The following is a 101,681-nucleotide window of genomic DNA, read 5'->3' as shown; positions in this document are numbered from 1 at the left end:
ATCCTTTGGAGCTTGGCGAAATTGGTGTCGGTGCTAGGTTCGATCCTTTGGAGCTTGGCGAGATTGGTGTCGGCGCTAAGTTCGATCCTTTGGAGCTTGGCGAGATTGGTGTCGGTGCTGAGTTCGATCCTTTGGAGCTTGGCGAAATTGGTGTCGGTGCTAAGTTCGATCCTTTGGAGCTTGGCGAAATTGGTGTCGGTGCTAGGTTCGATCCTTTGGAGCTTGGCGAGATTGGTGTCGGCGCTGGGACGTTTGGCTTGGCAGGAGCAACCGGTGTTGGCGGAACCACTGACGGAGCCTGCGGCTGTGTGACTTCAGCCTTTGGTTTCAGCAGTTCATGCTTAGGCTTCGGAGACGTTGCAGCTGCCTTCTTACTTGGTAAGATACCCCCTTTGCCTGATTGCAACCCGACACTGCCTTGTTCATTTGAATGATCTTCTGATTGCCCATGTGCGTGCGAATGTTCCATGGTTACTTTAGGAATATTAACTACCTGACCGATAAGAAATACATTTGGGTTTTTGAGTTGCGGATTGGCTGCTATCATCGCTTGCAGTGGAATTCCCCACGCTTTAGCCAACTTCCACATCGTGTCGCCTTCTTTTACGACATGCTTATGGACAATTTCATAACCGCCTGTCGAGTGTACAGTAGATGGAACTTTAACCTTCATCCCTACATCCAGCTTGTTCGGGTCGCTCAGTTGAGGGTTCATCGAAATGAGTGTGTCTAAAGATACCCCGTATTTCTGAGATAATGAATAAAGAGATTCGCCTTTTTTCACGATATGAATTTTCACGAGTTGTAACCTCCTAAAAGTAATACGAAGCAAAACTCGCTTCGAAAGCATTCGCACTTACCCTTTGTCTCTTCATTCTGGACATTCGCCCGCATATCAATTAATACATCCTATGCGGTTTCTAGGCTTTTGACATCCTTTTACACAAAAAAATCCTCCCGTCTACATACGGGAGGATCTCCATCAGCCAATAGGCAACAACATACAGTACGTTCTAGTTACCAGTACTCGTTATTCGTACACTTTAATACCATCTTGAGGCACAACTTCACGGAATCTTTTCAGCAGCTGCAGCGTAATTGGACCAGCTTGTCCATTCCCTACAATACGACCGTCCACTTCACGAACCGCTATAACTTCTGCCGCCGTTCCCGTAAAGAACACCTCATCAGCCACGTACACATCATGAAGCGTGAATGGCTCCTCTTTCAACTTATAACCAAGCTCTGCACAAAGGTCGATAATCGTATTTCGCGTAATACCTTCTAGAGCGCCCAAGTAGCAAGGAGGTGTATATACAACCCCTTTCTTGATGATAAAGATGTTATCACTAGAACCCTCAGCTACATACCCCTGAGCATTCAACATAATCGCTTCGCCGACATCTGCCAGGTTTGCTTGAATTTTGACCAAAATATTATTTAAATAATTTAATGATTTGATTTTCGGATTTAATGCATCCGGAATATTTCGACGCTGTGATACCGATACTGTACGCAACCCATTACGATATGCTTCTTCTGGGTAAATCGCCAATTGCTCGACAATGATAATGATACTTGCTTTAGGACAACGAAGTGGATCAAGACCCAAGTTGCCAGCACCACGCGATACAATTAGCCGAATATAGCCATCCCGCAATTGATTGCGGCGAATCGTCTCGACCAACACATTCTGCATTTCTTCTATTGTCAACGGGATGTCCAGCATGATGGACTTTGCAGAATCGTATAAACGTTCCAAATGCTCTTTGCATTTAAAAATGTTACCCTCATATATACGGATCCCTTCAAATATACCGTCACCATACAAAAAACCGTGATCGTATACGGAGACTTTAGCCTCTTCTTTAGTTACGTACTGACCATCAAGATAAATCAACTGTGTCATCATTACACCTCCAGGTTGAGTGAATCCCCATGAACCCATGTCTCAGAGGAATAGCTTGGATAGCTTCCTAAAATGCGCACTTGAAAGCCCAATGCTTCAATTTCTGCAATAGCTGACTGTAGAAGCACAGCATCTAGCGGCATTTCAATATCCATATAGAAATAATAATTGCCTAACTTGCGCTTTGTTGGTCTGGATTCAATGCGGGACAAGTTGATCTTTCTCCAGGCAAACGCAGCCAGCACCTGGTGCAGCGCTCCCGGGAAGTCTTCTGGCATCATAATCAGCATCGTTGTCTTTCTCAGTGCGTGCTCATCTGCAACAATCGGATGATTGCCAACCAATACGAATCTTGTAAAATTGTTGTCATGGTCCGTTACCTGCTCGGCAAGCACGTCTAATTGATGTGTTTTTGCTCCCAATAAAGTCCCTATCGCAGCCAGACCTTGCCCTGGGCTATTTTTAACCATTCGGACTGCCTCAGAAGTGCTGCTTACGGACTCTTGTTCCACATGCGGCAAGTTGTTCCGCAAGAACTGCAGGCACTGCGCCATCGCAACAGGGTGCGATAACACTTTTTGAATACGAGACCAATCGTGGCCTACTTCTTCTTGCCGACCAATCAAGTTCTGAATGGATGGAAAAGCCCATTCAACCTGAAAGGGCAAATCCACTTCATGCACGAGCCAATCCATATGAAGGTTAACCGAACCTTCTATCGTATTCTCGATTGGGATGACGCTATATTCCGTTATGCCATCAGCTGTTGCTCTAAACACATCGGAAATTAATTTATAATGAACAAATTCATGATCGGGTCCTAGCAAATACACGGCAGCCTCATGTGAGACGCTGCCTTCTGGTAATACAGCAATACGAGCCATGGACTGCTAACTCCTTTTTCAATTTCCTGTCACAACTCTAAACTATCTTCCACTATGAAGATGGGATTACAGATCTGATCTCCTCTGCCGCCGCATTTAGGCATAACGCACCTTCAGAGCACGGCAAGAGTTGGAACACGTCGGCTTCCACGCCATGCTCAGCTAACGTATCCCGCATAAACGACACCAATACTGAAGGCTCGTGCTGCTTGTCCGTAAATGCAATTAGCGTCGGACCTGCTCCACTTAACGCAGCGCCGTAAGCCCCATGCTGTACAGCCTCTTCCAACAGCTTAGACATACCTGGAATAAGCGGGGCTCGATAAGGCTGATGGAGCTTGTCCTTCATTGCAAATGAAAGCTGGGCAAAGTCTCCGGTACACAACGCTGCAACTAGCAATGAAGAGCGGCTAATGTTGTATACAGCATCCGCCATGCTTATCTGTTTGGGCAATACGTGTCGTGCTGCCTTCGTCTCCAGATGGAACCGCGGTATCGCCACAACGGTTCCCAGAGCCTCATGAGGCTCAACACGTATCGCGCTGGCACGCTGTCCATCCCAGGCGGCTACAACAATGCCGCCATATAAGGATGCGCCCACATTATCAGGATGACGTTCAATTGCGGTTGCCATATCAAACAGTCGCTGCTGTGACAACGGATGCCCAATTAACGCGTTGGCTGCTACGAGCGCACCTACTATTGCAGAAGCACTACTGCCAAGTCCTCGTGTCAGCGGGATCTCACTATATACTTCCACATCAAGCGGTATGACCGGGACACCGGCCTCGACAAATACACGCTTGGCAATCTGAACAATTAAATTAGTCTCATCTGTAGGAATGCCGGTCAACTCAGGCCCATGTAATCTTACTTGCGTGCGCTCTGCCGGCTTCATCCCTACCCATAAGTGCAGAGATAACGCCATGCCTAACGAATCAAAGCCTGGCCCGAGATTGGCTGTGCTTGCAGGCACCTTCACCAAGACACCTTGTTGCTGCAGCATCATTATTCACCCTCTAGCTGTCGAATAGCTTCCATTACGGCTTCCTCAGTGTCAGGTACGACCAATGGCTCGGTTGCTGCAGTCTTGATCGCAATATTAGGATCCTTTAAGCCATGACCTGTCAATACGCATACGACCGATTCCCCGCCTTTGAAATAACCTTCCTGGTGCAGCTTAATCACACCTGCAAGTGAAGCCGCAGATGCCGGCTCAGCAAAGATACCTTCTTTAGCAGCGAGCAGTTGATACGCAGCTAAAATCTGCTCATCCGTCACAAAGTTAATCTGTCCTTCGGATTGCTCTGCTGCTTCAACGGCTGTTTTCCAACTTGCCGGATTGCCAATTCGGATCGCCGTTGCTACTGTTTCCGGCTCACGAATAGGTTCGCCTTTTACAATCGCCATCGATCCTTCCGCCTCGAATCCGATCATCTTTGGCAGTTTGTTTGACTTGCCTGCTTCATAATATTGCTTGAATCCTTTCCAATAAGCCGTAATATTACCGGCGTTTCCTACTGGAATTGCCAACACGTCAGGTGCATCACCCAACTGGTCGCACACTTCAAATGCTGCCGTTTTCTGTCCTTCAATTCGATAAGGGTTCACGGAATTAACGAGCGTAATGGGATTCTTTGCTGTAATTTCTCGCACAATTTCCAGTGCACGGTCAAAATTACCTTCGATCGCAATCACTTTTGCCCCATAAATCATAGCCTGCGCCAATTTCCCGAGTGCAATGTTGTTATTCGGGATGAGTACAATGCAATTTAGTCCGCCACGAGCTGCATATGCCGCAGCTGCCGCTGAAGTATTGCCTGTGGAAGCGCACATAATGGTACGACTGCCTTCTTCCATCGCTTTGGCCACTGCCATCACCATGCCACGATCTTTAAAGGATCCTGTCGGATTTAAGCCTTCATATTTAAAATAAAGATCAATGCCAAGCTCTTGGGACAATCTCTCCGCACGCACCAGAGGGGTATTCCCTTCATGAAGCGTAATCAAAGGTGTTGATTCGTTGACCGGCAAATAGGATTTGTACGTGTCCAACAAGCCCATATATCTCATTCGTGAGTCCCCCATATCCAATATATATTGTGTTGATCTATATAACGTTAAAGGTGTAAGAGGTTAACCCTGGTTATCCCTCTACACGATAAGCACTTTTAATTGATTTGATGACATCCAGGCTCTTAAAATGCTCCAACACTCTCTTCATACTGGCCTGATTCGCCTCATGTGTAATGATAATAATCTCGGCATCCGGATTATGAGGATTAGGCTGCTGCACCACCGACTCCAGACTGACGTCAAACTCCGCAAACACTTGTGTGATCTGAGCCAGAACACCCGCTTTATCATGAACGTCCAACAGGATGAAATTTTTATAAGCGATCTGGTCGTCTGACTTCAGCTTCTTCTCCTTATACACATGATGTGCAGTCTGTCCTGTCACTCCTAAGCGGATGTTGCGGATGACCGCCACGAGGTCTGCGACCACAGAAGTAGCGGTCGGCATTTCACCTGCTCCAGGACCATAGAACATCGTCTCCCCTACGGCCTCTCCATATACGTAGACTGCATTATATACACCATTAACAGACGCAAGCGGATGAGTTGTACTTACCATAGTCGGCTGCACAACAACACTAATTTGGTCATCCTGCCGTTCTGCGATACCAAGCAGCTTCATTTCATAACCCAGACGCTTCGCATACGCGATATCTTCTTTCTTTACTTGGGAGATGCCTCGTACTTCCACATCTTCCAATCCAACATTCGTATGGAAACCTAGCGTTCCAAGTATCGCCATTTTGCGTGCAGCATCAAGTCCCTCGACATCAGAAGTTGGATCAGATTCCGCATAACCTAACGATTGCGCTTCCTTCAGCACATCCGCGTAAGCAGCCCCCTCCTGACTCATCTTCGTAAGGATGAAGTTCGTTGTGCCGTTGACGATCCCCATAATCTTTTTGATCCGATCTGATGAGAAGCCTTCCATCAACGTACGAATAATCGGAATACCACCAGCTACACTGGCTTCATAATAGACATCACATTTATGCGCACGTGCCTTTTCTAATATTTCAGGACCGTGCAGAGCCATCAAGTCCTTATTCGCAGTAACGACATGCTTGCCTTGAGACAAGGCCTCCAAAATGTATTGCTTCGTAGGATCGATGCCACCCATCACTTCGACAATAACATCAATCTCTGGGTCATTAATGACATCCCATGGATTCTCTGTCAGCATCTCTTCATTAACCTTAAGGTTACGCTGTTTGAGTGAGTCCTTCACAAGCACTTTGCGAATGTGAATCGTGGATCCAACCTGACTGCTTAGATCTTCCTGGTGCCCCTCTACAATTCGAACAACACCTGTACCTACTGTTCCTAATCCTAATAAGCCTACATTAATTGGTTTCATCCACGTTCCTCCCTTTCTTGATGACCCTGATACGCCTATTAACCTTGCCCTATTACCATTACACGTTTCACACCGGGGATATCTCGCAGCATATCAAGCATTTGACCAAAAGGCTCTGCAATAAGCGATGTCTCTACTGATAAGACAACATTTGCAATTCCTTGAAGCGGTATCGTCTGGTGAATCGTGAGTACATTTCCTTCAAAATTAGCAACTGATCCCAATACCTTCGACAAAATACCAGAACGATGGTCCAAGTCCATTGAAATCGTCACGATACGTTCGCGCTCAAGTTGATTTAACGGAAAGATACCGTCCTTATATTTATAAAAAGCACTTCTGCTTAGATCTACACGTTCCGCTGCTTCATGGACCGTCTTCACTTCACCTGCTGCTAGTAGCTGCTTCGCTTTAACGGTCTTGACTACTGCCTCAGGCAATATGTCTTCTCTCACCAAGTAATATCGTTCCGCCATGAATAGTCCTCCATATAAAGACTTTTGTTTCTACATAGAGGACATTATAACGAATGATAGCAGGTATGGCAATAGGCTCTCGTCAAAGTTAGCATTCATTATACACGAATTCCGACTTAAGAAATGCGAATTTTCACGTTTTTATCACAAAAGAGGCCTCAGAATCGCTTCCAAGGCCTCTCTCTTATTACACATATGAAGAAATTGTTAAAAATCAGTCGAATCGACCTTCATCACATAACGTAAACAAACTTATGGCATGTTCTGTCCACGAGAACTTACATAAAGTGAATACCACTCTTCCCTCGACATCAGCCTCGCCTGCTCTTCAGCCGCCTCGCAAGCCAGAATACGGTCTGCATTAGCAGAACCGATAATCGGCTGAATCCCTGCCGGATGCTTCATTAGCCAACCGAGAACAATAGCTTCTGGCGTTGTCTCCTTCTCTGCAGCCATACGTTGAACCCGCATTGCAGTCTGCTGTACATGCGCGGGCTCTCCTTCTGTGGAGCGGCCAGTAAAGCGGCCCTGAGCAAGTGGTCCCCAAGCTTGAATCTGAATACGCTCCATCTGACAATATTCCATAAGCCCTTCGGCAAAATTAACATTAACTCCCGCCTGCTGATTCACATGAACCCCTTGATCCAGCCAATGCAGGTGGCCAAGGCTCATCTCTAACTGATTCACCGCTAGCTGATCCGGGAGTGAGCGCTGCAAGAACTTGATTTGAGATGCGCTCATATTGGATACACCAAAATACTTCACCTTACCCGCTGCTTTCAAATGGCCAAATGCTTCTGCCACCTCATCTGGTTCCATTAAAGGATCCGGACGGTGCAGAAGCAAAATATCCAAATAATCAATTCCCAAACGTCCCAGTGTAGCATCTACAGACGATAAAATATGTTCTTTAGAAAAATCAAACCGTCCAGGTACATCACCTTCTGCAAACCGGATACCACATTTGGACTGAATGACCATCTGCTCACGCAGCTGCGGGCGTCCCTTTAAAATACGGCCAAACGTTTCTTCCGCCTTGCCCATAGTATAGATATTGGCATGGTCAAACATGTTAATGCCAATCGACAGCGCTGCATCCACTGCTCGCTCCGCTTTTAACACATCTTCTTGCGAAATGGGCTCGCGATCCCAGCTGCCACCAAAAGGCATGCAGCCTAAAATCAGGCGGCTCGTTGCAAGTCCACGCTGCTGTAAAGGTATTCTCTTCATAGGAACCTCCTGTTCATTTTCGCCTTGTCCTTTGTTATTATACACGGATACAAGGCTCAAGTAGAAATCTATACAACATACTTAAAGAACCATTGCTGCTCATAACAACAGCCCTGGCACCAACAGGGGTGCAGGGCTGTTCAAACAAGCGTTAAAAATTAGTAGTAGCTGCTGCCTTCAACAAACTCGAATTCGAAATCGGCAATGCGAATAATTGTACCATCCTTCGCCCCGCGTTTGCGCAGCTCATCATCTACACCCATGCGGCGCAGTGTACGGGCAAACTTCAGGATTGCATCATGAGAATTCATTTGCAGACGTTTCAGCATATTTTCGATTGCTTCACTTTCAACGACATATGTCTCGTTTTCGCGACGAATCGTAAACTGCGGCTCATCCTTCTTCTCCAGACGATAAATCTTGCGTTCTTCCACTTCCGCAACCTCTTCAAGCTCAGGTGCAGTCGGCAGTTGATCCAGCTTCTCTACCGCTTTGTAAAGCAGTTCTTGTATGCCTTCTCTAGTAAGCGACGAGATTGGCATAATCTCGATATCAGGCATTACTTCTTGAACTTGCTTACGGAAAGCAGCCAAATATTCTTCCGCCTCAGGCATATCCATCTTGTTAGCAGCTACAATCTGCGGGCGTTCAGCCAGCTTCGCATTATATTGCTTCAACTCGTCGTTGATTTTCATCCAGTCTTCAAACGGATCTCGCCCTTCTGTTCCGGCCATATCCACGACGTGGATAATAATACGCGTACGTTCAACGTGGCGCAAGAACTCATGTCCAAGCCCAATCCCGGTGTGTGCTCCTTCAATAAGACCAGGAAGATCTGCCATAGCAAAGCTGCGGCCGTCTCCCACTTCAACCATACCCAGATTCGGGGTAATCGTCGTAAAGTGGTAGGCACCGATCTTAGGCTTGGCAGATGAGACCACCGACAACAACGTTGACTTCCCTACACTCGGGAATCCGACAAGTCCGACATCTGCCATTACTTTAAGCTCCAGCACTACCCAGCGCTCTTGCCCTTCTTGCCCATGCTCAGCAATCTCCGGAGCTGGGTTAGCTGGTGTCGCAAATCGAATGTTACCGCGTCCACCGCGTCCACCCTTTGCAATGACAACCTCTTGACCATGACGAGTCAAATCTGCTATCACTTCTTGTGTATCGTCATTAACAACAACAGTACCGGGGGGAACACGAACAATCATGTCGTCTGCGTTAGCGCCGTGCTGACATTTGTTGCGTCCCTTTTCTCCACGTTGAGCCTTAAAGTGCTTCTGATAACGGAAATCAACCAACGTCCGCAACCCTTCATCGACACGGAAAATTACGTCACCGCCATTACCGCCATCACCACCGCCCGGCCCCCCGTTCGGCACATATTTCTCACGACGGAACGCTACGAGACCATCTCCACCGTCTCCGCCCTTTACATAAATCTTCGCTTTATCTACAAACATGGTGCTTCACCTCATTCTGTCATGCAAGGTATTATCCATTGATAAATGTGTATACCGTTGTCATGCTGCTTCGTTGACAACTGCTCCAGCCGCACGCCGCGTTCAGTTGCCGTCTGTTTCAATTGTCGTGCCACTTCGTCCGGTTGAAGCAGTTTTCCTTCATACTCACAACGAATAATAAGCTCATTTGATTCATGAATCAGCTGCAATTGCAGCTCCATTATTTCATCGTTCTGTTTTGGCGCAAGTCTAAACGTCTGTACGATCTGAATGATCAGCTCCGTCAGCTGCTCACCACTTGTCGACAAGCCGATCCGATCTAACTCAATCTGCTCTGTTAGCCGAATTTGAAGCGGCATCGTACCACCTGATACACGGTTCTGTAGTAGAAACAAGACCAACTCAGGAAAACCAAGCTTCGCAATGCGGCTTTCTTCCATCATCCTTGCCTTTATCGTTTCCACACAATGTGGCAATTTATCAATTTTGTTCAGCCTTACATATCCGTAAAGCAACTGAAGATCGTTCATCCAATCATGTCGTTGATGATTCATCAGCTCAAGAGCACCTAGATGTGCTGACCGGATCAATCGCTCATGCTGACGCATTCGTTCCCTATAATAACTCATGACGCCCGTGCATATGCTTATGATGAGTAGCAGAGCAGTGATTATACGCCACAGCAGCGACATATCCCAACCGATAAGTGCAATTGCGCATCCCAGACCCATAAGGGAACTGACCGCTTGCATCATAAAGGTTCTCCTCATGATATGCTCCTCGCCCCATTTCCAAAATATGTACAAACTCCACCAGTAAGTATAACATGTCTTGGCGGAACCGTCCAAAAATGCTGCCTACGCCATGAAGCTTGTCTTGCCGCCATTAAACCGTAACATGCTGATTATCAAAACGAAGCTTGCTTTTAAATTATTAAAAAACCCCCGGCATCATGCCGAGGGTTTACAGGTAACGTCTTATGCTTCCACAGCTGCTGCAACTTCTGCAACTACTACTGGGTAGACGCTCACTTTCTTACGATCGCGACCCCAACGTTCGAACTTAACGACGCCTTCCACTTTCGCGAACAGCGTATCGTCTTTACCGATACCAACGTTGTTACCTGGGTGAATCTTCGTTCCGCGTTGACGCACCAAAATGCTGCCTGCGGTAACTGCTTGACCGTCTGCACGTTTCGCACCAAGACGTTTGGAATGGGAATCCCGTCCGTTCTTTGTGGAACCTACACCTTTTTTGGATGCGAACAACTGAAGGTTCAATTTCAACATGATGTCAACCTCCTTTTCCTTGTTCATTGCAAATCTTGTATTTGAAGATACGTTCCGTATGAATCTTCAATTGTGTTCAAACTAATGATCATCGACTCCAACAGCAGCTGAACTTGCTCAGACTTCCGTACATCCTTCACATCGGGTACTTGCCCGCTGAGAAAGCCGTCCTTCATCTTGCACTTCAGCTTAATACCTGTCAGCGCTTCAATCGCATTAACGGTACCTACCGTTACAGCTGATACTCCAGCACACACGATATCCTCTCCGTGAGGAGCGTAATTCGCATGGCCTGCAGTCTTAAAGCTGTCGATTATCCCGTTCGGCTTACGCCGTATAGATACGCGTATCATACCCGCACCTCTTATGCTTTGATGCTCTCGATTGTCACTTTTGTGTAAGGTTGACGATGGCCTTGCTTACGACGGTAGTTCTTTTTAGCTTTGTACTTGTACACGATAATTTTCGCGCCTTTTCCATGCTTTTCAACTTTCGCCGTAACAGCTGCACCTTCTACCACTGGAGCGCCAGTAACTAGACCTCCGTCTTTGGACACTGCCAATACACGGTCGAATGTTACGTTCTCGCCTTCAGCAGTATCCAACTTCTCGATGTATAATACATCGCCTTGTTGAACTTTGTACTGCTTGCCACCTGTTTCGATAATTGCGTACATTTGTGTTGCACCTCCTCATGTCTCAGACTCGCCTAATCAGGTGATAACAGCTAAAGCCGTTATACTTATGTACCCGTTCCGAGCGGTTACAGCATGTGTGCAGCAACGAATACTAGACACATACCTGATGATTCTAACACACCTTCCAATGGAAATCAATATAATAATTTCTCAATTACAGAGGTGGAAGTGATGCTTGCTTCTTGCCTGTCCCTTCACAGGTTGGACAACTGGTGTACAGGCGATTCATAACATGATCACGCACTTTCTTCCTTGTAAGCTCTAGTAATCCAAGCTTAGTCCACCCTACAACCAGGCATTTGGTACGATCTTTCTTCATCGTCTGCTCCAGCTGATTCACTACCTGCTGACGATGCTCCTCAGATTCCATGTCAATAAAGTCAACAATAATAATGCCCCCGACGTCCCTCAAACGGATAAGACGCGCAATTTCTTCAGCCGCTTCCATATTGGTTAAGTACACCGTTTCCTCTAAATGGCTCGTCCCGGTATATTTGCCTGTGTTTACGTCTACGACAGTTAGCGCCTCTGTGTGGTCCCAGACAAGATAACCTCCACTATGCAGCCAAATCTTGCGCATAAAAGCTCGATCTAACTGCTCAGCTACACGGTATCTTTTGAATATCGGTTCCCGTTCACGGTAAATCCGAACACGGTCGCCTAGTCCCGGATCAAATGTACGAACATAGGATATGACCTGTTTCGCCTGCTGTTCATCATCAATCAGCAGTTCATCCACATCATGCGAAAACGTATCCCGTATTAGACGCTCAACCATATTTAAGTCATGGTGCAACAACGATGGCGCATCAGCATGGAGTGTCCCGGCTTGTATCCGGCTCCACTGCTCACGTAAAGACTGAATATCCGTTTCCAATGTTTCGGCAGCTTCCCCTTGAGCCACTGTACGTATAATAATGCCTTCTTCGTCTCTGCGAAGAGCATCACCAAGATGCTTTAATCGATTCCGTTCCGAATCTTGCTCAATCTTCTTGGATACACCGACATAATCCGCGCTCGGCATATATACGACGAAACGGCCCGGCAAAGAATAGTGTGTCGTCACTCTGGCACCTTTGCCGCCAAGGGGTTCCTTCATCACTTGTACGATGAGTTCTTGCCCAACACGAAGCAAACTTGTAATCGGAGGTTTCTGTTTTGGCTGCTTCTCTAAATGGGGATGCAAGCAATCGTCTACGTATAAGAATGCGTTCTTCTTTTGTCCGATATCCACAAAAGCTGCTTGCATGCCCGGAAGCACATTCACAACGCGACCTTTGTAAAAGCTGCCGACGATCAGGGTTCCCGCGGCGCGTTCAACTGCAAATTCTCTCAGTCGTCCTTGCTCTAACAACGCCATTTGCGTCACTTGTTCCTCACAGTGAACGATTATTTGTTTCATGGCATCACCTCTACTCAAGCGCGTCATCTCCCATTGTAACATGAAGAAGGAAGCGTTGGACATGTCGGTTTATGGAACGCCCCAAGTTAGCCTATAAAATAAATTGTGATCTGGTTTGCTTGAATAACAAGGACTGTTCCCGATCATTCCGCATCTTTCTTATGCTGATCAAAGTAAGTGTCTATTAACTGTTGTTCAGGGATTACGCGCTGAATTGCACCGTTATTCCCCATCACATAGACAAGATGATACATATCCCGACGCAACAACTTCAACACACGTGACAGCGGCCTCTTCCCATCTGCAATAATAGGCTGGGCGATGCTGATTCGCCGTTCCCACTCTCGTAAACGAAGTGGCCTGTTCATTAAAAAACGAATAAATCGGTAATGAATATGACGACGATCCACCCAATTAGTCCATAATAAAAAAAGAGCCAGTACAAGCACATTCAAATTAAGCGCTCCGCCAGTTGCTAACGGCACAAGTGCATAAATGCCCAGCAGCACACTGCTGACTATACTCGTCCATACTCCGATTACAAGTGTTCGATAATAACTGATCCACCTGCCGCAGGCCGCTTGTATGATTCTTCCTCCATCTAGTGGAAGAATGGGAAGCAAATTAAACAATCCGATAAGGGTATTTGCCTGAATAAAATACGAAGTCCAGGTCTGCTCCCACCATCCCACCGTATAACAACCATAAGCGATAACAATCATAAGACCATTTTGCAAAGGTCCGGCAGCAGCAACCAGACATTCCTGCCAAGCAGGTGCGATGGCGCCATCCTTCGTTTCCGCCACTCCGCCAAATGGAAGTAATTTAACATCGTCAATGCTCCAGCCTAGACATTTGGCAGTAACAACATGCCCCATCTCATGAATGAGAACAATAGAGAACAAAGTGATCAATTCTAGAATGTGCCCAGTGATCGCAGACAAAGCAAGCAATAGGACAAATAAAGGGTGCAAGGAATAAGTTGTGCCTCCCCATTTAATCAATATCGATCACATCCGCAGGGTCCACATATTGACCATTCTTTTTAATCGCAAAGAAAAGGGTTGCTGGACGATCGAGAGATGAAGACTTTTCGATTGATCCAATCACCTCGCCTGATTCCAGCCAATCGTCAACGTTGACATGGGACATCTCCAGTCGTCCGTAGATTGACGTATAACCGTCTGTGTGCTGAACAAGCACAGTTGTACCGGCTTCAGGATCGCGTGTAATGTCCATTACTTTACCTGTAGCTGCTGCGTGCACACTAGTATCGCTTGTCTTTGATGCTAGCTCAATCCCCTTCAAATTCAACGCAAAAGGCTGAACCACGGTCCCTTCTAGCGGTCGACCAAGCTGATGTCTAGATTGCATCTCCTGGGCTTGTTCAGCTTGATTGTTCCATATAGGAATAAACGCTGGTGACCCTCCAAAAGTTGCTTCATACCATGCAGCAATTGGGGCCATATTCATGTCTTGAGTGAGTGCGCTTTTCACCCAGACACTTGCCGAATCTGTCCAAGGTGTAGAAATACGCAATATAGCGGCCACGCAAACACATAACAACACTGCACCCGCCAGCTGCAGTCGTACAGAACGAACAAATCGGCCCCGAACAGGGGGGGCTGTCGATTCATACCAGCCATAGCGCTCTCCCCACTGCTGCCTGGATGCTCTCCAAGCCTCTTCAGGATCCTCGATATCATCACCAGGTATATTAGGCGTCCCATCCATCATCGGTCTGTGAGCTGAGGGTAATGGTTCAACAGACTGCTTCTGCTTGATTGTCAAAGGTGCAGCTTGACTTCGATCTCGCACCCCTTCTGCTCTTTCTACATCTCCTAGAGTCAATTGACGAATTCGCTCTTGTCTGCGCTTGCGTATATCTGCTTTCATGTGATCTCTCCCCCTACCCTTGTCCTCTTGCTTCTTGTAGCTATATGTATGACAAGCTGAAGGGAGTTATGAGCATGACCCGCTATCACAGCGCAAAGCTATTAGCTGCGCATACAAAATAACACTCCGGCTTTCTACTGCAAGCAGTTGTAAGCACGAAGTGTCTCCTGTAAGGAAGCGACATTAATGCCGCCTCTACGTATCCAATTGATATTTCTCTTGATAGATGCGAATACTCATGACCATACCCATACATGCCAGGTTCAGTACTAGAGACGTACCTCCGTAGCTGATAAATGGCAGCGTAATACCCGTCACAGGCATAATACCGATCATCATCCCAATGTTCTCAAATATTTGGAACACAAACATAGATACGATCCCGATGATCATATATGACCCGCGCAGGTCATAACACTGAAAGGCGATTAAGATCATCCTATATACAAGCAAAAAATATAGCAGCAGCAGTATAGATGCGCCCTGGAATCCAAATTCCTCGCCGATAACGACAAAAATGGCATCTGAATACGTATAAGGCACGAAGCTTCTCCGCTTTAATTCCCCTTGCATGTAGCCATCACCCGTTAATCCTCCGGAACCGATCGCAATCATAGCATATTCCGATTGGTGCTTGGCATCCTTTGTTGCATCTTGTGGGTTAATTAGTGTATCGATCCGTATAAACCATTGCTCATGCTTAAGAACGTCTTTAAAGAAGTAACGTGTCGTATCGTTAAAATCCTTAAATGCAAAAAAAGTTCCAAGCAGCATAACAACAGCTAATACAGCCGCAATAAGCACGTGACGATATTTTACGCCCCCGATCCACAACATGCCAATCAGAATCACGACATAGATCACCGCGTTCCCCAAGTCAGGCTGAACAACAACAAGTGCAAATGGCACTAATGTTACACCAATAATCGGAAGTAAATCCCTCGTAAAGGAAAGCGGGTCGCCGCCTCTTCTCCCCAATAATTGCGCCAATGCTAAAATTAACGTAATTTTGGCCAGCTCGGCAGGTTGAAATGATAACATTCCAAGTTGATACCAGCCCACGGCATTATTCAATGTTGATCCAGCAAAGAATAAACCTATCAGAAGCAGTACTGTAACTCCCATCGTAATAGGCCACGACTTTAGCAGCAATCTGTAGTCGAATATCGATACAGCAAACATTACAACGATGCCGATCCCATAAAGTACTACTGTCTTGATAGCTAATCCTTGGAAAGTAGGATCGCCATGAGTGGCACTATGAATAACTAGCGGACTGAACACCGCAAAACAAATCAATATCCCGACAATAACCCAGTCAATTCGCTTAATCTTGTTCAGCAACGTTTAATCATCCCATTCCAAAAAACTTCTTCATCTTGGTCATCATCCCTTTTTTCTGATGAAGCGGCATGAGTGGGACTGTATCCCCCAAAATTCGACGCGCAATATTGCGATAAGCGATTGCAGCCTTTGAATCTGGATTCATTACCGTCGGCTCACCTGAATTAGCAGCCTTGATGACAAATTCATCGTCCGGAACGATACCGATCAAATCGATATTAAGAACCTGCAAAATATCATCGATATCCAGCATGTCACCGCTCTTCACCATATTCGGTCGAATACGGTTCACAACCAACTTTGGAGAAGACAGATTAGCACTTTCCAATAGGCCGACAATCCGGTCTGCATCACGTACAGCCGCATTCTCCGGCGTAGTGACGACTATCGCGTGATCTGCACCAGCGATTGCATTTTTGAAGCCCTGCTCGATTCCTGCCGGGCAATCGATAATAATATATTCAAACTCTTTCTTAAGCTCTAGCACGATATCCTTTACCTGTTCGGGTGAGACAGCAAGTTTATCCTTAGTCTGTGCTGCTGGCAGCATGTAAAGCTCGTCAAACCTCTTGTCCTTGACTAAAGCTTGATTCAAGCGGCAGCGACCATCTGCCACATCACAAATATCGTAAATGATCCGGTTCTCAAGCCCCATCACCACATCCAGATTACGGAGTCCGATATCCGTATCGACCATACACACTTTTTTGCCGAGCAAAGCAAGCGCTGTGCCTAGATTCGCTGACGTTGTTGTCTTGCCAACGCCGCCTTTACCCGAAGTAACGACAATTGCCTCTCCCATGATCCTACACTCCTTTGAACATTTTGAGGTCCTGTCGAATGCGATGTAGATGTGATACTTTATCAATCTGCATCTGTCCGTTATGAACATAGGCATATTCCATATGGGTCTGTGCTATACCCCATTCATCGGGTGGCCTGCTGATTACATCCGCGATGCGCAATTGCGTAGGCGCGAATAAGGAAGCAACGATAACTGCGTTAACTTCACCATCAACACCAGCATGGGCTGTTCCCCGCAATGCGCCGCATACGACGATGTCCCCTGTGCTCACAATCATTCCGCCAGGATTCACGTCACCTAGAAACAGCAAGTTTCCTTCATAACGCAGCACCTGGCCAGACCGAATCATTCCCGTTATCGTGTGAATCTGATAGCCTGTCTCTTGCTGCTTCGATTCATCGTCCGATTGCAGAGAGCGAATGAGCAAATTCCCTCTTTGTCTCAATACATCTAATATTTCAGTCTTTTGCTCGTCATTTACAGAGCGAGCCCCCAACTTGACATCGACATACACAATTGGTCCATTAAAAAAATGAGGTGTATGCTCAAGCTTGTCGCGCAAATCACGCAGCAAGTCATCAAAATCACTTTGATCGTCAAGCAGGAACACGAGACCGTCTTTGACACCTTTAATCGTCACCAGTGACTTGGCCGTCATCGTTCGTCCCTCCCAACGTTATCTTTTTCGTTACGAATGAGACAAGTTCCTGCACAACTTCACAAAACAAGGAAGAAAAATGAGAGAAGCCGTCCGGAAAGATGCTCCGATACGGCTCTTAGACTTCTTCTTCCTCGGCGGTATTGTTCACAGGTGATGAATCAAACCACTTGCGCATAGGAACATACACGATTAAGGCAAAGAGCAATTGAATAATTAAGCTTGGCAGCATATACTCCATCAAAGCATATTTGAAGGTGAGATGTTGAACGCTAAACAACGCGTAAATACCAAACACAATCGATTGATATGCAAAGCTGCCCATAACTGAGATTACCATCATCGTAACCATGGAGGTATTCCGTGTTGTGAACAGGAGCCCTATGAAATATCCAAGAAAGCCCATGCTGAATGTATGAGGGCCTAGCATTTGTCCATAATAAACGATATCTTGAAGCAAACCGAAGCAGAGCCCCATCAGTAGTGCCGTATGTCGGTGTTTGTAAACCGCATGGTAGAGCACAATGATAAAGACAAATTGCGGAATAATGCGTACTTTCCATTCATCTGGTATGAGAAAAGGCAGCCACGCTCCCTCAATAAAGAACAGGAGCAACATAAATAAGATCATCCAGTTACGATTCATTATGGATTCCCCTGTTCATTCCCCGCTGCTGTGCCTTGCGGTACAACAACAAACAATTCACGCCAGTCCTGATAAGTCGCAGCCGGCTTGATAGAGGCTGTATAAGTCAATCCAAAGTCGCCTACTTCACGCTTTATAACGGTACCAAGAATAAGCCCTTTAGGAAAGACGCCTCCTAGTCCCGAAGATACAATAGTATCCCCTTCTTTAAGCGGATCACCTTCTGCAATACGGGTCATCACAAACGTACCCGTGCTATGATCATACGATTCGATCATACCAAATGATTTCTCCTGGCCAAGTACAGTGGCTGCAATGGAACGCGAGGAATCATCCAGATTAGTTAGCAGCTGAACAGTTGAGGAAAATTCATATACGCGACTAATCATCCCTACTACACCCTCAACGGCGATCACGGGCAGTCCCTGTTTAATACCATCCTTCTCACCCAAATCAATGTTCAGAGTCTGGTTAAAAGGATCAGCTACGTTAATAGATGTAACCTGTGCAATACGGTAATCATAAGGAAGATTGGATTGCTTCTGCCGTTCGGTAAACTTTAGATCTTCCATCAGACGTTTGTTTTTGTCGGCTACTGCATTGTAGAAACCTTTATCGCGCGTATAATGGGCTAGTGCGATCTTCAGCCGTTCATTCTCTTCATACGTCTTCTTTAAGTTGGAGACATCATCAACAAAACCGGAAATGGCTGCTGCCGGCTTATAGAACATCTGCTGCACAAAGGTAACGGTGTCATGTACAAACTTCTCCGGCCATGACACTTGCCCCCGCGTACCTAGCGTAAAGCCCATAAGCGCAATAAAAAGAATAAGTCCTGCCATTAATATAAATAAACGCTTGTTGCCTAACAGCTTAAACAGTGTCAACACCTTCTCATCGTATTGCAGTCTCGTTCCCGGTTCTATGGTTATGGTCGGCGTCAGTGGAACGTGTCTGACGCAGACCATATGGTATCACCTTAAGATTTATCGCTTAGAACGAAGTGCCGAACTGCTGCGGGATTTGAAAAGATGAATATTGTCTAGCGCGCGTCCTGTTCCGATCGCTACGCAATCCAAAGGATTCTCCGCCACAATGACCGGCATGCCCGTCTCACGTGCAAGCAGCTTGTCAAGATTGCGCAGAAGAGCGCCCCCACCTGTCAATACAATGCCGCGGTCCATGATGTCGGCCGCAAGTTCAGGCGGACACTTTTCCAATGTCACCTTAACAGCCTCAACGATAGAGCTTACTGTATCCGCAAGCGCATCTGTAATCTCATTGGAAGAAATAGACAGCGTCTTCGGCAGGCCCGTCACAAGATCACGTCCACGGATCTCCACCGTTTCCGTCTGTTCAAGCGGCAGCGCCGAACCGATCTCCATCTTCAGCTGTTCTGATGTACGCTCACCAATCATCAGATTATATTGGCGCTTAATATATTGAATAATCGATTCATCCATCTCATCCCCAGCCACACGCACAGAACGGCTTGTTACGATACCTCCAAGCGAGATAACTGCAACTTCCGTTGTGCCGCCGCCAATATCGACTACCATGCTGCCTGTCGGTTCCCATACAGGCAAGTCCGCACCGATTGCAGCTGCGAATGGCTCTTCAATCGTATATGCTTCACGAGCTCCCGCTTGCTTCGTTGCATCTTCAACAGCACGCTGCTCAACCGCCGTAATGCCAGACGGTACGCACACCATGACGTTTGGATGACGCGGAAACAATGATCGCTGCTTCTGCGCTTGACGAATGAAATATTTAATCATGGTTGCTGTTGTATCAAAATCGGCAATTACGCCGTCCTTCATCGGACGAATCGCACGAATATTTCCAGGCGTACGGCCAATCATTTTCTTTGCCGACTCACCGACAGCTTCAATTGTCTTCGTATCCGTACGAATTGCGACCACAGACGGCTCGCGTACGACGATACCTTTTCCACGTACATAGACTAATGTATTTGCAGTACCCAAATCAATTCCTAAATCTTTTGTAAAACCACCTAGCATGATGTTAATCTCCTTTATAGTTCCTACGATCTCAAATATTATATTACACGAGGCTCTGTTCCTTCAAACTCACATATTGGTTATCGCCAATAATAAGATGGTCCAACACTTCGATGCCGACCAGTTCACCTGCTTCAATAAGTCGGCGCGTTATCTCGATATCCTCACGACTTGGCGTCGGATCCCCGCTCGGATGGTTGTGTATGCAGATAAGCGCAGCCGCTCCGTGCCTGATAGCTGACCGAAACACTTCACGTGGATGGACCAGCGAAGCATCCAATGTGCCCACTGATATCGTTTCTTGCGCGAGAACACGATTCTTCGTATTCAAATAAATGCAAACAAAATGTTCACGCTTCAGATGACGCATCGATTCCATAACAAGCTCGGCAGCATCTTGTGGGCGTCTGATCGACGCAGTCTCCAGCATACGGCTTCTTGCCATCCTGCGGCCAAGCTCCAGACATGCCTGGAGCTCAAGCGCCTTGGCAGTACCAATGCCGCGAATTTGTGTCAATTCTATGAGAGACAGGTCCGCCAACCGGCTAAGACTGCCAATCCGATTCATTACCCGCTGTGCAACTAACACCGCAGATTCATTCTTTGTTCCCGTTCTAAGCAATATAGCCAACAATTCAGCGTGGCTTAATGCTTCGGCCCCCGCTTTCATCATGCGCTCTCTAGGACGTTCTTCGAGGGGAAGGTCGCGAAGCAAAGGGCTATGCGCCATTCCTCTATCTCCTCTCCGGGAAGCTGCTTATAGATCATAATTATCCTATTAGCTGGCTTCAAACTCTATACCCCGTCAGGCGCTGCTGCACAATTTCTGCTGTGCAGACTATGGCTTCTCGATGGCAAAGGCAGTTAACATCTCTGCGAGCAGCGACACAGGTAAGCCAACTACATTAAAGTAACAACCTTCGATGCGGTCGACTATAGTCGCTCCCAATCCCTGAATGCCATACGAGCCTGCTTTGTCCCGAGGCTCCCCGGATGCAATATATCGTTCTATCTGGGCATTGTTCAAATGCCGCATCCACACACGCGTGTGACGATGGCGAACTAGCGTATTACCGGTACGAACATCGATACAAGCAACGCCTGTAAACACATCGTGTGCTTTTCCTTGAAGCATGCTCAACATCCGAAAAGCATCCGAATCATCATGCGGTTTACCTAGAATCATACGATCATGCACTACGACAGTATCCGATCCGATGACAATCCCTTCATCTCTACGAGCCTGCCGTATCTCTACAATTGTACTTGCCTTACGCAAGGCAAGTTGCTCTACTGTGTCTTGCGGAGTCCAATGCTCCTCCAGTGATTCATCCGCATCACTTGGTTCAACCACATATGGCAAACCAAACGTCTGGATCAGTTCCTGTCTACGCGGTGAAGAGGATGCAAGCACAAGAAGCGGCAAAACATGATTGTTTTGTTGAATGTTCTCCATTTTTTGACACCTTTCTTTATTATACGTCCTATCTCTCAGCTTGACAAACGCTACCTGAGCCTACTTATTAGAATAACCGAATATAGCGATAGAAAAAAGCCCCGGCTGCACCGGGGCAAAGCACACATCTTTATTATATCAGGCTTTCATCTGTTTCAACCAGTCCTGTTCCAACATCATATATTGGATACAAGATTGCTGGATGCTCCACAAATGCGCTGCAGCAGGCTTTTTGTTGTACTCATTAACTGCTGTAATCGCTGTATTCATGGATTGAACCAGTTTTACCCATACTTCTGATGTTTGTTTGCTTAGCTGTTTCTGAAGTTTTTCTCCTGATTGAGTCCAGCGGAGATGTTCTGTCCGCAGCTCATTCATGCTTGTATTGTCAAATGCAGCCAAATCCCCCTGTTGAAGCGTTGCTGAAGAGTGACGGATTAACCACTGCCTTACAACATCCCCCTGCTTCATAAACAATTCCAGTGTCTCCGCTTTTCCTTCAAATGCGATTTTTGTAATCTCTGGACGCTCAATGGTACGTACATACAAATCAATCTGCTTTTCTTTGAGCGCGTTGCTTAACACCATCGCATCATCTCTTTTCTCCGCTATTGCCGCATAGACTCGATGCTGTCCTTCCCCTTCTGCATCTACTGCTGCCAAGCCTAATTTCCGCAGTTCTTCTGCCGCCGTCTGGGCGCCCTCAGCCTGACTGAATACACCATACTGAAGAACATATGAAATACTTGCTGGGATATGAATTGCAGCCACAGGGAAATTCGCCTGATCTTTTGAAGGCTCTTCCCCATTCGTCTGCCCGCCCGTATCACCTACGATTGGCAAACTTCCTGATGTATGGCCACCGTTGTTCGAGCCTGCATCTTTGCCCAACTGGGCCATGGCTGGCACAGCCTGGTCCACACTAGGCAGTGTCACATCCCCCTTGAACAAAGATAAGGCCAGAAAGCCAAACAGGGCACCGGTTGCGACTGCACCAGCTACAGAGCCGGCAATTTTCAGCAGTGAAGGCTTGCGGCTGCGAGCCTGCGTATAGACAACCGCATCTGAGTCTGCTTGCTGCTCATACCGCCATTCTCCTTCTGTGGTAGCCGATTGTGCTGCCGGATCATACATAGGGGGCTCAAGGAAAACCGCCGCAGGGGACGAATCTAGCTCACGAATGGATCGTTCGATACGATCTGTCTCTGATTCTATTTTCTCGTAACCTGCACCATCTGGAAATAGTACAGCCGCGCTAACGAGCTCTGTCTGCGATAACGCAGTATGTTCAAGCTTGCTTTCAGATGTAGATGGAGTCTCGTTATTAAGCAGAACCTGCTCCGTCTTTCGTTTATCCTGATCACCTTGAATATCAATATGCTGCCATTCACTCCACTGAACTGAACTAGCAGCCTCCTCTTCCAGTTTTTTATCCGCTTCAATAGGATTCATTTCACGTGTATAAGAGTCGTCCGCCTGTTCCGGAAACCGAAATGTCATTTTTCTGGAATGCTGTCCCATATAAGCCACCATCCTTGTCCGCTTGTTTACTATTAGCTATATGATAGATTCATATGGAATAGAACATCCCTCCTATCCACGTTTCAGAAAAACACGCGCTTGCCGTTGTGCAATGGCTCATACTAATTCTCTGAACCTCTCATATGATGTACGAGGACCGGGAGGGGAGGGGCACCAGCAGTCAACATTGATTCGATGCATGCTGGTGTGCGGCGGTTCTCGCAAGAACAGGGGATAACAGAGGAATGAACGAACGGAAACTCCTGTACGGATAAGTATAGAGCGGCCTTCATGATTGAAATGTGTAGTGTCCATCAGCATGGAAACCACAGTTCAGACGGAAGGCTGTTTCTTTTACCCGCACTCTCATAGTGGGCAATGATGAGGGCAACTTGTGTTTTCTTAGCGATGATTCATCCACGATCAGGACGTTGGTTTCCCGTACCGCACCCAAACTTGTCAACGGACAACCCATATCGCTTACAAGACACGCAAAGGGGCCGTCTCCTCCACTTTAACGGTGAAGGAGACGGCCCCTTTATGCGATATCTATACTATTCAGATCTCAGGTACTCTGCCAAATGATAGGCCACCCGCCAAATATCGCCTGCTCCCATAGTCAATACCATGTCCCCAGGTTGAATGTGCTTTTCAAGATAGGTCTGCACCTCTTCCTTCGTTGGGATATAGTGAGTATTCGCATTACTCAATTCTCGAATCCGATCAACCAGCGTAGAAGCGTGTACCCCTTCGATTGGTTTCTCGCCCGCAGGAGAATAGATGTCTGTTATGATAACCTCCTGAGCGTCTCCGAACGCTTGACTGAACTGTTCAAACAAGAAATAAGTTCGAGAGTACCGCTGCGGTTGGAACACAGCAACAATACGCTTGCCCGTCGCCTTCGCCGCCACAAGAGTTGCTTCAATCTCTGTTGGATGATGTGCGTAATCATCAATCACCAGCACGTCCTTGTGTTCTGCGATGATCTGATACCTACGCTTCGCACCTGTGAAGTCCCGAATAGACGCTGCTGCATCTGCAAAAGCTACCCCTGCTTGCATGCTTACAATTAACGTTGCCATTGCATTTAATACATTATGATTGCCTGGAATGGACAATTCTACTTGCCCAAGCACTTCATCGCCGCGCTTCATCGTAAAATACATAAAACGGTCTCGCGCTGTAATATCTACAGCTGTATAATCCGCCCCTGCTTCAAGGCCATAAGTGACAACGTTACTTGTAATAGCCGGGATCATGTCGCGGATAATCTTATCATCCTTACACACGACAGCAGTTCCGCCCGCTTCTACTTGACTTAAAAACTGCACATAAGCAGCTTTTAAACGCTCAAAGTCGCCCCCATAATTTTCAAGGTGGTCAGCTTCAATATTCGTTACGACAGCAACATGTGGATGATACGCTAAAAATGAGCCGTCGCTCTCATCCGCTTCTGCTACTACAAACTCACTTGTACCCGCCTTTGCATTGGTCCCCAGGTTTGTGACTTCTCCGCCAATGATAAAGGACGGGTCTACGCCACATCGTTCCAATACATATGCGATCATAGAGGATGTGGTAGTCTTGCCATGCGCACCCGCTACTGCGACACCTTTTTTCGCATTTAGTAGGCGAGCAAGCATTTCAGAACGATGGAGCACGGGAATACCGCGTGCTTCTGCCGCTACACGCTCCACATTATCCTTCGGAAGCGCCGTAGAGTATACTACAGTATCTGCATCTCCTACATAAGCTTCATGATGACCAATATGAATTGTAGCTCCCTTAGCCCGTAATTTTTCCGTCAAATCTTGTTGAGCTACATCCGATCCGGTGACCGTGTATCCCATTTCCAGCATTACACGAGCAATAGCGCTCATGCCATAGCCCCCGATGCCGATAAAATGAATATGTTTCATCGTATTCAACACGAACTCACCAGCCTTTTTGAGAATCTGTTTGATAAAGAACATGCGAACGCACGTCAGATATTAAATATAAAGTACCTGTAACAACAGCCAGGTCGCCTGGTGCTGTCATTCCTTGTAACTGGGCCAGCGCCTGGCGCCAATCTGGTTCTATGATGATATGCGGACGTTTTGAATCAGACCCCAGCACATCTTCAGCCAACCGCGCGAGATCCTCCGCATCCATTTTCTTACGAAAATCAGGTTCCGTAATAAGTAAAGTATCCGCTAAGGGTAGTATATGACGCAGGACATCTCGATGATGCTTGGTGGACAGCATCCCCATCATGATATGACAGCGATCAAAGCGATACGTATCCCTCAGTGCTTGTGCAAGCGTCTCAGCGCCTTCTGGGTTATGCGCCCCGTCAACAAGCAGCCTCGGCTGCTCCCGGAGCATTTCCAGACGTCCTGGCCATGCCGCTTGCCGGAACCCTTGCAGAAGCTGTTCATCGTCGATGACAAATGCCATGTACTGACGCAGCACTTCCAGCGTCATAAGCGCAAGCGACGCATTTTTCAACTGATGTGCTCCATTCAGCGTGATAACCACTTTTTCAACATCACGAAAAGGACCGTGAAAAGCAAAAACTTGTTCATTTTCGATCGCGTGTGTCCGTTCGAAGCTAAACTTTTCATTCAGCGCATACAGCGTAGCTTGGCGTTCAGTTGCCTTAGCACGAATAACATCCAATGCCTCAGGCTGCTCTACCGTGGTTACTACAGGTACGCCAGGCTTGATGATACCTGCCTTCTCGAAAGCAATCTTATCAATTGTATCTCCAAGAATATCCATATGATCATGGCCAATATTCGTAATTACGGATACGATTGGCGTGACAATATTCGTCACATCCAAGCGGCCGCCAAGCCCCGTCTCCAGCACCACTACATCCGGATAGCACACTGTCGCATAGAACAATATGGCAATAGCCGTAGACACTTCAAACATCGTAGGAGAACCAAGCGATGTTTGTGCAATGTCCTGTACGATGGGACGAATTTGATTGGCTAATTCCACTAATGCCGAGTCAGAAATGTCTTCGTTGTTGTATTTAAAGCGATTCGTGAATTTCTCAATGTAAGGGGACGTGAATGTGCCCACATCATAACCCGCCGCCATCAGGGCGCTCGTCAAGATGGCACAGGTCGAACCTTTGCCGTTCGTGCCAGCTACGTGAATGAACTTCAGCCTCCGCTCGGGATGCTGAAGCCGCTCCATCATCAATTCGATCCGCTCTAGACCTGGGCGAATACCGAATGGAATTAAGGAATTAATCCAATCTATTGCTTGATCCACTTCTGTAAAAGGGGCGTATGCTCTGGACCCATTCGTCTCTGACATGATTCTCATCCTTCTTGTGTAATGTCATGAAGCGACCGAACGACACTCTCCTCAGAGCCGTGTATTCGGTCGCTTACATGTATCTATGAAATTTGCACGTCTCTTTAATAACTGTACTAGACTTTACTAGACTTCCTTCAGCTCTTGAATGCGGGCCAGAACCTTATCACGTTTCTCGCTGTAATCGCGTGCTTTAGCACGTTCTTCTTCTACAACTTTTTCAGGCGCTTTGGCCATAAAGCCCTCGTTGGCCAACTTCTTCTCTACCCGATCCACTTCTTTGATGAAATTGTCCAACTCTTTGTTCAGACGGGCAATTTCTTGATCGATATCAATCAGCCCAGCTAGCGGCAAATACATTTCTGCCCCGGTCACAATAGCGGTCATTACTTTGTTAGGTACAGCTGCATTCAATACAATTTCCAACTTAGACGTGCCACAGAAGCGTTCGATATAGTCCATATTACGCTGCAGCATCCCATCAATGCGAGCATCCGCAGGCTTCACGATCAGCTCCACCTTTTTGCTCATCGGTACATTCACTTCCGCGCGAATGTTACGAACAGCACGGATCATGTCCATCAGCATCGTCATTTCCTGTACAGCTTCTGGTGCCTCCAGTGCCGTATCGTAGGCTGGCCAAGACGCCAAAGTGACCGTCTCCCCTTCATGCGGAAGATGCTGCCAGATTTCCTCAGAGATATATGGCATAAACGGATGGATCATTCGCATTGTACGATCAAGCACATAAGCAAGGACGGATTGCGTCTTCTGCTTTTGGTTCGCATTTTGCCCATAAAGACTGAGCTTCGCGAACTCGATGTACCAGTCACACAGATCATCCCAAATAAAGTTGTATAGAAGACGTCCTGTTTCTCCAAACTCATAAGCATCGATCAAACGTGTAATCTCGCGCGCTGTCTCGTTCAATCGGTGCAAAATCCAGCGATCTGCCGTGCCGAGATCACCGCTGATGTCGATATCCGCATACGTGACACCCTCCAGATTCATCAAGGCGAACCGTGATGCGTTCCAGATCTTGTTCGCAAAGTTACGAGCCTGCTCTACACGCTCCCAACGGAAACGCAAATCCTGACCTGGTGTGCTGCTGGTAGAAATCATATAACGCATCGCATCTGCGCCGTAACGTTCGATTACTTCAATCGGGTCCACACCGTTGCCAAGCGATTTGGACATCTTGCGTCCCTCGCTGTCTCTAACGAGACCATGCATCAGAACATCCTTAAACGGAAGTTCGTCTGTGAATTCCAGTCCCGTAAATATCATACGCGATACCCAGAAGTAAATGATGTCATATCCAGTAACAAGCACGTTCGTTGGATAGTACCGCTGCAAGTCTTCACTGTCGACATTCGGCCAGCCCAGCGTCGAGAATGGCCATAAGGCAGAACTGAACCACGTATCTAATACGTCATTATCCTGCTCTAAGTTGTGTTGTCCACATGAAGAACACGCCGTTACATCCGTCTCCGATACGTTTAGATGACCACAGTCCTGACAATGCCATGCAGGAATCCGATGGCCCCACCACAATTGGCGAGAGATAACCCAGTCACGAACGTTCTCAATCCAGTGTAAATAAATTTTCTCAAAGCGATCAGGCACAAAATTGACGCCTTTGCCCGATTTCTGCGCTTCAATGGCGCGCTCCGCAAGTGGCTTCATTTTCACGAACCATTGTGTGGACAAGTATGGTTCTACTACCGCACCGCTGCGTTCACTGTGGCCTACTTGGTGTACATGCTCTTCAATGTGAATCAGCACGCCCTGCTCCTGCAAATCTTTAACGATCTGCTTCCGGCATTCGAAACGATCCAAACCTTGGTAAGGACCCGCAAGTTCGTTCATCTTTCCAGTCTCATCCATAACCGTAATCTGTGGCAATTGGTGACGAAGGCCAACTTCAAAGTCATTTGGATCGTGAGCAGGCGTAATCTTAACAGCCCCGCTTCCGAAATCCTTCTCCACGTACTCATCTGCAATAATCGGAATTTCACGATTCACAACTGGAAGTACCAACGTCTTGCCAATCATATGCTGGTATCGTTCATCTTCTGGATGTACAGCAACAGCCGTATCACCAAGCATCGTTTCTGGGCGTGTTGTTGCTACCGTAATCGAGCCGCTTCCATCTGCAAGCTGGTACTGCAAATGGTACAATGCACCCTGTACTTCTTTATATTCCACCTCGATATCAGACAGCGCAGTACGTGCTGCTGGATCCCAGTTAATAATGTATTTGCCGCGATAAATCAAACCTTTATTATACAAGTCTACAAATACTTTGCGGACCGCGCTAGACAAGCCTTCATCCAGTGTAAAGCGCTCACGGGAAAAGTCGAGTGACAACCCCATTTGCTTCCATTGGTCATGAATTCGATTCGCGTATAGTTCCTTCCATTCCCATACTTTCTCAAGAAACTTCTCTCGACCCAGATCGTAACGTGAAAGTCCTTCTTCACGCAGCTTTTGCTCCACCTTTGTCTGCGTAGCAATCCCAGCATGGTCAGAACCCGGGAGCCACAACGCATCGTATCCCTGCATCCGCTTCGTACGAATAATAATATCCTGCAGTGTAAAGTCGAGAGCATGTCCAATGTGGAGCATACCTGTAACGTTTGGAGGCGGAATCACAATTGTGAAAGGCTCCGCGTCTTTATTGCGTCCTGCTTTAAAATATTCGCCTTTCATCCAAAAGTCGTACCATTTTTGCTCCGCTGCCTTCGGATCATACGTTGTTGGCATGGATAGCTGCTGTTCGTTCGTTTCCGCCATAAATAACCCTCCATCAATTTGTCATATATTTGGCAACAATTAAATGTAACGCATCAGACTTTTTAAGTGCACGATCTAGGTATCGTCGTGAACACAACAAAAAAACCTTGCGCCTCAAAGGACGAAAGGTCTGCTTCCGTGGTACCACCTTTATTCTGCAGCAGAGGACAATATAACGTCACATCATTCTCATTCACTGCAGCTCTTCATTGGCATATAACGGCTGCTACCGTCCTCTTCTAGCAGGAATCAAGCCGTAACAGCTGCATTCCATGTTCAAAGGGGCGACTCCCAGGTGACTTCAGCGATAGCTTGACCTGCAGACGTTCCACCAACTCGCTCTGCTCTCTGAAAGGGTCTATACGCTTACTCTTCCCGCTCTGCGTCTTTCTTGTCATCCATATAAGTGTACTACTTTCCTGCTTATGGCTGGACAGCTTATGCCACCTGCCAAATGTAACATTTACAACATATTGTACCTTTGTGAACTAGACCCGTCAATAGACGAAACGAGGAATTCCGCTTATATTCAGTCATATCCCGAATTTGGTATTTCATAACATGTAAGAGGGTACAAGTTTTAGTGGCTAGATTCTCGGCACTTACACAACCAATTGAGGTTCGGTTATTTGTATCCCAACATATACGGGGGTGTTTGGATGGAACGTTGGTGGTGGAGAATGCGTCATACGGTCAGAAGTATCGTCTTTCCATTAATTTGTCTTCAGTTTCTGCGTACGTTGATATTTCCGACCTGGATTGATGTATTACTCTTGTTTGTGTTGTTCATTGTGCTGCTTGGTTTGCTGTTAAATGTATTTTGACATAAACAACCCCCATCCGATTTCAGATCGGATGGGGGTTCTCTAATTAAGACGTTGCTGCTGAAACAGACGGAATGTACAGTACTTGACCTTCGCTGATGGAAGGCTCTGCAAGTCGATTGTACAGTGCAAGTTCCCGTGGATTCAACTGGTAGCGGTCCGCTATAGAATCTAGTGTATCCTGTCTTTGCACGATACACATGCGCACTCTGCTGAAATGACTATCATCGTGCACTCGATTCAAGAAGATGGACTGCCAATGTACATCTTCGGTCACAGTTTTGCTCGCTTCCTGCTGCGCGGCCTCTTCCTCAGCTTGACGGATTACAGCCTCACGTTCTTTGTCCTTGGCTTGACGGCTGGAGTGAAGCAGCGTACTGAAGCCAAGTCCCTGCTCTTGCTGCGGAGCAGCAACAGGCTTTGTGCTTCCAATAGCCACCTTCATTTCTTTCTTATCTGTGCTCACTTCTGTATCTATTTCCGCTGTCTGCTCAACAGCTGATGAGGTATCCGCTCGATTTTCACCCGCTGAATCTGAATCTATTACATCTACTTCCGGCTGTTCCGCCTCAACCGAAGGCACATGAGCAGCCTGAGCAACTTCCCGCTCTTCGCTTTCAGATGCAGATATAGTTCCCTCTGCTGCTAATCCAGTCTCAGCTTCCCCCAGCGCTGATACCGATGCAGTCGCCCACGGTGAATCAGACCACGTCCATGAATGCTCGCTCGACTGCTGTAAGCCATGTTGTTCGGCTTGCGGCGCACGGGCCTCGACTCTTTCGTCAAAGTCAGCCGGCTCGCGCTGAACGGTTTCGGCTTGCTCATAAGCAGTAGTGGGTTCCTCCTGCCATTCATAGCTGCTTGATGCAGGAAATTCTTCCTCTCGCTGTTCCACAGCATATGCTGCCCCGGGTGCTGCTTGATATTGCAAGTGGCTGAATGGCTGCTGCAGCGCCTCGTCGGCCGACCATTCTGGAGCGGATGACTGACATGAACTTTCAATCGTACTTTCCAATGAAGATATACCTGCAACCTGGTCTTCATGGTTAAACTGCGATTGCTGTGGTGCCAATGATCCTGACGACGAATCAGGCTGAGCCGTATGGCTTCCATAATCCTGAAGCCATGAAGGTTCTGGCGAAGGCGAAGCCTCTTGACGCACTTCAGCGGCTGGCTGCTGGGCTTCGTGAACAACAGTAAATTGTTCGGTTTCCCAAGCAGTCGGCTCAGGCTGCTCCACGTATATGCCTTTTAAAGACAGCACGCCGGTAATATTTAACGATCGCGTGGACAACAAGTCCACGTCAAAATGTTCAATATCTACACAGATGTCATCCAGACTGCGCACCCGATTAAGGGGCAGTGTAATCTCTACGGGAATCCAATGTTCTAATGACTGACTGCGGCGGTCATCTCCCGTGCCTAGATAGACCCCGGACAACAATAAGCTGCCCCTAACCGTCACCTGCTCACCAGCCGGAATCACTTGAATATGAGGTGTTAGCTCTACCTCCTCAAGCTGGTCAATACCGATTAATTCATCGGCCAAATGTACGCGCTCATAAATATCAAATCTTAACCCATAAGATTCATCATACACAGACTGCTCCTCCTCCCGCAGTTCATCCTGCCGTCCATCCCTTGTGCGCAGCCGTACATTGTACGGAGGAATAAAGGCCGATACAACAAGACCAGACTCTTTCCTTATTTCATCATATGGGAGTTGCAGAGGAAGCATGACTATATTTTTCAAACAGGCAATAGAAGACGTTCAAGATCATCAGGCAAAGGGACTTCAATCTCGATATGCTGTCCTCCGAAAGGATGGCAGAAGCTGAGCTTCCTACCGTGCAGTGCTTGTCGGTTCAGCTTCTCGGAACTCCCACCATATAAGACGTCTCCAAGTAAGGGAAAACCTTTATAGCTCATATGCACCCGAATCTGGTGTGTTCTTCCTGTTTCTAGCGTAAGTGCTACGGCTGACGTCTCTTCACCGTCATGATCTTTGCCTGCAGCCATAACCTCATAGTGAGTTATCGCCCGATCACCATTAGGTGTGACTCGGCGTCTACCGCGATGATGCCGATCTTTGCCTATAGGCGCATCTATCGTCCCTGATACCGGGGTCACCTTACCATGAACCCAAGCCACATAATGACGCTGAATGCGTTTCTCACGCATAGATTCATCCAAAATAGCATGCGATAGCGCTGTCTTCGCATACAAGACAGGCCCCGTCGTATCCGCATCGAGACGATGGATGTGACGCACGCGCACCTCCTGTCCGGTCCACGCATAATGACAAGCAATTGCATGGGCAAGTGTGCTGCGGGCCTTGTCTTGCGCCGCGTCCGCCGCGTGAACAGGCATGCCAGCAGGCTTATACGCAACAAGACAAGCGTCATCCTCATAAAGAATATGCGCCGGTTCATCGGCAGGTTCAACGTCGCCATGCTCAGCCGCAAACACACGTAAACGCAGTCTGTCTCCGGCCGTCTTTATCCCATCAGTCGTCTTCCAAGTCTTGAATAGATGGAGAGGCACACGCAAGGTGTGCCTCAGCCATTGCTCCATATGTGCTTCATCAGTCAACACGGCACGACCTGGCATAAACTCCAACCATTCGCCCCGCTTTTTCCAATATCGTTCGCTCATCTTAACCTCTCGTCTTACAACTGTTTTAGCGCTGCATAATGCGCTTCTATTGTACGGTCTATATCTTCATTCGTATGAGCATTCGAGACAAACATCCCTTCGAATTGCGAAGGCGCCACGCTAACACCCTCATTCAATAGATGTTTAAAGTATGAGCGGAAGCGATCTAGGTCTGATGTCCGCGCCGTATCGAAATTGGTGACCTCATGATCCGTAAAGAACGGGCACACCATAGAACCAACACGGTTAATCACACTAGCTATCCCAAGTTCTCTTGCATTTCTCTCTAACCCATCCTGCAGTCTTGCAGCTTTGGATTCCAGATTGTCGTATACGTCTGGAGTTAATAAAGAAAGAGTTGTGTATCCAGCAACCATAGCAAGTGGATTACCACTTAATGTGCCTGCCTGATAAATCGGACCACTTGGTGCAACCTGCTCCATCAGATCACGACGACCTCCATAAGCACCAACTGGCAGACCGCCGCCAATCACTTTACCAAAGCAAGTCAAATCTGGAATAACACCAAATCTCCCTTGGGCACAGTTATAATGTACGCGGAACCCCGTCATTACTTCATCAAATATGAGCAAACTGCCAAACTTAGTTGTTAACGCTCTCAGACCTTCAAGGAACCCCGGCAATGGCGGCACCACTCCCATATTGCCAGCTACCGGCTCTACGATAATGCATGCTATCTCTTCCCCGAATTTGTCAAAGGCCAGCTTGGCAGACTCCAAATCATTATAGGGAACTGTGATTGTATTGCTGGCTACTCCTTCTGGAACTCCTGGACTATCCGGCAATCCCAATGTAGCCACGCCAGATCCTGCCTTGATCAGCAGACTATCGGCATGCCCGTGATAAGAACCTTCAAACTTCACGATCTTGTTGCGCTTTGTAATGCCCCGAGCAAGTCGAATTGCACTCATCGTTGCTTCTGTGCCTGAATTTACCATACGTACGATATCCACTGATGGCACTCGCTCACATACGATACGTGCCATTTTAGTCTCAATCTCCGTAGGCGCACCAAAGCTAGTTCCGCGCGCTGCAGTTTCTTGAATCGCTTGAATAACCTCGGCACGCGCATGTCCGAGAATTAGTGGTCCCCATGAACCTACGTAATCAATAAAAACATTACCGTCGATATCATATACACGCGACCCTTCTCCACGTTCCATATAAAGCGGAGTTAAACCAACTGATTTAAATGCACGAACAGGGCTGTTTACCCCACCTGGAATATATTGCTTAGCTTCCTCAAATGCTGCTTTGGAGCGGGTATCACGTCTTAACTCATTTTTTTCAGTCAACTTCAACACTCCTATCTATATTCATCTTATTGAATATGTTAAACTATTAGAAAATTGGCATGGGCAAAAAAGAGGTAACAGTCATGATTGAATTACTTAAACGTGTTCCGCTGTTTGCGGATATGACGGACGATCAGCTTAATATCGTCTTTTCTATCACATCACGCCATGAATTTGCCGCGCAAACTGTACTTTTTAAGCAAGGCGATCCTGGAAACACTTTTTATATCATCATTCGCGGTTCCGTGAAAGTGTTTACCTCCAATAAGGAAGGGCAACAGAAGATACTGGACGTATTTCAAACAGGTGACTGCTTCGGCGAGCTCGCACTCATTGACGGCAAGCCACGCTCTGCTACAGCGGAATCGCTGGAAGAGACCGTGCTCCTAACCGTCACCAATGAAAGCTTCCATCTACTGCTGCGGGCACATTACGATATTGCACAGAAAGTTATGGTTCAGTTGTGCAGTCGGTTGCGTGCAACGAACGGAGATGTGTATGATCTGACGTTCCTTGATCCTTCCGCACGCATCGTTAAGAACATTGTAAGGAATGCGCAGCTTCATGGCAGACGAGTCGGCGACAAAATTGTTATTTGCTCTGAGTTCGATCGTAATTCTATGTCAGGTCTTGCAGGCGTTGATCTTCTCGTCCTTGATGAAGTGTTACGAGAATTAGAACATCAACGTATCCTAACGCTAGGACGCAAAGAGTATACACTAGACGTGACAAAGCTGTATCAAAGCAGTTATGTAGGATAGGAAAGTTCTGTACTTATTTCACAGGTCGATCAGGAACAATGGCAATCCAGTTGTGGATTGTCGTGTCCTCATCGGCCTGTTTTACATCCTGATTCAGGTTTACAACATGCAGGTACTAATTGTTCAACCATCTAGCCATATCTTTGGCAAAGTACGTAATAATAAGGTCTGCTCCTGCACGCTTCATACCAAGCAGCATCTCACTCACGATTGCTCGCTCATCTACCCAGCCTTGGAGAGCAGCTGCTTTAACCATAGAATATTCTCCACTGACATTGTAGGCCACGATCGGAAGATCGAATTGGTTGCGCAGCGTACGAATGATGTCCATATAGGCAAGCGCGGGCTTGACCATAAGCATATCGGCGCCTTCTACCGCATCCGCTTCTGCTTCACGCAATGCTTCACGCGCATTGGCCGGGTCCATCTGATACGTCTTGCGATCTCCGAATTGAGGTGTCGAATGCGCCGCTTCACGGAAAGGACCGTAGAACGCCGATGCATACTTTACAGAATACGACATAATGGGAATGTCTGTGAATCCTGCCTCATCTAATCCTGATCGAATCGCATGGACGAATCCGTCCATCATATTGGAAGGTGCGATGATGTCCGCTCCTGCTTCCGCTTGGGATACTGCGGTCTTTACCAAGTACGCAAGCGAAGCGTCGTTGTCAACATCACCTACTGTGCGACCATTCACCTCATGGACGTGCACCATTCCACAGTGACCATGATCGGTAAATTGACATAAGCATGTGTCCGCAACAATCACCAGATCCGGATATTTCGCTTTAATTTGGCGAGTCGCTTGTTGAACAATACCATTGGTATCGTATGCTGAACTGCCCGTCGCGTCTTTTGACGTTGGTACGCCAAACAATACGATTCCAGGAACGCCAAGGCGAACGATCTCATCTACTTCAACATCAAGCATATCCAGTGAAAAATGATAAATACCTGGCATCGAACTGATCTCTTCTTTTATTTGAGTGCCATGTGTAACAAAAATAGGCATGAGCAGGTCATCTGTCGTCAAGATCGTTTCACGCACCATACTACGAATTCCTGCTGTCTTACGCAAACGACGTAATCGTGTAATCGGATATGCCATTATCAATGTCCTCCTTCAGCCCTATTCAGGCATTACATCCTTTGGTTATTATTAATCTTTGTCATTTATCCAATAATGGAATTACAGCAAACCTTTTGATTGCCACACTTCTAATATCGCACACAACATCCATTGTATTCATCAGTATGCAATAGACGTTATCTAGCAATATTCTCTCATTTCTCGGCGCTGCAGTTCCACGACATGCAGGATGCTCTCCATAACACCGTCCATCGTTGCTTCTTTCGCCACTGCCGCTACTTTCAATCCGGCATTCCGCGCTGTATTCGCTGTAATCTCACCAATACATATGATAATGGTCTGGTTCAAAAGCTCTACCGCATTCTCTACCCCAGACTGATGGAGCAATTCGAGCAGGTTATGAACAGTAGACGAACTGGTTAACGGCACAATTTGAATTGCACCTTCTTGCAGCAGCTCCACCATATGCGGATCGTTGTTGTCGGGAAGGATTGTTTCGTATATGTCAAGCTCATCTACCTGTATCTGAGCACCGCGCAACATCTCGCCCAACCAAGGTCGCGCAAGATCACCTCTCGCCAGAAGCACCTGTTGTCCTGGTTGTGCTTCCTGCTCAAGGATCGACCATACCCCTTCTTGACTAAACTGTTCCGCGACTCGATCAGGAATAATTCCGTACTCCTGCATGGCCTGAGCCGTCTTGGGCCCTACTGCCACCATGCGCGCCCCTGCTATACGACGAATATCCGTCTTCGTACGCTTCATATGCTCCATCCAGTATTGGACACCATTTGCGCTTGTCAGCACGATCCAATCATAAGAATGCAGTCTAGCCATAACACGATCAATCTGCTCCAACTGCTGCTCGTCACGAGGCATACGAACCTCAATAACCGGATACTCGTACGGTTCACCGCCAAGATCTTCAATCGCACGCACAAACGTTTCCGATTGTGTGCGTGCACGTGTGATCAGTACACGTTGCCCGAACAACGGCCGCATTTCTGCCCATTGCAGCAGTTCACGTTCAAGCACAACATCACCAACCACAATTACAGCAGGCGAACTAAAGCCTGTCCGTGCTACTTCATCCGCAATTGTGGACAATGTGCCTACAAGGGTCTGCTGCTCAGCACGCGTCCCCCAGCGAACGATGGCTACTGGTGTTTCTGGCGAACGTCCGTGTCGAACCAATTGCTCTGCAATAACACGAATTCGCCCAACTCCCATAAGAAACAACAATGTGCCTGTTGCTTGTGCAAGCTTTTCCCAGTCCACACGCTCATCCAGTCGTTCGGGCATCTCATGTCCGGTAATTACACTAAAGGAAGATGCACGTTCCCTATGGGTAACGGGGATACCTGCATAAGCGGGAACCGCTACTGCAGAAGTTACACCCGGTACAATCTCAAAAGGCACGCCGTGCTGCTTCAACAGTGCTGCTTCTTCTCCGACACGTCCGAATACGCAGGGATCGCCGCCTTTAAGCCGAATCACACGCTTTCCTTCCAATGCCAACTCAACGAGCAGTTGATTGATCTGTTCTTGCTTCATAGCGTGCCGGTCTGGAAGCTTCCCGACATATATTTTGACTGCGCCTGGTTTAGCCATCTGTATCAGGCGTGGGCCAGCGAGTCGGTCATAGACGACCACATCTGCTTCTTGCAAATAACGCATGCCCTTGACTGTGATCAGCCCTGCATCCCCAGGCCCAGCTCCAACCAAATATACAACACCAACCGTGCTCACTTCTAAGCTTCCTTGCATGACGCCACGATCGCTTCCCCCCATAAATATCAACCCCTCAATGGACCAAGTAGTTGTTCCGCACCCTGGCTCAGCAATTCTTCCGCTACTGCATTTCCCAAATTCTCAGGGTGATCGCCCTCTTTAACAACTTTAAGAATAGTGCTACCATCTGGAGAGCCAACCATGCCTGTGAGTGTTAGTTGTCCAGTCTGCTCATGTTGAGCAGCATACGCACCGATTGGAATTTGACAGCCGCCGTTCATACGTCCTAAAAATGCCCGTTCCGCCCGAACAGCACGCGCCGTATCTTCACTATGGTAGTGTTCAAGCAGCTGCAGCAGCTGCTCATCCTCTTCACGGCATTCAATTGCAAGCGCCCCCTGTCCAACTGCTGGAAGGCTAATATCTATCGGGATATGCGATGTAATCTTGTCCTCCCAATCCATCCGAAAAAGCCCGGCTGCAGCAAGGACGATCGCATCAAAACCTTCTGTTTGAAGCTTCTTCAATCGAGTATCGATATTACCTCGAAGAGGTTCGATGATCAGATCCTTTCGATAGGCTTGAAGCTGCGAGGATCGACGTAAACTGCTTGTGCCTACCTTAGCTCCTTGCGGAAGATCATCTATAGAGGAGCCTTTGCTCATAATTAGGCAATCGCGCGGATCAACCCGCTTCGGAATCGCACCGATGCAAAGACCTGTCGGCAGCTCCCAAGGCATGTCCTTCATACTATGTACTGCCATATCAATCTCGTTATCGATAAGCGCCTGCTCGATTTCTTTGACAAACAGCCCCTTGCCGCCAACCTTGGACAACGTCACATCTAAAATACGATCGCCTTTGGTCACTATCTTATGCATCTCAAATTCGAACGGCAAATCGTACTCACGGCAAATCGCCTCCAACGCCGCGATTACTTGGCCTGTTTGTGTTAATGCAAGTGCGCTCTGACGTGTACCTACACGAATCTTTCTCATTCTGCTTCCTCCCTGCTTAACGTCGCTGCTGTGTAATGTTGTTCCAACCACTCATTCCATACAGGAAAAGGAGCATTATGCTCCCAAGATTGCCAGCATGCATCTCCGTACTGACGGAGCAATTCATGTCTGGCTGGCCCATCTATCTTGCATTGCTGCACCTGTATCCGAGCGGCATAAAGATGCTCTGCCAGCAGACCAAGACGTTCATCAATAATGCGATCTACTTTGTCCACAATATGACGCGTCAACGTAGGACTGGCCCCGCCTGTAGACACATTAATCTGCACAGGCCCGTATCGCAAAACACCTGGATTCGTAAAATCCGACTGATCCGGTGCATGTGCTACGTTAACCATAACCCGTTCTTGCTTTGCATCCTCTGCGATCATCAAGTTCACTCTGTGATTATCCGTCGCCGCAAATATAAGAAAGGCATCCTTCACATCATCCGTTACATAGCCTCGTTCCTCAACCGAAATAGTGCCATCTTGCACGAAGCGCCAAAGCGTCCGTGTCAGCGTCGGACTGACTACGGTCACTTCGGCGCCACTTTCGAGCAGCTGCTTCACTTTTCGCGTTGCGACTTGACCGCCGCCTACCACAACGCAGCGCTTATGCTTTACGTTCAGCATAATAGCATACTGCGGGCAATCATCAATCAATGCAACAGTCTCTTGCAGCTGCTCATTCATATCATCAAGCTCCCATCCAGCGGTGGAATGTCGATACAGCATTAAGACCATAATTAAGCAGCATCACCGCGTAACAGATCATATTAAAACATACAATTTGCAAACCTGTCAGTGATCCGCCTCGCCTCTTAATCAAATATACACCGTACAAAACTAGAACCGCTATTGTAAACCAGACTTTAAAGTCAAGGAGCAGCTCCATACGGTTCCCAAGAAGCACCGCAACAACGGCCACAGATAAAGATAGTAAAAATAACGGCATGCCGATGGAACACGCAATAAAGGAAGATCGTTCCATTCGCTCCAAACTTGGGAGACGGCGAACAGCATCCGACCATTTCTTGGACTTCAGCCGTTGATGTAGAAATGCATACATCGCTGCGTAAATCGCACTAACCGTAAGCGCCGCAAATCCACATGCAGCAAGGGCAATATGAAACGTAAGGACGTTCCTCATCATTTCCCATTCTTTCATTACAGACGGCGCAGTTGGATCATTTAACATATTTACAATTAATAAGGCAAACCCGATTAAATTCACAAAAAAGACGATAAACTCAATATGGAAAAATCGGCTAATCACTAATGATGTCGTCACTAATATCCATGAGAACAGAAACATAAATTCAAAGCTGCTGAACATTGGCACGTCCTGATGCCGCAATACGCGTACCAGCAAAAAGACCGTCTGCAGCACCCATACAAAAATAAGAAGCCCTGTGCCCATCCGCTTCGCTCTCCGATTCACACCTACAACATCAGAGAAATAAAACAGAAGGCTCAGGGCATATGTGTAAATAATCGCATCGTAGGTCCAACTACTGGTTACCATGTGCGCCTGTCGCCTCCCGTCATACGTCCATTACCATGTGACAGCAGCCCATGATAATGCAGGCTTTACCGGCTCCGGCTCATCCGCCGTGTCGCGTACTGGATGCGCTGCGCTCAACTTGGACGGCTGCTCATGGCTGCCGTTAGTCGCTGCTCGCTCATCTTCCAGCGCGAACAGCTCTGAGAAATAGTGCAGCGCCTCATCACCATTTCTGTTAGCGGCAAGCTCTTTAATCTGGAGAATCGGGTCATGCATCATCTGATTCAGCATACTCTTTGTGAGTCGGCGGATAATGATCGCTTCTTTCTCCGACAAGTCAGGGAGCTTGTTAAACATACTGTCTAGGGTGTCCTGATGAATACGCTCCGCCTTGGACTGTAGCGCTCGTATAAGCGGCGTGACCCCCAGCATATTCAACCACTGGTGGTACTGCTTAATCTCATGGGCCACCATATGCTCGATCTTGAGAGCCTCCTTGTTCCGCTGCGCCAGATTGCTCTGTACAATCCCTTCAAGATCGTCTATATCGTACAGGAACACGCTCGATAAATCTGCAATGGCAGGATCAAGATCACGTGGAACCGCAATATCAATTAAGAATAGGGGACGTGAGCGGCGTCGCTTCATAACTTGTTCAACGTCCTTCCCTGTTAACACATAAGAAGGAGATCCCGTCGAGCTAATAACGATGTCTGCTTCTGTTAGAAGCGTATCCAGATTGTCCAACGTGCAGGCCCGTCCTTTAAACTGACGTGCCAATTCCTCTGCACGCGCCAACGTACGATTCGCAACCATAACCTCAGCAGCACCATTCGAATACAGATGCTTTACCGTCAACTCGCTCATCTTGCCCGCACCGAGTATAAGCACCTTCTTGCCTTGAAACGAACCAAATATCCGTTTGCCAAGTTCAACGGCCGCGTAACTGACAGACACTGCGTTGTCGTTAATGTTAGTCTCCGCATGTGCCCGCTTCGCTAAAGTGACCGCTTGCTTGAACAAATGGTTAAAACAAGTGCCAGTAGTCCCTTGCTTTTGCGCAAATAAAAAGGATTGCCGCACTTGACCTAATATCTGAGTTTCCCCGACCACCATAGAGTCTAGCCCTGATGTGACACGAAATAGATGCTCTACTGCCTGATCGTCTTCATAAATGTATAAATAAGGAGTGAACTGCTGTCTAGGTATGTCGTACCACTGCTCCATGAATCCTCGGATAAAATGTCCGCACATATGAAGCCTATCAACTACTACATACATTTCAGTTCGGTTACATGTAGACACGATGACACATTCAAGCACACTCTTTATACGTCTCAGCTGTTGAATCGCATCGGTCCACTGCTCTTCAGGAATAGCGAATTTCTCCCGAATTTCGACAGGCGCCGTACGATAGTTCATGCCGACGACTACAACATGCATGGATGCTCACCTGCTTTGCACATATTTAGAACATTATCGAGATAATAATAATTATCATTATAGCATAGTTCGACAACTTAACATCCGTTAAATTTGAATAAACCATGAAAATCATTCCAGTCAAACTGTTCTATATTGTCTCTCTTTACTAAGGTCCTTATACACCCGTTGATTTGAATAGATCCACATCTATTTTACTCAAATCAAGCTGCCTTTCGCAACGTTGTTTCTTCAATTATCTCCCCTTGCGCCGGATTACACACAGCTTAGAAATTCTTGACCGCGCAAATAGCTTACAGCCTCACTTTTCTGCATCTGCAGTAAGAATCAGCATGTGTTGGAGCCGCTTTTCCACGAACGCTAATTCTTCAATTTTCGAAGAGATAAGCTGCCCATTCATATTCATAATACCCTCATACTTTTGGCAGATTTGCGCCATAAGACCTACCGCCTCTGCTGCCATTTTTCGTTCTGCTTCACTCAACGGCTTATCACCACTAATCTGTGCAATCGTGATATAATCCTCTATTTGCTGGAGAGAAGGCAGCTTGGGAAGTGCCTTCCCCCCTACAGCTTGTATTAGACGCTCATGTGCAAACGAAGCGGCATAAACGTTTGTTTTCCATTCATTCCAGTCAGCGCTTGTCGTCGCCTTACTAGCCCTCTGTGTCGCACCTTCAAGCATTCTCATATTTAAATTGACTACTTCGTATAAAGATCGTTCTGCATTGCCAGGCAGCTCTCTATCGAACAATACCGTGTACAACTGCATTAGAACCCACACTGTCAGAATTAGCACCAGCCCAGCCATTAGAACGCGGCGTGGCTTTCTTATTTTGCTCCGCATGACGCTCATGCCTCCTTCCTGAACATATCATAAAGGTTCATAAATGATAAATAATAAGCTGCATTGGATAAGCTTATCTCCTTATATATATGCGGCAGACGGATCGAGCAGGATATGAAATATTGCCTCCGATATGACAACTGTTGAAGAGCATACTTGTGAATACAAAAAGGCCCGCCGATGATGGCGGGCCTTTCTGCATAACATGTTCCTATGATACGTTCTACGTATCGGTAACACTGACAAATGAAATTATACGAGCTCAGAAACTTTGATTTCAGGCGTTACAACTTCCATCTCACCGATTCCGCGAACTAATTTTTTTGCATAAGTCTTCTCTGGTTTCAGTACGGAGACCAGGTAGTCAATCGCCAGCTGCGGGTCAACTGTTTCTCCACATGTGTAACAATCAATTGCAGCAAATCCACGTTCAGGATAAGTGTGGATAGAAAGATGACTTTCCGACAACAACACAAGTACTGTTGCTCCTTGAGGCTCAAATTGCTTGGCTTGAACAGATAGTACTGTCGCACCGCATGCTTCAGCAGCGTCCACCAGTTGTGCTTGGAGGTATTCAGCATTGTTCAGTAAGTCAAAGTCGACTCCCCACGTATCAACAGCAACGTGTCTTCCGAAAGTTGAGTATTCCATCTTTCGGTTCCCCCTTCCTAGGAATAAAATGTTTGAAAAAAATTTCATCCGCTAGGACCTACGTCATTCACTTCCCGAGGGAAAAATCTCTCGCAACATACAATGTCCTGAGTGAATCCTGGTTCCTATATTGTTTTCAACGAGATTAAAAATAACATCTTACAGCAATTATTGCAACCTTTTTTTTCAATCTTACATTAGACATTTGTTCCGAACATTCAGAACCCTTCATCAACATATGGTTCGGAAGCTTGTTCGGTTCATCACTTTTTACAAACAGCTTGTTCCAGTTTGTTCGAGAAATAAACCCCGCAGCCCTTACTGTATATATAAAAGAAGAAGACGGCCTCAGATGAGACCGCCTTCCTAACATTGCCAATTCAAGCTTCCAGTACAAATAGCTGATGAACCAATTCATTCAGTTGTTGATCAATATGTGTGATGTCCATATCCGTCATGGCGCGGTTGCGCGCGTCAAGCAGACGATTAATCCGACGTTGAATATATGAAATTTCTTGTTCCACCGTATCCTGTTTATACAATAGCTGCAGTTCACGAACGGTATCTTTATGCTCGTAGATTGTTCGGAATTGGTCGTCTTTATACTCCTCGATCTTCCGAACTGCACCTTCTACATAATAATAAGTCATTGTAAATCCTGCAAAAATACGGTTGACCACCGCTTCTCCGCGGAATGTCGCCACAAGTTTATGCATCACTTGAGTTAACTTTGGATGCACCAAGCGGCAAGACGTTACACAGACATACCGATTGCCTTGCTTCTCGAACAGGAAAGTAACCTCATCGCCCTGATCGTCCTCAAGAACCACCTCTTGATTACCGTTCTCCAATACTTTCACATGCCAGACTAATGACTGTCCGACCAAAGATTGTATAAATCGGGACAACTGAGTTTCTGTCAACTGCATACGGGCCTTCACATACTCTGTGGCTAACCGCCTAGCCATAAATATCTCCTCAATTCTTTAAACCTTCTGTTACTTATCATTATTATACTACATCATAAGCAACAATTCCTGTCGTTGAGGTCGCATATAGCTCTAGATTTCTGAAAAAATCGGAAGAATTCCGAATCCACACGTAAAATTCGTATTGTTTCTTGCATTCAAGCGAATCCTTAACGTATTTACATGCAATTAATCGAATTCATTTACACAAGCTCGTCCGCTGACGACTCCTGGGACAACCCCGCATTCACAGTCTTCGCTTCGTCTATTTCAGATGGACTCTGGACAGCATACTTGTTAATAATTTCCCACAATTCCTCACGGCCTGCACCTGTTTCAGCAGAGAACATAATAAGAGGGGCATCAGGTCGCATGCCCAGTGTCACTCGAACCTGCTTCAAGTGTTTCTGCCATTGGCTTTTTGGCAGCTTGTCAGCTTTAGTAGCAACGATACATAGCGGGATATTATAATGTGTCAACCAGTTATACATGAGGACATCATCTTTAGTTGGCGGATGACGAAGGTCAATCACTTGCATCACCAGCTTAAGCGGCTCACGTTCTTGGATGTAGGCTTCGATCATTTTGCCCCATGCCTCGCGCTGCGTCTTGGATACCTTAGCAAACCCGTATCCAGGAACATCCACGAAGTATACATTTTCATTAATACGATAATAGTTTAATTGCTGGGTCTTGCCGGGCTGCGAGCTGGTACGAGCCAAGTTGCGTCGCTGAATCAGTTTGTTAATAAGCGACGACTTGCCAACGTTAGACCGTCCTGCTAGCGCTACTTCTGGCAGCCCATCCTCTGGATATTGCGCAGGGCCAACCGCGCTTATAATAAATTCAGCCGATGTAATTTTCATCGTTGTGCCACCTTCCTTCGTGTATGACCTAGAAACTTACACGGTGTCATTTTTAAATTTAGGTAAAATAAATGATACAATACTGCCGCAACCTCCAAGTGCGTGTGCACTGAATCAGCACACTCAATCAAAACAACAGCGGGCGCAACACCGCGCCCGCTGAAAGGTCACATGCAACATGATACAAACAAACCGAACGGACTACTCTGCAACGATCGCATGCTGCAGCACTTCATCTAGGTTCTGCACAGGGACAAACGTTAGTTCAGACCGCACACTCTCTGGAACATCCTGCAAATCACGTTCATTATCGTGCGGGAACAACACCTTTCGGATTCCCGCACGGTGTGCAGCCAAAGACTTCTCCTTCAGCCCACCAATCGGCAGAACACGCCCACGCAGCGTAATCTCCCCCGTCATGGCAACATCCTTAGACACATATGACTTCGTCAGAGCGGACACTAGTGCCGTCGCCATGGCAATACCAGCTGACGGACCGTCCTTTGGAATCGCGCCTTCAGGCACGTGAATATGAATATCCACCTTCTCGTGGAAGTTCGATTCCAGCTTCAGCTGCTCTGCCTTGGAGCGAACATAGCTGAATGCAGCCTGTGCCGATTCCTTCATCACATCGCCGAGCTTGCCCGTCAGCAACAGCTTGCCGCTGCCTGGCACAACCGTCACCTCAATCGTCAATGTGTCACCGCCAACCTCTGTCCAGGCTAATCCAGTCACAATGCCGATCTGGTCATGCTGCTCGCTCTGTCCGTATCGATACCGAGGAATGCCTAGGTATGTCTCCAATTGCTCCGACTGAATCGTTACAGCCTCTGCCTTCTCCGAGACGATTCGCTTAGCTGCCTTTCTGCACAAAGCAGCCAATCGTTGCTCCAATTGGCGTACGCCAGCTTCACGTGTATACAAACGAATCGTTCTTGTTATGACCTCTTCGTCGAGAACCAGTTGTTCTTCCTCCAGCCCATGATCTCGCTTCTGCTTTGGAAGTAAGTGACGCTTGGCAATCTCTAGCTTCTCGAGCTCTGTATAACCGGATAACGAAATTAACTCCATCCGATCGAGGAGCGGACGAGGAATATTATGTACCGCATTCGCTGTTGTAACAAACATCACTTTAGATAAGTCCACAGGCAGTTCGATAAAATGATCGCTAAACGTATTGTTCTGTTCTGGATCAAGCACTTCCAACATCGCCGATGATGGATCACCACGGAAGTCCGAGGCCATCTTGTCGATCTCGTCCAGCAACATGACCGGATTCATCGTTCCCGCTGTCTTCAGCGCCTGAACGATTCGGCCCGGCATAGCCCCTACATAAGTTCGACGGTGTCCCCGAATTTCTGCTTCATCGCGCACTCCACCTAGCGAGATACGAACAAATTGGCGTTCCAGCGACTTCGCAATGGAGCGAGCCAATGATGTCTTACCAACACCCGGCGGACCTACCAGACAAAGAATCGGTCCTTTCATCTGCTTCACCAGCTGCTGAACCGCAAGATACTCTAGGACACGTTCTTTCGGTTTCTCTAACCCATAATGATCGGCTTCAAGTATTTGCTCCGCCTTATCCAGGTCCAGATCATCCTCTGACACATTCGACCACGGCACATGGAAGAGCCAATCGATATAATTACGAATAACAGAACCTTCTGCAGAAGTAGAAGGCATCTTCTCCAGACGATCGATTTCTTTCGTAATCTTCTCTTTGACTTTATCAGGCGCTTCCAATTCACCTAATTGCTGCCGAAGTTCCTCGATCTCACCGGCACGTCCTTCTTTATCTCCAAGCTCTTTCTGGATCGCTTTCATCTGTTCACGCAGATAATACTCTTTCTGGGTCTTCTCGATCTGTTTCTTCACAGACTGATTGATCTTACGCTCCAGTTCAAGAACTTCACTTTCATTATTCAACATATCAAGCAGTTGAATAAGTCTATCTTTAACGTCGGCTATCTCCAAAATCTGCTGCTTATCTTTCATCTTGAGCGGAAGGTGACTAGCTACAACATCTGTAAAACGCCCAGGCTCATCAATATCGGAAACAGCCGCAAGTGTCTCAGGCGTCACCTTCTTCGAAAGGTTGACATAACTTTCGAATTGTGACAATACCGTCCTCATTAACGCTTCAATCTCTGGTGTCAGCTCGGTCTGCTCCTGGATGAGTTGAACCTGGACTTCGTAATACTCATCGTTAGGCACGTACTCAACAATCTCGGCGCGGGACACACCCTCCACCAATACTCGTATCGTATTATTGGGCAGTCTCAGCATCTGACGAACTTTAGCCATTGTGCCGATCTGGAAGATATCATCTTTAGTCGGCTCTTCAATACTGCCCTCCGACTGCGAGCTTAAGAGCAATATCTGATCTTCCAGCATTGCTTGTTCGAGCGCTTTTACCGATTTGTCCCGCCCGACATCCAGATGCAGAACCATGCTTGGATAGACAAGCAGACCCCTTAGCGGTAATAGAGGCAGCTTGCGTCCCTTTGCTAGTTTAAGCCCCATGATTATGGCACCCCCAAGGTTCTCCTGTTAAATGTGTAACTACCATTTTATCAAATTGCGCCACAAAACACCAACCGGCATCAGCCGATTTTGTAAAGAGATTAAAAGCGAATTAATCTGCATGGCTCGTTTCTGTCCCTTCGGCATGCATCAGCGGAACAGTCGAAACGGCATTACGCTCAAATAACTTCGGCACTTGCGGCAAATCTTCACGCATTTGGCTGCCAAATGTATGCTGAAGCACCTCTTCAATATGATCGACCGGAATAACTTGAAGTCCGTTCAAATTCGAGAAAATCTCCTGCCAGTTTTCTTTCGGCACCATAACTCTGGTAACACCCGCCTGAAATGCCGCCTCCACCTTAGCAAGCACACCACCTACTGGTTTCACACGACCATGAACACCAATTTCCCCTGTCATAGCCAACTTATGGTCCACAGGCCATTGATTAATAGCCGACGCAATGGCTACCGCCATCGCAATACCAGCCGATGGGCCGTCCACTGGCGAGCCTCCAGGGAAATTAATGTGGAGATCGTAGTTTGCCGTTTCATAGCCACAGCCCCTCAGCACAGTAAGCACATTTTCGATTGAACCTTTCGCCATGCTTTTACGACGGAGCGTACGACTGCCGCCACCAAGCTCTTCTTCGTCCACGACACCTGTAATCGTATACTTACCTTGACCATTCTTCATCCGTATCGCTGACACTTCTATTTCTAACAGCGACCCCATATTAGGGCCATAGACTGCCAATCCGTTAACGAGTCCGACTTGTGGTTCAATTCCAATCTTCCGTTCTGGACGAGGCGCGATTTGTGAGCTGTTCACGACCCATTCCACATCGGCTGCTTCTATGCTTGTTCGCCCTTCCGATAAGGCTAATCCCACCGCCAACTGTACGATATTAACCGCTTCTCGCCCATTGGTTGCATACTTCTTAAGTACGTGTACCGCTTCAGACGATGGGGGAAAGCCGATTTTTTTAACCGCGTTTTCAGCAATTGTCTCGATCTCTTCGGGCAATAAAGGCCGGAAAAAGATTTCCATGCAACGAGAACGCAGTGCAGGCGAGATCTCCTGCGGCGAACGAGTGGTGGCACCTACCAGGCGAAAATCCGCAGGGAGTCCGTTCTGGAATATATCATGTATATAGGTAGGGATATGCGTATCCTCCGAATTGTAATACGCACTTTCCAAATATACTTTTCGATCTTCCAAAACCTTCAACAGTTTATTCATCTGTATAGGGTGCAGCTCGCCAATCTCATCGATAAACAACATACCGCCATGTGCCTTTGTTACTGCTCCTGGCTTTGGTTGCGGAATTCCTGCTACCCCCATTGCCCCTGCTCCTTGATAGATTGGATCATGCACAGAACCAATCAGCGGATCGGCAATGCCGCGTTCATCGAATCGAGCCGTAGTCGCATCAATTTCGGTAAACTTGGATTCTTGATTAAAAGGCGAAGTCGGATTCTTCTTGGCTTCTTCCAGCACAACACGTGCAGCCGCAGTCTTTCCGACTCCAGGCGGTCCATATACGATGATATGCTGTGGATTAGCACTGCACAAAGCAGCTTTCATCGCTCGCAGACCGTCTCGTTGACCTACAATATCATTCATTGTTGACGGCCGCGTCTTCTCCGCAAGCGGCTTCGTTAAAGATATGGAACGCATCTTACGCAGTTTATCCATTTCTTTACGAGATTCTCTGTCTACCGCTGATCGGTTTGTTTTCTGGCTTCTTAACAGGTTCCAGAAATAAACTCCAATAACAATTGCAAAAAAAGCATTAATTAACATTAGTATTAAACTTAAATTCACTGATCTCATCCTCCCGTGACGCCTACAGCACCTAATCAAGGCGCAAAAAAAGTCCGGCAAAGTGTAATACTTGGTAGTATTGCCCTTTGCCGGACTCCTTATAAGTTACTTTTCAAGAGAGAACAGATAAAATTAAACTTTAATCAAGATTCAGACGGACGACGCTCCCAGCATTCTACGTGCTTAAGACCCGGTATCGTGTCGGCATAAAATTGAGGCTCTTTGCCTTCCTTACGCTGCTTTGAATAGTCTCTAAGCGCCGCAACTGCAATCCTCCCGAGAATAAAGATGACGATTAGGTTAATAAACGCCATGAGCCCCATAAACATATCTGCCATATCCCATACTAAAGAGATCTTAGCAACGGAACCGAACAATACCACCAGAACAACACCAACTCGATAGGTGAACATCCAGCCTTTACTCTTCGTAATAAACTCAATGTTGCTTTGGCCGTAATAGTAATTCCCAATCAAAGAGCTGAATGCGAACATAAATACAGCAAAACCGATGAAGTAGTGAGCCCAACCACCGATTTCAGCTGCAAGCGCATGCTGTGTAAGTTGAATCCCATTAAGTTCCCCTGAGGTAGGAATTCCAGAGAACAAAATAATAAACGCTGTAGAACTGCACACTAACAAGGTATCTACAAATACGCCAAATGATTGGATTAACCCTTGTTTCACGGGATGACTAACCGCTGCCGTAGCCGCCGCATTCGGCGCACTACCCATACCTGCCTCATTCGAGAACAAGCCACGTTTGATGCCGTTCATAATTGCCGCTCCAATACCACCTGCTACGGCCTCTTCGAATCCGAAAGCATTTCGAATGATGGAGCTAAACACTTCAGGAATACGGTCAAAATTAAGCATAATAACAAACAAAGCGATTCCAATGTATCCGAGCGCCATGATCGGTACTATAACCGCAGACACTTTGGCAATTCGATGCACACCGCCAAATATGGTGAGTATAACCAATACAGCCAGTGTCGCCCCCATCGCCCACGGGCTGAAGCCAAACAGATCACTAAAAGCTGCACTCACCGTATTGGCCTGAACAGAGTTAAAGACAAAACCGAAGCTGAATGTAATGAGTATTGCAAAAACAATACCCAACCAACGCGCATTAAGCGCCTTTTCCATATAATAGGCAGGGCCTCCACGGAATGCATTTCCGTCCCGCACTTTATATATTTGAGCCAACGTCGATTCTACAAATGCCGATGCAGACCCAATGATTGCGATAACCCACATCCAGAATACAGCACCTGGTCCTCCTAATGAGATCGCAATTGCAACCCCTGCCAGATTCCCTGTACCTACGCGTGATGCCGTACTCATCGCAAAAGCCTGGAATGAAGATACGCCGGTTTTCCCTTTGTCTTTATCTGATTCGGTTTCACGCTCTCGACCTGTAATAAGTCGGAACGTTTCTCCGATAGCTGATAGTTGCACAAATCTAGTGCGGATTGAGAACATCAATCCAACCACAATGAGGATAAAAATTAACATTAAGTACCAATACTCATTAAAGATAGCTACCCATTCTTGTAAACGATCAAACATGAATCGCACCCTTCCTTCTCGATGTAAACTAATTCCCCCTAGGTGTTATGTCATGTTTCTTAACACACAACATTTTAAGATTGTAACTTATCAAGCTATAAATAGCAAAAAAAATGTGCATTCTTCTTCATCATGATAACTATGAATGCTTATAAAATATTTTAATCACCATGAAAAATATGGATGATGATTAGTGTTTAGCGCTTACATTAGTCTTTTTATTATAATTAATGGATTTTTTTCTTTATTTTATATCCAATTCCCGTTAATTACTGTAAGGTAATGTTACACCATTACTTAACAACAAAAAACCTCCAAACCAAGCTTGCGCAAGATTTGGAGGTATAATATTCATGATAGCAAACAAAACACTGATAACTTCAGCACACTCACATCTTTAGTGTATCTGCTAGTGCTTACGACCAGGAATTTCACCTGTTCGTTCATACTCTGCTACAATATGATCAATTTCTTTCTTTAGTTCATTTAACAATTCAGCTTCCGGCACCTTTCGAATCATGACACCATAACGGAACAGCAATCCCTCTCCACGAGCTCCTGCAATCCCAATGTCGGCCTCACGCGCCTCACCAGGGCCGTTAACCGCACACCCAAGAACAGATACTTTTATAGGTACCTTGATCTTGGAAATGTACTCTTCTACTTCATTGGCTATCGAAAATAAATCGATATCAAGTCGTCCACATGTCGGGCATGACACTAACGTAGCAGCATTCGAAATAAGTCCGAAACACTTTAACAATTCACGTGCCACTTTCACTTCTTCCACTGGATCTGCACTTAAGCTAATACGAACAGTGGAGCCGATTCCAAGTGACAATAGAGCACCAAGACCCGCCGAGCTCTTAATTGTACCCGAAAACAACGTTCCGGCCTCAGTTATCCCTAGATGGAGCGGATAGGGAATAACCTCAGCTGCTTTGGAGTAAGCTGCGATGGCCATCGGCACATCCGAAGCTTTGAGTGACACAATAATATCATGGAAATCGAGTTCTTCCAAGATTCCTATATGATATAAAGCACTCTCTACCATCGCTTCCGGAGTCGGATAACCGTATTTCTCCAACAAATGATTCTCCAAAGAACCCGCATTTACACCGATACGAATTGGAATACCGCGCTCTTTACAGGCTCTCACAACAGCTTCAACTTTCTCTCGCCGCCCGATATTGCCTGGATTAATACGAACTTTATCAATTCCGTTCTCAATCGCCTTAAGCGCTAAGCGATAATCAAAGTGAATATCCGCTACAAGCGGGATATGAATCCGCTTCTTAATTTCTTTGATGGCCTCAGCAGCTTCCTGATTGTTAACAGTAACACGTACTAGCTGACAACCCGCTTCCTCCAGCCGTAGAATCTCAGCTACCGTTGCCTCGACGTCTGCCGTCTTGGTGGTACACATGCTCTGGATAAGCACTTCATTATTGCCGCCTATCGTCAAGTTTCCTACTTGTACAGGTCTAGTTTGTTGGCGCAAATACATGTTCATTCTCTCCCATACGGATTAACGCCGGAAAAGCGCCCTTAGGCGCTTTCCTCTTTCTTATTCTCCGCCGTTAGTTCCGGAATGATTCGTTCACGAACAACCTGCTCAGTAATGAGACATGTTGTTATATCTTCTCTGGATGGAACTTCGTACATCACATCCAGCATAATCCCCTCAATAATCGCACGAAGTCCGCGTGCACCCGTATTACGCTTAATTGCTTCGCGTGCGATCGCTTCGAGCGCACCACCCTCGAATTCGAGCTTTACATTGTCCATTTCCAGCAGCTTCTGATACTGCTTTGTCAATGCATTCTTAGGTTCGCTCAAAATACGTACGAGTGTATCTTCGTCAAGCGGCTCCAATGTCGAGATGACAGGCAAGCGACCTACGAACTCCGGAATCAAGCCAAACTTCAGCAAGTCTTCCGGCAATGTCATTGTCAAATATTCGCCAGCCTTCAAATCCTTCTGAACGCCATCAGCGTTAAAGCCGATAATCTTCTTCCCTACACGACGCTTGATGATCTGCTCTAGGCCATCAAATGCTCCGCCGCAAATAAACAAGATATTAGTTGTATCGATCTGGATGAATTCTTGATGCGGATGCTTACGTCCACCTTGTGGAGGGACCGATGCAACCGTACCTTCCAAAATCTTCAACAACGCTTGCTGAACGCCTTCACCAGATACATCACGTGTAATAGAAGGATTCTCTGACTTGCGGGCTACTTTATCAATCTCATCGATATAGATAATACCGCGTTCTGCCTTCTCTACATCATAGTCTGCAGCTTGGATTAATTTAAGCAGAATATTCTCCACGTCTTCGCCTACGTATCCAGCTTCCGTGAGGGAAGTTGCATCCGCAATTGCAAAAGGAACATTCAAAATCTTCGCCATCGTCTGTGCAAGCAGGGTCTTACCTGAGCCAGTAGGACCTACGAGCAGAATATTACTCTTCTGCAATTCAACATCTTCCAGCTTACTCTGTGAGTTGATACGCTTGTAGTGGTTATAGACCGCTACAGAAAGAGATTTCTTTGCTTGCTCCTGACCAATAACGTATTGGTCCAAAATAGAGCGAATCTCCTTCGGCTTCGGAATATCCTTCAGATCCACTTCTTCTTCGTGACCGAGTTCTTCTTCAACGATCTCGCTGCACAGTTCAACGCACTCATCACAAATATATACACCAGGTCCCGCGACCAACTTGCGGACCTGTTCTTGGGATTTCCCACAGAAGGAGCACTTCAACTGACCCTTCTCTTCGTTAAATTTGAACACGCTATTCCCTCCTTACTTCATCATCGAGTGGCCCGGCTGAAGAACAGTATCAACGATACCATATTCTTTAGCATCCTCTGCACTCATGAAGTTATCGCGATCTGTATCACGTTCGATCTTCTCCATCGGCTGCCCAGTACGATCCACGTAAATTTGGTTGAGCTTCTGTCTTGTCTTAATAATCCAATCTGCGTGAATCTTAATATCAGACGCTTGACCACGCACGCCGCCAAGCGGCTGATGAATCATAATCTCACTGTTAGGCAGCGCAAAACGCTTGTTAGGTGCTCCAGCAGTCAAAAGCAAAGAGCCCATACTCGCTGCCAAACCTACACATATTGTGGATACATCCGGCTTAATATGCTGCATTGTATCCAAAATTGCCATCCCAGCTGTAACGGAACCGCCAGGTGAATTGATGTATAAGGAGATATCCTTCTCTGGATCATCCGCTGCCAAAAACAACAATTGGGCGATAATGCTATTCGCGACATCATCGTCAATAGCGCTGCCAAGGAAAATAATGCGGTCTTTCAGCAACCGAGAATAAATATCGTAAGAGCGTTCGCCGCGATTCGTCTGCTCGATGACCATAGGTACTAAGTTCATGGTACCGACCTCTTTTCTTTATCTAGCTTCACAAGCCTATACAATCTCATTTTACCATGTTACGGACGCAATGTCATATTCACACCGTTATCACAGTGTATGATGCCTGCATATGCATTTAGTCACGCAACTCCGACAACAACAAAATATCTACGACTTACTTCATATGTCCCCCCGATAAAGGTGGTGAAACGATAAACTGTGAACGTTATGTATTGGTGTTGATAATCAAAACGGAACAGCACTATTACCTATGTATACTTCGTATGTAATGAAATGTTTCTAGATGGAAAAAATAAGGCACGCAATATATATTGACGTGCCTTATCTTGTTGAGCCGTGGTCTTAAGCCACAGCCAATATGCGATTAATTATTTTCTGCAATAAACTTGATTGTCTTGCGAAGAAGTGCTTCTTCACGCAGGTTATCAAGCGAACCATTCTTCTCCAAGATCGTACGGATCTCTTCAGCGGAACGTTGGTAAGCTTGTCCCATATTCTCAAGTTCTTGTGACAACTCTTCTTCCGTGATGGACAAGTCCGCTTCTTTAGCGATTTGCTCCAGAACAAGGTTGTTCTTCACGCGCTTGTTCGCTTCTTGTTGCATTTGCTCACGAAGATCAGCGATTGTCTGACCGGACAATGTCAAGAACATATCAATGTTCATGCCTTGGGAGCGAAGACGATTGTCAAGGTCCTTAACCATATGTTGAATCTCTGTTTCGATCATTGCGTGCGGAATTTCTACTTCTGCATTCTCAGCAACTTTCTCCACTACTGCAGCTTCACGAGCCGCTTCTGCTTCACGTTCTTTGCGAGCTTGAAGTTGAGTCTTCAAATCTGCTTTGAATTCGTCAAGCGTGTCGAATTCACTTGCATCTTTCGCAAATTCATCATCCAATACTGGAAGCTGTTTGCGCTTGATCTCGTGAACTTTAACTTTAAATGTAGCTGCCTTACCAGCCAAGTGCTCAGCATGGTAATGCTCAGGGAATGTTACTTCAACATCCTTGAAGTCACCTGTTCCCAAGCCAACCAATTGATCTTCAAAGCCTGGGATAAAGGAGTTGGAACCAAGCTCCAAGCTGTAACGCTCACCTGTTCCGCCTTCAAATGGTTCGCCATCAACGAAACCTTCAAAGTCGATCACAGCTGTATCACCGTTCTTAGCTGTATCTTCATCTACGATGACTAGCTCAGCATGACGTTGTTGAAGACGCTCCAGCTCAGCATTCAAGTCTTCTTCCGTTACTTCAGCACTCTCAGCTTCCACTTTAAGGCCTTTGTACTCGCCAAGCTTCACTTCAGGCTTCACTGTAACTTTAGCTTTGAACTTGAACGTTTGGCCTTTGCCAAATTGTTCTACGTCCACTTCCGGTTGGTCAACCGGTTGTACGTTAGCTTCTTTAACTGCTTCGGAGTATACTTCAGGGAGCAAGATATCAATCGCGTCTTGGTACAAGCTTTCTACACCATATTTTGCTTCGAAAATTTGGCGAGGCACTTTTCCTTTACGGAAACCAGGCACGTTTGCGCGCTTCTGAACTTTCTTGAACGCTAGATCAAGAGCGTTCTTAACGCGATCCTCATTGACCTCTACTTCCAATACTCCAACGTTCTTCTCTATTTTTTCCCAAGTTGCTTTCATTTTATGCCTTCCCCTCCAAAAAGTTCACATGGCTAGAGTGGTACCCTTGCACGTTCGAAATAACCATTATATTATATCTGACTATAAATAGTTTTTCAAGGCAAGCTCTCTACCATAATGTGCACGTTTCCAACGGTCCGTAGTGTCCGTTTATTCGTCCTTATCTACCATCTTAACCGCTTCGCAATGAATTAGCTAGTGCCCGAAGCGCTTGTTCGTATGGGATTCGAAGATCACCGGAGATGTTATAGATCCGTTTCACCTCAGTTTCCTCTTCTTCCAGATGAAGTAAGCCAGCCACTAATCGGTGCAGTGCTGCTGCCCAGACTTGGCTATCCTGTTCATTGCTGTCCCGCAGACGATCATATAATGCAGTGCCGTAAATAGCTTTAAGAAATTGTTGCCACATCTCCTGAGAAAAATAAGCAAGCGAGGGCTCTCTCACCGCCGCTGCATCATGTACCTTTTCCGCAGGAATTTGAAGCACATATGGAAATGAAGCATAGTCCATTGGCGTATGCTCGATGTCAACTACAATCTGTTCGTTACCATGGAAAAAGGTGACCGCGCCTGTCGTTCCACGCCTATTCAACGTCTGCAGCAAGCCAAATTGTACAAGAGAGTGAAGCTTTTCCGTCTCCAGCATATAAATAAGCTCATCATTCAACGTCTCATCATCCACCACCGCAAGCTGCTCTAGCACTAGCCACTTGCGCTCGTCCAACTGCTCATCTCGCAGCGTCTGCAGAAGCTTCGCTATGTATTGATTATCTAATTGCAACTTGTCGCGCATTTGCATCTTCAGTACTTCTTGCTCAGATTCCGGCTCTTCATCATTGCCGTCTGATATCAAAGTATCTCTATGTATATGTAGTTCCTGTATCTCTTCCAGATCCGGGAATGCTTGCAGCAACCATTCATACAGTGCCGCCCACTCCATTCTGCTTCCTTCATCCTCACCATCGCACTGGAGAAGGAATCGCAGTAAACCAACCGCCTCCGAATAACGTTCGGATTCCAATAGGCGTGTCAATTCCATTTGGTAATATTCATAAGTCTTTGGAAATAGAATTACATTTTGTTTGCTTGCACCATTTAACTTTGAATCTGAAATAACCATCACCTACTTTCGTTATAGCCGTAAGTGTCAAACTGCGGAGTGCAGGCAGCGCATGCCAGAATGTGCATGCCGAATTCGTATTGCATTATAACATAATCCGCATTTAGATGCCTAAGGCACAAGGGTTAACAGCAGCTGTCACATTTTGAAAGTGATCAATTTAAATAAAGTTGTTGCACAGATGCTTAATTTTTGCTAAAATCATAAATGTTCTCAAAAATGTCCCAGTAGCTCAGCTGGATAGAGCAACGGCCTTCTAAGCCGTCGGTCGGGGGTTCGAATCCCTCCTGGGACGCCATTCTTATCTTAGTCCTCATATATGTACGTTTATCAGGCGTTGAATGTTTCAGTTGGTTTAATGAAAGAAGCCTAATTAACGTTCCCAGCGCGGAACACTAACATAAGTACTTAACAAACCTTCTACCTCCGTGTAGGAGGTTTTTTTGCGCATAAATCATCTACATTTTGGGAAACGCCTCATGAGTGATGACAATGCGACAAGACCAATCCCTATACAATTTGAAAAATTCGAGTCACACACGATTCGATTATAAACAAAGGTCGTTATACTTTTTCGAATGGTTAGACAAAGCTTATCCTCACATAGTGTTAAATGAAATTACACAAACTATACGCCATGAAAATTGTAATTTATCATGTCATCCTGTTTTAACAAACGAGCACCTCAGACTACTCCTGTTAATACCAACCCCCCCTTTTTCTCGTCCACTACTCCACTATTTCAACTCGAACCTTTAAGCAGGTTGTTATGAATCGCACTCAATAATGTAGCTGGACAATGTCTATTTTTCGATATTATCCTTAAATAATAGAAAATTTTATGTGGTGATAATGCTGCTGGCATCATCCATCTCATTTATCTGCATACTAAAGCACCGAACCCGTATAATCGCAGCAGACAAGGAGGAACAATAGAATGCCATTCATTCCGGAGACTGCATATACACATTCTAAGCTTCAATCAGCAGACGGAACCTGGATTAGCTTCTCAACCATAGGAAGTGGACCTGGCATTGTCATCCTTCACGGCACATGTCGGAGTGCTTATAATTATAAGAAATTAGCCGAGGAACTTGCAGACAAGTATACCGTGCACCTCATGGACCGTCGCGGACGTGAAGCCAGTGGCCCACAAGGGGCTGATTATGCAATGGAGAAGGAAATCGCAGATACTGGCACAGTGCTTCAGCATACCGGCTCGACTATTTTATTTGGACATAGCTATGGTGGCTTGGTTGCACTGGAAACGGCACGAGTGTATGCCGTAACTGAGCTTGTTGTATATGAACCTGCCGTATCCATTACGCAGTCCATCCCTTGTAATTGGCTGCCAAGGTTCGAACAAGCGATGGAAGAGGGCAGGCAAATGGATGCCTTTATTAGCTTTCTTACAGGTCTTGGTTTGGATGAGAACATCCAGCACATGCCTGAGCATTTTGTGAAATCAGCACTTCAGGCGATGTCACAACGCTCGCCTGACCACTGGAACCATACGCTGGGCCTGCTGCCTACCATTGTACCGGAATTAAAGGAAGTTCAGCGGCTAGATTCTACACTGGACAATTACCGCAGCATTGCCGCCCGCACACTGTTGATATCTGGCGCCAATAGTCCACTATACATGGGCAATCCAATTACTCAATTACTAGCCACTTTGCCAGAGGCTCAACACCAAATACTGCCGCAATGCGGCCATAACGGTCCAGATGAGCAGGCACCCAGTAAAGTAGCTGCACTTATCCAATCCTTTTTACGCGAACAACAAGGCAACATCATTCATTCGCCATAAAGCGGGCTGCTTACACCCTATTTTCTTGCCAAATTACTTAAATTTGAAAGTTTGTTTGTGATCGAAATACGGAAATGTTATCATAAACATACTTTTGAATGATCAACAATCTTACATATCTACAACAGAAGGGACTCGTTACATGGCTAGAACACATCGGAAATTAACTGTATTGGACTATTTGAAGCGTTTTATTTTTATTACTACCGGAGCTGTATTGATGGGGGTCGCACTTGAATTGTTCCTCGTGCCAAATGACGTTATTGACGGCGGCATCACGGGTATTTCAATCGTTATCTCCAAGTTAACAGCACTGCCTCTTGGTATCTTTATCTTCCTCATTAATCTTCCGTTTCTTATCATTGGATATAAGCAAATTGGTAAGACATTTGCCTTCTCCACACTTTACGGAATTATCGTGATGTCGGCAACGACATTTTGGCTGCACCACGCAGCGGCATTTACGAATGAGAAAATATTAGCGGTGCTATTCGGAGGTCTGATTCTAGGTCTTGGTGTAGGACTTGTACTTCGCTTTGGCGGCTCGCTTGACGGAACCGAGATTGTAGCTATTCTTGTTTCAAAGAAAACACGAGTGCCTGTAGGACAAATTATTCTATTTACTAACGTGTTCATTTTTATTATCGCAGGATTTGTCTTTGGTTGGGATTCGGCAATGTACTCCATCTTCACCTTCTATATAGCGTCCAAGGTTATGGATGTAGTGGTCGAAGGTTTGAATGAATCAAAGTCTGTGACGATCATTTCTTCCGAATATGACGAAGTATCAGAAGCGATCCAAGATCGCCTAGGACGCAGCACTACGTTCCTATACGGCAGAGGCGGCTACAGCAAAGAAGATACACAAATTATTTATTGTGTCGTCACGCGTCTGGAGCTGGCTAAGCTGAAAGCTATCGTGCATGAAATTGACGATAAAGCATTTATTGCGATTGAAAGCGTGTCGGATGTGCTCGGCGGTAATTTCCAAAAGAACAACATTCACTAGCTTCTCTAATTTTAAATGCTACTATCATCAGCTTAATCTGATATTCCTTGCACCTTAATACACAAAATCCCCTGACGAATTACAGATCACTATCGGCATGTGCCCGAAGTTGCTCCGTAATCGCGATCAGGGGATTATTTATGTTAGCAGCTTAAAATCAATTGCACACTGCAAGAAATACTTCCGTCTAACAGAACTCTAAAATAGGGATGCAGTTAAACTGTATCGTAAGCCTTATGCATAGCATCCAGCAATACGTGCGTATGGTCGCAGCTGTACTCCCAGAACATAATACCCGCGATACCATTAGCCTTAATATAGTTGCATTTGTAAGCTAGCGACTCTGGATCATCGTAAGTGATAAAGCTGCTGCCATCAAATAAATAAGGTGCTTTTGCTTCGTCATCCCAATACCTTATATAACCGTTCATATTTATATACTCCGACACCAGCTTCGTATAATCAGGGCCATACCCGCCAGAAGAAGCTGCCATTTGTAAATAACCGTGATTTGCATCCGGAACGTTCTTCCACATTCTAGAGTAGAAGGCTGCACCGATCACAATTTTATCACGAGGCACTCCTGCTGATGCAAATAATCGAACAGAAGCATCTACACTGATTCGGAATAAATCCCCCGTAGAAGTATATAAATTCGTATGATGTCCAGTCAACGTCTGGAAGCCGCCCCGCATGTCATACGTCATCAATTGGATAAAGTCCAGATAAGGATGAATGGCGTCCATCTCCGTACCGTCGATATAATACTGGTCCGCCCCGGCTGCTATCGTTAACAAATAATGGCGACCATCTGTCTTACCTTTAGCATCCAGTATCTCGCGCAGTTCTTTAAGCAGCAGGGTGAAGTTCTGCTTGTCAGCTGGACTCGCTGTAATGCCCGCCTCCGCGTAGCACGGATATTCCCAATCCAGGTCAATACCGTCAAACGGCGCAGATTCTAGCACTTCCAGTGCAGACTCCGCAAACAAGCGTCTGCCTTCCTGTGTGGAAGCTGCTTCCGAGAAACCGCCTGCGCTCCAGCCACCAACGGATAATAGGATTTGCAGCTCAGGATTGTACCCCTTTAATACATTTAACACGGACAAATTCACTAAATGATCGATGGTGATCCGATCATGCTTCACGTGCCCAAAAGCGACGTTTAGATGGGTCAGCTTTGCAGCATCCTCCGCGGTTACCTGCGGAAGCACAGAATCGCCGGCGTAACCGGCCAAGATCAACTTGGTGTTGCTCATGCTCTGAATCCCTCATTTCCAAATAGATGTAGGGCAATGCTGTAGATAGATGAAAACCTTTACAAAAACTGAGATATCGATAACTCATTTTGACCAAATCTAGTACCACAACATCATATGCACGGTCATTATACCATCATCCTGGAGCAAATAGAACCCACTTGAGAACGCTTTACAAGTTTATCTCACCTTTCACAAATACCACCGGAAATCAATCACTAGCAGAACTAATAGGAATAAGCTCCTGATCAAGTACTTGCAGTTAAACCATGTGCAGTCTTGAATGGAGAAAGCAAATTAACAGATCGTGAGGCTTAACAATAACAAAAAAGGAGCCGGAAGGCTCCTATCTCTTCAGATATATAAGGCGGCAATGCCGTCCAACTTATTTTTGAAGAAACTTTACAATCTCGGCAAAAGCCAACTCCATTCTCCCTGCCTGACAGTGCTGTTCTCCCCCAGTTTCACGAGTAAACACTTTAGAGGTAACGGATTTCGCTTGAATCAAACTGCTTTCAATTAGAGCCAAACGCTCAATAGGCACATACTGATCCTCGTCTCCTGCCAGAAGCAGTACGTCTTGATCAATCAGATGCTCAATCCCCTTCATCGTATGCAGCTCAATCGCTCTGATCATATCGTAAGGACTCTTTGTTCCGGTATTGTACATCCCCTTTGTTATTTTCCATTCCACATCTATGCTTTCTTTCATCAAAGCGTAGACATAATGGTTGATGCTATCCTCAGCATCTTGTTCCAGCAACTGTTCTAATGTAGACTTGTCTTCCTCGTCAAGACCAAGCAGCAATGCATCCATGCCACAATAAAAGATGTCAAAGCAGACAACGCGGTTTATTCTTTTCTCAAAGGCCGCTGCGCGCATACACAAGTAGCCTCCCCAAGAAATTCCCAGCAGCGCAGCTCGCTTGAGCTGGAAATAGTCCAAAACGGCTGAAGTCGGCTGTTCCCATTCATGTATCAGTTTCATTCCATTCCGAATCAGCGCCCCACCTTGACCTGGTCCTTCAAACATGATAATGTCGTATCCCAAAACTTTCAAAGGCAGTACGCGTAAAATAAATTCTTCTATAAAGGAATCATAACCACCATGAATTAGTAATGTGTTGGTCGAGTTGTCGGACTTAAGCCGAATGGCAGGCATATACGATGTACCATAGGGGACCTTAACATGCTCAATTGGCAGCTCTGGATGTGCCTCGTAAAAAGTTTGTTTATACTTCTCATACAAATCCCTTTTGTCGGGATGTGATTCAGGCAAGTAAAATTCGGCCGCTTGATAGCAGCTAGAAGCCATTTCAAGTCTGCCAGTTGCTTCGCTTGCTTCGCCAAGCTCTTTCCACACTTCATACCAAGAGGTTGTGTCGACAAGCCTTGGCAATGCAGCAGCCACTTCTGCTTCGACTTGCGGGTCTTTTAACTTCGCGAACATACGATTAATCTGCAAATTAAACTGCTCGTTTTTATGGTACGTTTTAAACATGTCACACATCTCCTTTGGCAGGTAATTGATTGTCTTAAAGCAATCCTACCAAGGCGATGCTCTTAAAACATGAACGAGACGGTCGTCTTCTTTTCTTGAACTAGCCGCTTGGGGCAATAACCAAAGCTCTCTTTAAAGACACGAGAAAAATGGGATGCGTCGGCAAATCCAAATTGGTGGGCAGTTGCGGTAATCGATGCATTCGAAAAAACCAATGACTGGGCTGCACGAAACAATCTTGTCCAAGTCATATATCTCATCACCGAAATTTTCATCTCATTTTTAAATAAATGAGTAAGCCGTGATTTGGATAAGTGCACGCTGTTTAATACATCAGCTAATTGCAAATGCGCGAGGTCAGCCGAGTGAATGCAATTCAGCATATCCGTTACACGATCATCTAATTGTTGAAGATCAGAAGTATCAATGATAAAACGGTCCAAGATCGTATGGGTTACCCTCTTTAATCTATTCAGATCAGCCATCGACTCGTAGATCACTTTAATTTGCTCCACAAGGCCTGGAAGATGAGCCGTCGCTATACGATCAGATTTAAAATAATGGCGCCTGATGTTCTGGCCAATCCTGGACTCAGGATGGATCAGAAAAGACAGCATATCACCGTCTGCGAACGAGGTGATATGTTTGACATTGCTGTCAATTAACACTTGATCCGTCGTGCGCTTACCATTAATAATCATGCTGCTTGTCGGGATCTGTAATTGGATGTCATAGTGACGGTGGATCTGATCATTATTTTCTCGGCCCAACAGCACAAGGAATTGTTCCGATACCCCAATTAATTTCATCATGACCTCTCATTCATAAATGTAATGTGAGACGCTTGACCAGTCAAAATTAAAATTGATCTACAGTTACGCTGGTCATCCACTCTGCTGTCATTTCCACCTAATGCTGAATGTTCATGAATAGATAATAGAACGAATGATCTTTTCTCTTAGCCGTACTCATCGTACTAATGCTCCATATTGTAACTTTCCACGTTGATAATTATTGTCAACAATGAGTATAAAATAAAAAAAAGCCCCATTCAACCAGAGCAAGCTCTCCCTTACTCAGCGGTCAACTGGACTTTTTTTATAAAAAAATACTTTTTAATATCGTCTAACTTTAATAAGATAGCCCTACTCTAATACTATTTAATCTTAGTTGCCACAGTCTGATGCCGCTGCACCTCTATTTATCTCCATCCACTGAACGGCATAGTCCACTAGCTCCTTAACCGGCATCAACAGCGCAGTCGAATTTCCGATACGACCTCTGCGTGCATTTTCGGTATCATTTTCGAAATCCGATCCTATCTGCTCAAAATCGTCTGAATCAAAATCAAGATCGGAGTACTCTACCCAACGCCGCTCATCATTCAGGATGATCGGGGCTTTGTACACTGTCGTTTGTTTGTTAGGATAGTTCGCTCGATACTCTGCCAAGTGCAAAGAGGTATTATGGTCATGACCTACCCCAAGCAGCAGCACCCAACCGTTCAAATCATACATTCTTGCTAATGGTGATTCTTCGCCCAGACTATGCTCCAGACTGTGGTCAGAAACGATATAATCCCGGTGGTATCCCCAAGCGGCGAATGATACTTGCGGATGCTGACTACGCCGCGCCCCTTTTTGTTTTCTGAAATTGTCAGGGATGATCCCCATCTCCGGACAAGGAGTCAAGTCTGCATCAAAAGCAGGCATCGATTGCATAATTGGTCCCCACCATGATTCTCTGACAGGAGGGCATTTCCATATAGACGGATCAGATAAATCCGGGGTATGCGTAGGCATCACTAATGTGCCATTACGAGTCAACACCTCCTCCAACGCCGAAATGACGGCGACAGACCCGCCTGCAACCCATCCTCCTAAGGATTTCATGGAAGAATGCAGCAGCAGTGTCATCCCAGACTTCACACCAAGCGCTTCAAAATCCGCTTGCAGCGTAGGCATGGTAAATAAATCACCTTGTATTTCTTGCAACTAAATCACACCTTTGATGTATATGTATTAATCAAAAAAGCTTTTGAATACTCATGTCTTTCTCCTAGTATACTCCAGTTTTATTACAGCACTGTAGAACATACATCACCCTGTAAAAAGAATACTCCGAGTTAACATAGAATCATTGCTAATTGATAATTATACGTTCCTTAACAAGATGGCCGTTACAATCCACATAAGATTAGAGCTACCTATGTATAGCTCTAATCTTCTACAGTACATTAAACAACACTTCCCCGCATCGGCACAAAAAACGCCTGTTCCACATCTACAGCCGACAACGGCTTGCTAAAGTAATAACCTTGTATCTCGCGACACTCATTCTCCGTTAAGATGTCGAGCTGGTCCTTCGTCTCAATGCCCTCGGCAACAACATCCAACTTGAGATGCTGAGCCATAGAAATAATCGTAGCGACAATCGCTTTATCATTCTCATTACTGGAAATGTCTGCGATAAAGGAACGGTCAATTTTTAACTTATGGATCGGGAATATCTTCAAATAACTCAAGGAGCTGTAGCCCGTGCCAAAGTCGTCCAGACTGATACGTATGCCCAACTTATTTAACTCCTGCAAAATAGTCGTAGACACTGTAGCATCCATCATCATGCTTTCCGTAATCTCCAGTTCCAAATATTGCGCGCCAAGGCCCGTTTCAAACAAGACACGTTTGACCTGCCCCAGCAGATCCGAATGATGGAACTGCTGGGTCGACAAGTTAACGGACACCGGAATTAAAGGCCCGCCTGCATCATGCCATGCCCGCATTTGGCGACAAGCTTCGTACATGACCCAGTTGCCGATCTCGTAAATAAGTCCCGTCTCCTCAGCCAACGGGATAAAAGAGCCCGGCATGAGCAGGCCTCTTGTCGGATGATTCCACCTCACAAGTGCCTCTACGCCCACCATCCGATTATCAATTGTACTGACTTGTGGCTGATAGAAAACAACCAATTCATTTCGCGTCACAGCCTTACGCAAGTCAGCCTCCAGCTCGATGCGTCCTAACAATTCTACATCCAGATCAGAGGTATAAAATTGATAGCCGTTCTTGCCATTCTTTTTCACTTCGTACATTGCCGCATCAGCCTGTTTAATAAGCTCAACAGGGTCCTTGCTATCCTGCGGAAACAGTGCTATGCCTATACTAGTCGAAATATAGAAATCATTATCCTTGAGCGAAAACGGCTGACGCATCGCTTCAACGATCCGATCCGCTAATGCTGCGCATACTGTCCCATCCATGGAGATACGACATATGATGATAAACTCATCCCCACCTAAACGTGACACCACTGCATCAACGCCGTCTACGCAAGCCAGTATTCGATCACTTACTGCCTGAAGAAATAGGTCTCCATATGTATGACCGAGCGAGTCATTAATCATCTTAAAGCGATCAATATCCAGCGCCAGTACAGCAAATTCTACAGCGCTGCACTCATTATCGGTTATTGCTTTCGCTAATAGTTCATTTAGCAGCCGCCGATTCGGCAGCCCTGTCAGCTCATCATGGTAGGCGAGATGCTCAATCTGTCCCTTAGCAAGCTTCTCTTCTGTCACATCACGCGCAATAATATGATTGCCGACGACAACCCCTTCTATTTCAACAGGTATATTAACAACGTTTAACTCTACCTTCGTACCGTCTGGATGGACAATCGTTGTATCATAACTTCGTGAATCAATATCAAATGATTGATAGTACCGTTCTTTTGTCAATGTTCGCAATTCTTCCGTGACATTAATTTGGAAGGCAGACACGTGTTGATGGATGTAACCTTCTGCGGGTACCCCAATAATTCGGGAAACAGCCGGATTCACGCTCATAATGAGTCCATATGTGTCAACGGAAATGATGCCGTCGGCATTGTTGTGATACAATGACCTGTACCACCCCGCATGTTCCTGTATAACCGAGTCTTTTTGGGACAATCGTTTCGTAATAAAGACACCAAACACCGTCATGCCGAGCAGAAATAAGGTGGCTATCGTAATCATGTATCCCAATTTATTAGGTTCAATTTCTAGTCCGGAACGATAATTCATGTTGTCGCCCAAATGGAAATGTGCGGCGTACATTCCCGTGTAATGCATCCCCGCTATTCCAGCTCCCATAATAAGCGCGCTGCCAAGCTTATACCATACCGCATGCCGGGATTGATCCTTGCGAAAATAAAACAGTAGCCACAGCGCTAACGCCGAAGCTGTAGCCGCAATGCCGATCGACAAGAGGACTAGCAGCCTATCGTAGACAATACCTATAATCATAGCGGCCATACCAACATAATGCATGCCTGATATTCCCGCTGCCATAAGTACACCTGAGGCCACCAATTCCTTTATACCCATCGTGCGGCGTGTTACCGTAAGCAGCGCGATGCTGGATACAAATATGGCAAATACCACGGATAAGACCACATATTCCATATCATATGATATCGGTATCGGAAGGGACATGGCCAGCATGCCGACAAAATGCATGGACCAGATGCCTAGTCCCATTGACGTAGCACCCAAAATAAGCCACAGCATACGGCGTATTCCTTTAGTTATACTAATTCTGCCTGCCAAATCCAATGCTGAATATGAAGCTGTCACTGCGATTAAGTAAGACAAAAGAACTAAGTAACTATTGTAAGTGCCATGAATGTGCTCCACTAATCTCACCTGCCTTCACTAGTAGCTAAATTTCAATATAACAAGCATTAGCTATTGTTACAATAGTCATATATTTTTATGTTAACATGTGCATAAGTAACGAAGTTTGACTCTCTTACTTTAGACCTAATAAGCAGGGATCAGAAACTTACATTACCGTCACTTTTACCTTTTGTAGGAAACGAAAGCTAGCCCAGCCACGTATTGTGATATAACTTGATTAAAGGAGCGTTTATCCAATGGAAACTCGAAACATACTAGCTTCACTTAGCTATTTCAGCATTTTCTTTGCCGGATTTTTATGTCCGCTCATCTTGCTCATCGTCACCAATGATCCTTATGTGAAACGACATGCCGGCAGAGCCCTGCTCTCTCACATCGCACCTGTAGGATGCATTGTCCTAGCAATCTTCTCGTTCTTTACCGGACAGTTTCATTTCAGCATTTTCTTTATCTTGTTCATGCTCCTGCTAAGCCTGATCCTATTTATCTGGAACATTGTTATGGGGATTAAAGTGCTCCAAGATACTCAGTACCGGGCGTAACAGAATAACACTCTTATTTAAGGAAACAATCATTAAAGAAGTTCATGTAGATAAAGTTTAAATGTTGTTCACGAGATGGCCATGCCTTTTAACGTATACAAACCTCGATTTGTCAGTATAATAGGAACAGATGAAAGCGGCCTTTTTCACAGGCTGCTTTTTTTATGTAAGCGCTTTGGATTTCGCTAGCAAGGAGGCTGCTATGAACATTCTCGTCGTCGATGATGAAGAGAGCATTCTGAATTTAATTCGCCTTAACCTGGAGATAGAGGGATACGAAGTCCTGACAGCCGTCAACGGTCAGGAGGCAATTTCCATTTGGGACAAACAGAAGCCGGATATGATTATTTTAGACGTTATGCTGCCGGATACAGATGGGTACACGCTGCTGCGCGGCTTTAGAGGGAATGACCCTGATATCCCCATCATATTACTGACCGCCAAAGGTCAAATGAACGATAAGCTGCTTGGTCTACAGCTAGGTGCAGACGATTATCTCGTAAAGCCCTTTAATAGTACAGAGCTGCTGCTTCGTATTAAGGTCATAGAGCGTCGACTCGTCAAGAATCAAGTGAATACTGAGGTTGGCAAAATAATGATTGGACCTTTCCGTGTCTATCCGGAGGAACGCTCCATTTTTGTACACGAGGAAGAGTTAACGCTAACTTATCGGGAATATGATCTGCTTCTGCTTCTGCTCTCCAACAAGCAGCGGATCTTCACACGCGACGACCTGCTGTTAAAGGTATGGAAGCTCGACTATCCCGAAAATACACGGGCGGTTGACATCATGGTGCAGCGGCTGCGCAAGAAGCTTGGACCGGAAGGCGATCGAATTAAGACCATCTATGGTGTCGGCTACAAGATCGATTGCTGCTAATGCCCTTGTGTCTTGTGCCGATGGCAAATGAACGGCAGATAAGGTGACAATCATGACTTTAAAGAAACGATTTAATCTGGCTATTTTAGCATTATTTATTCCCGTCATGTTGTTTTTGTACATCGTGATGGTTATTTCGCTGCAAAACAACATTTATCAATCAGCCGTAAGCTCGCTGCAAAAGCTGAGTGTAGAGGCACAGATTTATACGATCAATTATGTCGAACGCGAGCAGAAAGATACACCAGAAGTAACCCTCCAGAATGGTGCTCCGCTGATCGCATCCTATTTGTCAAAACGTATGGGATTAAGAGTTCAGCTTCTCAGTCCTCACAATCGTATGTGGGCAGACACCGAACGTGCAGCACTGCCCTACGTAAATCAAGACATGGAACAAGCCGTCCAAGGAAACAAAGCTTATATGATTCAAAAAGCTTCTCCCTCACCTATGATGCTGTTCTCTAGTCCCTTATATGTCGGCGGTAAGGTGATCGGAGTGATCCGATTTCTCCACCCGCTGGAAGACGAGGCACTGCTGCTGCAGCGGATGAACGGAACCTTTGTGATCGCCTGCTTGCTGATCTTGATTGCCGCGATTGTTGTGGCGAACCGCTTTGCTGCCTCGCTCAGCAGACCTATCGAGCAGTTGCGCGACATGGCCAAGAAGATTGCAGGCGGCAGTTACGGCAGCCGTATTGGACTGCATGATTATGAAGAGATTCGCCAGTTGGCACAATCATTTCATGCGATGGCAGACGCGATCGAGCTCCATATGGAGCAGTTAAGTCGTGAGAAGGACAAGCAGCGCGACTTCCTGGATCGTGTGACGCACGAGTTGAAGACGCCGCTTACCGCCATTATGGGGTATGCGAATCTGATCCCACGCTTGCACGCCGAGCAGGATATTCAGACCAGCCTACGTCATATTTCCGTAGAAAGCGAACGGCTGCTGACGCTTGTGGAAGAGCTGCTCAGCCAGTCCAAATACGGAGATAGTCCGTTTTCCGTATCACCAACGATTTGTGACATCGCAAGTATTGCAGTAGAAGCTGTGTTTGTTGTAAAACCGCGACTTGAAAAGTATCGCATTACTGTTATCGATAAACTTCATTCTATTAAAATAGTAGCGGATCCGGACAAGACCAAACAGATCTTGCTGAATTTGCTTGATAACACCATCAAGTATAGCGATGCGACCAGAATCACCTTCCAGCAGCAGACAACAGATGATGCGGTTATCCTTACCATTTCAGACGACGGTATCGGCATCAGCACGGAACTACTTGAGCATTTCGCGCTCGCGCCGGAAGATACTAAGCTGTCTTCTCACTCTGGCAATGGCTTTGGCCTGCTCATCTGCAGACAGTTAATGCGTCAGCAGGGAGGCGAGATGGAGCTTCGCGCAATAGAAGGCGAAGGTACATCAGTCAAGCTGCGTTTCTGTACACCCACAGCACTGGAAACGATTTCTATGCATGAAAATGAGAAATAATACATTTATGAAACATTTGCGAGGCGATTATGAAATGATGGTTGTTTATGCTATCGAAGGAGAGTAACCAATCATGAACAAACTTATATGGAGCTTCTTGCTGTTTGCAGGTTTTATATTGCTTTTGTCTGGTATAGGCTACGTTCTTAATGATCGCATGTATGAGAACGTCGTCATTATCGAGGACAGAAATGAAGTCCTGCGAAAAGTAAGCGATTCCCTGCCTGTGCAAGCCACTATTGTGCATGACCAATGGGGTGTCGTGCAGGTCACCGATGAAGTCAGCCTTCATGCCATCATTTCGTACATCGATCGCATTAAGCAGGAGTATGATCCGACCACTGGTTCAGCTCGAGTCAATGAGCAGGCCGTGATTACAGGCCGTATTCAATATTTGAATGGGGATGAGCAGCCATTTGCTTTAGGAGATGATTTTACCTTAAATCAATGGTTCTATGGACCCGGCCACAAGACGCCGATGTTGTCCGCTTTTCAGACTCAACTGCTTAACCTGTTCTACACACCAGAGCATTATGCTGATTTCATACGTGATGCCCAAGATGTGACCTATCGGGTCAACAAGGCTGAAGCAGCTATACATCTTCATGAAAAGGGTTACTTGGTCACGCAGATCCGCCAAGCCCACGAAATTGTAGACATGGTCGAGATTAAACAGCTGCTGCTGCAAAAGCAAGAGCCGCTTGGTACCATTACGGCATTCAAGCATGGCAACAGCTTGCGAAACAGCCGCAATGACTTGCTGCACGCTGTTGTCTATCCAGACTTTATCGTGATGCAATATATGGGTGACGATAACGGTAACTCTATTTATTTGCAAAGTAGCCTGGGCAAGCTGTTTGAATCAAAGAAAGCAAAGGCTGATATAAGATGAAACGATTACTCTTCTTCCTACTAGTTGTCTGTCTAATGACGCAGGCAGCCTGTTCCAATGAACATCATGCTATTACTGTGGACGAACAAGGATATCCCGAGTTAAAAGGCCGCCATTTAGTCGCCTATGTCGCCGCCCGCGAGGAAGTTGGCAGCGCTCTCTTGTCCTCCTTCTGCCAGCGCACCGGATGCACGTACGAGTATATTCGCCTCTCGACGGAAGAAATACTGCGTCGTGTATCCAAGGAAGCTTTAAAGCCGCAGGCCGATCTTGTGATCGGCGGTACGGTGGACGCTCACTTAACGATGAAGCAGGAGAAGCTCTCCTCGCCCATCAACAGTGCGAACCTCACGGCTATTCCCGCTGCTTTGAAGGATGAGGACCGCTACTGGGCTGGATACGAAGTCGAACAGTTATCCATTGCGATCAATGAGGAGCGATGGCGCAAAGAATTTCAGCCAATGGGCTTGTCTTTGCCCACTGCGTGGGAGGATCTCCTGCACCCCGCTTATCGCGGCAGCATCGTAATGCCGGACCCAAATTACTCCGGCACAGCTTACACCTTTTTGCTGTCGTTGTACGAAGCTTGGGGCGAGCGCCGAGCATCCGATTATGTACGCAAGCTGAACGACAATATCGGCAGCCTTACGGTAAACGGTTATATGCCTGCCCAATCGGTCAGTGCTGGCGAATATGTAATCGGTATCAATTTTCTCGGCGATCAGCGCAAGCTGCGGGAAGCAGGCTTTGATCTTCTCAGCAGTGTGCCGAAGGATACGGGACTGTCCGTAAACGCGATCTCGAAGCTGCGCCATGCGCCGAATGAAGGTGTCGCCGATTGGTTTATCGATTACAGCTTGTCTCAGGATGCGGCCGCCATACTGGAGCACGTATCCTTCGGAACGCCGACGGTACAGCGGGACAAAATAGCCCGTTTAAACACAAAAGTTGTTCCGATCCACCATTCGTTAACTCAGCATGAACAAATCATTCAACTTTGGAACAGATTGCGTGCAGCTAAAAAAGGTTAAGGAGAATGAAATATGTTGGGTTGGTTAAAAAAAGCTCCAGCCGTACCACGCCTTCCGGAGCACATGATTGCTAAGATGTACAATATTTTCCGCATCCGCACTTTGATGGGAATATTCGTTGGTTATGCTGGTTACTATTTAGTACGTAACAACTTTACGTTGTCCACACCTTATTTAGCCAGCGAATATGGCTTTACGCCTTCGCAGATCGGTTTGTTAAGCGCTGCCATGGCTGTTACTTACGGCATAAGCAAGTTTTTTATGGGGAATCTGGCTGACAAAGCCCACACCCAGCGGTTTATTGCGATCGGGCTGTTGCTGTCCGCCATCGTAAATATCGGATTCGGTTTCTCGTCATCATTTGCTCTTATCTTTATGCTGCTGATCTTTAATGGTATGTTCCAAGGTATGGGGGCTCCCCCTTGTAGTATCGTTATGGCAAACTGGTTCTCCAAGAAAGAACGCGGCGTCAAAATGGGAATCTGGAATACCTCTCATAACATTGGCGGTGGTATTATCGCTCCAATTGTAGGTATTGCGCTAGGGATATTCGGTACGGCATATTGGCAAGCAGGCGTATTTATCGTCCCTTCTATTCTAGCGATCATCATTGCGATCTTTGTCTTGTTCTGCGGTAAGGATACACCTCAATCCGTCGGCCTTCCGCCGATCGATGAGTACCGCAACGACTATGACGATGTGGAACGTAACCCCGAAGGGGACAAGCTGTCGTTAAAAGAAATATTGTTCACTTATGTGCTTAAAAATAAATTTATTTGGTTTTTGTGCCTTGCAAACGTATTTGTTTACTTTATCCGCTTTGGTGTCTTGAACTGGGTCCCGCTTTATTTGACCGATGTAAAAGGATTCACGCAATCACAGTACCATATGGCCTTCGCAGCATTTGAATGGGCAGCCATTCCAAGCTCCCTGCTTGTGGGCTGGCTGAGTGACAAGTTGTTTAAAGGCAACCGGATGCCACTGTGCATTATTAGTATGGTCGGCGTTATCCTTGGCACACTGGTATATTGGCAATCTACTAGCGTATTGGCGATCAGCATCGCGATTTCTGTGATCGGCTGCTTGATCTACGTACCACAATTCCTGATTGGCTTAAGTGCGATTGACTTCGTGCCTAAATTTGCTGTAGGTACAACCGTAGGTTTGACAGGCTTGTTCGCCTACCTCTTCGGCAACCTGACAGCAAGTGCTCTTGTAGGCTTTATTGTAGAGTCATCTGGCTGGAACGGATGCTTTATTCTACTGCTTGTAAGTGGTGTGATGGCCGCATTGTTCCTGACGCTCATTCAGATCGGGCGTAAGAAGCAAATACGCAAGCTGGCAGCAAATGCCTAGATTAGGTTAGTTGAAAAAGTAAAGTAACACCAGCATACGCGGATCACAAAACAATCCCCTTCGTATCGCAACTATTGCGTATACGGAGGGGATTGTTTTGCTGCTCGTTATTTGGTTTTGACAGAAAAGATAAATTTCCACTTGGCCTTGTTGCCCGAATACCTGCCGCGGTTCTCCGTCACTGTCACATTTAATACTTTCTCTGAAGCTTTTGCCTTAATGGCCGTTACTTTGATCGATTGGCTTGCCGTTCCTTTATCCGGATACTTGTCCTGTTCCTCAGCGTTAGCTTTTAAAGAAATTGAACCGTTTGCCTTCACCGCCAGCACAAGGCTTTCGCCTTCTTTGATCGTCTTGCCGTTAACGGTTGCGCCGGTTGCCCACTCGTTGCCAACATGATCATTTTCCACCAATTCCGCGCTCACAAATGTCACTTCCACCTTTGTCTGCTTAGGAGCAGCCAGCGCTGGCTGTACGATCAGGACAAACAGCAGCACAAATGATAGGACAGCTCGCATCGTTCTAGTTATCATAGAGGGTGCTTCCCTTCGTATGTAGTGGTACAGCTTGTATACTTCATTACTTCGTCACGGGATCAGTTTGTCCTGCCTCAGCATTTGTTGAGTTGGTGTAAAGACGAGGAAAATATAGTAAATGCTATTACGACTTTATGAACGAATAAGAACATTCACTCAGAGTAGTGTCTAACGAACTATTTTTTACAATATTTTCATTGATTGCAGAATAAATCGAGGATATATTTTAACAATGAAATCAATATATCGAGAGGGATTATTTGGGAATAGTGTCTACCTTTGCATAACAGCGGGTATTAGCTAGCATGCAACCATCCTTTCTAAGAAAGATACTACTTGGATGTAATAGTACCAAACTACTCTATTTCAATTACAATACAAAATCTAGTTTTATACTGTAAGACTATTTTTTTAATTGTAGGTAGATTATAGACAAGAAAAATAAATAGTTAAATAAAATCAATTACCAACGAGAGGGAACTAACAGTGCCACTAATTAAAAAAAGTATGAAAAAAACAAATTTTAACTCGAGGTCACAGTTCAGAACTTCATACCAAATAGTATCTATATTTTGCGTTTTCTTTCTAGTACTTTCCACAACCTCTCGTATTGGATATACAGAGGGTGCAACATTAATTGAAGATAATTTAAGTACCCAGACCACAGTGCTTAGAAATGAAGCTTTAAATAATGGAGATCGTTATATTTACGATCAATCAGGAAAATTGATTTATATGTCGTCTGGACAAAGTTATTATTACGATGATAATGGAAACCTTGTTCGTAAATTTAAGTCCTTAAGCTTCGATGGGACAAATCAAGTACCGCTTGACAACGTTGCCGTTAACACAGCAAAAGGCGCAAAGAACTCGGTAGAGTTCTGGATGTACTGGAATGGTATAGAAGGAGAAATGCCTTTCTCATGGAGCGGATCATATGCTCTCTGGTTCGCAGGTGGATACTTTGGTTTTAATACGGGGGAAGCTAATGTACTGGGTATACCCTCGACAAACCTCAAAAATAAGTGGGTACATGTAACTGCAACATTCTATAATGGTGTACCTGACGGGTCAAAAAATGAACTATATATTAATGGTATCAAGCAAAATCTTGTTGCAGGACAAGGAACCACTACCGCAGCTAGATCTGTAACATCAGCTGCGTTTATCTCTGGGACAGGAGATACGACCATCTATAGGTTTACGGGTAGGATTGGGGATGTGCGAATTTGGAACTTCCCATTGACCCAGTCAGATGTGCAAGCAAATATGTATAAAGTGTTAACAGGAACTGAGAAAGGCTTAGCAGGATACTGGAAACTAGCTGATGTTTCTGCACCAAGCACTTCCCTAAGGTTTGATGGAACAAATCAAGTACCGCTTGACAACGTTGCCGTTAACACAGCAAAAGCCGCAAAGAATTCGGTAGAGTTCTGGATGTACTGGAATGGTATAGAAGGAGAAATGCCTTTCTCATGGAGCGGATCATATGCTCTCTGGTTCGCAGGTGGATACTTTGGTTTTAATACGGGGGAAGCTAATGTACTGGGTATACCCTCGACAAACCTCAAAAATAAGTGGGTACATGTAACTGCAACATTCTATAATGGTGTACCTGACGGGTCAAAAAATGAACTATATATTAATGGTATCAAGCAAAATCTTGTTGCAGGACAAGGAACCACTACCGCAGCTAGATCTGTAACATCAGCTGCGTTTATCTCTGGGACAGGAGATACGACCATCTATAGGTTTACGGGTAGGATTGGGGATGTGCGAATTTGGAACTTCCCATTGACCCAGTCAGATGTGCAAGCAAATATGTATAGAGTCGTAACAGGGGCGGAAGCAGGCTTAGTAGGCTATTGGAAAGGATACGTAAAATAAATTATGAATTGTATCCCGTCAAGTGGACAGTACAAAAAATAAATCAGTTAAGAGCCTTGGTCCTGAGCTTATCGGGCTGAGGCCGATAACTTCTAATAATAGCGCGACCCTCGAGTTCTTAGCAACCATATACTTTGTATTCGATGCCGGTATTTCGTCACTATCATTTTCGTGATGCCTCCTCTACTCACATTATCAGGACTGTTATAAATGGTACTGGATGTAGGAGAACCAATTCTTCCTCCGGCCCAGCTGTAACTATGCTAATTCCGTCCATCGTTAAAGTTGCGATTTATGTCATTCCTAACGTTCCTTTCGTAGTATAGTACTACGGTTGCGAATAAATTTGAAAAGACCGTAAGACACAAAAATAAAAAGCAGGCCAATGATGGTGTAACTGACCATTATTGACCTGTTTGGTATATCGGAATAGCGTTAATTTAGGTTATAAAATTTAAAGCATTTGTATTCGTACAAAAAAATGAATAAATTCTTGTAGCAGTTTAGTGGTTTATTCGCTATATAAGGAATTCATTCAGCACTGAATAGCCCCTCGAAAAAGAAAAATTAAAGGACATTAAGCCATTCAAGGCTCAGGACGGTAACTATTCTGAATTATTTTTTGGCAATTCTTCTACTAACGGTTCTCTAACCATGTTCTTGTATTGAAGCTTGCAAACACCGAACCGTTTGTAATTCTCTCTTGCTTGAATCAATGAAATATGGTTTGCTCCTATACTTATGTCAGGCATAGCATCGGCCACAGTATCAAACTGCCAAAAACATACTTCACAAATATCTACAACAACCTCATCTTTGCTTTCTATAGTGAAATTGCCACAACAAGGACACTCTAGTCTCCTCATTTTTCACACTACCTCTCTTATTTTGGGGCATATACTGCTAGTTTATAATATGTTGAACTTACGCCGTACTGCTTTATTATTCCATAACTCATTAGTAGCTGTATCATATCTAAAATATGTGCCTTCTTTTGAAGTAAGGATTGTGTTGTTGAAGTTGGAGATTTTTCAAGAAAATTTCTTGCACTATTCAGATATTTAGATTCAGTTGTATAACCAAAATCACGTTTGTGATCATTAAAGTGTTTTGTTAGAGTACTTTTACCGTTACCTCTTGTAAAATCAGATGTGGAATTCTGTGTACCATTATAATCCGCCCCCTAATAATAACTAATAAGATTAGGCTGTCCACTCTTCCATTTTATCGTTGTATTCGCTGCTGTAGTGCTTACTTTGATTGGATAGTATCTTCGCACTTCTAATATTCAAATCCGTAATCTGGTTCCGATGTTGTACAAACCACTTACCGTCAAGTTCACGCTGCTTCCCGATTGCTTGACCACATAGCCTGTTTTCTTGTTCAGATCGTTAATGAATATTGAGTACATTCGGCATTGGATAGCTCCACTCCCAAAAGAAAGCCATAGAGAGCTAAATTCCCTCTATGGCTTTTACGACTAATTCCTTGCTTCAAGAATATTACTTTCTCTTTTTGTTGTAGTTTTATTAAAATTGAATGATTGTCCTGTCTGTTTATCTAAATTTTCAGCCATGGCAGTCACCTCGAAACTAAGTGAAATGTATCGTGCCATCCAAAGTGAAATTACGAATATTTAATCAACATGGAAATTAATACTTTCTACTAATCTAATTTTACATACCACTGATACACATATGGGAGTTCTTTATAAAACACAACAGTTCCTAACCATTCATCCTCGTCTTGAAATACAAGCACTCGTTCATTAGGAATTAAACTCAACTTAATCACTTCTTCATGTGATAATCCCAGCTTGCTTGGTCCAAAGTAATTATAATTGCAATCGATTTCAAACCTTTTCATGTTAAATCTCCTTAACTTACAAAGTAATTGGATACCCCTGCACTCTAAAATTATATACCTTCGTCGGCCCTTGACGCACCGTTATGCTTTCAATCGGCTACTCCTGACCATCCCGATCTACCAGCTTATCGCCTACTGACAGATCCCCAGCTTCCACCCATCCTTTTCCTGCTATCCAGAAAGGATGCTCTTTTGTCGTCGTAATCTTCTCTTGCTTCACTTCGATGACATATACTTCTTCGGCTTGTACGATTAAAGGTCTCTTCCACGGCTTTATACGCCGCCTCGCCTGTTTCCTCGCTTTTTGCCAGTACCTTGTCACCGACTTGGATATCCTCAATGGCCTTTAAGCCCTCGTCCGTCTGAATCTGGGTTCCTGCGGAAAAACACTGAAATGCACACTCCAACCGATGTTCTCCCGTTGGGCGAAAACGAAGATAACAAAATACAGGTCAATCATGGTGGTATCTAACCATATTCAACCTGTTTTGTATAACGGAATAGCGATATTCAGGGTATAAAATTCAAGCATTGATGTTCGTACAATCAAAATGGCGAAAACAATATGCGGGTATTACATAGGTTAGATATGTTATTGGTTAAATAATCGGTTCATTCGGCACTGGATAGCCCCATCAAAGAAAAAACCTTGAAAGGCACAAAGCCAATCAAGGTCTCTCAAGAAATTACTCTAATGATGAAAACTCTAATAAATCTGCTTTTAACTCAGCTAACAAATCATCAAGGTTCGTGAACTTTTCGGTCTTTACTGACAGCGTATTTTCACTTTCAATCTCAACAGTAAAAAAATCGTAAGTGTAGTCTGACAAAACTGAGATGGAAGCCATAAAATTTTCTTTGCTCAGGGCATATTCCAATTTTGCATCCCCGTACAAAACCTCACTTTCAATTACGATACCTTTATCCAAAGAATCAATAAGTTTCGTAATGTACTGCTTCAATGAATCAAACATCTGTTTTCACTTCCTACTCTACTTTTTAGTATCGACAATTTTAATATTAGTACCAACAGGATCAGCTATCATTTGTCCTTTTTTTCCGCCAGTTTAATTTGCATTTGATTCTTTGACTTTACTAATGACCAACCTAATTGAGAGTCCTTTACCATAAGTAATGAAGAGTCCATATTAAATTCAACATAAACATCACCTTTATTAGCTTGTTTTTCATAACCTTCTTTTCCCTTGGTCAATACATTCGTTCTTGGAATTAATCCTGTCTTTATAAACTCATTATACTCCGTTTTCGACATCCACTGCCCGACTCGTTAAGTGGAGAGAGCATTACTCGTCCCCTTAAAAGCTTTAAAAGAATTAAACGGGTCCTTTAGCAACTGCTGCTTAAAAGCCTCTGGAATCGACACATTCTTCACAGCCAAATTGCTGCCTCGGCTTATACTTCCAGGACTGCTATAAATGGTGTTGGATGTAGAAGAACCAATTCCTCTTCCTCCTCCACCCCCGCCGCAGTTGTGTGTCCAGATCCGCAAATCCGTTACAAAGTAATTGTGGTATCCCTGTACTCAAAAATTATATACCTTTGTTGGTTCTTTTCGTACCGTGATGCTTTCAATCGGGAACTCCTGACCATCCCGATCTACCAGCTTATCACCTACTGACAGATCTCCAGCTTCCACCCATCCTTTTCTTTCTATTCAGAATGGATGCTCTTCTGTCGTCGTAATCTTTTCATGCTTCACTTCAATGGCATACACTTCATCGGCCGTGTCATTAAATGTCTCTTGCACGGCTATATACGCTGTCTCACCTGTTTCCTCGCTTTTTTTTGCCAGGACCTTGTCACCGACTTGGATATCCTCGATTGCTTCTACTGTTTGAATCTTGGTTACTGCGGAAGAAAATTGAAACACACACATTATGTTGCGAGCAGTTTCTAGCCTCTCATAAGTGTCAAGATAATCTGCTAGTGAGGACGACCTTTTTGATTGGTCAAGCAACTGTATACTTTTATCATCACCTGTACATCAGTTCACCTTTACATTCGCTTGATTTCTTAACTCTCTGGTTTTCTGGTAATACTTCTCTATTTGTGCTCTAATCGTTTCATACTTTGCTTGAGCCTCGGCAATTAATACAGTCTTCTCTGCTACTACCTGTACTTACTCTGCCATTAGTTTCGTCCTCCTTTAATTTTGAGCGTGCAAAAAAGCTCTTCCTACTCATGGTTCAAGTGGGAAAGAGCTTTCGAAAGTTAATCAAGTGTTTTGTCAAGATTTAAAGTGTTTGGTTTGTTGGTTGCATTGTACGATCCTACTACCACAATGTAAATTTTTTTGCATGGGTTGTATGTGTTTTGATCGAATAAGGGATTAGTTACACACTGAGTATTCCCTCAAAAAGCTTTAAACTGTAATTGTAATCTAACCTCTTACTAATCAAAGAGATTACCAATACTAGGTTCCTCAATCGGCTTTAAATCCTCAAAATACTTTTGCTTAAAAAGTTCTTTAATAGTCAAATAAATATATTCTTTACTAACTTCTTTAACCAACACTAAATTGGGTTCAATGGAAAAATATCCGTAATCCTCTAACTCAGATTCAAAATCCTGCTGTAGTCTTACAAGGTCATACACCCTAATGTTATAGATCATATTTGAGATTTTTACATAAATATCGTTTCTGTACCCCTTGCTGATAGCCTCATATTCAGCTAGTTCAGTATCTTCAAGAAATAGCACCTTAAAATTTTCCATATGCGCCCCCCATTTTATCTATTTTACTGGTGCTGCTTTTATTTGATTTAATAACTGCTGAAATTGCTTAAGATGCATATTATACGAAGGGACTATTTCAAAATGCTCCAATCTGCTTCCTCTTTGAATTATTTTTAGTCCATCCGGTAAACTCTCAATTCTATATGCACCACCAAATTTTGAAATAGTGTTTGGGTTAGTATCCAAAGATATTCCATGCGTTGTCTTCACTAAACCTGTTTCCTTATCAATTTTCACTTCATTTGGTTTCACTTGAAATGAATTACCCCCCCTATAAACAGATACATTACTATTTCCGTAGCTAACAGTAACAGAAGTATTTTTTCCCGTCCCCTTAAAAGCTTTAAAAGAATTAAACGGCTCCTTAGCAACTGCTGCTTATAAGCCTCTGGAATCGGCAGCTCGCGGCTGCTTTCAGCGTCATACGGTTGTAACGCCCGTCATATGTATAACGTTCGTTAAACTCACTTGACGTCTTCACCTGATCCAGCGGCGTATAGCTGAAATTCGTTACATAGTTGTTCTCGTTCCGAGACATCACATTATGGTTGTGGATTTGTACTGCCAGAGCATCTCAACTCGTCCACCTGTTGCAGTAACTCTCGTGCTTTCTGACAGTATCCTCTTACTTCCTCCATTATCCTCTCATACTCTGCTTGTGCCTGAGCAATTAAACCCAATGTCTCCTCTACTTCCTGTACCTGTTTTGCCATTTTCCTTTTCCCCCTTGAATTTGGACATGCAAAAAAGCTCATTCCTACTCATAGTTCAAGTTGGAAAGAGTTTTTGAAAGTTTATCAAGTAGTTGTCAAGTTGTCTAGTGTTTGGTTTGTTGATTGTATTGTACGATCCTGCTAACAGAAAGTAAACCGCAATTATTACATCCGTCTTAGTCTGCTGAGATAGATGCTTTTAACAAACAAAGTGATGAATTCTTCATACGGGTATTACATGGGCTATATGTGTTATTGGTTGAATGATGGGTTAAATCGACACTAGGTAGCCCCACCAAAGAAAAAAACCTTGAAAGGCACGAAACCAATCAAGGTCTTTCGTAATCAACAAGGCTTAGTCATACGCAATCCATACTTCTCCATCTATGGATTGCGCTTCATGAAATAGTTCAAATATGCTTTGATAGACAGTTAGTGTCTCTTGATCTAATTCTGTTTTATTGGCACTTTGAAGATTGTTCAACGCATCGCCTAAATCAGGTATTCTCCATGGCGACTCTTCAAACCAAGCGGTATCCGTATGATAGTAATATGAGAGCCCACTCCACCCGTTTTCATTAGGCTGTATGGCTGCCATAATTGAATCAAAATAACCAATCCAAGCCTTAAGCTGAACTTTTTGATTCTCGGAATTCTCAAAATAGAAGATGATCTCCGGTTCACCCTCAAATCCAGTATAAAAGTCTTTAATTATTTCCATTTGACACCTCCCATACTTATGGAGCTGACCAATGACCTGAACCTAAGAGCGCTTGTTGTTCAGGCGTCGCTACTCCATTTTGTCTCGCACTTACCGCATCCTGCCACTTTTTCATAGATGTCCATTGAGTATCGCCCGTCAAAATATGTTGTTGCTTTCTTGTTGTTTGGCTTCCTGGAGTTGTTCTTGTAACAACCCAAGTATTCCCTTGATCTGCAGGTGCACCAGGAGTTCTTGTATGCCAACGTGCTTCATACTTATAAGTTCCATCAGACCAATTATATTTTATTTGATCATACCCATTCTTAGCCTGTTCTACCTTAACAGCATTACCAGGGATCTTTATTGGACTTGAATCAATAAGATTTCCCGTCCCCTTAGGTGCTTTAAAAGAATTGAACTGATCCCTGATCAGCTTCTGATAGGCATCCGGAACTGGAACGTTCTTCGTGAGAAGATTACTTCCTCTACTCACATTACCAGGACTGCTATATATGGTGCTGGATGTTGTAGAACCAATTCCTCTGCCTCCTCCGCCCCCACCGCAGTTATGTGTCCAGATGCGCAAATCCGTTACAAAGTAATTGTGATATCCCTGTACTCTAAAATTATATACCTTTGTCGGTTCTTTTCGTACCGTGATGCTTTCAATCGGGTACTCCTGACCATCCCGATCTACCAGCTTATCGCCTACTGACAGATCTCCAGCTTCCACCCATCCTTTTCCTTCTATCCAGAATGGATGCTCTTTTGTCGTCGTAATCTTTTCTTGCTTCACTTCTATGTCATACACTTCGTCGGCTTTACGATTAAAGGTCTCTTCGACGGCTTTATACGCCGTCTCACCTGTTTCCTCGCTTTTTGCCAGTACCTTGTCACCGACTTTGATATCCTCAATGGCCTTTAAGCCCTCATCGGTTTGAATCTGGGTTCCTGCGGAAAAACATTGAAATGCACACTCCAACCGGTATTCTCCCGTTGGGTCCACACCATTTAACGGGTTGTTCTCCACATACGTATACCGATTCAGTGTGTCTGGCTCTTCGATCTTGCCCTGATTCTTATCCTCGCTTATAAAACGGCCCATGCTTGGGTCATACCAGCGCGCTCTTAAGTATTGCAGGTCTGATACCGAGTCCCAATACTCTCCCGCATATCCGAAAATGTTCGGGACTGTTTCTTTACTTTCCAGCGGCAGACCCCAAATATCGTAGCGATACTCATTTAACTTAGAGCCTTGATCGTCTGTCAGAGAAACAACGTCTCCATGCCCATTGAGCTGGTAATACTGTACCTTGCCGCTTGCAGCGTCCTGTCGACCAATAATCGCTCCATTGGTATCGTAAATGTACACATAGAGGATACGCGGCTTGCCATCTGCTTCAATCACAGCCTCAGCTACGATCCGTTTGTCCTCATTGTAATAGTAACGATGACGCGCGTTGGACACCGTACGCTCTACCATAAGCCCATCGCCGTTATAGCTGTAGCTCACTGTGCCTTTGGCTCCAATCGCCTTGGTCAACTGATTTTTCTGGTTGTACTCGTACTGGGCTTCCTGAATCGGCAGTTCGCGGCTGCTCTCCAATGTCAAGCGGTTGTAACGCCCGTCATACGTATAATGTTCATTAAACTCACTAGACGTCTTCACCTGATCCAGCGGCGTATAGCTGAACTGGGTGACATAGTTGTTCTCGTTCCGAGACATCACATTATCGTTTAGGTCGTACTCGTATTTGAATTGATTTAAGGACTGCGCTCCCTTATCGTACTGAATCTGGGACACCTTGTCGTTCTCATACTGCATGTTGGCCGCAAATGCCCCTGCCACTTGACGCTTCGCTACAACCCCATTTTTCCAATAATCGTACTTCACAAGCTGAGTGCTTGGCATCTTCGCACCGCTAATATTCAAGTCCGTAATCTGGTTCCGATTGTTGTACAGACCACTTACCGTCAGGTTCACGCTGCTTCCCGGTTGCTTCACCACATAGCCTGTTTTCTTGTTCAGATCGTAGCTGTTTGTAAGCTGGACACCGTCTGGGTATTGAATCTCCGTCAAATAACCGGATTGCGGCTGATAGTTATAACTTGTCGTCCCCATCTGGTCGATCATACTCAAGCGCTTGCCTTCCGTATCATAGGTGTACTGCACAACCAGATCCGCTGTTGCAGAACGAAGCAGGTTGTTCATCGCATCAAATTGCTGCGTTGTCGCTGCGCCCGCTTTGTCCACATATTGAACGATGTTGCCATTGGCGTCGTACTGGTATTTCTCCACCTGACCTGTCCCGTTTGTCTCTGTGATCACTCTGCCCAGTTCGTCGTAAGCTTTAGTCACCGTCTGGCTGCCTGGCAATTGCAGCTTCGTCACGTTGCCAAACAGATCATAGGTGTATTGGGTCGTCTCTAGGCTGGCATCTGTTACCCCCGTTAACTCTCCTAACGGGTTATATGCATAAGTGGTCCGGTTGCTGTTGCCATCTGTAAGAGCGGTTATTTTACCGATTGAATTATACTCATTACGCAGCTCGGGCTTAAAGGTCTGCTCCTTCTTCACCCACACCTCTTCCGCCACAAGGCGCTGCAAGGGATCGTAACGCTTCAGCTTTTGGTTTGCTTCCGCATCTGTGTACAGTTCAGTAAGCTGTGCATCATCATACTGCACCGTCTCCGACGTCTGATCTGCATACGTGGTCTGCTTGAGGCGACCAAACGCATCATAGCTGTACCACGTCCGATTGCCATAGGCATCGTCCTGCCACAGCAGACGACTTGTACGCTCGTCATAGCCATACTTCACTTCGCCCAAGCCTTGTGTCTCGCTCACTTTGCGGCCAAGCGGATCAAACCAAACCTGTTGGACTTCACCTAACGTATTTTTAGCCATGATGTGGTTCGTGCTGTCGTTGTACACGTAGCTGGCCTGCGCTTGGTTCGGCATTGTAATAGATGTTGTGCGGCCTAAGCGGTCGTAGGTGTACGATGTGGTCTGATTAAGCCCATCCGTATACGCAAGCAATCGACCAGTCAACGGCTCGTACTGCGCTTTCTCCACTACTACGCTTTTCTGCCCATCGGCATTGGTCACTTCCACATCCTGCTGCGTAAGGAACGCATGCTGATACTCCGGCCCATACTGGTATCGGAATACGGTCGGCTTGCCGTTGTTATTGGCGATCACCTTCGTCACATTGCCAAAGCCGTCATACTCAAAGTTCGTGTGTCGCAGCAGTGGTCCACCCTCAGCATTGGCATATGTCTTCGACTCGATCACTGAACCTTGCCCATTCCGTACATACCGAGTCACGGACTGCTGGTTTGCATCGAACTTGGTTGTTACCGTTTGCGGCAAAGCAAAGGTTGGATCGTAAGTCGTGACGGTGTTGGCCCCCATACTGTTGGTCTCGCTCGTGATGTTGCCATCGCGATCATATTGGCGATTAACTGTCAGGGCTGGACTTTCAGCGCCACCGCTTCGCTTCTTGGTCACGATCTGGATCGGGTACGGGTTGCCACTGTTTTCGTCATACGCTTGCTGTGAGATGTGTTGTGAAGCTCCTGCTTCTTGGATCGTTTCCAGGTTAAAGAACTTCGGATTGCCATCATTCCATAGCTTTTTATATTTTACGGAGGTATTCATTTCTCCGTTCGATAATACCGTTCTATACTCTCCACTTTGATAAAAAGTATAGGGATCCGACTCATAACGGAATGTGTTTTTGTTACTTTCTACAACACGACCATCTGTGTACTCTGATACGTCTTTGCGTTCCACGATACGATATTGAAGTTGCTTTGTTCCACTACTTAGATTCCGTTCGAGTGAATCGTAACTGAATAAAGTCTTGGCCCCAGTTGGATGATGAATCTCCTTAATCAATGCATAATCGTTGCGTTGATTTGGCTTTAGATTATTAACAACAGAATATTTGGATTCTGCAAATTGATATGTGTAATAAGTTGTTCGCCCCGCTGTATCTTTGACTGACTCCAAATAGGAAAATTCGGCTTCAGGAATTCTTGAAATTGCATACTCCACATTATCTGTTCCATTGGACACCGTTAACTTACCATAAGTGTAACTTAGTGTTAACGTATTGCCCAATGGATCGCTCACCTGCTTTAGCAGAGAAGACTTATTCAAATGCGACTGTTCATATAGAAAGTGAATATAGTTTCCACTCAAATCTGAGATTTGGATCAGATCCCCTATTTTTGAGAAATAGTATGACAGTCCATTTTTATATTTTAAGACGTACGCAGATTCCTGCCATTTTACCTTCACGCTGGAATCCTCTTTGAAGACAACATCCTGCCATGGGTAGTTTACAATAGTATTTCCGTAGTCTACTTTGTACACGCCACCGTCAGGCATTCTAATATATTTTGAGTCCTTTCCTATCTGCAAGTAAGGAATATTCCACTCCCAGCCCTTCCCTAATCTAATACGGTCTTCCATAGGATTCGGTTTATTTACATTATCGTAAGCCCAACCTCGACCTGCGTATTCGAGTCCATTCAGAGTTCCTACCGGATATACATCTGCATGGTACAGATCCCCATAAGTTTCAAAATCAAAACCGTACCATATTTTGTTAGGATTAGAGAACTTTTCTTTGATTAATTCCTCTTTTGCATCATTTCTCCCACTTAGCTCACTTAACACGAAAGTTGGTACTTCAGCAGAGAAAGTCAGATACTTAAAATATTTGTTGCTTAGTTCCTGTTGGGTATGATATTCCATAGCATCTGTTGTTTTATTGCGCTTATAAATAAGGATACGTACCCCGGGAACAAAAAGCGTATTATAATAAAGCTTCTCTTCATAGTTTTTTTCATAGAACTCTGATGCATTGCTGTTATATGACCTTGTCAATTGAAAGGAAAGACCATTTCGACCCGGAATCCCGATATCTGTTGTTCTTAGGTTAAGAGATCCATCCTGCGTTGAAATGTCTTCAACGCCCGTGTTAACGCTAAAAGGAGCTTGATCTAACTTGACGTGCTGATTTATAACTCCTAATTGGTCATAGTCCCCTCCTAAACTGCGTGCTGACAATGCATAAACGGAACGAGTAACAGATTGGTCTCCATATACTGCATTTAGTACATTATCTTGACTGAGTGATAAATTTTCATTCTTTTGAAGCCCGTATTCTTCCAGTAATGGGTTCATACTATTTAATCCATACGTCACATCCGTCACCGCTGGCGGCTCATACAGCTTGCCTTTTCCAGGGAACAATTTCTCTAGCGTATCGAATAATTTCGTTACGTCTGAATTTTTGTCCAGTGCAGCAGCTATATCCTTTAAGTTGTAACCAGCATTCAGCATCTCAATAATGCTAGACGGTGACACCTTGTACTTTGCTGCTACGCTGTCAATGGTAAGCAACTCACTTTGTTGCTGTTCCAGTGCCGTGGCCGCTTGTTGAATGCTCAGAATCCCGGGTGATAGGATTTCCAAGCAGAGCGCCACCATAAGGAGCCATGATATCTTTTTCATCAAAATGTATCCCCTTTTCTAATAGTTAACTTAGAGCATATCTATTTCTCTTTTAACACAACAACATCGTCCACTATAAAGTCAGCACTACTTTCACCTTCTTTTGTATGTCTTTGCGTGTGCAAATGAATTCTAGCTGTAGCTGCATTATGGGGAACAACAAAACTTTCAGATACTTTTTTCCAATTGGATACCGTGTTGATACTGATAGGTGTAGATGAACCAACTAGGTTATAACTGTCGTCGAAATAATGAATGGCAATCATTACATCCGCATTTTGAATCTGATTGACCTTCATCTGTGCTGACAAGTAGTACGTTTCCTTAGGCACAACCTTTATGTTTTGATACACATTCATTCCACCCTTGAGCATCGATTGTGCAGTTATCCTTTGGGAGGATTCCCCTGAATATGGAGTTGAGTTATCTACCACATAGCGGCCGATTGTATCTTCTGCTTGCCACGGTTCCCACCCCGAAGCAACATTCTGATCTCGAAAGTACTCAAAACTATGATTAAAAATGAAACTACGAGGCTTTTCTTTCTGAAAGACTACTTCATCGATTGTAAAATCGGCCTTACTATCTCCATAATTTGATTGTTTTTGCGCATGAAAATGAACTCGTGCTCTGACTGCCCCGTCCGGTATTACAACATTTCCACTTATACCGGTCCAACTCATTATTTTGCTTAATCTAGCGGGTTCAGCTGAACCAACTAAGTTATATTTGTCATCAAAATAATGAATTACAATCGTTACATCTGCATTTTGAATCTGATCCACCTTCATCTGCGCTGACAAATAATACGTACCCTTAGGCACAACTCGTATATCTTGGTAAACATTCATTCCACCCTCAGGTATAGATTGAGCTGCAATACGCTGTGAGGCATGTCCCGCAAATGGACTCGTGGTGTCCAGCACATAACTGCCTGTTACATCAGTGGACTTCCAATAGCCCCAATGGTCCGCAATTTGACCATCCCCCTTGGATTCAAACCCCTGATTTACATGCAAGTTTGCATCCTTCACTACTTTCTGAAGTCCCCCTTGCTGGTTGTAAACATACTTGAAGGAATGTCCGTATTCATTCACCTGTATGAGCCTGTTGTTTGCATCATAATAATAGCTGTTGGCATCTGCAAGTACAGGTAGAGAACACAAGATGAAACCTAACAAAAACAACAACAAAACACGTAGTTTCAACATTTTATACTCCTTTACCACAACCACTTGGGATTTAATGGAATTTAATTTCTTTATCCTTTTAGGTTACTTGTTTTTGGAAATAATGTCCTTGATTTTTTTGTAAATTAAGCTATTCATGAAGATTTGAGGCTAAAAAGTGTCAGTAGGGAGTGTCTGGTATGTGTGTGCACTATACGCACGGTGTAAGTAGTCACGTTATAGATCATCTGAATGCAACTAGGAACATATATTAGACTATTAATAACAAAAAACGAGCATGGAGAGGCAATTTTTACGACAAATGTCGCTGCCTCTTCCATACTCGTTATCTTACATTTCCTGCTATAAATTCAACCACTGCATCAAAAGCTTAGTCACTTCTGCTCTTGTCATTGCCCCTTGCGGCATAAAGCGATTGCCTTCACGCCCTTGCACAAGCTGCAGCGACTGCGCGCTCTGCAAAGCTGACTGCGCCCAAGTGGCGACGGTTGCCTTGTCTGCAAAGGTAAGTGCAGATGTGCCTGCATCGTGACCAGCAAGCTTTATCGCACGCATCAGCATGACGATGGCTTCTTCACGTGTAACACGGTCATTCGGACGGAACTGCTTGCCGTCCCCTTTCACAATGTTCATGCTGGCTGCTGCGGACACAGCTTCCGCATACCAAGCACCGGTAGCGACGTCTTGGAAGCTTGCTGCAGAATGGCTTCCAGCCTTCACCAAGCTAGCTGTTCCATACACTCGCTCCAGCATTCTCACGATCATCGATGCGAACTCAGCCCGAGTTACCGCTGCATTCGGCTTAAATTGCGTCTCGGTCTGCCCGTTTACAAGACCGAGTGCCGACGAAGCTTCAATATACGCTTGCCCCCAATGCCCGCTGACATCTGTAAAAGCAGGCTTTGGCATCAAGGCAGCCAACATCACGTTGCCCGCAGTCAACGCTACTTGAACCCCATTGTCTGTTGACTCAGCTCTGACTGCCTTTGTATTCGCTCCAGCAGGCTGAACATACCACGTTCCCTGTTGTGGCTTGGCTGCCAAGTTCACAGTAATTCCTTGAACAGATGCAGGAATGGACTCCGTCTTGCCTTTTATGTCCACGGCAAGGCTAACACGCAGCGCTTGCCCTGTCCAAGTCAAGCCTGATGCTGCCCACGACTTCGCGTAAGCCGCCAACTGCTGGCGTGTAAAGGCTGACTGCCCCGTAATAACCAGCTTATCCGCGCCCTCAGGCAGATTACGTACAACTGCAAGCGGCAGTGTCACTGTATATGTGCCAAGCTTCAAGCGCAGGGTAGATTCTTGCTTCACGGCTTCCCGCATAATCTCCCTATTTAAAGCCGCCTTCCAGTCTGCAGCTAATGCCTGATTAGGCTTCATCTCAATCGTTACCGATTGCTTAGGATGTGACTTCAATCCATCCAGTACTATTGTTGTTGTGCCGGGGCTTAGTCCCCATACACCGCTCGCATCCAAAACAGCAGGCGCCGATATGACGAAATCGCCGTCAGGGATAGACGGCTTATCCTTCCCGCCATTGTTCCCATTTACGCTGCCACCATTACCATTACCGTTGCTGCCGCTGCTTCCATTATCCTCCGTTTGACCTAACAACCATACCGGGGACCGCGCTGTTCCACCAAATGCATCTGCTGCAACGGCATACCACGCGTATTTTCCGTTATTCGATAAACCGTCCCATGTCACGGAAGCCTTGCCACCGCTAATGACATTATCTACGGCCCCGATTAGATGCTTGGAATAAATATCGGCCCGGATCATATCTGTCTCAACCCGCTTCAACTTCGGTTCAATGTTCCAATCGATTGCAAATTCGTCTTTTCCCGGATGATCCTTGGGATCATAATAATTAAATTTGTCCTTGTAAGGCGAATAGGTCTTCATGTCAATTCGCTCGATCCGCTTGCCATCAGGCGAAGCCTTAAATTCCAGCAAACGCATGTAACCTTCGCCACCCTCAGGTCCGCCTTGATAATCGGCAAGCATTTGGTATACCTTACGGTCCGGCTTACCATCTCCATTATCATCAATCGCATCGATCTTCGTCTCCGCATCATGATAATGCCCGCTTAACACCCCAATGACGTTGGCGTTTTTCTTAACGACTTGATCATAAATCTTATTGGCAATAGGTCCCCGCTCGCCGGACACGAGCAAATACTCATGAAAATTAAGAATAGCCTGCCGATCTGGATATTGAGCAAGCACCTCATTCATCCATTTGATCTCATTTTCATATATGCCCCAGCCCATGTATACCATGATGAAATCAATGCCGTCCACCGAGATCAAATCGTAGTGACCTCGATTGTCCTTGTAAGACTCCCCATAAAAAGGCTTGTCCTTAAAACGTTTTTCTCCAAAATATTTACTGAAATCCGTATAGTTCTCGTCCTTATGATTCACATCATGGTTGCCTGCAAGCACGCCGTATGGCACTTCTGCCTGCTCCAACACTTTCATATACGTATCTGCACGTTCCCATTGCTCCACTTTGTCCATCTCATCTACCACATCACCGGTATGGAACACATAACGAATGTTCTTCTTGTCTTTGTTCGCCGCGATCCAGTCCACTTCAGACTTGTAAATGTGCGGATAAGACTCTGCATAATATTGCGTATCGGACATCCACACCAACGTAAAGTCCTTCACACTAGCTGCATCTGCAGCAGGTGCTACTTCATCCTGAACGATCACAGATACTTTACGTTCCTTATTTATATAAGCATCAACAACGGCTTGACCCGTAAGTGAAAACAAATCGGTTCCTGCAACTGCCGTTGTCAGCGCATCCCATTTGCCCGCTTGCACATTCCATGCATACATCGTTACTTTTCGGCCTGGAAGAGACTTGCCTTTCCATTCCACACTAAGTTCATCCGTCGGTTTCACACGGCTGTCCACACTTAGCTCATAACGCTGATACGGGAATTGATTCCAAGAATCATGTCGTACCGACTGGTTGTCTAGCTTGGCAAGCGCCTGAAGCTGTTGTGCAGTAAGCTGCTGTTCATTGGGCAGCTTCGCAAGTAACGGCGGCTCTACATCACTTGCCGCCTGGTACACTTTCATCGTAGAAGTGTCAGTTGGCGTAAACGTAAACCCTTCATAGAACTTCACGTTTAACGGATCATTTGTAGGGTCCTTGACCTCAACCGTTAACGTACCATTTGTGCGTAAGGAATGAATAAGACTGGATACAAGCTTCGGAATATCCGGCAACTCAGCCTGCACACGAAGCTCAGAAGCTCGCTCTGTTACGTTGCCTGCACGATCTACAGCTTTAACGATAAGCTGATGCTTGCCTGGGGGCAGCAATACCGAGCTAAGCTCAAGCGGAAGCTGTACAGGCTTGTCGTCCAACACAGCCGTAACCGATTCAATACCAGACAAGGCATCAGCAGCTTCTGCTTGAACTGTTAACTTGCCCTTTACCACCTGCTGCGGTGTAACATTCAGCTTCAGTTCAGGCGCTGTATTGTCCACAACGACGTTAATCTCCCGACTATCGCCATTGGACTCGACTGCTTTTAGCGTGTGCTTACCATCTGCTATAGTAGTCGTTTTCCACGTGTAACCCAACCCGTTATATTTTTTGTCCGGAATGGCAAATTGGAAATCGTGCTGCTTCTTCATCCCGTTGCTGTCACCGATATCCCATTCCTTCGTCGAATCCTTATAATTCGCATCCCGAATAATCGTTCCATCTGCGAGTACAAGGCGTATGTTACGAATATTAAAGTCATCCAGATTGTCTGATTCGTCAAAAGTGCCTGCCTTAGATCCCGCACGAATCGTAATCGGCACCGCATTGCCATATGACAGCTTGTCCGCATCAATCGGCACCGTCAACGTCGTCCAGCCATTAATCGAATCATCAAATACATGAATAATCTCATTTTGAAAGACAACGCCGTTCTGGAAGAAAATATTAGTCTTGTTCACATCAAAGGAAAACAGCACTTTCTGCTCCATAGCAGGCTGCAAAGCGTTTCCAGCAATAGGTTTGCCGTCAATTGACACCTGCAAGGTATCTGTACGCTCATTGCCTGATGCAGCCTTGATCCATTTGTCACCTCTAATGAATTGACCTTCCTTAACGTTAAAACGTACCCCCTGCTGCTGCGACGATTGAATCGGAATTCGAATATCCGACAGGCGAATCGTCTGCGTTCCGTCTGAAGCTTCAGCATACAGTTCCAATGCCGCATGTCCCATCAATTCTGAAGCAGCTAACGTATAGGACAGTTCTTTTGCGGCATTAACCAAATGAATATTACGCTCTTCAAATGGCTTCGTCGCATCCGTGCGGTAGTACAGCTTTAACGTCTTCACGTCCGTGTTGTCCACAGCGTCAAATACAAGCTTCAAATCCTTCGTATCTTCCGCTATCGCAGGTATTTCCCGCAGCTTCACTTGTGGTGGAACCGTATCAACTGGCACATGAAAGAGCTGAGGCAGCTTCTGATAGGGAAAAAGGGTACCTGGCGTGCCTTTCTCGATTGCTGCACTTACCTTTTTCATATTTGGGAACGTCAACTCATTGTATTGATAGATAACAGCTCCATTTTCCAGCGTTCCGTCTACCGCAGGTGTTGTATCGTTATAGGTAGCAACAGATCTGTCCACACCGGTGTTAGTTGAAATAGATATCGCTCGATAGCTGCCGTTAGCCATTCCGTTATTGAACAAACGGAATAAATTAACGCCCTCAGTCAGATTTGAGCCATAGTTTGCATTAAAATCTGCAGCTGTCTTACTGCCGTTCTCGGCATTAATAATCCAAAATACGGCCGTCTGGCCAGCTGGAATCGTCACCGGAACCGTATGTCGCCACCACAAATCAGCCTCTGCACCTTCGTCAGGATAGCGATAACGGATCGTATAATCCTTCATATCAACTGGCTTATCCGTCGGATTATACAACTCGATAAACTCGTAGCCGTCCGCGCCACCTACGTTGGCCGAATTAGGAACCAATTCAGTGACCAGCAGCTCTGGCACATAGGCAGGCATGCCCACGGCAGTATCCATAACTGGAACCACAAACGACTGCGATTTGGCTTGCTGTCTGCCGTCTGTTGCTTCGAATGTATATTGCAATAAAGCAGCATCCTTCAAGTCACTTGCCGGAATTTCTGCGCCATAAACCACGTCCGTGACACTATTCATCGCCAGTTTAAGTGATTTGGTCATTTTATCCGTCTTATATTCTATGAACTGCATGCGACCAATCTGGCCACCCTTAACGATTGCCGTTATCGGAGCATTCGAACCTTTAACTACTTGTGCTGGAGGCGCATGCATAATCTGAATAGGTTCAACCACCGTCAGTTGGTCCGGCCGCACCGTTAAAGGCGAAGCACTGGACAAGCCCTGCTTAATCATGGAGCTGCCTGTGCTAGGTGCAACATAATGGATGCCTTGGTCAGCTTTTACGTCAGACACATCATAGGCAGCAGTAACAATTGGTCGAACTACGTTCGTGTCTTGACTATCAGTCAATAGCAACGCACGAGGTTTACTGTTGGACATCCCGCCCCATTTTAATTCGATAATCAGACGATCATCTACATTAAGCTTATAAAATTGTTTAAACCGATCTACTGGCTCATTAAGATTATCCGTATTTTTAGACCAAATGACAAAGGATTCTCCTGGTTGAATGACTCTATCCGGCAGTGAATATTTAAGGTCAGCATCTCCCGAATCAAGATATCGATAAACTAACTTATAATCTTTCGTGTTTAACATATGGCCTGAATTATTATACACTTCTATGAACTCATAGCCATCCGAACCCCCGATATTAGTAGTGTCAGGAATCATTTCAGTAATCAATAACGATGGTCCTAATCCTGTTAAGGCCATATTTGGCAAGGCTGCTGGCTGCTGGCCTCCTTGCTGTTGTGCAGCTTGACCATTTGGTTGTTGAACATTCCCCGTTGATAAAACTCCCGCATCCAAAGATGTGCTCGTAACGTTGTTCCCTTGTACGAATCCGCGATCTGCCTGTGAGATCACCTGCTGATCCGCAGCCGCCGGCTCTACTTCACCTGCTGCCATGACAGGCAACGATACCGCCTGCCATAATAGCGCCGTTAAGGAGGACCATAGAATCAGTCTGTGACGCAGTGTTCGTTGCTGTTTGCTTCGTAGCATCGCTTCGCTCTCTCCTGTTCTCTATTCATTCGTATTGTAGTGATAAATACAATCGACTAAAGAACAGCGTAAAGAGTAATCATTCTGGTAATGTTAACCTCATATGTAACTATTGTAAAAGTTCGAAATTTGTCCACGAGAGGTGGACTATGTGCGGAGTTTGTCAATAAGTACTACAAGTTATACATTAAATTCATAGGATAATAAAAAAGCACGACCTGAGGCCGCGCTCTTCATCCTCATCTACTTGTTTCGGGTCGCCCATGGGTTTTTGCCTGCGGAATGTTTTGCATTTTTGGCAACAACCTCATTGGCATGCTTCTGTTGGTGGCTGTACTTATTACCTTTATTGTCTTTAAATTGTTCCGTCATTGTGATTCCTCCTTAAGTGATGATAAACGCGGTGTATTCCTTGCTGCGTGCAGATATATCGTCCGATGACTGATTGTTGCCCGCTTCAAGTGTTCATTACAATGGACAACTGCTTCGTTTAAGATCCTAAATGCTTCTCTAGATCACAACGGACCTCATCACACGATAATAAGTTGTCAAGAAATTGAGATTTGGCATTCCAGTCTAGACCAAAGTCTTGACTCACGAACATGCTGCTGTCTGCAGTTGACATGACCTGTGCCATGCCGGCGTCTGCTTCATAAGAAGTTACCGTGTTAGATTGACTTGGTAACGCCTGCACGATCTCAAAGCCGCCATTCGGAATCGCGGCCACGTAGACAGTCACATTCCCGATATTTTGCTCAAAGGGGACCACTTCAACTTCTGCCAGCATTCTGCCATTATGATCGACCGTTCTACGGAAAGACGCTTGCTGGATATCCATCATGAATTCATTGCCTCCTGACCTGTCATTTTGATCGCATACCGCATGAGCAGAAACTTATTTCCACATCCGTTTAATTTCTGCCTTGGTATGTTCTGTGCCCAACCTGTATATTTCTGTATACACGGCATTCAGATTGACCTGATATCTGGCATTAAGCGCCTCGTTGGACTGTGATGTAACCAGCATAAATCCGTCACGTAATACATCTGTCTCCGCATCACCGATCTCTCCTAATAAATAAGACATGTGCTCCACTTCTTCTGTGGTCGCTAAGATCTCCCAATGAGATGTTTCAACTGGCTCCGCTTGAATCGTTCTGTGTTGAATCGATACATAATACGATTGTCTGGCCATGGCACCCCCTCCTTTTTTATTAGCTTCTCCTGATGGACATACATCTTATGCCGTTTCCTGCATACCCATGTTATTATCTCGATCTACCGGCATCCCGGTTCATCGGTCTTCTGGAAGTAACGGATCGGAGAGGATGGACGATACATGTGTGGAATAACAGGTTGGATTGATTGGAAGCGGGAACTGACGGGACATACCGCTGTCATAGAGCAAATGACCGCTACGTTGGACGCACGCGGTCCAGACGCCAAAGGAACATGGGTCACGGAATCATGCGCGCTTGGTCATCGACGTCTATCTGTCATTGACCCTGTTAATGGCATGCAGCCGATGATTCGCAACCATGAAAGCGGAACGTACGCTGTCGTTTACAATGGCGAACTATACAATGCTTGGGAGCTGCGGCGAGAATTAGAAAGCCGCGGTTATTCGTTTCAGACGAATTGTGATACGGAAGTGCTGCTCGTCTCCTATATCGAATGGAGGGAGCAGTGCGTAGAGAAATTCAACGGCATATTTGCATTTGCGATCTGGCACGAACAGGAACAGAAGCTGTTTGTCGCCCGCGATCGGCTAGGCGTTAAGCCACTATTCTACAGCCGTGGAGAAGGCTGGTTTGCTTTTGGCTCTGAGCCGAAGTCACTGCTCCAGCACCCTTCGATTGAACCGGCCATTGGCGCCGAAGGCATCGCCGAAATCTTCCTCGTAGGCCCTGCACGTACACCCGGGCATGGTGTATACAGCACAATGTCAGAGCTGCGCCCAGGCCATAACTTAACTTACGATCGGAATGGCTTGCGTACAACGGCTTATTGGAAATTGCAAAGTGAACCGCACGAGTTGGATGCCGAAGCGACCGCTGCGGAAGTACGGGAACTGCTGATTGATACAGTTGAACGCCAGCTCGTATCTGACGTTCCCGTCGGCACACTGCTTTCGGGCGGACTGGATTCCAGCGCACTAACGGCTCTTACTGTTCAATATTATAACCGTCTTGGCCTTGGTCAAGTCGATACGTATTCGGTCGATTATGTCGACAACGACAAACATTTCAAGGCGCACAGCTTTCAGCCAAATGCTGATGCACCATGGATACACCGCATGGTGGAAGAACTGGGTACCAATCATCATTACGTTCAATTTGATACCCCAGAGCTTGTCAACTCGTTGGAGAAAGCTGTGCTTGTTCGTGATCTTCCAGGTATGACGGACATTGATGGATCACTCTATTTATTTTGCCGTGAAATCAAAAAAGGCGCCACGGTGGCGCTCTCCGGCGAAGCTGCTGACGAAGTATTCGGCGGGTACCCTTGGTTCCATCGCGCAGAAGCCTTAAACGCAAATACATTCCCATGGGCGCTTGCCGCTCCGCTGCGTAAAAGCTTGCTGAAGCCTGAAATAGCGGAGCTGATTAAAGCCGATCAATATGTCGCTGATCGATACGCTGATGCAATACAGGAGGTACCGCTGCTGACTGGCGAAGACGAGACAGCCCGTAAGATGCGGCGGATGTCGTATTTAAATATTACACGTTTCATGCCAACTTTACTGGATCGCAAAGATCGTATGAGTATGGGGGTCGGATTAGAAGTCCGTGTTCCCTATACGGATCATCGACTCGTGCAGTATGTATTTAATATTCCTTGGGAGATTAAAACTTACGGTAATCGGGAAAAAGGACTGCTGCGTAAAGCGCTGGAAGGTATTTTGCCGGATGATGTGCTGTATCGCAAAAAAAGTCCATATCCGAAAACACATAATCCGAGCTATCTGAATACGGTACGCAAACTGGCGTTGGAACGGCTTGACGACGCTGCTTCTCCCCTTCATCAATTTATAGATGAGTCACGAATCCGTGAAATTGCCGCGTCTGATGAAGCGAGCTCTAACTTACCCTGGTTTGGTCAGTTGATGTCGGGACCCCAATTGTTTGCATATTTGCTTCAGGTGGATTACTGGCTCCGTCATTATAACGTGAAGGTTACCTTGTAAATCGAAATATTACTCTAATTTCTTATGCATGAATTCATTTAAATCACTAACATTTCTACACTTCCAAGCAGGATAACGGCATTTTAGGCTTTATTTTGCCACATCCTCTTGTTCTTAAACCAATGTTTCACTTAAAATGTCCTTATTACAATCAAATTAAATAAATGTTTTAAATAGTGGACACTTTTAACACATCCTATATACAGGGTCAAGTTAGCATGCATGCACCATAATAGACACATACGTAATGCTTCACACTTAATAAATACTGCCTTTGTGTCCACCTTTGTGTGGACATTTTTGATTTCCATCCTCTCATTTCGTACGCATTTTCATATCGTACACAGATTGTTAGTTCCTTCATTCAAATAGGTATCCTTCCACTTCAATTCAAGCCCCATTTCATTTCAGTTAACATGCCAAACTTGTTATCAAAATCGGATATTTTTGTGGGGGATTAATCTTTTTACAATAACCATACATCTATAAATTAAAAAGGATACGCAGCTTTACACGCCTGCGTATCCTTTCCTCACCAAATGTGCAGCTATTATATTTAATACCTCTGTTACATAATTGTTAAAGAAATGACGGAGTAAATTAGTGCAGTTCGTCACACGACCCCAATTAAGAGACCGTTCACACATCCAATTGTGCTCTGATTCACGCTAAGTTAAAATTTGCCCGAATATGGTCCAGCCTGATTCAGTCGGCTCTGTCAGCAAGTAACACAAAATTACACTGACGCAAAGCTGGCTTTCAATCCATTAAGCTTGGCTGGCACGAATCGCTTGATCCAGATCATGTAAAATGTCTTGAATCGATTCTGTCCCGATGGACAAACGAATTAACCCAGGCAAGACACCTGCGGATACTTGCTCTAATTCATCCAGCTGTTGATGCGTCGTACTTGCCGGGTGAATAATAAGCGACTTCGAATCTCCAACATTTGCCAAGTGGGAGAACAGCTTGACGTTCTCAATTACTTTACGGCCCGCTTCTACACCACCCTTAATCTCGAAGGACAGAATAGCCCCTTGACCTTTCGGCAAATACTTCTGTGCCAGCTCATAGGAGCCATGGCTTGGAAGACCGGAGTAGCTGACCGAAGCAACCGCTTCATGCTGCTCCAGAAACTCGGCTACTTGCAAAGCATTCTGACTGTGCCGCTCCATCCGTAAATGCAGCGTCTCCAACCCTTGAAGAAGCATAAAGGCATTAAATGGCGATAACGTCGCTCCCATATCTCGAAGCAACTGCACGCGTGCCTTAATAATGTAAGCAATCGGGCCTACGGCTTCTGTATAGACAACGCCATGATAGCTTGGATCAGGTTCTGTCAAACCAGGGAACTTGTCACTGGCACTCCAGTCAAACTTACCGCCGTCAACGATAATACCGCCGATGGACGTACCATGGCCACCAATAAATTTAGTTGCCGAATGAACAACAATATCTGCACCATGCTCAAGTGGACGAAGCAGGAACGGACTTGGGAACGTGTTGTCTACAATCAGCGGCAGGCCATTCTCATGCGCAATACTGGCAACGGCCTCAATATCGAGTACATCACCCTTTGGATTGCCTACTGTCTCGGCATACAATGCTTTTGTCTGCGGAGTGATGGCTTTGCGGAAGTTCTCCGGATCAGACGGGTCTACAAAGTGCACCTTGATGCCCAGCTTCGCAAGCGTCGTAGAGAACAAGTTATACGTACCACCGTACAATGTGGAGGCAGAGACGATTTCATCACCGGCACCAGCAATGTTCAGAATCGCGTATGTGATGGCTGCTTGACCAGATGCTGTAGCCAGCCCGGCTGCACCGCCTTCAAGTGCTGCTACCCGCTTCTCAAACACATCTGTCGTTGGGTTCATCAGACGTGTATAAATATTGCCGAATTCCTTAAGCGCAAACAAATTCGCTGCGTGGTCCGCATCGCGGAATGTATACGAGGTGGTCTGGTACAAAGGAACCGCACGCGACAGCGTTGTCGGATCCACTTCTTGGCCTGCATGAACGGCCAATGTCTCAATGCCATACTGCTGATTCTGACTCTCACTCATCGTTCTAAGCCTCCAATCCATATTTAGCCGATCTGGTTACTGTAGGATACATATGAGAAAAGGCACCTTCACATACCATTGCAAAGGTGCCTACTTTCTTCTACGATAACTGAACCCTGTTCGATTGTCCAGCACTATTTTGGAATATATTATGAAGCTTAAATGATCGACAGCCGTTGTCGCAATAGCCTCAAAGCTTCACCGCGATGACTGATGCGCTGCTTCTCTTCCGTCGTTAATTCGGCCATCGTCCGATCATAAGACGGAATATAGAACAGCGGATCATAGCCAAAGCCATTCGATCCACGCGGATGGTCCGTAATGTAACCATCTGACGTTCCAACAGCTTCATAAGCCTGCTTCTTCGCCGGATCGTACAGCACAAGCGCACAGACGAACTGCGCGGGGCTAAGCCACTTCTCGTGTACCCGCTCCGATTGGCTGATCTTCGTTGTATCACAGTCCGGCAGTGCTTGTAAAGCAGCAAGCAGCTTGGCATTGTTGGCGTCATCGTTCCCGTGTTCCCCTGCATAACGGGCGGAATAGACACCCGGCTCTCCATTCAACCGTCCAACGCATAACCCAGAGTCATCCGCCAATACGGGAATGTTCAGCTTCTCAGCAACCGTTTTTGCTTTTTTCAGCGCATTCTCCAAGAACGTCTCGCCATCCTCTTCCACATCGGGGATATTAGGATAGTCAGACAAGCTCTTAACAGTTAGTCCCAACGAAGAAAAAGCGTGCGTAAACTCACGGACTTTACCTGCATTGCGTGTTGCCACAATAATCGTATCTCCCACGATAGGCATCTCTGATGTTACGCCTCCTTGCTTGCGTTAGCTTGGGCATCAATCTTGCCTGCGATGTCACCAAGTGCTTCACGCTGCAATTCAATCAGCTTCATGATGCCGTGTTCCGCAAGCTCCAACAATTGATTCAGCTCTTGGCGGGAGAACGGGCTTTCTTCGCCTGTGCCTTGTACTTCAACAAACTTCCCGTTGCCGGTCATTACCACGTTCATATCTACTTTAGCGGACGAATCCTCTTCGTAGTTCAAATCACACTTAGGTTCTCCCTGCACAACGCCTACGCTGACCGAAGCCAGGAAGTCGTTAATCGGAAATTTAGACAGCGAATGCTGCTGGCTAATCTTATGTATTGCCATGGCCATGGCAATGAACGCCCCAGTGATGGATGTTGTCCGCGTGCCTCCATCTGCTTGCAGAACATCACAATCCAGCGTGATTGTACGCTCTCCAAGTGCGTGCAGATCCACAACCGAGCGCAGTGCACGCCCGATTAGTCGTTGAATTTCCATCGTGCGTCCTGTTAGCTTTCCACGCGCTGCTTCACGCTGATTGCGCGTCTGTGTTGCACGCGGCAGCATCGAGTACTCGGCTGTAATCCAGCCTTTGCCTTGGCCTTTCATAAATGGAGGAACTCGTTCTTCCACGCTAGCGGTACACAACACTTTCGTGTCGCCCACTTCAATTAATACGGAGCCTTCCGCATACTTGTTCGTATTGGTCTGAATTGTAATAGGACGGAGATCTTCCGCCTTGCGTCCGTTGCTTCTCATGTATGTGCCTCCTAGAAATGCTCCTGAATC

87 protein-coding genes, 1 tRNA gene, 3 pseudogenes and 2 other annotated features are annotated in these 101,681 nt (G+C 45.7%); of the genes and pseudogenes, 13 read left to right on the top strand and 78 right to left on the bottom strand.

Annotation, left to right across the window (positions count from 1 at the left end; all coding sequences use genetic code 11):
* The 28 genes from QP775_RS23370 to QP775_RS23235 all read right to left on the bottom strand — a co-directional run.
* A partial coding sequence (locus QP775_RS23370; RefSeq protein ID WP_285109143.1) for a LysM peptidoglycan-binding domain-containing protein occupies nt 1-799 on the bottom strand: 799 nt, incomplete at its 3' end.
* 231 nt (nt 800-1,030) lie between these two features.
* Nucleotides 1,031-1,912, bottom strand: coding sequence for a branched-chain-amino-acid transaminase (ilvE, locus tag QP775_RS23365; protein ID WP_285109142.1), 882 nt, complete (start codon nt 1,910-1,912; stop codon nt 1,031-1,033).
* Nucleotides 1,912-2,793 carry a prephenate dehydratase gene (pheA, locus tag QP775_RS23360; RefSeq protein ID WP_239332752.1) on the bottom strand — a complete coding sequence of 294 codons (882 nt, stop codon included), beginning with the start codon at nt 2,791-2,793 and terminating at the stop codon, nt 1,912-1,914. The genes ilvE and pheA overlap by 1 nt, the downstream gene beginning before the upstream one ends.
* Before the next feature lie 52 nt (nt 2,794-2,845).
* A complete protein-coding gene (gene thrB, locus QP775_RS23355) occupies nt 2,846-3,799 on the bottom strand; it encodes a homoserine kinase (RefSeq protein WP_285109141.1) in 954 nt (317 codons plus the stop codon).
* Between the two features lie 2 nt (nt 3,800-3,801).
* Complete coding sequence (thrC, locus tag QP775_RS23350) at nt 3,802-4,866, bottom strand: threonine synthase (protein ID WP_285109140.1); 1,065 nt, start codon at nt 4,864-4,866, stop codon at nt 3,802-3,804.
* Between the two features lie 73 nt (nt 4,867-4,939).
* Nucleotides 4,940-6,226: a homoserine dehydrogenase gene (locus tag QP775_RS23345; RefSeq protein ID WP_239332746.1), complete on the bottom strand. Its 1,287-nt coding sequence runs from the start codon at nt 6,224-6,226 to the stop codon at nt 4,940-4,942.
* Between the two features lie 38 nt (nt 6,227-6,264).
* Nucleotides 6,265-6,702, bottom strand: coding sequence for an ACT domain-containing protein (locus tag QP775_RS23340; RefSeq protein WP_028543591.1), 438 nt, complete (start codon nt 6,700-6,702; stop codon nt 6,265-6,267).
* Nucleotides 6,703-6,954: 252 nt separating this feature from the next.
* Nucleotides 6,955-7,932: an aldo/keto reductase gene (locus tag QP775_RS23335; RefSeq protein WP_239332744.1), complete on the bottom strand. Its 978-nt coding sequence runs from the start codon at nt 7,930-7,932 to the stop codon at nt 6,955-6,957.
* Between the two features lie 158 nt (nt 7,933-8,090).
* Nucleotides 8,091-9,401 (bottom strand): GTPase ObgE, encoded by a 1,311-nt coding sequence (obgE, locus tag QP775_RS23330; RefSeq protein ID WP_239332742.1) that lies wholly within the window; start codon nt 9,399-9,401, stop codon nt 8,091-8,093.
* An 11-nt stretch (nt 9,402-9,412) separates the two neighbouring features.
* A complete protein-coding gene (locus QP775_RS23325) occupies nt 9,413-10,156 on the bottom strand; it encodes a Spo0B domain-containing protein (RefSeq protein ID WP_285109139.1) in 744 nt (247 codons plus the stop codon).
* Nucleotides 10,157-10,378: 222 nt separating this feature from the next.
* Nucleotides 10,379-10,690: a 50S ribosomal protein L27 gene (gene rpmA / locus QP775_RS23320; RefSeq protein ID WP_028543587.1), complete on the bottom strand. Its 312-nt coding sequence runs from the start codon at nt 10,688-10,690 to the stop codon at nt 10,379-10,381.
* 23 nt (nt 10,691-10,713) lie between these two features.
* Nucleotides 10,714-11,043: a ribosomal-processing cysteine protease Prp gene (locus QP775_RS23315; protein WP_239332738.1), complete on the bottom strand. Its 330-nt coding sequence runs from the start codon at nt 11,041-11,043 to the stop codon at nt 10,714-10,716.
* Nucleotides 11,044-11,054: 11 nt separating this feature from the next.
* Nucleotides 11,055-11,366: a 50S ribosomal protein L21 gene (gene rplU, locus QP775_RS23310; RefSeq protein ID WP_028543585.1), complete on the bottom strand. Its 312-nt coding sequence runs from the start codon at nt 11,364-11,366 to the stop codon at nt 11,055-11,057.
* A 14-nt stretch (nt 11,367-11,380) separates the two neighbouring features.
* Nucleotides 11,381-11,464 (bottom strand) — a sequence feature (ribosomal protein L21 leader region).
* A gap of 77 nt (nt 11,465-11,541) precedes the next feature.
* Complete coding sequence (locus QP775_RS23305) at nt 11,542-12,789, bottom strand: Rne/Rng family ribonuclease (protein WP_239332736.1); 1,248 nt, start codon at nt 12,787-12,789, stop codon at nt 11,542-11,544.
* Between the two features lie 143 nt (nt 12,790-12,932).
* Complete coding sequence (locus tag QP775_RS23300; RefSeq protein WP_285109138.1) at nt 12,933-13,793, bottom strand: M50 family metallopeptidase; 861 nt, start codon at nt 13,791-13,793, stop codon at nt 12,933-12,935.
* Nucleotides 13,786-14,685 (bottom strand): M23 family metallopeptidase, encoded by a 900-nt coding sequence (locus QP775_RS23295; RefSeq protein ID WP_285109137.1) that lies wholly within the window; start codon nt 14,683-14,685, stop codon nt 13,786-13,788. The genes QP775_RS23300 and QP775_RS23295 overlap by 8 nt, the downstream gene beginning before the upstream one ends.
* 195 nt (nt 14,686-14,880) lie before the next feature.
* Entirely contained in the window at nt 14,881-16,029 is a 1,149-nt protein-coding gene (locus tag QP775_RS23290; protein ID WP_239332730.1) for an FtsW/RodA/SpoVE family cell cycle protein, read from the bottom strand.
* Nucleotides 16,030-16,036: 7 nt separating this feature from the next.
* Entirely contained in the window at nt 16,037-16,831 is a 795-nt protein-coding gene (gene minD / locus QP775_RS23285) for a septum site-determining protein MinD (RefSeq protein ID WP_028543580.1), read from the bottom strand.
* A 4-nt stretch (nt 16,832-16,835) separates the two neighbouring features.
* Complete coding sequence (gene minC, locus QP775_RS23280) at nt 16,836-17,492, bottom strand: septum site-determining protein MinC (RefSeq protein ID WP_239332728.1); 657 nt, start codon at nt 17,490-17,492, stop codon at nt 16,836-16,838.
* Between the two features lie 118 nt (nt 17,493-17,610).
* Complete coding sequence (gene mreD, locus QP775_RS23275; protein WP_239332726.1) at nt 17,611-18,138, bottom strand: rod shape-determining protein MreD; 528 nt, start codon at nt 18,136-18,138, stop codon at nt 17,611-17,613.
* Nucleotides 18,138-19,106 carry a rod shape-determining protein MreC gene (mreC, locus tag QP775_RS23270; RefSeq protein ID WP_275444782.1) on the bottom strand — a complete coding sequence of 323 codons (969 nt, stop codon included), beginning with the start codon at nt 19,104-19,106 and terminating at the stop codon, nt 18,138-18,140. The genes mreD and mreC overlap by 1 nt, the downstream gene beginning before the upstream one ends.
* An 18-nt stretch (nt 19,107-19,124) precedes the next feature.
* Entirely contained in the window at nt 19,125-20,159 is a 1,035-nt protein-coding gene (locus QP775_RS23265) for a rod shape-determining protein (protein ID WP_028543576.1), read from the bottom strand.
* A 43-nt stretch (nt 20,160-20,202) separates the two neighbouring features.
* Complete coding sequence (radC, locus tag QP775_RS23260) at nt 20,203-20,889, bottom strand: RadC family protein (protein WP_239332724.1); 687 nt, start codon at nt 20,887-20,889, stop codon at nt 20,203-20,205.
* Between the two features lie 108 nt (nt 20,890-20,997).
* Entirely contained in the window at nt 20,998-21,615 is a 618-nt protein-coding gene (locus QP775_RS23255; protein WP_239332722.1) for a Maf family protein, read from the bottom strand.
* A 138-nt stretch (nt 21,616-21,753) separates the two neighbouring features.
* Nucleotides 21,754-23,136, bottom strand: a complete 1,383-nt coding sequence (locus tag QP775_RS23250) for an SPOR domain-containing protein (RefSeq protein WP_285109136.1) — start codon at nt 23,134-23,136, stop codon at nt 21,754-21,756.
* A 554-nt stretch (nt 23,137-23,690) separates the two neighbouring features.
* Nucleotides 23,691-25,064 carry a UDP-N-acetylmuramate--L-alanine ligase gene (gene murC, locus QP775_RS23245; protein WP_285109135.1) on the bottom strand — a complete coding sequence of 458 codons (1,374 nt, stop codon included), beginning with the start codon at nt 25,062-25,064 and terminating at the stop codon, nt 23,691-23,693.
* Between the two features lie 7 nt (nt 25,065-25,071).
* Complete coding sequence (locus tag QP775_RS23240; protein ID WP_285109134.1) at nt 25,072-26,448, bottom strand: bifunctional folylpolyglutamate synthase/dihydrofolate synthase; 1,377 nt, start codon at nt 26,446-26,448, stop codon at nt 25,072-25,074.
* A gap of 126 nt (nt 26,449-26,574) precedes the next feature.
* A complete protein-coding gene (locus QP775_RS23235) occupies nt 26,575-29,244 on the bottom strand; it encodes a valine--tRNA ligase (RefSeq protein WP_239332714.1) in 2,670 nt (889 codons plus the stop codon).
* Nucleotides 29,245-29,358: 114 nt separating this feature from the next.
* Nucleotides 29,359-29,636: a binding site (T-box leader), on the bottom strand.
* A 267-nt stretch (nt 29,637-29,903) separates the two neighbouring features.
* On the opposite strand from QP775_RS23235, the gene QP775_RS23230 reads away from it, so the two are divergent.
* Complete coding sequence (locus QP775_RS23230) at nt 29,904-30,068, top strand: hypothetical protein (protein ID WP_239332712.1); 165 nt, start codon at nt 29,904-29,906, stop codon at nt 30,066-30,068.
* A gap of 46 nt (nt 30,069-30,114) precedes the next feature.
* On the opposite strand, the gene QP775_RS23225 is transcribed toward QP775_RS23230, so the two are convergent.
* From QP775_RS23225 to hemL, 3 genes are read right to left on the bottom strand one after another with little or no spacing between them, the layout of a single operon-like run.
* Nucleotides 30,115-31,821 (bottom strand): LysM peptidoglycan-binding domain-containing protein, encoded by a 1,707-nt coding sequence (locus QP775_RS23225; protein ID WP_285109133.1) that lies wholly within the window; start codon nt 31,819-31,821, stop codon nt 30,115-30,117.
* Nucleotides 31,818-32,723, bottom strand: a complete 906-nt coding sequence (locus QP775_RS23220) for an RluA family pseudouridine synthase (protein ID WP_285109132.1) — start codon at nt 32,721-32,723, stop codon at nt 31,818-31,820. Before QP775_RS23220 ends, QP775_RS23225 begins: the two co-directional genes overlap by 4 nt.
* Nucleotides 32,724-32,737: 14 nt before the next feature.
* On the bottom strand, nt 32,738-34,039 hold the full coding sequence (gene hemL, locus QP775_RS23215; RefSeq protein ID WP_239332706.1) for a glutamate-1-semialdehyde 2,1-aminomutase: 1,302 nt from the start codon (nt 34,037-34,039) through the stop codon (nt 32,738-32,740).
* 83 nt (nt 34,040-34,122) lie between these two features.
* Here hemL and QP775_RS23210 point away from each other — a divergent pair, with 83 nt between their 5' ends.
* Nucleotides 34,123-34,800 carry a Crp/Fnr family transcriptional regulator gene (locus tag QP775_RS23210; protein ID WP_239332704.1) on the top strand — a complete coding sequence of 226 codons (678 nt, stop codon included), beginning with the start codon at nt 34,123-34,125 and terminating at the stop codon, nt 34,798-34,800.
* Between the two features lie 115 nt (nt 34,801-34,915).
* On the opposite strand, the gene hemB is transcribed toward QP775_RS23210, so the two are convergent.
* The 18 genes from hemB to QP775_RS23120 all read right to left on the bottom strand — a co-directional run bounded on the left by hemB (nt 34,916) and on the right by QP775_RS23120 (nt 56,923).
* A complete protein-coding gene (gene hemB, locus QP775_RS23205) occupies nt 34,916-35,914 on the bottom strand; it encodes a porphobilinogen synthase (protein ID WP_285109131.1) in 999 nt (332 codons plus the stop codon).
* Nucleotides 35,915-36,076: 162 nt separating this feature from the next.
* Entirely contained in the window at nt 36,077-37,687 is a 1,611-nt protein-coding gene (gene cobA / locus QP775_RS23200) for a uroporphyrinogen-III C-methyltransferase (RefSeq protein ID WP_285109130.1), read from the bottom strand.
* Between the two features lie 5 nt (nt 37,688-37,692).
* On the bottom strand, nt 37,693-38,625 hold the full coding sequence (gene hemC, locus QP775_RS23195; RefSeq protein ID WP_285109129.1) for a hydroxymethylbilane synthase: 933 nt from the start codon (nt 38,623-38,625) through the stop codon (nt 37,693-37,695).
* Nucleotides 38,622-39,320: a precorrin-2 dehydrogenase/sirohydrochlorin ferrochelatase family protein gene (locus QP775_RS23190; protein WP_285109128.1), complete on the bottom strand. Its 699-nt coding sequence runs from the start codon at nt 39,318-39,320 to the stop codon at nt 38,622-38,624. The genes hemC and QP775_RS23190 overlap by 4 nt, the downstream gene beginning before the upstream one ends.
* 4 nt (nt 39,321-39,324) lie before the next feature.
* On the bottom strand, nt 39,325-40,152 hold the full coding sequence (locus QP775_RS23185) for a cytochrome C assembly family protein (RefSeq protein ID WP_239332694.1): 828 nt from the start codon (nt 40,150-40,152) through the stop codon (nt 39,325-39,327).
* A gap of 30 nt (nt 40,153-40,182) precedes the next feature.
* The gene (gene hemA, locus QP775_RS23180; protein ID WP_239332692.1) at nt 40,183-41,574 is read right to left on the bottom strand and encodes a glutamyl-tRNA reductase; all 1,392 of its coding nucleotides are present in this window, start codon (nt 41,572-41,574) and stop codon (nt 40,183-40,185) included.
* Nucleotides 41,575-41,875: 301 nt separating this feature from the next.
* A complete protein-coding gene (locus QP775_RS23175; RefSeq protein ID WP_285109127.1) occupies nt 41,876-42,421 on the bottom strand; it encodes a hypothetical protein in 546 nt (181 codons plus the stop codon).
* A gap of 252 nt (nt 42,422-42,673) precedes the next feature.
* Nucleotides 42,674-43,072, bottom strand: a complete 399-nt coding sequence (gene speD, locus QP775_RS23170; protein WP_028543558.1) for an adenosylmethionine decarboxylase — start codon at nt 43,070-43,072, stop codon at nt 42,674-42,676.
* A 380-nt stretch (nt 43,073-43,452) separates the two neighbouring features.
* Nucleotides 43,453-44,040, bottom strand: coding sequence for a non-ribosomal peptide synthetase module (locus tag QP775_RS23165; RefSeq protein ID WP_239332688.1), 588 nt, complete (start codon nt 44,038-44,040; stop codon nt 43,453-43,455).
* Between the two features lie 203 nt (nt 44,041-44,243).
* Entirely contained in the window at nt 44,244-44,906 is a 663-nt protein-coding gene (yihA, locus tag QP775_RS23160; RefSeq protein ID WP_239332686.1) for a ribosome biogenesis GTP-binding protein YihA/YsxC, read from the bottom strand.
* A 201-nt stretch (nt 44,907-45,107) separates the two neighbouring features.
* Entirely contained in the window at nt 45,108-47,432 is a 2,325-nt protein-coding gene (lon, locus tag QP775_RS23155) for an endopeptidase La (protein ID WP_239332684.1), read from the bottom strand.
* Between the two features lie 112 nt (nt 47,433-47,544).
* On the bottom strand, nt 47,545-49,260 hold the full coding sequence (gene lonB, locus QP775_RS23150) for an ATP-dependent protease LonB (protein ID WP_285109126.1): 1,716 nt from the start codon (nt 49,258-49,260) through the stop codon (nt 47,545-47,547).
* Nucleotides 49,261-49,403: 143 nt separating this feature from the next.
* Nucleotides 49,404-50,831, bottom strand: a complete 1,428-nt coding sequence (locus tag QP775_RS23145; RefSeq protein WP_285109125.1) for an alanine/glycine:cation symporter family protein — start codon at nt 50,829-50,831, stop codon at nt 49,404-49,406.
* A 409-nt stretch (nt 50,832-51,240) separates the two neighbouring features.
* Nucleotides 51,241-52,338 (bottom strand): flavodoxin-dependent (E)-4-hydroxy-3-methylbut-2-enyl-diphosphate synthase, encoded by a 1,098-nt coding sequence (ispG, locus tag QP775_RS23140; RefSeq protein WP_239332678.1) that lies wholly within the window; start codon nt 52,336-52,338, stop codon nt 51,241-51,243.
* A gap of 41 nt (nt 52,339-52,379) precedes the next feature.
* Nucleotides 52,380-53,627: an ATP-dependent protease ATP-binding subunit ClpX gene (gene clpX / locus QP775_RS23135; protein WP_239332676.1), complete on the bottom strand. Its 1,248-nt coding sequence runs from the start codon at nt 53,625-53,627 to the stop codon at nt 52,380-52,382.
* Nucleotides 53,628-53,639: 12 nt separating this feature from the next.
* Entirely contained in the window at nt 53,640-54,236 is a 597-nt protein-coding gene (gene clpP, locus QP775_RS23130; RefSeq protein WP_239332674.1) for an ATP-dependent Clp endopeptidase proteolytic subunit ClpP, read from the bottom strand.
* Nucleotides 54,237-54,603: 367 nt separating this feature from the next.
* Nucleotides 54,604-55,884 (bottom strand): trigger factor, encoded by a 1,281-nt coding sequence (gene tig, locus QP775_RS23125; protein ID WP_285109124.1) that lies wholly within the window; start codon nt 55,882-55,884, stop codon nt 54,604-54,606.
* Between the two features lie 172 nt (nt 55,885-56,056).
* A complete protein-coding gene (locus QP775_RS23120; RefSeq protein ID WP_239332669.1) occupies nt 56,057-56,923 on the bottom strand; it encodes a hypothetical protein in 867 nt (288 codons plus the stop codon).
* A 302-nt stretch (nt 56,924-57,225) separates the two neighbouring features.
* On the opposite strand from QP775_RS23120, the gene QP775_RS23115 reads away from it, so the two are divergent.
* The 3 genes from QP775_RS23115 (at nt 57,226) to QP775_RS23105 (ending at nt 59,823) form a co-directional block, all read left to right on the top strand.
* A tRNA-Arg gene (locus QP775_RS23115) sits at nt 57,226-57,302 on the top strand.
* Nucleotides 57,303-57,941: 639 nt separating this feature from the next.
* A complete protein-coding gene (locus QP775_RS23110; RefSeq protein ID WP_285109123.1) occupies nt 57,942-58,814 on the top strand; it encodes an alpha/beta fold hydrolase in 873 nt (290 codons plus the stop codon).
* Nucleotides 58,815-58,956: 142 nt separating this feature from the next.
* On the top strand, nt 58,957-59,823 hold the full coding sequence (locus QP775_RS23105; protein WP_239332663.1) for a YitT family protein: 867 nt from the start codon (nt 58,957-58,959) through the stop codon (nt 59,821-59,823).
* 215 nt (nt 59,824-60,038) lie between these two features.
* Here QP775_RS23105 and QP775_RS23100 read toward each other — a convergent pair whose 3' ends face one another.
* The 5 genes from QP775_RS23100 to QP775_RS23080 all read right to left on the bottom strand — a co-directional run bounded on the left by QP775_RS23100 (nt 60,039) and on the right by QP775_RS23080 (nt 67,264).
* Nucleotides 60,039-61,079 (bottom strand): glycoside hydrolase family 18 protein, encoded by a 1,041-nt coding sequence (locus tag QP775_RS23100; RefSeq protein WP_239332661.1) that lies wholly within the window; start codon nt 61,077-61,079, stop codon nt 60,039-60,041.
* A gap of 385 nt (nt 61,080-61,464) precedes the next feature.
* Entirely contained in the window at nt 61,465-62,580 is a 1,116-nt protein-coding gene (locus QP775_RS23095; protein WP_285109122.1) for an alpha/beta fold hydrolase, read from the bottom strand.
* Nucleotides 62,581-62,642: 62 nt separating this feature from the next.
* Complete coding sequence (locus QP775_RS23090) at nt 62,643-63,389, bottom strand: helix-turn-helix transcriptional regulator (protein WP_285109121.1); 747 nt, start codon at nt 63,387-63,389, stop codon at nt 62,643-62,645.
* Nucleotides 63,390-63,746: 357 nt separating this feature from the next.
* Nucleotides 63,747-64,574 carry an AAC(3) family N-acetyltransferase gene (locus tag QP775_RS23085; protein WP_285109120.1) on the bottom strand — a complete coding sequence of 276 codons (828 nt, stop codon included), beginning with the start codon at nt 64,572-64,574 and terminating at the stop codon, nt 63,747-63,749.
* A 242-nt stretch (nt 64,575-64,816) separates the two neighbouring features.
* Nucleotides 64,817-67,264 (bottom strand): EAL domain-containing protein, encoded by a 2,448-nt coding sequence (locus QP775_RS23080; RefSeq protein ID WP_285109119.1) that lies wholly within the window; start codon nt 67,262-67,264, stop codon nt 64,817-64,819.
* Between the two features lie 230 nt (nt 67,265-67,494).
* On the opposite strand from QP775_RS23080, the gene QP775_RS23075 reads away from it, so the two are divergent.
* The 6 genes from QP775_RS23075 (at nt 67,495) to pgtP (ending at nt 73,451) form a co-directional block, all read left to right on the top strand.
* On the top strand, nt 67,495-67,800 hold the full coding sequence (locus QP775_RS23075; RefSeq protein WP_239332651.1) for a magnetosome magnetite crystal formation protein family: 306 nt from the start codon (nt 67,495-67,497) through the stop codon (nt 67,798-67,800).
* Nucleotides 67,801-68,002: 202 nt separating this feature from the next.
* Nucleotides 68,003-68,680 carry a response regulator transcription factor gene (locus QP775_RS23070; RefSeq protein ID WP_285109118.1) on the top strand — a complete coding sequence of 226 codons (678 nt, stop codon included), beginning with the start codon at nt 68,003-68,005 and terminating at the stop codon, nt 68,678-68,680.
* A gap of 52 nt (nt 68,681-68,732) precedes the next feature.
* Nucleotides 68,733-70,172, top strand: coding sequence for a sensor histidine kinase (locus QP775_RS23065; RefSeq protein ID WP_285109117.1), 1,440 nt, complete (start codon nt 68,733-68,735; stop codon nt 70,170-70,172).
* A gap of 73 nt (nt 70,173-70,245) precedes the next feature.
* The gene (locus tag QP775_RS23060; protein WP_285109116.1) at nt 70,246-71,064 is read left to right on the top strand and encodes a DUF3919 family protein; all 819 of its coding nucleotides are present in this window, start codon (nt 70,246-70,248) and stop codon (nt 71,062-71,064) included.
* A complete protein-coding gene (locus QP775_RS23055; RefSeq protein ID WP_285109115.1) occupies nt 71,061-72,095 on the top strand; it encodes an ABC transporter substrate-binding protein in 1,035 nt (344 codons plus the stop codon). The genes QP775_RS23060 and QP775_RS23055 overlap by 4 nt, the downstream gene beginning before the upstream one ends.
* A gap of 12 nt (nt 72,096-72,107) precedes the next feature.
* The gene (gene pgtP / locus QP775_RS23050; protein ID WP_285109114.1) at nt 72,108-73,451 is read left to right on the top strand and encodes an MFS transporter; all 1,344 of its coding nucleotides are present in this window, start codon (nt 72,108-72,110) and stop codon (nt 73,449-73,451) included.
* 107 nt (nt 73,452-73,558) lie between these two features.
* On the opposite strand, the gene QP775_RS23045 is transcribed toward pgtP, so the two are convergent.
* Entirely contained in the window at nt 73,559-73,984 is a 426-nt protein-coding gene (locus QP775_RS23045) for a hypothetical protein (protein ID WP_239332639.1), read from the bottom strand.
* 510 nt (nt 73,985-74,494) lie between these two features.
* Here QP775_RS23045 and QP775_RS23040 point away from each other — a divergent pair.
* Nucleotides 74,495-75,874: a LamG domain-containing protein gene (locus QP775_RS23040; RefSeq protein ID WP_285109113.1), complete on the top strand. Its 1,380-nt coding sequence runs from the start codon at nt 74,495-74,497 to the stop codon at nt 75,872-75,874.
* 605 nt (nt 75,875-76,479) lie between these two features.
* Here the strand turns inward: QP775_RS23040 and QP775_RS23035 are convergent.
* The 20 genes and pseudogenes from QP775_RS23035 to QP775_RS22945 all read right to left on the bottom strand — a co-directional run bounded on the left by QP775_RS23035 (nt 76,480) and on the right by QP775_RS22945 (nt 96,014).
* A complete protein-coding gene (locus QP775_RS23035; RefSeq protein WP_285109112.1) occupies nt 76,480-76,740 on the bottom strand; it encodes a CPCC family cysteine-rich protein in 261 nt (86 codons plus the stop codon).
* 422 nt (nt 76,741-77,162) lie between these two features.
* Complete coding sequence (locus QP775_RS23030) at nt 77,163-77,285, bottom strand: hypothetical protein (RefSeq protein ID WP_285109111.1); 123 nt, start codon at nt 77,283-77,285, stop codon at nt 77,163-77,165.
* Nucleotides 77,286-77,539: 254 nt separating this feature from the next.
* Entirely contained in the window at nt 77,540-77,740 is a 201-nt protein-coding gene (locus tag QP775_RS23025) for a hypothetical protein (RefSeq protein ID WP_285109110.1), read from the bottom strand.
* A 97-nt stretch (nt 77,741-77,837) separates the two neighbouring features.
* The gene (locus tag QP775_RS23020; protein ID WP_285109109.1) at nt 77,838-78,062 is read right to left on the bottom strand and encodes a polymorphic toxin-type HINT domain-containing protein; all 225 of its coding nucleotides are present in this window, start codon (nt 78,060-78,062) and stop codon (nt 77,838-77,840) included.
* Nucleotides 78,043-78,147: pseudogene (locus QP775_RS25815) on the bottom strand (Hint domain-containing protein); the annotation flags it as partial. The gene QP775_RS23020 and the pseudogene QP775_RS25815, both read right to left, overlap by 20 nt.
* A gap of 279 nt (nt 78,148-78,426) precedes the next feature.
* Entirely contained in the window at nt 78,427-78,714 is a 288-nt protein-coding gene (locus QP775_RS23015; RefSeq protein WP_285109108.1) for a hypothetical protein, read from the bottom strand.
* Nucleotides 78,715-78,782: 68 nt separating this feature from the next.
* Nucleotides 78,783-79,016 (bottom strand): annotated as a pseudogene (locus QP775_RS23010) (TreTu family toxin); the annotation flags it as partial.
* 12 nt (nt 79,017-79,028) lie between these two features.
* Nucleotides 79,029-79,250 (bottom strand): hypothetical protein, encoded by a 222-nt coding sequence (locus tag QP775_RS23005; RefSeq protein WP_285109106.1) that lies wholly within the window; start codon nt 79,248-79,250, stop codon nt 79,029-79,031.
* A gap of 33 nt (nt 79,251-79,283) precedes the next feature.
* Nucleotides 79,284-79,631 (bottom strand): annotated as a pseudogene (locus tag QP775_RS23000) (polymorphic toxin-type HINT domain-containing protein).
* 521 nt (nt 79,632-80,152) lie between these two features.
* Nucleotides 80,153-80,476, bottom strand: coding sequence for a hypothetical protein (locus QP775_RS22995; protein WP_285109105.1), 324 nt, complete (start codon nt 80,474-80,476; stop codon nt 80,153-80,155).
* An 18-nt stretch (nt 80,477-80,494) separates the two neighbouring features.
* Entirely contained in the window at nt 80,495-80,749 is a 255-nt protein-coding gene (locus QP775_RS22990; protein ID WP_285109104.1) for a hypothetical protein, read from the bottom strand.
* A gap of 112 nt (nt 80,750-80,861) precedes the next feature.
* Nucleotides 80,862-81,035, bottom strand: coding sequence for a hypothetical protein (locus tag QP775_RS22985; RefSeq protein WP_285109103.1), 174 nt, complete (start codon nt 81,033-81,035; stop codon nt 80,862-80,864).
* A 4-nt stretch (nt 81,036-81,039) separates the two neighbouring features.
* Entirely contained in the window at nt 81,040-81,210 is a 171-nt protein-coding gene (locus QP775_RS22980; RefSeq protein WP_285109102.1) for a hypothetical protein, read from the bottom strand.
* A gap of 355 nt (nt 81,211-81,565) precedes the next feature.
* Nucleotides 81,566-81,931 (bottom strand): dihydroorotate dehydrogenase (quinone), encoded by a 366-nt coding sequence (locus QP775_RS22975; protein WP_174808206.1) that lies wholly within the window; start codon nt 81,929-81,931, stop codon nt 81,566-81,568.
* A 16-nt stretch (nt 81,932-81,947) separates the two neighbouring features.
* Entirely contained in the window at nt 81,948-87,440 is a 5,493-nt protein-coding gene (locus tag QP775_RS22970; RefSeq protein ID WP_285109101.1) for a polymorphic toxin-type HINT domain-containing protein, read from the bottom strand.
* A 41-nt stretch (nt 87,441-87,481) separates the two neighbouring features.
* Nucleotides 87,482-88,648 carry a carbohydrate binding domain-containing protein gene (locus QP775_RS22965; RefSeq protein ID WP_285109100.1) on the bottom strand — a complete coding sequence of 389 codons (1,167 nt, stop codon included), beginning with the start codon at nt 88,646-88,648 and terminating at the stop codon, nt 87,482-87,484.
* Nucleotides 88,649-88,972: 324 nt separating this feature from the next.
* Nucleotides 88,973-94,819 carry an S-layer homology domain-containing protein gene (locus QP775_RS22960; protein ID WP_285109099.1) on the bottom strand — a complete coding sequence of 1,949 codons (5,847 nt, stop codon included), beginning with the start codon at nt 94,817-94,819 and terminating at the stop codon, nt 88,973-88,975.
* Between the two features lie 243 nt (nt 94,820-95,062).
* Nucleotides 95,063-95,191: a hypothetical protein gene (locus QP775_RS22955; RefSeq protein ID WP_275444781.1), complete on the bottom strand. Its 129-nt coding sequence runs from the start codon at nt 95,189-95,191 to the stop codon at nt 95,063-95,065.
* 118 nt (nt 95,192-95,309) lie between these two features.
* On the bottom strand, nt 95,310-95,660 hold the full coding sequence (locus tag QP775_RS22950; protein WP_239332627.1) for a hypothetical protein: 351 nt from the start codon (nt 95,658-95,660) through the stop codon (nt 95,310-95,312).
* A gap of 54 nt (nt 95,661-95,714) precedes the next feature.
* Nucleotides 95,715-96,014, bottom strand: coding sequence for a hypothetical protein (locus QP775_RS22945; RefSeq protein ID WP_239332625.1), 300 nt, complete (start codon nt 96,012-96,014; stop codon nt 95,715-95,717).
* 144 nt (nt 96,015-96,158) lie between these two features.
* On the opposite strand from QP775_RS22945, the gene asnB reads away from it, so the two are divergent.
* Nucleotides 96,159-98,006 carry an asparagine synthase (glutamine-hydrolyzing) gene (gene asnB, locus QP775_RS22940; RefSeq protein WP_285109098.1) on the top strand — a complete coding sequence of 616 codons (1,848 nt, stop codon included), beginning with the start codon at nt 96,159-96,161 and terminating at the stop codon, nt 98,004-98,006.
* A 767-nt stretch (nt 98,007-98,773) separates the two neighbouring features.
* Here asnB and QP775_RS22935 read toward each other — a convergent pair.
* The 3 genes from QP775_RS22935 to rph all read right to left on the bottom strand — a co-directional run bounded on the left by QP775_RS22935 (nt 98,774) and on the right by rph (nt 101,651).
* Nucleotides 98,774-100,072 (bottom strand): homocysteine synthase, encoded by a 1,299-nt coding sequence (locus QP775_RS22935; protein ID WP_239332621.1) that lies wholly within the window; start codon nt 100,070-100,072, stop codon nt 98,774-98,776.
* Between the two features lie 158 nt (nt 100,073-100,230).
* Nucleotides 100,231-100,881: an XTP/dITP diphosphatase gene (locus QP775_RS22930; RefSeq protein WP_285109097.1), complete on the bottom strand. Its 651-nt coding sequence runs from the start codon at nt 100,879-100,881 to the stop codon at nt 100,231-100,233.
* 8 nt (nt 100,882-100,889) lie between these two features.
* Nucleotides 100,890-101,651: a ribonuclease PH gene (gene rph / locus QP775_RS22925; RefSeq protein ID WP_285109096.1), complete on the bottom strand. Its 762-nt coding sequence runs from the start codon at nt 101,649-101,651 to the stop codon at nt 100,890-100,892.
* Between the last annotated feature and the right edge of the window lie 30 nt (nt 101,652-101,681).

Origin of the sequence: Paenibacillus sp. UMB4589-SE434 (assembly GCF_030226685.1) — a bacterium.
In the GTDB taxonomy this organism is placed as follows: Bacteria; Bacillota; Bacilli; order Paenibacillales; family Paenibacillaceae; genus Paenibacillus_B.
This window is presented reverse-complemented; position numbering and strand designations above follow the sequence as displayed.

Excerpts from the sequence above, each read along its gene's own strand:
- ilvE (WP_285109142.1), bottom strand. The coding sequence starts at position 1,912 with ATGATGACACAGTTGATTTATCTTGATGGTCAGTACGTAACTAAAGAA.
- pheA (WP_239332752.1), bottom strand. The coding sequence starts at position 2,793 with ATGGCTCGTATTGCTGTATTACCAGAAGGCAGCGTCTCACATGAGGCT.
- thrB (WP_285109141.1), bottom strand. The coding sequence starts at position 3,799 with ATGCTGCAGCAACAAGGTGTCTTGGTGAAGGTGCCTGCAAGCACAGCC.
- thrC (WP_285109140.1), bottom strand. The coding sequence starts at position 4,866 with ATGAGATATATGGGCTTGTTGGACACGTACAAATCCTATTTGCCGGTC.
- QP775_RS23345 (WP_239332746.1), bottom strand. The coding sequence starts at position 6,226 with ATGAAACCAATTAATGTAGGCTTATTAGGATTAGGAACAGTAGGTACA.
- QP775_RS23340 (WP_028543591.1), bottom strand. The coding sequence starts at position 6,702 with ATGGCGGAACGATATTACTTGGTGAGAGAAGACATATTGCCTGAGGCA.
- QP775_RS23335 (WP_239332744.1), bottom strand. The coding sequence starts at position 7,932 with ATGAAGAGAATACCTTTACAGCAGCGTGGACTTGCAACGAGCCGCCTG.
- obgE (WP_239332742.1), bottom strand. The coding sequence starts at position 9,401 with ATGTTTGTAGATAAAGCGAAGATTTATGTAAAGGGCGGAGACGGTGGA.
- QP775_RS23325 (WP_285109139.1), bottom strand. The coding sequence starts at position 10,156 with ATGATGCAAGCGGTCAGTTCCCTTATGGGTCTGGGATGCGCAATTGCA.
- rpmA (WP_028543587.1), bottom strand. The coding sequence starts at position 10,690 with ATGTTGAAATTGAACCTTCAGTTGTTCGCATCCAAAAAAGGTGTAGGT.
- QP775_RS23315 (WP_239332738.1), bottom strand. The coding sequence starts at position 11,043 with ATGATACGCGTATCTATACGGCGTAAGCCGAACGGGATAATCGACAGC.
- rplU (WP_028543585.1), bottom strand. The coding sequence starts at position 11,366 with ATGTACGCAATTATCGAAACAGGTGGCAAGCAGTACAAAGTTCAACAA.
- QP775_RS23305 (WP_239332736.1), bottom strand. The coding sequence starts at position 12,789 with ATGAAACAAATAATCGTTCACTGTGAGGAACAAGTGACGCAAATGGCG.
- QP775_RS23295 (WP_285109137.1), bottom strand. The coding sequence starts at position 14,685 with ATGAAAGCAGATATACGCAAGCGCAGACAAGAGCGAATTCGTCAATTG.
- minD (WP_028543580.1), bottom strand. The coding sequence starts at position 16,831 with ATGGGAGAGGCAATTGTCGTTACTTCGGGTAAAGGCGGCGTTGGCAAG.
- minC (WP_239332728.1), bottom strand. The coding sequence starts at position 17,492 with ATGACGGCCAAGTCACTGGTGACGATTAAAGGTGTCAAAGACGGTCTC.
- mreD (WP_239332726.1), bottom strand. The coding sequence starts at position 18,138 with ATGAATCGTAACTGGATGATCTTATTTATGTTGCTCCTGTTCTTTATT.
- mreC (WP_275444782.1), bottom strand. The coding sequence starts at position 19,106 with ATGGTCTGCGTCAGACACGTTCCACTGACGCCGACCATAACCATAGAA.
- QP775_RS23265 (WP_028543576.1), bottom strand. The coding sequence starts at position 20,159 with ATGCTAGGTGGTTTTACAAAAGATTTAGGAATTGATTTGGGTACTGCA.
- radC (WP_239332724.1), bottom strand. The coding sequence starts at position 20,889 with ATGGCGCATAGCCCTTTGCTTCGCGACCTTCCCCTCGAAGAACGTCCT.
- QP775_RS23255 (WP_239332722.1), bottom strand. The coding sequence starts at position 21,615 with ATGGAGAACATTCAACAAAACAATCATGTTTTGCCGCTTCTTGTGCTT.
- QP775_RS23250 (WP_285109136.1), bottom strand. The coding sequence starts at position 23,136 with ATGGGACAGCATTCCAGAAAAATGACATTTCGGTTTCCGGAACAGGCG.
- QP775_RS23240 (WP_285109134.1), bottom strand. The coding sequence starts at position 26,448 with ATGTCAGAGACGAATGGGTCCAGAGCATACGCCCCTTTTACAGAAGTG.
- QP775_RS23235 (WP_239332714.1), bottom strand. The coding sequence starts at position 29,244 with ATGGCGGAAACGAACGAACAGCAGCTATCCATGCCAACAACGTATGAT.
- QP775_RS23230 (WP_239332712.1), top strand. The coding sequence starts at position 29,904 with ATGGAACGTTGGTGGTGGAGAATGCGTCATACGGTCAGAAGTATCGTC.
- QP775_RS23220 (WP_285109132.1), bottom strand. The coding sequence starts at position 32,723 with ATGAGCGAACGATATTGGAAAAAGCGGGGCGAATGGTTGGAGTTTATG.
- QP775_RS23210 (WP_239332704.1), top strand. The coding sequence starts at position 34,123 with ATGATTGAATTACTTAAACGTGTTCCGCTGTTTGCGGATATGACGGAC.
- hemB (WP_285109131.1), bottom strand. The coding sequence starts at position 35,914 with ATGGCATATCCGATTACACGATTACGTCGTTTGCGTAAGACAGCAGGA.
- cobA (WP_285109130.1), bottom strand. The coding sequence starts at position 37,687 with ATGGGGGGAAGCGATCGTGGCGTCATGCAAGGAAGCTTAGAAGTGAGC.
- hemC (WP_285109129.1), bottom strand. The coding sequence starts at position 38,625 with ATGAGAAAGATTCGTGTAGGTACACGTCAGAGCGCACTTGCATTAACA.
- QP775_RS23190 (WP_285109128.1), bottom strand. The coding sequence starts at position 39,320 with ATGAATGAGCAGCTGCAAGAGACTGTTGCATTGATTGATGATTGCCCG.
- QP775_RS23185 (WP_239332694.1), bottom strand. The coding sequence starts at position 40,152 with ATGGTAACCAGTAGTTGGACCTACGATGCGATTATTTACACATATGCC.
- hemA (WP_239332692.1), bottom strand. The coding sequence starts at position 41,574 with ATGCATGTTGTAGTCGTCGGCATGAACTATCGTACGGCGCCTGTCGAA.
- QP775_RS23175 (WP_285109127.1), bottom strand. The coding sequence starts at position 42,421 with ATGCGGAGCAAAATAAGAAAGCCACGCCGCGTTCTAATGGCTGGGCTG.
- speD (WP_028543558.1), bottom strand. The coding sequence starts at position 43,072 with ATGGAATACTCAACTTTCGGAAGACACGTTGCTGTTGATACGTGGGGA.
- QP775_RS23165 (WP_239332688.1), bottom strand. The coding sequence starts at position 44,040 with ATGGCTAGGCGGTTAGCCACAGAGTATGTGAAGGCCCGTATGCAGTTG.
- yihA (WP_239332686.1), bottom strand. The coding sequence starts at position 44,906 with ATGAAAATTACATCGGCTGAATTTATTATAAGCGCGGTTGGCCCTGCG.
- lon (WP_239332684.1), bottom strand. The coding sequence starts at position 47,432 with ATGGGGCTTAAACTAGCAAAGGGACGCAAGCTGCCTCTATTACCGCTA.
- QP775_RS23145 (WP_285109125.1), bottom strand. The coding sequence starts at position 50,831 with ATGTTTGATCGTTTACAAGAATGGGTAGCTATCTTTAATGAGTATTGG.
- ispG (WP_239332678.1), bottom strand. The coding sequence starts at position 52,338 with ATGTATTTGCGCCAACAAACTAGACCTGTACAAGTAGGAAACTTGACG.
- clpP (WP_239332674.1), bottom strand. The coding sequence starts at position 54,236 with ATGAACTTAGTACCTATGGTCATCGAGCAGACGAATCGCGGCGAACGC.
- tig (WP_285109124.1), bottom strand. The coding sequence starts at position 55,884 with ATGAAAGCAACTTGGGAAAAAATAGAGAAGAACGTTGGAGTATTGGAA.
- QP775_RS23120 (WP_239332669.1), bottom strand. The coding sequence starts at position 56,923 with ATGGAATTGACACGCCTATTGGAATCCGAACGTTATTCGGAGGCGGTT.
- QP775_RS23110 (WP_285109123.1), top strand. The coding sequence starts at position 57,942 with ATGCCATTCATTCCGGAGACTGCATATACACATTCTAAGCTTCAATCA.
- QP775_RS23105 (WP_239332663.1), top strand. The coding sequence starts at position 58,957 with ATGGCTAGAACACATCGGAAATTAACTGTATTGGACTATTTGAAGCGT.
- QP775_RS23100 (WP_239332661.1), bottom strand. The coding sequence starts at position 61,079 with ATGAGCAACACCAAGTTGATCTTGGCCGGTTACGCCGGCGATTCTGTG.
- QP775_RS23095 (WP_285109122.1), bottom strand. The coding sequence starts at position 62,580 with ATGTTTAAAACGTACCATAAAAACGAGCAGTTTAATTTGCAGATTAAT.
- QP775_RS23090 (WP_285109121.1), bottom strand. The coding sequence starts at position 63,389 with ATGAAATTAATTGGGGTATCGGAACAATTCCTTGTGCTGTTGGGCCGA.
- QP775_RS23075 (WP_239332651.1), top strand. The coding sequence starts at position 67,495 with ATGGAAACTCGAAACATACTAGCTTCACTTAGCTATTTCAGCATTTTC.
- QP775_RS23070 (WP_285109118.1), top strand. The coding sequence starts at position 68,003 with ATGAACATTCTCGTCGTCGATGATGAAGAGAGCATTCTGAATTTAATT.
- QP775_RS23065 (WP_285109117.1), top strand. The coding sequence starts at position 68,733 with ATGACTTTAAAGAAACGATTTAATCTGGCTATTTTAGCATTATTTATT.
- QP775_RS23060 (WP_285109116.1), top strand. The coding sequence starts at position 70,246 with ATGAACAAACTTATATGGAGCTTCTTGCTGTTTGCAGGTTTTATATTG.
- QP775_RS23055 (WP_285109115.1), top strand. The coding sequence starts at position 71,061 with ATGAAACGATTACTCTTCTTCCTACTAGTTGTCTGTCTAATGACGCAG.
- pgtP (WP_285109114.1), top strand. The coding sequence starts at position 72,108 with ATGTTGGGTTGGTTAAAAAAAGCTCCAGCCGTACCACGCCTTCCGGAG.
- QP775_RS23045 (WP_239332639.1), bottom strand. The coding sequence starts at position 73,984 with ATGATAACTAGAACGATGCGAGCTGTCCTATCATTTGTGCTGCTGTTT.
- QP775_RS23040 (WP_285109113.1), top strand. The coding sequence starts at position 74,495 with ATGAAAAAAACAAATTTTAACTCGAGGTCACAGTTCAGAACTTCATAC.
- QP775_RS23035 (WP_285109112.1), bottom strand. The coding sequence starts at position 76,740 with ATGAGGAGACTAGAGTGTCCTTGTTGTGGCAATTTCACTATAGAAAGC.
- QP775_RS23030 (WP_285109111.1), bottom strand. The coding sequence starts at position 77,285 with ATGTACTCAATATTCATTAACGATCTGAACAAGAAAACAGGCTATGTG.
- QP775_RS23025 (WP_285109110.1), bottom strand. The coding sequence starts at position 77,740 with ATGAAAAGGTTTGAAATCGATTGCAATTATAATTACTTTGGACCAAGC.
- QP775_RS23015 (WP_285109108.1), bottom strand. The coding sequence starts at position 78,714 with ATGTTTGATTCATTGAAGCAGTACATTACGAAACTTATTGATTCTTTG.
- QP775_RS22995 (WP_285109105.1), bottom strand. The coding sequence starts at position 80,476 with ATGGAAAATTTTAAGGTGCTATTTCTTGAAGATACTGAACTAGCTGAA.
- QP775_RS22985 (WP_285109103.1), bottom strand. The coding sequence starts at position 81,035 with ATGTCTCGGAACGAGAACAACTATGTAACGAATTTCAGCTATACGCCG.
- QP775_RS22980 (WP_285109102.1), bottom strand. The coding sequence starts at position 81,210 with ATGGCAAAACAGGTACAGGAAGTAGAGGAGACATTGGGTTTAATTGCT.
- QP775_RS22975 (WP_174808206.1), bottom strand. The coding sequence starts at position 81,931 with ATGGAAATAATTAAAGACTTTTATACTGGATTTGAGGGTGAACCGGAG.
- QP775_RS22970 (WP_285109101.1), bottom strand. The coding sequence starts at position 87,440 with ATGAAAAAGATATCATGGCTCCTTATGGTGGCGCTCTGCTTGGAAATC.
- QP775_RS22960 (WP_285109099.1), bottom strand. The coding sequence starts at position 94,819 with ATGCTACGAAGCAAACAGCAACGAACACTGCGTCACAGACTGATTCTA.
- QP775_RS22955 (WP_275444781.1), bottom strand. The coding sequence starts at position 95,191 with ATGACGGAACAATTTAAAGACAATAAAGGTAATAAGTACAGCCACCAA.
- QP775_RS22950 (WP_239332627.1), bottom strand. The coding sequence starts at position 95,660 with ATGATGGATATCCAGCAAGCGTCTTTCCGTAGAACGGTCGATCATAAT.
- QP775_RS22945 (WP_239332625.1), bottom strand. The coding sequence starts at position 96,014 with ATGGCCAGACAATCGTATTATGTATCGATTCAACACAGAACGATTCAA.
- asnB (WP_285109098.1), top strand. The coding sequence starts at position 96,159 with ATGTGTGGAATAACAGGTTGGATTGATTGGAAGCGGGAACTGACGGGA.
- QP775_RS22935 (WP_239332621.1), bottom strand. The coding sequence starts at position 100,072 with ATGAGTGAGAGTCAGAATCAGCAGTATGGCATTGAGACATTGGCCGTT.
- QP775_RS22930 (WP_285109097.1), bottom strand. The coding sequence starts at position 100,881 with ATGCCTATCGTGGGAGATACGATTATTGTGGCAACACGCAATGCAGGT.
- rph (WP_285109096.1), bottom strand. The coding sequence starts at position 101,651 with ATGAGAAGCAACGGACGCAAGGCGGAAGATCTCCGTCCTATTACAATT.